The organism is Pseudomonas batumici (assembly GCF_000820515.1).
In the GTDB taxonomy this organism is placed as follows: Bacteria; Pseudomonadota; Gammaproteobacteria; order Pseudomonadales; family Pseudomonadaceae; genus Aquipseudomonas; species Aquipseudomonas batumici.
The window spans coordinates 115343-197241 of record NZ_JXDG01000037.1; the positions used below are offsets into that span (position 1 = coordinate 115343).

The 81899-nt window shown below is 61.1% G+C and carries 78 protein-coding genes and 1 pseudogene (1 of these 79 cut by a window edge); 51 read left to right on the forward strand and 28 right to left on the reverse strand.

The features are described from left to right. The 5 genes from UCMB321_RS14425 to UCMB321_RS14445 all read left to right on the forward strand — a co-directional run. Nucleotides 1–645, forward strand: partial view of an ABC transporter substrate-binding protein gene (locus tag UCMB321_RS14425; RefSeq protein ID WP_040067864.1) — the 3' portion only. The gene continues 162 nt to the left of window position 1, outside the view; 645 of the gene's 807 nt are visible here — the last part of the coding sequence; the start codon falls outside the window, past its left edge; its stop codon occupies nucleotides 643–645. Nucleotides 646–657: 12 nt separating this feature from the next. Next, nucleotides 658–1431, forward strand: a complete 774-nt coding sequence (locus tag UCMB321_RS14430; protein ID WP_040067865.1) for an amino acid ABC transporter permease — start codon at nucleotides 658–660, stop codon at nucleotides 1429–1431. A 2-nt stretch (nucleotides 1432–1433) separates the two neighbouring features. Then, a complete protein-coding gene (locus UCMB321_RS14435; RefSeq protein WP_040067867.1) occupies nucleotides 1434–2213 on the forward strand; it encodes an amino acid ABC transporter ATP-binding protein in 780 nt (259 codons plus the stop codon). A 100-nt stretch (nucleotides 2214–2313) separates the two neighbouring features. Next, a complete protein-coding gene (locus tag UCMB321_RS14440; protein ID WP_040067869.1) occupies nucleotides 2314–3924 on the forward strand; it encodes a gamma-glutamyltransferase family protein in 1611 nt (536 codons plus the stop codon). An 81-nt stretch (nucleotides 3925–4005) separates the two neighbouring features. Continuing rightward, nucleotides 4006–4893 (forward strand): LysR family transcriptional regulator, encoded by an 888-nt coding sequence (locus UCMB321_RS14445; RefSeq protein WP_040067872.1) that lies wholly within the window; start codon nucleotides 4006–4008, stop codon nucleotides 4891–4893. Between the two features lie 27 nt (nucleotides 4894–4920). On the opposite strand, the gene UCMB321_RS14450 is transcribed toward UCMB321_RS14445, so the two are convergent. After that, nucleotides 4921–5577 carry a peroxiredoxin-like family protein gene (locus UCMB321_RS14450; RefSeq protein WP_040067875.1) on the reverse strand — a complete coding sequence of 219 codons (657 nt, stop codon included), beginning with the start codon at nucleotides 5575–5577 and terminating at the stop codon, nucleotides 4921–4923. Between the two features lie 180 nt (nucleotides 5578–5757). Here UCMB321_RS14450 and UCMB321_RS14455 point away from each other — a divergent pair, with 180 nt between their 5' ends. Then, entirely contained in the window at nucleotides 5758–7056 is a 1299-nt protein-coding gene (locus UCMB321_RS14455) for a chloride channel protein (protein ID WP_052451214.1), read from the forward strand. A 31-nt stretch (nucleotides 7057–7087) separates the two neighbouring features. Here UCMB321_RS14455 and UCMB321_RS14460 read toward each other — a convergent pair whose 3' ends face one another. Together UCMB321_RS14460 and UCMB321_RS14465 are read right to left on the reverse strand one after the other, a co-directional pair. After that, a complete protein-coding gene (locus UCMB321_RS14460; RefSeq protein ID WP_040067877.1) occupies nucleotides 7088–7519 on the reverse strand; it encodes a hypothetical protein in 432 nt (143 codons plus the stop codon). Nucleotides 7520–7601: 82 nt separating this feature from the next. Then, a complete protein-coding gene (locus tag UCMB321_RS14465; protein ID WP_040067879.1) occupies nucleotides 7602–8474 on the reverse strand; it encodes a LysR family transcriptional regulator in 873 nt (290 codons plus the stop codon). A gap of 102 nt (nucleotides 8475–8576) precedes the next feature. On the opposite strand from UCMB321_RS14465, the gene UCMB321_RS14470 reads away from it, so the two are divergent. The 18 genes from UCMB321_RS14470 to UCMB321_RS14555 all read left to right on the forward strand — a co-directional run bounded on the left by UCMB321_RS14470 (nucleotide 8577) and on the right by UCMB321_RS14555 (nucleotide 27021). After that, nucleotides 8577–9698 (forward strand): muconate cycloisomerase family protein, encoded by a 1122-nt coding sequence (locus UCMB321_RS14470; RefSeq protein ID WP_040067881.1) that lies wholly within the window; start codon nucleotides 8577–8579, stop codon nucleotides 9696–9698. 28 nt (nucleotides 9699–9726) lie between these two features. Then, a complete protein-coding gene (gene catC, locus UCMB321_RS14475; RefSeq protein ID WP_040067884.1) occupies nucleotides 9727–10017 on the forward strand; it encodes a muconolactone Delta-isomerase in 291 nt (96 codons plus the stop codon). A gap of 53 nt (nucleotides 10018–10070) precedes the next feature. Beyond that, nucleotides 10071–10976, forward strand: a complete 906-nt coding sequence (gene catA / locus UCMB321_RS14480) for a catechol 1,2-dioxygenase (RefSeq protein WP_040067885.1) — start codon at nucleotides 10071–10073, stop codon at nucleotides 10974–10976. A gap of 98 nt (nucleotides 10977–11074) precedes the next feature. Continuing rightward, complete coding sequence (locus UCMB321_RS14485) at nucleotides 11075–12043, forward strand: AraC family transcriptional regulator (protein ID WP_040067888.1); 969 nt, start codon at nucleotides 11075–11077, stop codon at nucleotides 12041–12043. Between the two features lie 85 nt (nucleotides 12044–12128). Further along, the gene (locus UCMB321_RS14490; RefSeq protein WP_040067890.1) at nucleotides 12129–13505 is read left to right on the forward strand and encodes a Rieske 2Fe-2S domain-containing protein; all 1377 of its coding nucleotides are present in this window, start codon (nucleotides 12129–12131) and stop codon (nucleotides 13503–13505) included. Then, on the forward strand, nucleotides 13502–13990 hold the full coding sequence (gene benB, locus UCMB321_RS14495; protein WP_040067892.1) for a benzoate 1,2-dioxygenase small subunit: 489 nt from the start codon (nucleotides 13502–13504) through the stop codon (nucleotides 13988–13990). Before UCMB321_RS14490 ends, benB begins: the two co-directional genes overlap by 4 nt. 11 nt (nucleotides 13991–14001) lie before the next feature. Further along, on the forward strand, nucleotides 14002–15024 hold the full coding sequence (gene benC, locus UCMB321_RS14500) for a benzoate 1,2-dioxygenase electron transfer component BenC (protein WP_040067894.1): 1023 nt from the start codon (nucleotides 14002–14004) through the stop codon (nucleotides 15022–15024). 10 nt (nucleotides 15025–15034) lie between these two features. Then, the gene (locus UCMB321_RS14505) at nucleotides 15035–15796 is read left to right on the forward strand and encodes a 1,6-dihydroxycyclohexa-2,4-diene-1-carboxylate dehydrogenase (RefSeq protein ID WP_040067897.1); all 762 of its coding nucleotides are present in this window, start codon (nucleotides 15035–15037) and stop codon (nucleotides 15794–15796) included. Between the two features lie 108 nt (nucleotides 15797–15904). Next, a complete protein-coding gene (locus UCMB321_RS14510) occupies nucleotides 15905–16327 on the forward strand; it encodes a DUF2946 family protein (protein WP_167337442.1) in 423 nt (140 codons plus the stop codon). An 85-nt stretch (nucleotides 16328–16412) separates the two neighbouring features. Next, complete coding sequence (locus UCMB321_RS14515; RefSeq protein ID WP_040067902.1) at nucleotides 16413–17438, forward strand: TonB-dependent receptor; 1026 nt, start codon at nucleotides 16413–16415, stop codon at nucleotides 17436–17438. 101 nt (nucleotides 17439–17539) lie between these two features. Continuing rightward, entirely contained in the window at nucleotides 17540–17968 is a 429-nt protein-coding gene (locus UCMB321_RS14520; RefSeq protein WP_245220798.1) for a TlpA disulfide reductase family protein, read from the forward strand. 455 nt (nucleotides 17969–18423) lie between these two features. Next, a complete protein-coding gene (locus UCMB321_RS14525; protein WP_040067907.1) occupies nucleotides 18424–19908 on the forward strand; it encodes a carbohydrate porin in 1485 nt (494 codons plus the stop codon). 110 nt (nucleotides 19909–20018) lie between these two features. After that, nucleotides 20019–21158: an NHL repeat-containing protein gene (locus UCMB321_RS14530; protein WP_040067909.1), complete on the forward strand. Its 1140-nt coding sequence runs from the start codon at nucleotides 20019–20021 to the stop codon at nucleotides 21156–21158. Continuing rightward, the gene (gene efeB, locus UCMB321_RS14535) at nucleotides 21155–22459 is read left to right on the forward strand and encodes an iron uptake transporter deferrochelatase/peroxidase subunit (RefSeq protein ID WP_040067910.1); all 1305 of its coding nucleotides are present in this window, start codon (nucleotides 21155–21157) and stop codon (nucleotides 22457–22459) included. The genes UCMB321_RS14530 and efeB overlap by 4 nt, the downstream gene beginning before the upstream one ends. A 78-nt stretch (nucleotides 22460–22537) precedes the next feature. Then, nucleotides 22538–23563, forward strand: a complete 1026-nt coding sequence (locus UCMB321_RS14540) for an iron ABC transporter substrate-binding protein (RefSeq protein WP_040067913.1) — start codon at nucleotides 22538–22540, stop codon at nucleotides 23561–23563. After that, nucleotides 23564–25144, forward strand: coding sequence for an ABC transporter permease (locus UCMB321_RS14545; RefSeq protein WP_040067915.1), 1581 nt, complete (start codon nucleotides 23564–23566; stop codon nucleotides 25142–25144). A gap of 8 nt (nucleotides 25145–25152) precedes the next feature. Next, entirely contained in the window at nucleotides 25153–26244 is a 1092-nt protein-coding gene (locus UCMB321_RS14550) for an ABC transporter ATP-binding protein (protein WP_040067918.1), read from the forward strand. 69 nt (nucleotides 26245–26313) lie between these two features. Further along, entirely contained in the window at nucleotides 26314–27021 is a 708-nt protein-coding gene (locus UCMB321_RS14555; protein ID WP_040067921.1) for a phosphoribosyltransferase, read from the forward strand. Nucleotides 27022–27059: 38 nt separating this feature from the next. On the opposite strand, the gene UCMB321_RS14560 is transcribed toward UCMB321_RS14555, so the two are convergent. From UCMB321_RS14560 to UCMB321_RS14570, 3 genes are all read right to left on the reverse strand, one after another. Next, complete coding sequence (locus tag UCMB321_RS14560) at nucleotides 27060–28130, reverse strand: alpha/beta fold hydrolase (protein WP_040068024.1); 1071 nt, start codon at nucleotides 28128–28130, stop codon at nucleotides 27060–27062. Nucleotides 28131–28282: 152 nt separating this feature from the next. Then, nucleotides 28283–29047 carry a substrate-binding periplasmic protein gene (locus UCMB321_RS14565; RefSeq protein ID WP_245220799.1) on the reverse strand — a complete coding sequence of 255 codons (765 nt, stop codon included), beginning with the start codon at nucleotides 29045–29047 and terminating at the stop codon, nucleotides 28283–28285. 178 nt (nucleotides 29048–29225) lie between these two features. Next, the gene (locus UCMB321_RS14570) at nucleotides 29226–29456 is read right to left on the reverse strand and encodes a hypothetical protein (RefSeq protein WP_040067926.1); all 231 of its coding nucleotides are present in this window, start codon (nucleotides 29454–29456) and stop codon (nucleotides 29226–29228) included. Between the two features lie 300 nt (nucleotides 29457–29756). Between UCMB321_RS14570 and UCMB321_RS14575 the strand changes: the two genes are divergently transcribed. Together UCMB321_RS14575 and UCMB321_RS14580 are read left to right on the forward strand one after the other, a co-directional pair. Then, a complete protein-coding gene (locus UCMB321_RS14575; RefSeq protein ID WP_040067929.1) occupies nucleotides 29757–30098 on the forward strand; it encodes a hypothetical protein in 342 nt (113 codons plus the stop codon). Between the two features lie 97 nt (nucleotides 30099–30195). After that, nucleotides 30196–31149, forward strand: a complete 954-nt coding sequence (locus tag UCMB321_RS14580) for a LysR substrate-binding domain-containing protein (RefSeq protein WP_245220800.1) — start codon at nucleotides 30196–30198, stop codon at nucleotides 31147–31149. On the opposite strand, the gene UCMB321_RS30100 is transcribed toward UCMB321_RS14580, so the two are convergent. Together UCMB321_RS30100 and UCMB321_RS14590 are read right to left on the reverse strand one after the other, a co-directional pair. Further along, the gene (locus UCMB321_RS30100; protein WP_084615034.1) at nucleotides 31051–31815 is read right to left on the reverse strand and encodes an FMN-dependent NADH-azoreductase; all 765 of its coding nucleotides are present in this window, start codon (nucleotides 31813–31815) and stop codon (nucleotides 31051–31053) included. The genes UCMB321_RS14580 and UCMB321_RS30100 overlap by 99 nt on opposite strands. A gap of 183 nt (nucleotides 31816–31998) precedes the next feature. Continuing rightward, entirely contained in the window at nucleotides 31999–32229 is a 231-nt protein-coding gene (locus UCMB321_RS14590; RefSeq protein WP_040068029.1) for a hypothetical protein, read from the reverse strand. A 548-nt stretch (nucleotides 32230–32777) separates the two neighbouring features. Here UCMB321_RS14590 and UCMB321_RS14595 point away from each other — a divergent pair. From UCMB321_RS14595 to UCMB321_RS14605, 3 genes are all read left to right on the forward strand, one after another. Next, the gene (locus UCMB321_RS14595; protein ID WP_040067933.1) at nucleotides 32778–33236 is read left to right on the forward strand and encodes a hemerythrin domain-containing protein; all 459 of its coding nucleotides are present in this window, start codon (nucleotides 32778–32780) and stop codon (nucleotides 33234–33236) included. Nucleotides 33237–33584: 348 nt separating this feature from the next. Continuing rightward, nucleotides 33585–33947, forward strand: coding sequence for a hypothetical protein (locus UCMB321_RS14600; RefSeq protein WP_040067935.1), 363 nt, complete (start codon nucleotides 33585–33587; stop codon nucleotides 33945–33947). Between the two features lie 328 nt (nucleotides 33948–34275). Further along, the gene (locus UCMB321_RS14605; protein ID WP_040067937.1) at nucleotides 34276–35013 is read left to right on the forward strand and encodes a hypothetical protein; all 738 of its coding nucleotides are present in this window, start codon (nucleotides 34276–34278) and stop codon (nucleotides 35011–35013) included. 420 nt (nucleotides 35014–35433) lie between these two features. Here UCMB321_RS14605 and UCMB321_RS14610 read toward each other — a convergent pair whose 3' ends face one another. From UCMB321_RS14610 to UCMB321_RS14625, 4 genes are all read right to left on the reverse strand, one after another. After that, entirely contained in the window at nucleotides 35434–35778 is a 345-nt protein-coding gene (locus UCMB321_RS14610; RefSeq protein WP_040067940.1) for a hypothetical protein, read from the reverse strand. 40 nt (nucleotides 35779–35818) lie between these two features. After that, complete coding sequence (locus tag UCMB321_RS31220; protein ID WP_209437174.1) at nucleotides 35819–36193, reverse strand: hypothetical protein; 375 nt, start codon at nucleotides 36191–36193, stop codon at nucleotides 35819–35821. 279 nt (nucleotides 36194–36472) lie between these two features. Continuing rightward, nucleotides 36473–37651: a UvrD-helicase domain-containing protein gene (locus UCMB321_RS14620; protein ID WP_040067943.1), complete on the reverse strand. Its 1179-nt coding sequence runs from the start codon at nucleotides 37649–37651 to the stop codon at nucleotides 36473–36475. After that, the gene (locus UCMB321_RS14625; protein WP_040067945.1) at nucleotides 37644–39302 is read right to left on the reverse strand and encodes an ATP-dependent nuclease; all 1659 of its coding nucleotides are present in this window, start codon (nucleotides 39300–39302) and stop codon (nucleotides 37644–37646) included. Before UCMB321_RS14625 ends, UCMB321_RS14620 begins: the two co-directional genes overlap by 8 nt. 271 nt (nucleotides 39303–39573) lie before the next feature. Between UCMB321_RS14625 and UCMB321_RS30710 the strand changes: the two genes are divergently transcribed. After that, nucleotides 39574–39795: a helix-turn-helix domain-containing protein gene (locus tag UCMB321_RS30710; RefSeq protein ID WP_157015949.1), complete on the forward strand. Its 222-nt coding sequence runs from the start codon at nucleotides 39574–39576 to the stop codon at nucleotides 39793–39795. A gap of 115 nt (nucleotides 39796–39910) precedes the next feature. Here the strand turns inward: UCMB321_RS30710 and UCMB321_RS14630 are convergent, their stop codons facing one another. Further along, nucleotides 39911–40327, reverse strand: coding sequence for a hypothetical protein (locus UCMB321_RS14630; protein ID WP_040067948.1), 417 nt, complete (start codon nucleotides 40325–40327; stop codon nucleotides 39911–39913). A gap of 250 nt (nucleotides 40328–40577) precedes the next feature. Here UCMB321_RS14630 and UCMB321_RS14635 point away from each other — a divergent pair, with 250 nt between their 5' ends. Further along, a complete protein-coding gene (locus UCMB321_RS14635; RefSeq protein WP_040067950.1) occupies nucleotides 40578–41585 on the forward strand; it encodes a hypothetical protein in 1008 nt (335 codons plus the stop codon). 255 nt (nucleotides 41586–41840) lie between these two features. On the opposite strand, the gene UCMB321_RS14640 is transcribed toward UCMB321_RS14635, so the two are convergent. After that, nucleotides 41841–42293 carry a hypothetical protein gene (locus UCMB321_RS14640; protein ID WP_052451216.1) on the reverse strand — a complete coding sequence of 151 codons (453 nt, stop codon included), beginning with the start codon at nucleotides 42291–42293 and terminating at the stop codon, nucleotides 41841–41843. 257 nt (nucleotides 42294–42550) lie between these two features. Here UCMB321_RS14640 and UCMB321_RS14645 point away from each other — a divergent pair. The 4 genes and pseudogenes from UCMB321_RS14645 to UCMB321_RS14660 all read left to right on the forward strand — a co-directional run. Continuing rightward, nucleotides 42551–43009 (forward strand): annotated as a pseudogene (locus tag UCMB321_RS14645) (SDR family NAD(P)-dependent oxidoreductase); the annotation flags it as partial. Nucleotides 43010–43117: 108 nt separating this feature from the next. Further along, nucleotides 43118–43993, forward strand: a complete 876-nt coding sequence (locus UCMB321_RS14650) for an MBL fold metallo-hydrolase (RefSeq protein WP_040067952.1) — start codon at nucleotides 43118–43120, stop codon at nucleotides 43991–43993. Between the two features lie 18 nt (nucleotides 43994–44011). Next, on the forward strand, nucleotides 44012–44845 hold the full coding sequence (locus UCMB321_RS14655) for a helix-turn-helix transcriptional regulator (RefSeq protein WP_209437175.1): 834 nt from the start codon (nucleotides 44012–44014) through the stop codon (nucleotides 44843–44845). A gap of 60 nt (nucleotides 44846–44905) precedes the next feature. Continuing rightward, on the forward strand, nucleotides 44906–45898 hold the full coding sequence (locus tag UCMB321_RS14660) for a zinc-dependent alcohol dehydrogenase family protein (protein ID WP_040067955.1): 993 nt from the start codon (nucleotides 44906–44908) through the stop codon (nucleotides 45896–45898). A 15-nt stretch (nucleotides 45899–45913) separates the two neighbouring features. Here UCMB321_RS14660 and UCMB321_RS14665 read toward each other — a convergent pair whose 3' ends face one another. Both UCMB321_RS14665 and UCMB321_RS14670 read right to left on the reverse strand, forming a co-directional pair. Continuing rightward, nucleotides 45914–46363 (reverse strand): acyl-CoA thioesterase, encoded by a 450-nt coding sequence (locus tag UCMB321_RS14665; RefSeq protein WP_040067957.1) that lies wholly within the window; start codon nucleotides 46361–46363, stop codon nucleotides 45914–45916. Continuing rightward, a complete protein-coding gene (locus UCMB321_RS14670; RefSeq protein ID WP_040067959.1) occupies nucleotides 46357–47094 on the reverse strand; it encodes an SDR family oxidoreductase in 738 nt (245 codons plus the stop codon). The genes UCMB321_RS14665 and UCMB321_RS14670 overlap by 7 nt, the downstream gene beginning before the upstream one ends. Nucleotides 47095–47323: 229 nt before the next feature. Between UCMB321_RS14670 and UCMB321_RS14675 the strand changes: the two genes are divergently transcribed. The 3 genes from UCMB321_RS14675 to UCMB321_RS14685 all read left to right on the forward strand — a co-directional run bounded on the left by UCMB321_RS14675 (nucleotide 47324) and on the right by UCMB321_RS14685 (nucleotide 50255). Continuing rightward, nucleotides 47324–47911: a 2-hydroxychromene-2-carboxylate isomerase gene (locus tag UCMB321_RS14675; protein WP_040067961.1), complete on the forward strand. Its 588-nt coding sequence runs from the start codon at nucleotides 47324–47326 to the stop codon at nucleotides 47909–47911. A 63-nt stretch (nucleotides 47912–47974) separates the two neighbouring features. Continuing rightward, on the forward strand, nucleotides 47975–49585 hold the full coding sequence (locus tag UCMB321_RS14680; RefSeq protein WP_040067963.1) for a long-chain-fatty-acid--CoA ligase: 1611 nt from the start codon (nucleotides 47975–47977) through the stop codon (nucleotides 49583–49585). A gap of 103 nt (nucleotides 49586–49688) precedes the next feature. Next, the gene (locus tag UCMB321_RS14685; protein WP_040067964.1) at nucleotides 49689–50255 is read left to right on the forward strand and encodes a TetR/AcrR family transcriptional regulator; all 567 of its coding nucleotides are present in this window, start codon (nucleotides 49689–49691) and stop codon (nucleotides 50253–50255) included. Between the two features lie 28 nt (nucleotides 50256–50283). Here the strand turns inward: UCMB321_RS14685 and UCMB321_RS14690 are convergent, their stop codons facing one another. The 3 genes from UCMB321_RS14690 to UCMB321_RS14700 all read right to left on the reverse strand — a co-directional run bounded on the left by UCMB321_RS14690 (nucleotide 50284) and on the right by UCMB321_RS14700 (nucleotide 53207). After that, entirely contained in the window at nucleotides 50284–51426 is a 1143-nt protein-coding gene (locus UCMB321_RS14690; protein WP_040067965.1) for a zinc-binding dehydrogenase, read from the reverse strand. 74 nt (nucleotides 51427–51500) lie between these two features. Next, nucleotides 51501–52322 carry an enoyl-CoA hydratase/isomerase family protein gene (locus UCMB321_RS14695; RefSeq protein WP_040067966.1) on the reverse strand — a complete coding sequence of 274 codons (822 nt, stop codon included), beginning with the start codon at nucleotides 52320–52322 and terminating at the stop codon, nucleotides 51501–51503. Between the two features lie 63 nt (nucleotides 52323–52385). Beyond that, a complete protein-coding gene (locus UCMB321_RS14700) occupies nucleotides 52386–53207 on the reverse strand; it encodes an enoyl-CoA hydratase/isomerase family protein (protein WP_052451220.1) in 822 nt (273 codons plus the stop codon). A 96-nt stretch (nucleotides 53208–53303) separates the two neighbouring features. Here UCMB321_RS14700 and UCMB321_RS14705 point away from each other — a divergent pair, with 96 nt between their 5' ends. The 8 genes from UCMB321_RS14705 (at nucleotide 53304) to UCMB321_RS14740 (ending at nucleotide 62852) form a co-directional block, all read left to right on the forward strand. Further along, nucleotides 53304–53906: a TetR/AcrR family transcriptional regulator gene (locus UCMB321_RS14705; protein WP_052451222.1), complete on the forward strand. Its 603-nt coding sequence runs from the start codon at nucleotides 53304–53306 to the stop codon at nucleotides 53904–53906. A gap of 171 nt (nucleotides 53907–54077) precedes the next feature. Then, nucleotides 54078–54455 carry a hypothetical protein gene (locus tag UCMB321_RS14710; RefSeq protein WP_040067967.1) on the forward strand — a complete coding sequence of 126 codons (378 nt, stop codon included), beginning with the start codon at nucleotides 54078–54080 and terminating at the stop codon, nucleotides 54453–54455. Next, a complete protein-coding gene (locus UCMB321_RS14715) occupies nucleotides 54452–56497 on the forward strand; it encodes a hypothetical protein (protein WP_040067968.1) in 2046 nt (681 codons plus the stop codon). The genes UCMB321_RS14710 and UCMB321_RS14715 overlap by 4 nt, the downstream gene beginning before the upstream one ends. A 418-nt stretch (nucleotides 56498–56915) precedes the next feature. Next, nucleotides 56916–58592, forward strand: a complete 1677-nt coding sequence (locus UCMB321_RS14720; protein WP_157015951.1) for a bifunctional sulfate adenylyltransferase/adenylylsulfate kinase — start codon at nucleotides 56916–56918, stop codon at nucleotides 58590–58592. A 72-nt stretch (nucleotides 58593–58664) separates the two neighbouring features. Beyond that, nucleotides 58665–59720 (forward strand): sulfotransferase family protein, encoded by a 1056-nt coding sequence (locus tag UCMB321_RS14725; protein WP_209437176.1) that lies wholly within the window; start codon nucleotides 58665–58667, stop codon nucleotides 59718–59720. Nucleotides 59721–59864: 144 nt separating this feature from the next. Beyond that, a complete protein-coding gene (locus UCMB321_RS14730; protein WP_040067971.1) occupies nucleotides 59865–60245 on the forward strand; it encodes a RidA family protein in 381 nt (126 codons plus the stop codon). A 120-nt stretch (nucleotides 60246–60365) separates the two neighbouring features. Continuing rightward, a complete protein-coding gene (locus tag UCMB321_RS14735) occupies nucleotides 60366–62366 on the forward strand; it encodes a peptidase U32 family protein (RefSeq protein ID WP_040067972.1) in 2001 nt (666 codons plus the stop codon). A 90-nt stretch (nucleotides 62367–62456) separates the two neighbouring features. Further along, on the forward strand, nucleotides 62457–62852 hold the full coding sequence (locus UCMB321_RS14740; protein ID WP_040067974.1) for a DUF4280 domain-containing protein: 396 nt from the start codon (nucleotides 62457–62459) through the stop codon (nucleotides 62850–62852). Here the strand turns inward: UCMB321_RS14740 and UCMB321_RS14745 are convergent, their stop codons facing one another. From UCMB321_RS14745 to tssB, 9 genes are all read right to left on the reverse strand, one after another. After that, nucleotides 62853–63398, reverse strand: coding sequence for a toxin-antitoxin system YwqK family antitoxin (locus UCMB321_RS14745; RefSeq protein ID WP_040067977.1), 546 nt, complete (start codon nucleotides 63396–63398; stop codon nucleotides 62853–62855). It lies immediately after the preceding gene. A gap of 9 nt (nucleotides 63399–63407) precedes the next feature. Beyond that, nucleotides 63408–65414, reverse strand: a complete 2007-nt coding sequence (locus UCMB321_RS14750) for a type VI secretion system Vgr family protein (protein WP_040067979.1) — start codon at nucleotides 65412–65414, stop codon at nucleotides 63408–63410. 35 nt (nucleotides 65415–65449) lie between these two features. Further along, nucleotides 65450–67996 (reverse strand): type VI secretion system ATPase TssH, encoded by a 2547-nt coding sequence (gene tssH, locus UCMB321_RS14755; RefSeq protein ID WP_040067981.1) that lies wholly within the window; start codon nucleotides 67994–67996, stop codon nucleotides 65450–65452. Between the two features lies 1 nt (nucleotide 67997). Continuing rightward, on the reverse strand, nucleotides 67998–69032 hold the full coding sequence (gene tssG / locus UCMB321_RS14760) for a type VI secretion system baseplate subunit TssG (RefSeq protein ID WP_040067983.1): 1035 nt from the start codon (nucleotides 69030–69032) through the stop codon (nucleotides 67998–68000). Beyond that, entirely contained in the window at nucleotides 68996–70795 is a 1800-nt protein-coding gene (tssF, locus tag UCMB321_RS14765) for a type VI secretion system baseplate subunit TssF (RefSeq protein WP_040067986.1), read from the reverse strand. The genes tssG and tssF overlap by 37 nt, the downstream gene beginning before the upstream one ends. Next, complete coding sequence (gene tssE / locus UCMB321_RS14770; RefSeq protein ID WP_040067987.1) at nucleotides 70788–71207, reverse strand: type VI secretion system baseplate subunit TssE; 420 nt, start codon at nucleotides 71205–71207, stop codon at nucleotides 70788–70790. Before tssE ends, tssF begins: the two co-directional genes overlap by 8 nt. 30 nt (nucleotides 71208–71237) lie before the next feature. Further along, on the reverse strand, nucleotides 71238–71738 hold the full coding sequence (locus tag UCMB321_RS14775; RefSeq protein ID WP_040067989.1) for an Hcp family type VI secretion system effector: 501 nt from the start codon (nucleotides 71736–71738) through the stop codon (nucleotides 71238–71240). A 68-nt stretch (nucleotides 71739–71806) separates the two neighbouring features. Continuing rightward, nucleotides 71807–73282 carry a type VI secretion system contractile sheath large subunit gene (gene tssC, locus UCMB321_RS14780; protein ID WP_425338570.1) on the reverse strand — a complete coding sequence of 492 codons (1476 nt, stop codon included), beginning with the start codon at nucleotides 73280–73282 and terminating at the stop codon, nucleotides 71807–71809. 139 nt (nucleotides 73283–73421) lie between these two features. After that, nucleotides 73422–74063, reverse strand: a complete 642-nt coding sequence (gene tssB / locus UCMB321_RS14785) for a type VI secretion system contractile sheath small subunit (RefSeq protein ID WP_052451223.1) — start codon at nucleotides 74061–74063, stop codon at nucleotides 73422–73424. Between the two features lie 217 nt (nucleotides 74064–74280). Here tssB and UCMB321_RS14790 point away from each other — a divergent pair, with 217 nt between their 5' ends. The 5 genes from UCMB321_RS14790 to tssA are packed head-to-tail and all read left to right on the forward strand — an operon-like array spanning nucleotide 74281 to nucleotide 81777. Further along, nucleotides 74281–74703, forward strand: a complete 423-nt coding sequence (locus UCMB321_RS14790) for a hypothetical protein (RefSeq protein ID WP_040067991.1) — start codon at nucleotides 74281–74283, stop codon at nucleotides 74701–74703. A gap of 33 nt (nucleotides 74704–74736) precedes the next feature. Further along, complete coding sequence (gene tssK, locus UCMB321_RS14795; protein ID WP_040067994.1) at nucleotides 74737–76077, forward strand: type VI secretion system baseplate subunit TssK; 1341 nt, start codon at nucleotides 74737–74739, stop codon at nucleotides 76075–76077. Nucleotides 76078–76100: 23 nt separating this feature from the next. Continuing rightward, nucleotides 76101–76868: a DotU family type IV/VI secretion system protein gene (locus UCMB321_RS14800; protein WP_052451227.1), complete on the forward strand. Its 768-nt coding sequence runs from the start codon at nucleotides 76101–76103 to the stop codon at nucleotides 76866–76868. After that, nucleotides 76868–80689, forward strand: a complete 3822-nt coding sequence (locus tag UCMB321_RS14805; protein WP_040067996.1) for a type VI secretion system protein — start codon at nucleotides 76868–76870, stop codon at nucleotides 80687–80689. Before UCMB321_RS14800 ends, UCMB321_RS14805 begins: the two co-directional genes overlap by 1 nt. Next, a complete protein-coding gene (tssA, locus tag UCMB321_RS14810; RefSeq protein WP_040067998.1) occupies nucleotides 80686–81777 on the forward strand; it encodes a type VI secretion system protein TssA in 1092 nt (363 codons plus the stop codon). The genes UCMB321_RS14805 and tssA overlap by 4 nt, the downstream gene beginning before the upstream one ends. The last annotated feature ends 122 nt before the right edge of the window (nucleotides 81778–81899 follow it).

Below are 81899 nucleotides of genomic sequence, written 5' to 3' on the forward strand. Positions count from 1 at the left end.
AAACCGAAGGGCCTGACCGTTGACCTGGGCCTGGAAATCGCCAAGCGCCTGGACAACAAGGCGGTGCAATGGCGGGTGATTCCCTTTTCCGGGCTGTTGCCGGCGCTACTGGCCCAACAATGCGACATGATCGTCGACCAACTGTTCGACAAACCCGAACGCCGGCAAGTGATCGACATCGTCAACTACATGTATTCCAGCCAGTCGGTGGTGGTGCCCAAGGGCAATCCCAAGCACATCAGCACCCTGGAGAGTCTTTCCGGGCACAAGGTCGCGGTGCTCAACGGTTCGACGATCAAGACCTTGCTCGACGCCGAGAACGAAACCCTGACCAAGGCCGGCAAGACGCCGATGAAACTGGTGGTCTACAACACCGATACCGATGCCTTTCAAGCCCTGCGCATCAGCCAGGTGGACGCCTACGGGACCACCGTGGAAACCGCCGGTTACTACGCCGCCATGGCGCCCGATCTGTTCGAGGAAGGCGTGCCGGCCTTCAGCCGGATTCTCACGGGCCTGGGGATGCGCAAGGACGATCCGCAACTGACCCGGGCCGTGCAGCAGATCGTCAGTGACATGCGCAGCGACGGCAGCTATGCCCGACTGCTGGGCAAGTGGCATGTGGCCAGCGACACACTCGACTGAGGCGGGCACTTGATGAATTTCAATTGGGACGTGTTCTGGCAGTACCTGTTGCAGCCCAGCGGGGTGTACCTCACCGGGCTCTGGCTGACCTGTCTGATCAGTGTGCTGGCGATGTCGCTGGGCTGTGTGCTGGGGCTGGCGGCGGCGTTGCTGCGGCTGTCGAACAACCCCTTGCTCAACCTGCCGGTACGGTTTTACGTGTGGTTGATGCGCGGCACGCCGCTGCTGGTGCAGATCGTCTTTCTCTACACTGCGCTGGCCGCCGGCGGGATCTTTCGCTTCGAGGACCTGGAGTTGTTCGGCCTGGTGGTGCCGGGCAACATCCAGGCGGCGATCATCGCCCTGGGCCTGAACGAAGGCGCCTACATGGCCGAGATCATCCGTGCCGGGATCGGTGCCGTGGACAAAGGGCAGTACGAGGCGGGGCGCTCGTTGGGCATGACCTTCGGCAAGCTGATGCGGCGCATCGTCCTGCCCCAGGCCTTCCGGGTGATCGTGCCGCCGCTGGGCAACGAGTTCAACGTGATGCTCAAGAACACCACGCTGGTCAGCGTGATCGGCGTGCAGGAGCTGTTGCTGAGCACGCAGATGGTGACCTCGGCGACGTTCCGGGTCTTCGAACTGTACCTGGTGGTGGCGATCTATTTCCTGCTCTTGACCACGCTCTGGGGCTTCTTCCAGCGCTGGCTGGAGGCGCGTTTCGGCCAGTCCGACCGACCTGCGCCGCCAACCGCCGGCAGTCGTCTGTTCGGTCGTGGCACCCTGAAAATGCTGAGGGGACGTTAAGCATGGCGCACAAGAGTGAAGAACTGATCATCGAGGCCCTGGACATTCACAAGTCCTTCGGCTCCTTGCAGATTCTCAAGGGGATTTCCCTGCAGGTGCGGCGGGGTGAAGTGGTGGTGCTGATCGGCGCCTCGGGGTCGGGCAAGACCACCTTCATCCGCTGCATCAACCTGCTGGAAGATATCCAGGGCGGGCGCATTCGTGTCAACGGCCGGGCCATGGGTTACCACGAGCGCGCCGACGGCAGCCTGGTGCGTGACTCCGAGCGCAACATCGCCCGCCAGCGCCGGGACATCGGCATGGTCTTCCAGCGCTTCAATCTGTTCCCGCACATGACCGCCCTGGAAAACATCATCGAAGCGCCCATCCAGGTGCTCGGCGTGCCACGGGCCGAGGCGTTGGAGCAGGCCCGGGCCTTGCTAGCCCGGGTAGGCCTGGCGGACAAGGCCGCGCATTACCCGTCTATGCTCTCCGGCGGCCAGCAACAGCGGGTGGCGATTGCCCGGGCCCTGGCGATGAAACCCCAGGCCATGCTGTTCGACGAGCCCACCAGCGCCCTGGACCCGGAAACCGTCGGTGAGGTGTTGCAGGTGATGAAGCAGTTGGCCGAGGAGGGCATGACCATGGTGGTGGTCACCCACGAGATGGGCTTTGCCCGGGAAGTCGCTGACCGTGTGGTGGTCCTCGACCAGGGCGAACTGATCGAGCAGGGGCCACCGGAACAGATTTTCAGTCGGCCTGTGCACCCGCGTACCCAGGCCTTTCTCAGCCGCGTGTTGTGAGCGGGCCGCCGGTCGGTTGCCCTGATCCGATGCCCGATGGCCCGGGAATGGACCCGACGCCCATCCGGCCAACGATTTCTTGTTTGGAAGAACCTTTGCCATGTTGAAATTTTCTGCCCACGAATACCCTTATCCGTCACAACGCCAGAGCGTCTTTGCCCGCCGTGGCATGGTGTCGGCTTCGCAACCCCTGGCCGCCGAGGCTGGCATCGAGATCATGCGCAAGGGTGGTAACGCCATCGATGCCGCCATCGCCACGGCGGCGGCGCTGACGGTGGTCGAGCCCACCGGCTGCGGCATCGGTGGCGACGCCTTCGCGCTGGTCTGGTGCAAAGGGCAACTGCACGGCCTCAATGGCAACGGCCAGGCCCCGGCGGCCCTGAACATCGACGCGGTCAAGGCGGCGGGGCACGCGCGGATGCCGCTCCTTGGCTGGACGCCGGTGACCGTGCCGGGCTGCCCGTCGGCCTGGGCCGAGCTGTCGAAACGCTTTGGCAGGTTGCCCTTTGCCGAGCTGTTGCAACCGGCCATCAGCCTGGCGCGGGAGGGCTTCCCCGTGTCTCCGGTGGTGGCCCTTCAATGGCAGCGTGCACTCGAAGAATTCAGCCCTCACCGCGACGCCGTGCTCGACCCCTGGTTCGAGACGTTCCTGATCGATGGCCGGGCACCGCGGGCCGGTGAGCTGTTCCGCAACCCGGCCCAGGCCCGGACCCTGGAAGAGCTGGCCGCCACTGCCTGCGAAAGCTTCTATCGCGGCGAACTGGCCGCTCGCCTGGAGGCCCATTCCCGTGCCACTGGCGGCTACCTGCGGGGCAGCGACCTGCAAGGTTATCGGGCGCAGTGGGTCGAACCGATCCACATCAACTACCGGGGCTATGACGTCTGGGAGATCCCGCCGAGCGGCCAGGGCCTGGTGGTGCTGATGGCACTGAAGATCCTCGAGGGTTTCAGTTTCGACCACCGCGACAGCCAGCAGACCTGGCACCGCCAGCTGGAAGCCATGAAGCTGGCCTACAGCGACGGCCTGCACCATATCACCGACCCGTTGCACATGCGGGTGGCGGTCGCCGACCTGCTCAGCGACGACTACAGCCGCCGCCGGCGCGGGCAGATCGGCGAGCAGGCGCAGCAGCCCGCGCCCGGCGATCCCCATGCCAGCGGCACGGTCTACCTGGCGAGCGCCGATGCCGAAGGCAACATGGTGTCGTTTATCCAGAGCAACTACCACGGCTTCGGTTCCGGCGTGGTGCTGCCCGACAGTGGTATCGCCCTGCAGAACCGCGGGGAGGAGTTCAGCCTCGATCCGAACCACGCCAACTGCCTGGTGCCCGGCAAGAAGACCTTCCACACCATCATTCCCGGCTTTCTCAGCCAGGGCGGCGAACCTCTTGGACCGTTCGGCGTGATGGGCGGCTACATGCAGCCCCAGGGCCATGTGCAGATGGTGATGAACCTGGTGGACTTCGGCCTCAATCCCCAGGCCGCCCTGGATGCGCCGCGCTGGCAGTGGCTGGGGGAGATGAAGGTCGGCATCGAGCAGGGCGCCTCGCGGGACTTGGCGGCGGCACTGGCGCGGCGCGGCCATCAGGTGCACGTCGCCTGCGACCTGACCACCTATGGCCGTGGCCAGATCATCCTGCGCGACCCGTCGAGCGGTGTGCTGTGTGGTGGCACCGAACCCCGTGCCGATTCCCATATCGCCGTGTGGTAACCAGTGGTTAAATCCCCAAGGGGCGGCAGACGCGGGAGGTAGGTCGGCTGCAGAGACTCGATCCTTGTGCGGAGGAACCGGATGGACAGGCTGGCGGCGATGGAAACCTTTGTCTGCGTGGTCGAGACGGGCTCGTTCTCGGCGGCCGCCAGACGGCTCGACGTTGGCCAGCCTGCCGTGTCCAAGACCGTCGCCCAACTGGAGGCGCGCCTGGGTACGCGACTGCTGTTGCGCTCGACCCGCGGGCTGACGCCGACCGAAGCCGGGGCGGCGTTCTTCGAGCGCGCCAAACGCGCCATCGAAGAAGCCGATGAAGCGGAACTGGCCGCCCGGGGCGCCGGTGCCGGCCTCAGGGGCACCCTGCGTGTCTGTGCCGCCGTGACCTTTGCGCGGCTGCATATCCTGCCGCACCTGGCGGGTTTTCTGGCCTTGCACCCGGATCTGGATATCGATGTCGTGCTCGATGATCGCAACGTCCACCTGATCGAGGAAGGCATCGACGTGGCCTTGCGCATGGGCGAGTTGAGCGACTCCGGGCTGACAGCGCGCAAGATCGGCGAGTGCCGGCGCCTGGTGCTGGGGACGCCCGCGTATTTCGAACGCCAGGGCGAGCCGACGTCGCCGGCGCAGTTGGTGGACCATCAGGCGGTGATTTATTCGCAGAGCGGCGGTGGCAGCCATTGGGTGTTCAGGCGCAGCGGTAGCGAGCAGGCGGTCAACGTGTCGGGGCGGGTGCGGGTGTCCGCCGCGGAAGGGGTGCGAACCGCCGTGCTCGCGCACCTGGGGCTGACCCTGTCTTCAGAATGGATGTTCGCCCCGGAACTGGCCAGTGGCGAGGTCCGCCAGGTCCTGCAGGACTGGCAACTGCCGGGCCTGGACTTGTGGGCGGTGTTTCCCAGTGGCCGTCTGGCCAGCGCCAAGGCCCGGGCGTTTGTCGCCTACGTCGAGCAATTGCTGGCGAATGGTTGAGGTCGCCACCGAAGTGGCGGCCTTGCCTTAACCGCGCAACGCGGGCAGCAATTCCGAAGGATCCGGGCGCTGGGTGTAGTCCGGATTGACCTCCGCGTAGAGGAGGGTGCCGTCCTGGGCAATCACGAAACGTCCCGGCATGGGCAGGGTCCAGCTGGGGTCGTCGTTGAATGTCGGCAGGTCGTTGCCGAAACCTTTGTACAGCTCGATCAGGTAGTCCGGCAGTTCGAAGCGCAGACCGAACGCCGCGGCGACCTCATTGTGGGTATCGCTGAGGATCGGAAAGGTCAGCTGGTTCTGGCGAACCGACTTGCGGCTGTTGGCCCTGACCTGCGGGGAGATCGCCACCAGGTTCGCGCCCAGTTCCCGGAAGGACGGCAGCGCTTGCTCAAGGGCCTGCAGCTCCATGTTGCAGTAAGGGCACCATACGCCCCGGTAGAAGCTGACCACCAGCGGCCCCCGGGACAAGAGTTCGGCGGATGAAACCGGCTGGCCGTCCGGATCGTTCAGGGTGAAGACCGGGGCCTGGTCGCCGACTTTCAGCGCGCGGTCGGCCAAGCCGCTGGCGATCAGTTCGTCGGTGGCACGTTTCATCACCGCGTGGACGTGCGGCGGTGCGTTGTAAGGTGGTTTGCCGCTGACGAAGTCGGCTTTGAAGGCATCGAGTTTTGCTTGAAGTGTCATGATCGTTTCCTGATGAGTCCTGGAGAGGGGCTGTTCAATCGCCAGGTCATGGTCACAGGCCGGCCATGGGCTCGGTAGAGAGACCGCCGGCATAGCTCCTATTCTTGCCGGGAATGCCGGATAATCACCTCCGGCGTGCGGCCATCCGGTCGTGGTACACCTGACCTCGCGGAGTCTTGAATGGTCTTGCCGGAATCGTCGCTGCACACTGAAATCAAGGTTCGCTCCAGAGCCCGCTCATTGTTCGCGCTTTCCTTCGTGGTGATCCTCACCGGCATCGGCGCCGGACTGGGCGGCATGCTGCTGGCGATGCTGTTGCACGGCATCCAGCACCTGGCGTATGGCTACGGGCAGGACAGCCTCACCAGCCATGAAAGTTTCCTGATCGGCGTGAGCAGCGCCTCGCCTTCGCGGCGGATCCTGGCCTTGACGCTGTGCGGCCTGGTGGCCGGCCTGGGCTGGTGGGCGATCTATCGGTTCGGGCGTCCGCTGGTGGGTATCAAGAAAGCCGTATCCCCCGACGGGCCGGCGATGCCCGTCAAGACCACGCTGTGTCATGCGCTCCTGCAGATCATCACCGTGGCCCTGGGCTCGCCGCTGGGCCGTGAAGTCGCACCGCGCGAGGTCGGCGCCCTGGTGGCGGCCTGGTTATCACGCAAGGCGCAGCTGGCTCCCGATACCCATCGATTACTGATTGCCTGCGGGGCGGGGGCCGGATTGGCAGCGGTCTATAACGTGCCGTTGGGCGGCGCGATGTTTGTCCTGGAAGGGCTGGTGGGCGTTTTCAGCTGGCCGGCGGCGATCATGGCGCTGGCGACTTCGGCCATTGGCGCCGCCGTGGCGTGGGTCGGACTGGGGGCGCAGGTGCAGTACGTGGTGCCGAGCCTGGCACTGACGCCGGGGCTGCTCGCCTGGGCGCTGATTGCCGGGCCGTTCTTCGGCCTGGCCGCCCATGGCTTCGTGCAACTGACGGGGCGTGCCCGGATAAATGCCGCTCGCGGCTGGCGGTTGCCGGTATTGTCCTTGATCAATTTCACTTTGGTCGGCTGCGTGGCGGTCTATCTGCCCCAGGTGCTGGGCAACGGCAAGGGGCCGGCGCAGTTGGGTTTTGACAATGAATTGAGCCTGGGGCTGGCGGCCGCCTTGTTGTTGGCCAAGGTGCTGGTGACCAGCAGCAGCTTGCGTGCGGGAGCCGAAGGCGGGCTGCTGACGCCCGCCCTGGCGATCGGCGCGCTGATGGCGATTCTCCTGGGCGGTTTATGGAGCCTGGCCTGGCCCGGTATAGAGCTGGGGGCCTTTGCCATCGTTGGTGCGGCGGCGTTCCTGGCGGCGTCCATGAGCATGCCGATCACCGCCATTGTGTTGGTGGCGGAGTTCACCCGGATCGATCACGATTTCCTGGTGCCGATCATCCTCGCGGTGGTGGGCTCGGTCTGCATGAGTCGTTTGTGCGAAGTGGTTGGTGGCGTAAAGCGCTGAGAGCCCCGTCCCAAGCGTCGACCGGCTGCTCCTACAGGTCCTGGTTGTCCGGGAGACTGGCCACTGGTCGCAAGCCGCTGGCCAGGATCTTGCTGGCTCTCTTGGCCTTGGCAAGACCGTCGCGGTCGCCGTTCAACAGGCCTTGCAGCGCCCCGGCACACAGCCTGGACTGGAAGTCGTCACGCCCGGCGAACTGCTTGTGCAGCAACTCGACCCCTTGCAGGGCCATGGCCAGGATGGCCTCGACGCCGCCCGGGCCCTGGATGGAGCTGGTCATCACATGCCACAGGGCCTTCTTGTACTGGCTCTGGGTATGGATGGCGGTGATATCGACGCCGCTACCGGCAAAGACTTTCTCCAGCAGTTCACGCACGGCGTCGTCCTGGGGAAAGGGCTCGCCGCAGTCATCCTCGAAGACCAGGCCCTTGGTCGTGAGCGTGACCCCCGTGCTGTGCTCCGTCATGCTGGCTCCTTGTAGATCACGGCAGATTCAGCAGTTTGCAGGCAAGTGCAGGATCAGACAAATGAAAGCGCAGGGAAAAGTGCTACTCGTCATGACCGTTCAATAATTGCAGGCAGCGCTGCAGCACCCCTGATACGTCGCCCGCCCGGTAACTGACCACGATCGGCGAGGTGATGCTGCTGTCCTGCAACGACGTATAGCCGATGTCATCCCGGTGCAGGCGCTGGACCGACGCCGGCACCAGGGCGATGCCGACCCCGGCCGCCACCAGGCCGATGGCGGTCTGCAGTTCGTTGGCCATCTGCGCCACGTGGATACTCAGGCCATGCCCGGCGAACACCCCCAGTACGTGGTCGGCATAACTGGGACGCGGGCTGGCGGGGTAGAGGATGAACGGCTGGGTGGCCAATTCTTCCAGGCTGACCGCTCGTCCGAGCAGCGGGTGCCCGGCCGGCAAGGCCGCGACCAGGGGGTCTTGCCTGAGGACTTTCTGCACGATGGCCGGGTCATCGAACAGCATCCGGCCGAAACCGATGTCGATACGCCCGCTTTTCAGCGCGTCCAGTTGCTGCAGGGTGATCAGCTCCGACAGGCCCAGTTCGATATCGCCAAGGCTGCGCAGGCGGCGGATCAGGTCGGGCAGGGCGCCGTAGAGGGTCGATGGCGCAAAGCCGATGCCCAGCCAGCGCTTGTGGCCGGCGGCCACGCGCCGGGTGTCTGAGCAGACCCGCTCAAGCTGTTCGAGCAGTTGGCTGGAGTGCTCCTGGAAAAACCGCCCGGCTTCGGTCAAGCGCAGCGGCCGCGAACGCTCCAGCAGCGGGACCCCCAGCTCATCCTCCAATTGCTGGATCTGCCGGCTGAGGGGCGGCTGGGCGATGTTCAACTGCTCGGCCGCGCGGGTGAAATTCAAGGTCTGTGCGAGCACCTTGAAATAGCGTAAATGACGAAGCTCCACGATACCTCCTGGGTATGAAGCGAGACTTAATCAATATTGGACCGTCGCCTGCTTGAGCGTCAATCTTGGCCTGAAGACAAACAACACGCAGACGGATACGCCATGAGCGCTGTAACGATCGAACACTTCGATACCCAGATTGTCGACTTGCCCACCATTCGCCCGCACAAACTGGCGATGCACACCATGCATGGCCAGACGCTGGTCATCCTGCGCATCCGTTGCAGCGACGGCACCGTCGGCATCGGCGAGGCCACCACCATTGGCGGCCTGGCGTACGCCGGGGAAAGCCCGGAAAGCATCAAGGTCAACCTCGATACCTGGTTCGCGCCGCTGCTGATCGGCCAGGATGCCAGCAATGTCAATGCCGCCATGCAGCGGGTCGACCGCGCCATTCGTGGCAACACCTTCGCACGCTCGGCGGTGGAGACCGCCTTGCTCGATGCCCAGGGCAAACGCCTGGGGCTGCCGCTGGCCGAACTGCTCGGCGGCCGGCTGCGCGACGGGGTGGAAGTGGCCTGGACCCTGGCCAGCGGCGACACCGCCAAGGACATCGATGAAGCCGAACGCATGCTCGACCTGCGCCGTCATCGTCATTTCAAACTCAAGATCGGTGCCGGCGAACCGGCCCGGGACATCGCCCATGTCGCGGCGATCAAACGCGCCCTGGGCGACCGTGCCAGCGTGCGCGTGGACGTCAACCAGGCCTGGAGCGAGGCTGTCGCGGTGAACGCCTGCCGCCAACTGGCCGATGCCGGGGTCGAACTGATCGAGCAGCCGCTGTCCCGTTATGACCGGGCCGGCATGGTCCGCCTGAGTGCCCACAGCCCGATCCCGCTGATGGCCGATGAGGCCATCGAGTCGGTGCAGGACAGCTTTGCCCTGGCGCAAATGGGGGCCGCCAGCATTTTCGCCTTGAAGATCGCCAAGACCGGCGGCCCGCGGGCCGTGCTGCGTACCGCCGCGATAGCCGAGGCCGCGGGCATCGGCCTGTACGGCGGGACCATGCTCGAAGGCAGTATCGGCACCCTGGCGGCCGCGCACGCCTTCGCCACCCTGGACAAGCTGGAATGGCACACCGAACTGTTCGGCCCGCTGCTGCTGACCGAAGACATTCTGCTCGAGCCGCCGCTCTATCGAGATTTCCAACTGCTGATCCCGCGCGCTCCCGGACTGGGCCTGGCGCTCGACGAAGAACGCCTGGCGCGCTTTGCCCGCCCTTGACTCCCTGAACCGAGAGGACCTTCACACCATGCTTTTTCACGTACGCATGACCGTCAAACTGCCCACTGACATGCCGGCCGAGCAGGCCGCGCGGCTCAAGGCCGACGAACGCGAACTGGCCCAGCGCCTGCAACGGGAAGGCACCTGGCGTCACCTTTGGCGCATCGCCGGGTTGTATGCCAATGTCAGCGTATTCGATGTGCCGGATGCCCAGGCACTGCACGATACGCTGATGCAACTGCCGCTTTATCCCTACATGGAGATTGAAGTCATGGCGCTGTGCAGGCACCCCTCTTCGGTCCACGCCGACGACCGTTGAGCCTGGGTTTTCCAAGGTTTGCATCCACAAGAACAATGATGAGGAACACCAGCATGACCGTTCGCATTTCCCAAACCGCCGAAGTCCAGAACTTCTTCGAAGGCGCCGCCGGCCTTGACCAGGCTGCCGGTAACCCGCGTGTGAAGCAGATTGTCCATCGGGTGTTGACCGACAGCATCCGCCTGATCGAAGACCTGCAGATCTCCCCGGAAGAATTCTGGAAGGCCGTGAACTACCTGAATGAGCTGGGCAGCCGCCAGGAGGCCGGTTTGCTGGTGGCCGGCCTGGGCCTGGAGCACTATCTCGACCTGCTGCTGGACGCCGAAGACGCGCAGGCCGGCCAGGTCGGCGGCACCCCGCGGACCATCGAGGGGCCGCTGTATGTCGCCGGCGCGCCGCTCTGCGAGCAGGAAGCCAGGCTCGATGACGGTCGCGATCCGGGCACCGTACTGTTCATGCGTGGCCAGGTCCGCGACCTAGAAGGCAAGCCGCTGGCCCATGCGATCGTCGATGTCTGGCATGCCAACACCGGTGGCACCTATTCCTACTTCGACCCCGCGCAATCGGAGTTCAACCTGCGCCGGCGGATCCGCACAGACGCCGACGGTCGCTATCGCTTCCAGAGCATCGTGCCTTCCGGCTACGGTTGCCCGCCCGATGGCCCGACCCAGCAGTTGCTCGATCAACTGGGCCGGCATGGCCAGCGTCCGGCGCATATCCACTTCTTTATCTCCGCCCCCGGTCATCGCCACCTGACCACGCAGATCAACCTGGCTGGCGATCGCTACCTGCACGATGATTTTGCCTACGCGACCCGCGACGAGCTGATTGCCGAAATCGTCTTCAAGGAGGGCGCCAACGGACGCTATGCCGAGATCGATTTCGACTTTGCCTTGCAGTCGACCGATAGCGCCAAGGAGCAGGACAAGCGTGAGCGGGTGAGGGCACTGCAAGACTGACGCTCGCCTCGTTCCGCCGACAAAAGTCCCGCGAGCGCCTGCTCGCGGGGCTTTTGTCGTTGCCCAGCCTTGATAGAACAACAAGAGAGGCTTATCCCATGACCACCCTGTTGAGTGAGCGCAGCCGGATCTTCGAACAGGCCGACCCCTACGCCGTCTCCGAATATGTCAACCAGCATGTTGGCAACCACTGCATTCACCTGCCGCCCAAGGGGCGCTCGCAGGCGAGCATCAACCACCGGACCTTTTCCACGCTCGACCTGTGCCGCCTCAGCTATGGCGCCCGGGTGCAGGTGATGTCGCCGGCCCTGGAAAGCATCTATCACCTGCAGATCCTGCTGAGCGGGCATTGCCGCTCGATCTCCCGGGGCGAGGAGCGGATCTACGGCCCCGGCGAGATCCTGCTGATCAACCCCGACGATCCGGTCGACCTGACGTACTCGGCCGATTGCGAGAAGTTCATCGTCAAGCTGCCGGTGCGACTGCTGGAAAATGCCTGCCTGGACCAGCACTGGCTGCTGCCGCGCCAGGGTATCCGCTTCGACAGCGAGCGTCGCGACCTGGCCGGGCTGGACGGCTTCGTGCAGTTGATGACGTTGATTTGCCACGAGGCCGAGAGTGGCGCCGGGCCCGAGGTCCAGGTGCTGTACGAGCGGATTGTCGCCAGCAAGCTGCTGGGCCTGTTGGCGAGCAATGTGCGGCGGGTCAGCCCCGATGCCGAGGAAACCGGCGGCTTCGAGGCGGTACGCCAGTTTATCGAGGCACATTTGCGCGATGAGATCGGTATCGAGCAATTGCGCGAGGTGGCGCGGGTCAGCGAGCGCTCGCTGTACCTGCTGTTCGAACGGCATGTCGGCCTCTCGCCCCGCGACTATGTGCGCCAGCGCAAGCTGGAGCGGGTGAATGCGGTGCTGCAGCTGCCGGGCGCCCGCAGTGTCACCGAAGTGGCCCTGGATCATGGTTTCCTGCATCTGGGACGCTTTTCCGAAACCTATCGCAAACGCTTTGGCGAGTTGCCCTCGCAGACCTGGCGGCGTCGGCATGAGGGGGCTGCGCTGAACGGATAGCGATATGCAGGCGGTGGATATTGCGGCGGGCAGGGGAGGCATAAGGTGAGGGCGCCTGAGACAAGAACAATGGAGGGCCCCGCCCATGACCGACACACTCGACAGACTCGCCCGGCAGATCGGCGAGTCGGTTCAGGAAGACCCCGCCAGCGGAAGGTTCCGCTGCCGCCGCGACATCTTCACCGACCCCGAACTGTTTTCGCTGGAGATGAAACACATCTTCGAAGGCGGCTGGGTCTATCTGGCGCATGAAAGCCAGGTGCCCGAGATCAACGACTATTTCACCACCTTCATCGGCCGCCAGCCGGTGGTGATCACCCGTGACAAGCAGGGCATGCTGCATGGCCTGGTCAACGCCTGCGCACACCGTGGCGCCATGCTCTGCCGACACAAGCAAGGCAACAAGGGTTCGTTCACCTGCCCGTTCCACGGCTGGACCTTCAGCAACGCCGGCAAGCTGCTCAAGGTCAAGGATGGCAAGACCGGTGCCTACCCCGACAGCTTCGACTGTGACGGTTCCCATGATCTGCGACGCCTGGGTCGCTTCGAAAACTATCGCGGCTTCCTCTTCGGCAGCCTGTCGGAGCAGGTCCCGGCGTTGAGCGATTACCTGGGGGAAACCCGGATCATCATCGACCAGATGGTCGACCAGGCCCCCGAAGGCCTGGAGGTGCTGCGCGGCAGTTCGACCTATGTCTACGACGGCAACTGGAAGCTGCAGATCGAGAACGGCGCCGACGGTTACCACGTCAGTTCGGTGCACTGGAACTACTCGGCAACCATGCAGCGGCGCAACTATGAAGCCGAGGGCACGCGCACCGTGGACGCCAATGGCTGGTCGAAAAGCCTGGGTGGCGTCTACGCCTTCGAGCACGGCCATATCCTGCTCTGGACCCGCCTGCTCAACCCGGAAGTGCGCCCGGTGCATGCCCATCGCCAGGCCTTGGTCGAGCGCCTGGGCCAGGAACGTGCCGACTTTATCGTCGATCAGACCCGCAACCTGTGCCTGTACCCCAACGTTTACCTCATGGACCAGTTCTCCACGCAGATCCGTGTGGTGCGGCCGATCGCGGTCGACAAGACCGAGGTGACGATCTACTGCATGGCGCCCAAGGGCGAAAGCGATCAGGAGCGCGCGACCCGCATTCGCCAATACGAGGACTTCTTCAACGTCAGCGGCATGGGCACGCCCGATGACCTGGAGGAGTTCCGCTCCTGCCAGACCGGCTACCAGGGCTCGATCCCATTGTGGAACGACCTCAGCCGCGGCGCGAAACAATGGCTGGAGGGCGCCGACGAGAATGCCCGGGCGATGGGCATGAACCCGCAGCTCAGCGGCATCAAGACCGAGGACGAAGGTCTGTTCGTGCGCCAGCACGCGTATTGGGCCGACAGCCTGCTCAGGGCACTGGAAAGCGAGCGCGGCAGCCTGATCGTCACGGACAAGGAGGGTCAGGTATGAGCCTTTCACGTGACCGCTTGCTGGATTTCCTCTACCGCGAAGCGCGGCTGCTCGACGACCGCCAATGGGACGAATGGCTGCAATGCTACAGCCCGCAAGCGGAGTTCTGGATGCCCGCCTGGGATGACCACGACAGCCTCACCGAAGATCCGCAGCGCGAGATCTCGCTGATCTATTACCCCAATCGCGACGGCCTGGAAGACCGCGTGTTCCGGATCAAGACCGAACGCTCCAGCGCCAGCACGCCGCAACCGCGCACCGTGCACCTGATCGCCAACCTGGAAGTGCTGGGCGGCGATGAGCGCGAAGTGGAGCTGCGCTTCAACTGGCACACCCTCAGCCATCGCTACAAGACCACGGATTCGTACTTCGGCACTTCGTTCTATCGCCTTGACGTCAGTGGCGAACAACCGCTGATCACCCGCAAGAAGGTGATACTCAAGAACGACTACATCCACCAGGTCATTGATATCTATCACATTTGAGGGGCTTTCCCATGACGTATCGCATAGCCCTGAATTTCGAGGACGGGGTCACCCGTTTCATCGACTGCAAAGTGGGCGAGAAGGTGCTCGACGCCGCCTTTCGCCAACGTATCAACCTGCCCATGGACTGCTCTGACGGCGTCTGTGGCACCTGCAAGTGCCGCTGTGAAAGCGGCGCCTACGACCTCGGCGAAGACTATCTGGAGGAAGCGCTGGGTGCCGATGAAGTCGAGCAGGGGCGGGTGCTGACCTGCCAGATGGTTCCCGAAAGCGACTGTGTGCTGGCCGTGCCGGTGCCGTCCAGCGCCTGCAAGACCGGCACCTCGCGCTTCGACGCGACCCTGGCCGGCATCACCGCCCATGCCGACGCGGCCCTGGAAGTCCGTTTCGAGCTCGACCAGGCGCCGGCCTTCCTGCCGGGACAGTACGTGAACATCGGCATTCCCGGCAGTGAACAGACCCGCTCGTACTCGTTCAGCAGCCTGCCTGGCGAACGCCACGCCAGCTTCCTGATCAAGCAGGTCCCGGGCGGGCTCATGAGTGCCTGGCTGGGCCGCGCCCAACCGGGGGAGAAGCTGTCGATGACCGGGCCGCTGGGCAGTTTCTACCTGCGCCCGGTCACTCGGCCGCTGCTGTTCCTCGCCGGCGGTACCGGGCTGGCACCGTTCCTGTCGATGCTCGAAGTCCTCGCCGAGCGCAACGAGCGCCAGCCGATCAGCCTGGTCTATGGCGTGTCCCGGGACCAGGACCTGGTCATGCTCGAGGCGCTGCAAGGGTTCCGTGAGCGCTTGCCGAATTTCAGTTTCGTCACTTGTGTGTCCGACCCGCAAACGCAGCATTCGCGTCAGGGTTATGTGACCCAGCACCTGGTGCCCGGGGTACTCAACGAGGGGGACGTCGACGTTTACCTGTGCGGGCCACCGCCGATGGTCGATGCCGTACGGCAGCACTTCAATGCCCAGGGCGTGACCCCGAACAGCTTCCACTACGAGAAGTTCACCCCCAACAGCATCGTGACCGGCGATGCCGCCTGAGGAGATCGTGATGAACCCACGTTTCAAGGACAAGGTCGCGCTGGTCACCGGCGCGGCCCAGGGGATCGGTCGACGGGTGGCCGAACGGCTGCTGGAGGAGGGCGCCTGGCTGGTCGCCGTGGATCGTTCCGAACTGATCCACGAGTTGCGCGGCGAACGGACCCTCACCCTCACCGCCGACCTGGAGTGCCACGCTCCTTGCATGGAGGTCATGCGCGCCGCCCAGGAGCGTTTCGGCCGAATCGATATCCTCGTCAACAACGTCGGCGGAACCATCTGGGCCAAGCCTTTCGAGCACTATCAGGAGAGTGAGATCGAAGCCGAAGTACGCCGCTCGCTGTTCCCGACCCTGTGGTGCTGCCATGCGGTGTTGCCCTACATGCTGGAGCAGGGCAGCGGTGCCATCGTCAATGTCTCGTCGGTGGCCACGCGCGGAGTCAACCGGGTGCCCTATGGCGCTGCCAAGGGCGGCGTCAACGCACTGACCGCTTGCCTGGCCTTCGAGACCGCCGGTCGCGGGATTCGGGTCAATGCCACGGCACCGGGCGGTACGGAGGCGCCGCCGCGACGTATTCCGCGTAACCCACAGGCTCAAAGCGAGGATGAACAGGCCTGGTACCGGCAAATCGTCGAGCAGACCGTGGACAGCAGCCTGATGAAACGCTACGGCAGCATCGACGAACAGGCCGGGGCGATTCTTTTCCTCGCCTCCGACGAGGCCTCCTACATCACCGGCGTGACCTTGCCGGTGGGAGGCGGCGACCTGGGCTGAAACCTTTCAGGCAGGCGTGCTGGGCAGTCCTGCGCTATTCTGCGAAACGATACGGATTGCGGCACAATGCCGCAGCCCGTATCGATACGTTGTATGGGGGACTGTTGTTTGTCACCCTTGCCGCCCATCACCCTCAGCGACGTCATTTTCGTGTCCAGGTCCCGGGTTCCCCACTCATTGCGTCAGCTTGCCATTTGCCTGGCCATGCTTGCGGCATTGCTGCCGAGCATGATGCTGTTGCTGCCGGCTGCCCATGGGCAGCCGCTGGCGATGGGCGAACACTGCGACATGGCCGGCATGACCGGACACGTCCAGGCCCCCGGCAGCCACGATCCCACGCCGGACCAGTATCACGAATGCCATTGCCTGCTGTGCGTCGTCCATGCCGTGGATATCGGTTTACCGCCCAGCGTCGTTCAGTGGCAGCAGTCCGGCCGCGCTGACGTAGTCCTTGCGCAGACGATCTACCCACACTATGCCAGCACCGTCTGGCTGGTCTCCGAGCCGCGCGGTCCACCGGCTTTTTCCTGATTTTCCTTGCGATGACAAATCCTCCCCGGCCTGCTTGGGAGGTTTGCCCCTATGCGTTGCAACTTAATTCAGGAATGCCAAACCCATGGTCATGCCATCACTGCGCCGTACCCGCCGAAGCCTATTGCCGCTCGCGACTTTGTCTGTCACCGCTTTCTTCCCACACCTCGCGCTGGCCTGCGCCAGCTGCGGCTGCACCCTCAGTTCCGATTGGGACACGCTCGGTATCAGCAACTCCTCGGGACTGAAACTGGACCTGCGTTACGACTACCTGAACCAGAACCAGTTGCGCAGCGGTAGCCACAGCATTTCTCCCGGCGCCGCGAGCCAGATCTCCAACAACGGCAACCCCCAGGAAGTCGAGAAGTACACGCGCAACGACTACCTGACGATGGGCCTGGACTACAGCTTCAATGCGAGCTGGGGCGTGGACCTGCAAGTACCCTATATCTTCCGCAGCCATAGCACCTTGGGCACCGCATCGGATGGTGTCACTCCGGGTGATGGCGGCGGCCAGTACAGCTCGCACACCTCCAGTCTCGGCGATATCAAGGTCATCGGTCGTTACCAGGGCTTCACACCGCAGCATAACCTGGGGGTCATGTTCGGCTTGAAACTGCCCACCGGGGCTCATGACGATACCGCTGCCTCGACCGATCCGACGGCTCCAGGCCCGGTCGCGATCGATCGCGGCCTGCAACCGGGCACCGGGACCACCGACGGCATCCTGGGGGTCTATTACATGGACACGCTCAACAAGAACTGGGACTACTTCGGCCAGGCCCTGCTGCAGAGGGCGCTGGATTCAAGCGATCACTACCGCCCTGGCGATGGAATAAACCTGAATGTCGGTCTGCGCTACATGGGCAACGCCTACGTCATGCCGCAAATCCAGTTGAATGTGCGCCATGTCGAGCGCGATGAGGGCGCCAATGCCGACACCGTCAGTACCGGCGGCACGCTGGCCTACCTCAGCCCGGGGGTGACGGTGCCGGTCGGCAAGAAGACCTCGCTGTACAGCTTCGTCCAGGTGCCGGTGTACCAGAATGTCAACGGTGTGCAGCTTGCTCCGCGCTATACCGCGACCATCGGCGCGCGTTACGCGTTCTAGTGATCAATGACAGCGAGGGAAACCCGATGTACGCCAAAAGACGACTGCCATGGCTTGCGCTCTGTTGCAGCCTGGTTTGCCTGCCCACGTGGGCGGTTGATGTGGGTGAGCATGCCCCGGATCTGACAGCGAAAACGCTGACTGGCGAGACCTTTGACCTGCAGAAACAGGCCGGCCAGGTGGTGATCGTGAATTTCTGGGCCTCCTGGTGCGAGCCGTGCCGAGAGGAAATGCCGGCCATGGAAGCCTATTACCAGCAGCACAAAGGCGAGGGGCTGAAGATCATCGCGATCAGCATGGATGAGCCGGAAGACGACGCCATGGTGCACAAGGTGATGGCGCGCTATAGCTATCCGGCGGCGTTCCAGCGCGATGCCGACTTCAAGGGATTCGGTCGAGTCTGGCGCATGCCGATGACTTACGTCATCGACAGGCATGGCGTGGTGCGCAAGGACGGTAGCGTGGGAGAGCCGAAAATCGATCAGCCGTTGCTGGATCAGTTGGTGACGCCCTTGCTGACTGCGCACTGACAGCGACACCCTCACTCAAGTCTGGCCGAGATTTGTGGCTTGTGGCCTGTGGCGAGCGGGCTTGCCCGCGCTGGGGCGCGAAGCGGCCCTAAAACCTGAGAACTCGGTCTATCAGACAGATCGAGATGACCGGTTTTACGACTGCTTCGCAGCTGAGCGCGGCGGTGCGGCGTTCCGACAAGCCCGCTCGCCACAAAATCGTGCTCGGCTTCAGATTTCTTAACTGGCAGGCCTGGTCTGTCTTTTCTTGTCAAGCCAGTTCCGGCGCAAATCAGCAAATTTCATCTTCGAGGGAAAAGTTTCATCTGAAACAATTTGAATTAAATAAATTCAGGGCCTACCATGCGCGCAAATTCGATACCAATTCTCATTAAGATTATCGTTTTGATCTGAGCGCCGAGGCCAAAGCTGGTGTGCCGCGTTGCAGCGAGGATCAAGTTCTACTGGAGTCATCGATGCGCGCAACGTCGTACCACCGATCCACACAGCGTGTTGTCCTGTCGACAGCCCTGGCTTGTTCCGTCGCCTGGCTATGGGTCAATCCCGCTTATGCGGCGCAAGCAGCCGCTGCCGGCAATCCAGCCGTGGCCACCGACGAGGTCAACCCCGCCGACCTGCCCGAAGCCGACCTGGCGATCAAGGCTGAGCCGGCCAACCAGTGGACCGGTTTCTGGACGCGGCAGAACATGCTCGGCGATATCGGCGGGCTGCGTTCGGCCCTCGCAGGTGTTGGCGCGACCCTGGCGCTGACGGAAACCAGCGAATACCTGAACAATGCCAAGGGCGGCTTGAAGCGCGGCGGGGCCTATGACGGTCTGACCACCATGACGCTGAAGCTCGACACCCTCAAGCTCTTCGGCCTGGCCGGCGGCACCCTCAACATCAGTGGCGTGAGCATTCACGGGCGCAACCTGAGCTCGGAAAAGCTGGGCACGCTGCAAACCGCCAGCGGCATCGAGGCGAACACCGGTACCCGCCTGTGGGAGGCCTGGTACCAGCAGAAATTCCTCGACGAGACCCTGGACGTCCGCGCCGGGCAGCAAAGCATCGACCAGGAATTCATGGTCAGCCAGTACGCCAGCACCTTCGTCAACACCATGTTCGGCTGGCCGGCGGTGCCGTCCTACGACATGCCGGCCGGCGGTCCCGCCTATCCATTGTCCGCATTGGGGATCCGTGTGCGGGTCCATCCGACCGATGCGATCACCGTGCTCGCCGGTGTCTACGACGGTAACCCGGCCGGCACCAACGAGGGTGATCCGCAGCGCCAGAACGCCCACGGCACCAACTTCGACCTGCACACCGGCGCGCTGTACATCGCCGAGCTGCAGTACGGCGTCAACCAGGCCTCGCTGGGCCAGACGGAAACCGCCAACGCCGGCCTGCCGGGTACCTACAAACTCGGTGCCTGGTACAACACGCAGGACTTCGCCGACCAGCGCTACGGCACCGACAGGCTGTCGCTCGCCGATCCAAACAGCAATGGCAACGCGGCCCAGCACTCGGGCAACTACAGCGTGTATGCCGTGGCCGACCAGATGATCTGGCGTAAGGCCCCGGACAGCGCGCGCTCGGTGGGGGTGTTCACCCGGCTCATGGGCGCTCCGGGTGACCGCAACCTGATCAGCTTCAGTGCCAACGCCGGGATCACCCTGACCGCGCCCTTCGAAGGTCGCGATACCGATACGGTCAGCCTGGGGATGGGCTACGCCAAGGTCGGCCGCAATGCCGCCGGTTTGGATCTCGATGCTGGCAACCGCATGCGCAACGGCGAAACCTACCTGGAAGCGACCTATCAGTACCAACTGACCCCCTGGCTGCAACTGCAGCCGGACATCCAGTACACGCTCAATCCGGGGGCTGGCCAGAACCCGGATGACCCGACGCTGCGCATGGGCGACACGCTGGTCTGGGGCTTGCGCACCAACATCACCCTCTAGAGCGGGGGATGGCCGGGCGGTTTTCCCTCGCCTGGCCGCAGCAACCCGCCTTGTTTGATTTCGGCCCTGCCTGACAGGGTCTGTCGACTTCGAGAAACCAGGAGTATTGCATGACGTATTCGAGCCTGCCGCCCCTGCGCCAGGGCCTGGTGGCCCTGGCCACGCTATTGACCTTCAGCGTCGTCCTGCCGGCACACGCCGATGAGCCCCAGGGCTTCTTGCCGAACATCCACAAGCACCTCACCTTGACGTCCACGGTTCCGGACAATGGCGACCAGAACCCGTACGCCATTGCCGTGGCACCGGTGTCCGCCGGGAAAATCCAGAAGGATGACGTACTGGTCGACAACTTCAACAACGCGGCCAACCTGCAGGGTGTCGGCAGCACCATTGTCGACTACAACCCGACCACCAAGCAGATGTCGTTGTTTGCCCAACTACCCCATGACCTGCCCGGATGCCCGGGGGGCGTGGGCCTCAGTACCGCGATGACCATGCTCAAGAGCGGCTGGGTGATCGTCGGCAGTACCCCGAGCAATGACGGGACCACCGACACCAAGGGCGCGGGTTGCCTGGTGGTGCTGGACCCGAACGGCAAGGTCGCCGATGTCTGGTCCGGTCCGAACATCAACGACCCCTGGGGCAACATGGCCGTCATCGACAACGGTTCCACCGCGACGCTGTTCGTCAGCAATGCGGGCTTTGGTGTCGGCAGCGCGAAAGGGACGCCACCGGTGATGATCCAGTCCACGGTACTGCGCCTGGACCTGACCATTCCGGAAGGCAAGCCACCGGTGATCAACAGCCAGACCGTCGTCGGCAGCGGCTTCAGCGCACAGGCTGACAAAGGTGTGTTTCTCGTCGGGCCGACCGGCCTGGCGATGGGCAAGGACGACAAGTTGTACGTCTCCGATACGCTCGCCAACCGCATCAGCGAAATCTGGGATGCCACGACCCGTACCACCAGCGCGGGTGTCGGCCGCACGCTGACCAAGGACGGGATGTTGCTGCGTCCGCTGGCGCTGGCCACTGCGCCCAACGGTCATCTGCTGACCACCAATGGCTTGAACGGCAAGGTCGTGGAGATCGATCCACAGACCGGCAAGCAGCTCTATGCCCAGTGGATCGACGCCAACAAGGCCCAGGTCCCGCCTGGTAACGGCGATCTGTTCGGCCTTGCCATGACCCCCAGCGGTGACGGTTTCTACTACGTGGAAGACGACGTGAACATGCTGGTGCTGGCCAAATGAACAGACACGACGACAGTGCTCCCGGCCTGTCCCGACGGCGTTTCCTCGGTGCCGCCAGCAGCCTGGCGGTTGCCGCGGGCGTGATCGGCACAGGCGGTGCGGTCGCCGCCGAAAGCCTGGCCAAGCCCCGTGCCGCTGCCCGGGCGATGTCCGGGGTCGAGCCGTTCTATGGCGTGCACCAGGGCGGAATCGTGACGGCGCAGCAGACGCACTCGCTGTTTGCCGCGTTCGATCTGGAAACCACCGCGCGGGCGGACGTGATCGCGCTGCTCAAGCGCTGGACCGTGGCGGCCAACCGCCTGAGCCGTGGCGAGACCGCGCGGCCGCTGACTGCGCCCAAGGATGCCGCGCCACTGGATGGCGGTTCGGCGGAGGGCCTGAAGGCCGCTCGCCTGACCGTGACCTTTGGCTTCGGCCCGGGGCTGTTCATCAGCGACGGCAAGGACCGCTATGGCCTCGCCTCGCGGCGCCCGGAGGCCTTGGTCGACCTGCCGAAATTCAATGGCGACCAACTGGTGGCCGAGAAGTGCGGCGGCGACCTGAGCATCCAGGTCTGTGCCGACGATCCGCAGGTGGCTTTCCATGCTTTGCGCGAACTGCTCGCCCTGGCGGACGGCGTGGCCCTGATCAAGTGGATGCAATCCGGCTTCACCAGCCCGCCGGCCGACGGCGGTACCGCGCGCAACCTGATGGGGTTCAAGGACGGCACCAACAATCCGTCCACCCGCAGCAGCGAAACGATGAACAAGGTGGTCTGGGTCGGTGACGAAGGCGGCTGGATGAAGGAGGGCTCCTACCTTGTAGTGCGCCGCATCCGTATCTCGCTTGAGCACTGGGACAAGACGGAGCTGGGCTTTCAGGAGGAGGTGGTGGGCCGCTACAAAGCCAACGGCGCACCGCTGGGCAAGGCCCACGAATCCGATCCGCTGGATCTTGAAGCCGTGGACAAGGAGGGCAACCCGGTCATCCCGGACAATGCCCATGCGCGCCTGTCGGCCGCCGCCGAAAACGACGGCGCGCAGATCCTGCGACGCGCCTACTCCTACAACGACGGCGTGGGTTTTTATGCCGAGCGCTGGCCGCCATGGCGCCAGGGCATGATGCTCGATGCCGGGTTGTTCTTCGTGGCTTACCAGCGCGACCCGCGCAGCGGCTTTATCAAGATCAACAAGAAACTGGCCACCCAGGACATCATGAACCAGTTCACCACCCATGTGGGGAGCGCGATCTTTGCCTGCCCACCAGGTGCCAGCGAGGGTTCGTTCATCGGTGCCGGGTTGTTCGAAGGGCTCGACAGCTAAGGGCTGTCGAGCAGGGCGCATCCCTCGAGGGGATGCGCTCCCTGGGCTGTAATCATCGCTGTATCCGGAGTATTGCGAATGTCTTTCAAGGTTTTTAACAACAGGTTGCCGCGCACCTTCCAATTCGCGTGCCTGGCCGCCGCGCTGCTGACTGGCGGTGTTTCCCAGGCGGCCTCACTGACCCTGTACAGTGCCCAGCACGAGCAGACCGTCAATCTGCTGGTCAAGGATTTCGAAAAACAGACCGGCATCTCGGTAAAAGTGCGCACCGGCGAAGGGCCGGAACTGGCGGCGCAACTGTTGGCCGAAGGAAGTGCCTCGCCCGCGGATGTGTATTTCACCTCTAACTCCCCTGAGCTGATGTTGCTGGAAGAGAAGGGCGTGCTGGAGAAAGTGCAGCCGTCCACCTTGTCCACTATCCCGGCTCGCTACAATTCGCCGAGCGGCGACTGGGTCGGCGTGGTGGCACGGGAGAACGTGCTGATCTACAACACCAAGCTGAGCAAGCCTGGCGAATTGCCGAGCTCGCTGCTCGACCTGGCCGACCCGGCCTGGAAAGGCAAGCTGGCCATTGCTCCCGCCGATGGCGATTTCCTGCCGCTGGTCAGCGCGGTGCTGGCGATGAAGGGCGAAGCCGCCACCCTGCAGTGGCTGAAGGGCCTGCGTAGCAACTCGCAGATCTTCAACGACAACGAAGGCGTGACCGCCGCCGTCAACCGGGGCGCGGTCGCTACTGGCATCATCAATAACTACTACTGGGCCCGCCTGCATACCGAACTGGGCGACAAGGGCACGCACAGTGCGCTTTATCACTTTGCCAACGGTGATGTCGGCGGTCTGATCAACGTCTCGGGCGCCGCTGTCCTGAAGACCACGCACAACCAGGACGCTTCCCATCAGTTCCTCGCCTATCTGACCGGCGAGAGCGCTCAACAACTGATGGCACAGAGCAAGGTGACCTACGAGTATCCGCTGCGCGCAGGCGTGGCTCCTGATCCTCTGCTCACGCCGTTCAGCCAGCTTGCACCGCCAGCGCTGGATATGAAAACGCTGGGTGACGATAGCCACGCGGTCAAGTTGCTGCGCCAGGCCGGCCTGCTGTAAATGGCCAACCTGACCGTTGCGGTCAAGTCCGGACGGCGTACACCGTTCGGACTTCTGGTGGTCTGTGTCGGTGTGGCGCTGCTGGTGCTGGTGCCATTGGCCTTCACACTGAAGCAGGCGGCCGGCTTCGGCTACGATGACGCGATCGAGTTGTTGTTCCGGCCGATTGTCGGCGAACTGGCGGTCAATACCTTGCTCATTGTCGCTATGGCCACATTCACCTCGGCGTTGATAGGCACAGCGGTGGCCTGGTTCGTCGAGCGGACAGATCTGCCAGGTCGAGGTGTCTGGGCGGTGCTCGCGGCTGTGCCGCTGGCGGTGCCACCCTTTATCACCAGCTATGCCTGGGTCTCCTTGAGCCTGTCGTTGCAGGACTTCGCCGGTGCCTTGCTGGTGGTCACCACCGCCTACTTTCCGCTGGTTTACCTGCCGGTATCCGCGGCGCTCAGGGGCATGGACCCGGCTTTGGAGGAAACCGCCCGTTCCCTCGGGCTGGGGCCGTGGCGCTGCTTCTTTCGCGTGGTGCTGCCGCAGCTCAAGCCCGCGCTGCTGGGCGGGGTCCTGCTGGTGGCGCTCAGTGTGCTGTCCGAGTTTGGCGCATTCGCGCTCTTGCGCTTTCGCACCTTCACCACCGAGATCTACGCCGAATATCGCGCCAGCTTCGACGGCTCCGGTGCGGCGTTGCTCGCCTGCGTCCTGGTGCTGTTGTGCCTGATGTGCCTGGTGGCGGAATTCAAGGTGCGCGGGCTCACGCGCTATGACCGGCTCGACCGTGGCACACGCCGAGCGGCCACTCGTTACGGACTGGGCAGGGCGAAATGGCTGGTATGGGGTGGGTTTGCCGGTTTGACGACGACCACCCTGGGCGTTCCCCTGGGCATGATCGGCTATTGGCTGCTGCAGCACAGCGAGGCCGCCGTGACGCCGGTTGAAGTGTCGCTGGAGCGATTGATCAGTACCACCTGTGCATCCCTCGGGTTTGGTTTGGCCGGAGCGCTGCTCACCACCGTGCTTGCCTTGCCGCTGGGCTTCCTGTTGGCGCGCTATCCAGGCCGTATCAGCACCTTGCTGGAGCGTATTGCTTATCTGGGGCAGGGCGTCCCTGGAATCGTGATCGCCTTGGCGGTGATTTCGATCTCGATCCGGTTCATTCAACCGCTTTACCAGAGCACGGCCTTGTTGCTGCTCACCTATTCGATCCTGTTCTTGCCGCTGGCCCTGGTGGGGGTGCACGCCACCCTGGGGCAGATCGAACCCCGTCTCGAGGACACTGCTCGTTCGTTGGGCCTGCGCTGGTGGCAAACGGCATGGCGGGTGATCTTGCCGCTGGCCGGGCCTGGCATCGGTGCCGCGGCCTCGATGGTGTTCATCACCATCGTCACGGAACTGACCGCCACCTTGTTGCTGTCGCCCATCGGTACCCAGACCCTGGCCACCCAGGTCTGGGTCGATACCTCGGCACTGGCCTTTGCCGCCGCTGCGCCGTATGCCGCCATGCTGGTGGGTATTTCGCTGTTTTCCACCTGGCTGCTGATGTCGTTGTTCGGCAAATCGGCAGTGCTGGGTAGCTTCCAACCATAGGTATCGACATGGCTGATGTAGAAATTCGTGGCCTGCGCAAAACGTTTGGCAACACCCCGGTCTTGCGCGGCGTCGACTTGTCGGTGGCCTCCGGCAGCCTGGTGGCCATTCTCGGTCCGTCCGGCAGCGGCAAGACCACGCTGTTGCGCCTGCTGTGCGGCTTCGAACGCGGTGACGCGGGGACGATTCAGATCAATGGGCAGAAGGTCTGCGGCCCGAACGTATTTGTTCCGTCGGAGAAGCGCCATATCGGCTATGTGCCGCAAGAGGGCGCGCTGTTTCCGCACCTGTCGGTGGCCGAAAATATCGTGTTCGGCCTGTCACGGCCGTTGCGCAGGGCTCGCCACCGGGTCGCCGAGTTGCTGGAACTGGTTGGCTTGCCCGGCGACTTTGCCGATCGATCACCGCATTCATTGTCCGGCGGGCAGCAGCAGCGGGTGGCGCTGGCACGGGCACTCGCGCCGGCGCCGGCATTGGTCCTGCTGGATGAGCCGTTTTCCTCATTGGATGCCGCGTTGCGCGTGGAAACCCGGCAGGCGGTGGCGCAGGCCTTGTCGGCGGCCGGCGCCACCGCCTTGCTGGTCACTCACGATCAGTCCGAGGCGTTGTCGATGGGAAACCAGGTAGCGGTGTTATGGAAGGGTGAACTGGTGCAGGTGGCGAGTCCCGAGCAGTTGTACCGGATGCCTGTGAACCCGGAACTCGCGCGCTTTGTTGGCGATGCCATGCTGTTGCCCGGGATCGCCGATGGCGCCAACGTTGGGTGTGCCCTGGGATCCTTGCGCCTGATGGCGGCCATGCCCGCCGGACCGGTACAGGTGTTGTTGCGACCAGAGCAGATCAGGCTTTCAGCCGTCCATGATGGCGTAGAGTGGGGCGCCGGTAAGGCGAGGGGGAGGGTGCTGAAGGTGGATTACTACGGCCACGATGCCTGTGTGCACCTGAGTCTATTGGCTGAGCCGACCTCATCGACGGCGCTGATTGCACGGTTACCGGGGCATCTATGCCCGCGGCCAGGGGATGAGGTGGCCATCCGTGTCGAGGGGGAGGTGTTGGCCTATAGTCATTTGATGGAGCCTGCAAGGACACAGGTGTTGTAGAACCCCTATTCCAGAAAAGGAACCTCCTGGATACGAACCGACAGGCACGATTGCCTGGGGAGGTTTCCAGTGACTCATGATCTCTCGTTGCAAACCCTCTTGCCTGACCGGGTGGCTGCCGGCCGGAGCCTGGTGGAACCCTTGCTCAAATACGCCCACAGGCCCGATGTCATCGTCCTTGCCTTACCCCGTGGCGGTGTTCCGGTGGCCTATGAGGTGGCCACGGCCCTGGACGTTCGCCTGGACCTGATGCTGGTGCGCAAGCTGGGGGTTCCATCGCACTCGGAGTTCGCCATGGGGGCCATTGCCAGCGGCGGTATACAGTACGTCGATGAAGGGACGCTGCGGGCTTACTCGATTGATCGGGCAACGCTCGACGCCGTGGTCACACGGGAAGCGCGCGAGCTGTTGCGTCGCGAGCAGGTATACCGTGCAACGCGCCCGCCTGTGCAACTCAAGGGGCAGGTGGTGGTGCTGATCGACGATGGCCTGGCAACCGGGGCCTCGATGAGGGCGGCGATACGGGCGGCGCGTTTGCAGGCGCCGTCTCGCATTGTCGTCGCCGTGCCGGTTGCACCCTTTGATACGGCGGAGATGCTGCGCATGGAAGTGGACGAACTGATCTGCCCGCTCATCCCCGGATGGCTCATGTCGATCGGCTATTGGTACATGGATTTCTCCCAGACGTCGGATGAGGAGGTCATTGATCTGTTGCAGCGGGCCTGGCAGCGAACATCCGTTCCCGGTGCCTGCGCCGAGGAGCATTCCGACGTTTGAGTCGCGGTCTCTCATCGGAACGCTCCTTTCAATGGGCGTCAAAGGTGATCAGCGTCGATCACTGCCTGGGCAAAGGCCTGTGGGTCTTCTTGTGCAAGGTTGTGGCCGATGCCGCCCTTGATGAGCCGGTACTCATACTTGCCGGTGAAGCGTTTGGCATAGTCCTCGGCCGCCGGGTGCGGTGCGCCATTGGCGTCGCCTTCAAGCGTGATGGTCGGCACGCTGATGGAGGGGGCCTTGGCCAACTTCTGCTCCAAGGGGTCGTATTTCGTTTCGCCCTGAACCAGGCCGAGGCGCCAGCGGTAGTTGAAGACCGTGATGGCGACATGGTCGGGGTTGTCCAGGGCGGCGGCGCTGCGATTGAACGTGGCGTCGTCGAATGCCCATTTCGGCGACGCCGTTTGCCAGATCAACCGGGCGAAGTCGTGGGTGTTCTTTTCGTAGCCGGCACGACCCCGCTCGGTGGCGAAGTAGTATTGATACCACCACTGCAATTCGGCCTTGGGTGGCAAGGGGGTCTTGCCGGCTTCCTGGTTACCGATCAGATACCCGCTGACCGAGACCAGCGCCTTCACCCGTTCCGGCCAGAGTGCCGAGACGATGTCAGCCGAGCGCGCGCCCCAGTCGTAGCCTCCGAGCACGGCTTGCTTGATCTTGAGCGCGTCCATGAAGTCGATGACATCACTGGCCAGTGCGGCCGGTTGGCCATTGCGAACGGTCTTGGCGGAAAGGAAATGCGTGTCGCCATAACCGCGTGCATACGGCATGAGCACCCGGTAGCCCTTGGCCGCCAGCAGTGGCGCGACTTCGTCATAGCTGTGGATGTCATAGGGCCAACCGTGCAGAAGAATCACCACCGGGCCTTCGGCAGGACCTGTCTCGGCATAGGCCACGTCCAGCACACCGGCGTTGATATGCTTGAGCGGCCCGAACGAGGAGGAGGGGGCTGCGCCGGTGGTGCTGACGTTGGGCGCGGCGTCGGTGTTGGCGGTTTGTGCGTTGGCAAGACCGAGGGCGCCGAGCGGCATCAGCGTGAAAGCGAGGACGGACGGGACGACCAGACGGCGGCGTTTTTGCTCGGGTTTAGGGTTCGGCAGAGGCGTCTTCATGTTGAGGTTTCCTTCGAAACGATGGGTCAGGTGTGCTGGCTGGTTCATAGTTGAACGCAGCGAGGTATCTGGCCTGTTTCAAGAAAACCATCGGGTGTAAGCCCATGCATCGCAGTGCTCTTGAGACACACTGTGATACAAAGGGGCAGGGTTCACTCCTGCGACAAATAGCGCTTTTGTATCCGCGCCAGGGTACCGTCCCGGCGAAGCGTTTCAACCGCGTCGCGCAAGCCTTGTACCTGTTCGGGGGAACACTGCTTCGAGCAGGCGAGATAGAGATCCACGGTGCTCATGACCGGACTCATGAGCAGTGTGCGTTCAGACACCTTGGGCCAGATGTATTGGCTCTCCGGGACACCGTTGAACCAGGCATCGATGCGCCCCTTCAAGAGCATTTGCGCGGGATTGTCACCGATGGTCAACGGGTAGATCTGCTCGTTGCTGAAGCCTTGCGCACGCAGGATCTCTTCCTGCGCACTGCCCAGGCCTACACCGATCACGCGGTAAACCCGCTTGGCTTCCGCAAAGCTGCTCACCTGGTGTTCCAGGCTGAAAAAAGCGCGCTCCATGGTCATGATGGGCGCGATCCAGGTGAAGCGATCTTCACGCTCCGGAGTGCGTGACAGGGGAGCTATCAGGAGGTCCTGCTTCTCGCTGACGTATTTTTGCGATCTGGCCCAGGGGAGCGCCTGTATATGGGCGATATAGCCAGCCTTGGCAATGGCCATCAGGGCGACATCTCCGACGATTCCGTGACCTTTGGCATCATCGACAACCGTCAGTGGCGGAGCGTCGAGGATAAACAGTTCAATGGGCGAGGGTGCGCCATACGCGTTATAGGTCAGCAATAGCCATACGGACAGGAGCATTGCGCAAAGCGCCTGGGTACAACCGGATATGCGTTTGATCTGGCTCATCACCTGATATCTCAAGTACGGCTGGCACCTCCCGGAAATGCCCGGAGAAATCATGGCGGCCGCTGACTTAGAGTAGCGTGGATTTGATGGCTGAAACCATGAGGGAGCTACTGATATCGAGGGCTCCGTCCTAGTGGAGCTTGGGTGGCCAGGTGATCTTGGGTATCGGACGCAACGCCTACCTGATGGGATGCTCGGGTGCATTGCAGGTCAGGAAAGCCGTGCCCATTTTGGTCATCCGTACATTGTTGTATACCAGTTGCTGGTTGCTGACGTCGGGCACGGCCTGTACATAGTCGAAGCTGATCAACTTTTCCAGCGTATCGACTTCGGCGGGATCCTTGACCTCGTGTTTGCCCTGGGCGATTTCACTCAGGAGACGGCAGAAAACGGTGTCTTGTTTGTTCACGATCGAGCCTCTTTCCGGGGGTGTTCCAGCCAAGTCGACGTAGCAGGACGTCAGCGGGTGCAGCCACTACAGCTACCAATATAGCGCTCCCAGCCTTGCGTAGCGGATTTGAAGACGCGGGTGTGAGTGACAGGCGGCGTGAGCAAAGGCCGTCATCTGGCTGCATGCGGCGTGACTATCGGTTCAAGTGATAGTAACAATCAAGAAATGCCAGTTTTGCTTTGTCAGGTGATAGAGGACAATTGCCAGCTTTGAATACGTCGCTCAACGACCCCGACTTTTTAATTCAGGACTTCACTGATGCGCCCTTTATTGGTTCCCGCCCTGGCTTTTGCCTCCTTGTTGCTGGCGGGTTGTGCTTCCGCGCCGAACGACCCGACGCTGATCTTGCAGACGAAAAAAACGCCTTCCGAGTACGCAGATTGCGTAGTTCCGAAATTGCAAGGCAGTGGACTGACTCCGACGGTCTCGCACACCCAGGGCGGCTACCGGATCGTGGTGCCGAGCAAAATGGCGGCTGACAACGTGCTGGAAGCCCACAAGGCGCCGAACGGCGGCAAGGTGTTTTTGTATGAGCGCCACTTGCTGGCGTCGAGCTTCACGCCTTCGAGTTTCAAACGTGCCGCGCAGGAATGCCTGTAATCCGTAGCTGCGCTCGGCACGGGCTTTGTTGCTAAGATTTCTACTCGGGGGCTAACGCGCATGGCCGTGTGAGTCGTGCTGCCAAAACAGGTAGCACATGGATAAGTCTCTGGAGAAGGCCATGCGAAAAATACCACCCTTGAATTCCGTCCGAGCCTTTGAGGCGGTAGCGCGCCACCGGAGTTTTTCTGCAGCGGCCAACGAACTCTTCGTCACTGTCGCTGCGGTCAGCCATCAGGTCCGTCAGCTGGAAGCCGGGTTGGGGCAAAAACTCCTGGAGCGGGGCCGCACAACGACCCTTACCCCCGTGGGTAAAACGCTCTATCCGCTATTGCACGACGGCTTTGAGCAGATTGCCCAGGCCTTTGCCCTGATAGGTGCGCCAAAGGAGGGGGATGCCATTCAGCTCTCCACCACGCGCGCGTTTGCCGAGCGATGGCTCATGCCTCGTCTGGCAAAATTCAACGCAATTTATCCGAACATCACGGTTCACATTCATGCCTCGGAGAAGGTCGTGGATCTTCGCACCGAGAGCATCGATCTGGCTATTCGATATGGCCCGGCCGACGCGGATGGGCGGGGGCCGGTGTTGTTCGAGGATGAGTATGTTGCAGTGGCGAACAACAGCTTTTTTCCAGCTGATAGCAATGCAACGATCAGCGACTTTCACAACCGCTCCCTGCTGGCTTTCAAATGGAAGAATCAGGCGCTCGAAGCGCCCTCCTGGTCAGCCTGGCTTGCCCGGGGCGAGCAGGATACCCCCAGGGATTTGCGTATTTCCTGGTACAGCGAAGAAACCCTCGCGTTACATGCGCTGGAGCGAGGGTTGGGGCTGCTGCTGTGCAGCAATGTGTTGATTGACGATGAGCTTCGCTCCGGCCGCATGCGTCGAGTGGAAGGACCGGCCTTGCCGGGTTTTACCTACCACTTGATAGAAAACACAAGCTCCGGCTCACGTCGAAGCCTCTCGTTGTTCAGGGAGTGGCTGCTGAGCGAAGCAAAATCGTTTAGAGAAAGCTTGTCGGGAAATCGGCTGGAGCTTGTTTCCTGACGCCTGCCGCAGCGCCAAGGATCGATCTTCGATCATCTGCTTGACCAGAACTGGAACGGCATCGAAGGCATCAGCAATGGAAGCCTCATGGCGAGCGTCGCCGAACTCCTGGTAGTCGATGGCTATAACGTGGGTTTCATTCACGCCAAGATAGTGCGCACAGGTCTGAATGTGAGTCTCCAGGTGGTTCATATTCTCGCGAACACCGCCCGGGCCAAATCCAAATTCACCTCGCGAAGTCAAAATGACCAACTTCTTGCCGCTCATGATGGGTTCCAGGGGATAGTCGCCCCGGGCCAGATCAAAGGTAAAGGTCTTGCCGATCCGGATCACTTTGTCGAACCAGGATTTGAGGGAAGCCGGCATACCGTAGTTGTACATCGGAGTCCCGATAACGATGACGTCGGCACGATCGATTTCATCGATCAGCTCATCCGAGAGCCGGACCTCCTCGCGCTTTTCGACAGTCATGTGCTCTTCTGGGGTGAATACAGCGGCAATCCAGTCCTCGGTGACGAACGGAGGAGGGTTGTGGCCTACGTCACGGGTAATGACATCTGCCTGGTGATCTTGCTCAACCCATACCTCGACAAATGCTTTCGAGAGTTTTCGGCTGAGGGAACGATCAGTTCGTGCGCTGGCATCAATGTGAAGAAGGGTGGTCATGTGAGGCTTCCTGTCAGGCCAGAGGCGGAATGACCTCGGCTACCTGAACAAGTGGGCCATGAGCACCGATGGCCGTCGATTGATATCTATTTGAGTTGTGTCAAATAAAACTCAACGCCGCTAGACAGGCGTTTGAGTCCCAAGGCGGACTTACGCTCTTGGAGATATCTTCGATCGATATAATCATAAGTGAACTTCGGCGGACTTGATGCCAATATACCGAAGCTCATGAATCAGGTCATCCAGGTGCCCAAATGACTCGACTTCTTCGTTGTCATTGACCAGAAAGTAACTTATTCCCGACTCTTTTTCGAAAAGGACGATCCACTCGTTCGTGTTAGCCGGGTTGGTTATCACATGCGTTTCGAAGTGCATGCCTTCACTGCGTTTGGTTTTGACGTCTTCGCGTTTCATGCGGTTCTCCGCGCGTGGACTCATTCTGTCCACGAACATGATTTTGGAGCTTTCAGCACTGGATTTTCAGCGCCTTTGGCGCTGTGACGTGTAGTGCCGCACCTTCGGCCTCGGTCAGTGCAACGGCCCTGTCGAAGGCTGGGACTGTGTTGCATCAGCGACGAGACAATCAGCATGAAACGTGATTGGGCAGACATGACAAACCTCTCATGGGTAGAGGCAACGTCGGCGACTTTCCATGGATGCGACGAGTCGTCAGTTTCTGAGTCCAAGTCTGATCGTGCCGTTAGCCAGGCGCCCGAGCTTGATCTGTATCAAACGGGTGAGAGGCCGGCCCCGTCACCCGACATACGGTCGTTCGCTACACCTCCAATCCCGTAATTATTGACCATGATCAATTTCTCGTCCGCGACCCCGGCGCAGTCTGAGACTCGAGCATAGGCAACCAGGAAGGCCGCTATTTTCGTCGAAAAAAACCGGATTGTCCTCGATGACAAACCGACCCCTGAAATCGGCCAAATGGATTTCTGTGATTGTGAGGAATTGATATGAACGTTTTGTTGAATAAACTGCACGCCTATCATCATGAGGTGGCTGTCAAAATTACTCGAATCAAAGAATTGCTGGGGAAGATGAGGCATGAATCCGATGGTGCCGATGACTGCAAGCTGTTGTTTAAGATGCTGGAAGCCTTGCATGGTGATGCAGAGCGACACCATCATGAAAATGAAGAGCTTATTCGGCGAGCCTTGCTAGTGACGAACGCACCGATCCACCAACGGGTCAAGGACATTGAGCGAGATCATCAGGCATTTGAGCGTATTGCTGGACAGCTCAAGACGTTGGAGGATTCAACTCAGGAGACGAAAGTCATCGCTGATGCCATCGATGACTTCATCAGGAAATACTACGATCATATGGAAGCTGAGGAGAGTATTTTCTTTCCAATGGCAGATAAGTGGTTATCAGACATCCAGTGGCAGGAAATAAAGCGTCAGTGGCATTAAGCGCGGACCGTGCAATCTCATTTCGTGACGTACACAGCTGGGGATATAGATGAAGCCCTGGGGCTGACGGCGTGTCAGAACTCGGTCAAGGACAACGTTAGCGGAACAGGATGTTCGGTGAAAGGCCGGGTACGGTCGATGGGATCCGTCTGTGGCTGTTTTACAGCGGCGGGACGATGGGGCCACCAGCTAGGCTGGATTTCGATGGGAAGGACGCGCAAGCCTGTATGAGAGAGTTCGCATAATGTATATTATGTTAAATAAAGCGCCAATTGAGCGATGATATCAAAAAGCCATTTGACTGCCCTGCATGCTCGAATATGATTGCTCCGATGCCAAGGAGACGTCATGAATACATGGACCATCGCAATAGCTGTCGTTGGACTGATCGCAAAAATCCTCTTCGATTGGGTCAAAACCTCACCCGAGCAGCGCGCAGAGCTACTTGGCATTGGCACAAAGACCTTCAACTATCTCAGGCGATTCATAATCGTCGCTTTCTTCATAACAATTATTGGATTCTCGGCCCTGGGCATTTATCTGTTTTGGGCTAGCGACGCAGCCTTAGGACGCAAAGACGTGATACTGCTCTTGATGCACGTGTTCAATCTTATAATCTATGGATACACCGCACTCGAGATGATTCGAAAAATAGCAGATTTGAAACGCCGCCAGCGTGAGGCACACGCGACCGACGGGATAGAGACATAAGAAAACACCTTTTCTAGGCTCGCGCCATCAAGTCCCTTGAATACCCCGGCCTCGCCAAAAAGCATATGGATGTCGACCTGGGGCCGCGGCGAAATCAGAAGCAGTATTCGCTGGCAGCAGCAGAAACAGCTTCGTGGCAGCATTACCGAATCGGTGCTGGTAGTACGCGAGCTGGCCGGAGGCTGTGTAGTAGGTGAATGCTTCATCCATGGTGTCTACGCTAGGTAGCGCCCTGCGCCATTGTAGGTAATGAGACTGTCTAAACTTGACCTCAAGCAAGCGAACCTATGGTCGATATAAAGGGCCCCAGTCCAAATTTGAGGTGGCGATGCCTCCCCTATTCCGATATGCCTGGTCAAAGCTGCGCGATGCCAAGGCAACCAAGTATGCTCTGCTCGTTTTCACACCCATTTTTGTGAAGCCATTGGACTTCATTCCGTTGCGGAGTGAAAAACGACCGCTCCACGTACGTCTAAAGGGATTGTGGAGCCTGCCGCTGGTTGTTGGTGGAGTCTGGGCTGGGCTCGTAAGCTCTATTGTCGAATGGGGTTACGGCAAGACAGCTGATCCTTCAGCACCTTTGGCCGACGCATTGCAGCATCTGAGTCGCATCAAGATGATCGGCGAGCCGTTTGTGATTGCGATTTCGGTGGCAGGCCTTTACGGTATCAGTATGCTTCGTTGGGGATATCACTGTGCTGCAATTAAGTTGCTGAGAAAATGGTGGCCTGGACTTACAAAACCTCATCTCCTTTATTTCTTAGTCAACACTTCCTCCTGGGGGCTTTGGGCTGCGATCTACGGCGCTGGATTGTTCCACACGATCAAGTGGTGGGATAAAGCCGGACAACCTGCGTTCGTCCCAGATGATAACAACCTGACCCAACCCTTCGCCGTGTTGCTGGTTTTGATAGTTTTGGGTGGCCTTCAGCACTTCACAACACGCAACAGCGTTGAAGGAATGAGGGCGCTTTACGGTGGGCATCGTGCCCTGAGATTTGTGGTTGAACTCTGCGGGGTGCTCATCCTACTCATCGCTTCGTACGGCCTCCTTAAGCTTGCCTAGCGTCTTGCCTCGGCTTGTCCGCTGCCGCACAGCCGACGATTTCGCGTGGTACTGTGCATCCTACAGCAGCCGGGCGAGTCAGGCGTATTGTCTGAACTTTATGCCGCAAGTGGAACGAATGCCAAGCGCACCTAATAGCCAATGCGCTTCTTGAGGCGCACCAAGCATGATCGACCACGTGGGGATCTTAGCGAGGCATAGCGCAAAAACCAGCGGCGAGCTTAAGGGTAACTTGATGCCAGAAAATCGGCGAGCATGGGCAACGTATGCCAATGGCTGCCTCAGATCGACTCCACGGGCGGCACAAATCTGCGATACCGCCTCAAACGCTAATGGAATGATGCCAAGAGCTGCCACCGCTTTTCCCTGAAGCCCATCCTCACATTGCACATGCAGCTCCCAACACGCCCAATAATAATTTTAGTTAGTTCGAATTATCGTCAGGCCGCTTTGAATAGCGCATGCCAAAAAGCTCAACCTTGCCCATTTCGCCAGCAGTATCGCTAAAAAAGCTTGATAAAACTTAAACTCTTCCAGATCATCGGGCCGACATTTATCATGAATAATATGAACCACATTATATTTTTCGAGCGCTGAGGTTTTTGCCCCAAAGACAATCGCCCCCAGATGCTCAAGCTTATACTTTAGCTTTCTAGAGTCGATGTCTACTTGCTCTGGGAGATTCACTATAATCGAGCGCGCCTCGTTCTCTCCCTGCCAGGTAACAGCTTTCTGAAAGAACAAACTACGAGCATAATAATACATGCCCGAAATAAACCGTATCAACACTAACCCGCAGAGCCACCTAATTAGACCACTGCAGGTTACTTTGGATCTCATCTATCCCGACCGAGTGTGTCGCCTCGAACGAGTTGGGACTCTCCCGCTCCACTTCAGGGCTCAGATTGTAGAGAGCCCCAATCTCCCTAGCCACCTTGCGGTGCTCTTCGGTCGATTTATGAAAATGGATCTCAGTTTGGAACGCAGGCCACTGGCCGGCCTGGCGAATCAAATGAACCAGCTCGGCTTCTACAGTTTCAACGTCGATGCAATCGCCTCCTATCGCATCGGCATGACACCAGATGTCCATGGTTGCAGTGAAGAAATGCCTCCGCCATGCATACCCGTGGTAGCCCTTTGTACCGTTGGCCTTCCAACCTATGTGCAGACGATTTCTCATCGGTTGTTTGGTCATGCCCACATAGATAGGCTACTGGTAGCCTTCAACGCTGATCACGTAAAGTTTTGGTCGATCAGATGTGGCCAGACCTGAGAATCTTGTTTTCTTCAGGGGGCACAGGATACTGAATGTCTTCGCATCAAAGTTCAGCGTGTACCGACCCAGGTAGGTCATTTCCATACGATTTCCTTAGCCGTGATTCCAAATCTAGATCCAGAATCTACGTAGTAACGTCCGAATCCATTGCAGCTGCGCTAGCGGCCTTCACCTACAGCCTGTCTAATCAGCTCCCCTCAAAACCTCTGGCGGATCCCCATCCCACAAAGGCAACTGCATCTTGTCTATGAGTTCATCCTCAACCACAAACGCCAAGCTATAGCGCGCTCGGGTGATCGCCACGTACAGCTTGTTCCTTGACTCTTCTGTTTTGTCCTTGTCGAACACCTTGTCGTCACCACCTAGATACTTGAGATGCTTCTCCGGTGAGACAATCAAAACACGATCGAAACCAAGACCTTTGCTTGACCCGAAGGTATGGCAGGACAGGCTCGGCGGGAGGTAGCCTTTGCCCATCGACGATGACCATCGCAAGACCTGAGGCTTGAACATGGCGAGATAATCGCTCACCTGTGACGGCTTGATGACGAAGGCGCCATAGTGATGAGCCACCTCATCAGGAACGTTCTCAACCTCTGACAGCGTCTTCTGATAGAGGCCAGGGTGAATCGTATCGGACAGATCACAGATTTCCTGGATGCACCGCCGATTCTTCGGCAGCGAGCGCTGCTCAAACTTCAAGCCCTGAAAGCATTCTATCTTCTGCACCGGCGTTTCTGGCGCCTTGTGGCCGAACGTAGTCGTGTAAATGGTTTGACGGAAATCGCCGACACAGCAAATCGAATCAGGCATCACCTTACTGAGCGCTTTGATGACGTCGTAATCCCAACCCACCAAGTCCTGAACCTCATCGAAAAAGACCCGCTGATAGATGTCTTTCAGCCGCTTGGCAGGGGCATTCTTTGACTTTGTCGCGATCCTCGTCGCCAGTTTCGCTAGCAGGCCGGTATAGGCTTTTGTCTTACAGGAGGTCAGAAAATGCAGCGGATTCAGGGCGTCTCCAATCTTCTCTCCCCTGTTGGGAAACCAATTCTTCGTACCAGGTCTCAGGTGAGGGTTATGCTCCGTGAACGCTGTGGTAGCGATGCGCTCAGGGAACACAACGTTTTGGTAGGGCCTCACCAGGTCTTCCAAGTAAAAGGAGAACAGGCCTTTGACGACAAAATCATCACTGCTTTTGCCATACACCTCTACGAAACGTGAGCGCAGCTCGGCCTGATTGCTCGTCGTGTAAGTGACTACCAAGACGCGTCCGCCCGCCTCGATCACCTCGATGGCGTCCTGGATGATTTTGTGAGTTTTGCCCGACCCCGCACCGGCGATCCAGAATTCATTAGCCAAAGTCGAACACCTCATCGAGGAATGCCGGGTACTTGAATTCCAGGTTCCCATCGAACAGCCTGATAGCTGAATCGACCTTACGCGCCCCCTTGCCATTGCCCTTGACGCTTCGGAACCACTCGATCAGAAATTCGCGTCGTTTGTCTAAGCCGGCAACCTCCGTGTAGAGGTTGTGCGTCTGCTTGGATAAGACCTCTTTAGCAAAGGCGTTCAGCGTTTTCAGGTCGCTCGCATTGGCATAAATCATGGCGGGCTCAAGCGAAAACTCCTCATCTTTGTCCGAGGAGATCAGCTTGATATTGGGATAGGTCACGTAGGCTTCACGGGCCTTCACAACGTTGTCCTGGTAGGCACCATCGTTATCCCTGAGGACGTTGATCTGAGTACCAATCTCCATGCCAACAGCGATGAAGGTATCGAACCCGACCCCGCGCACCACAATGATGTCGATGCCATCCTGTTCCGGCAGGCGATCGTGCTTGCGGTAGTAAATTTTCTTGAGCACCAGCTCGTCAGAAGGCCCTTCGACCAAGATCACCTTAGGTGACAACGCCACGCGTAACGAGTCATAGCCCGGCAACCGCTTGAGGGTTTTGACGACATCGGGATCCAGTTTGTGAAGACGCTGGTAGCCCGACTGCACGAGGCAGATTTTATCGATGCTCAGCTTGTTGAGAACGTACGAGCTGTGGGTAGTGAGGAACAGCTGCTTGGAGCCGCGCTGCTTCTCGATATAGTGCACCAATTTGTTTAGGTTGGTGTGCGAGAGGTGGTTTTCAGGCTCCTCCATCATCACCAGGTCGATATCCTTCGACTTGTTCTGAATAGCGAGCTTGATCTGCACATTGCTCTGCTCACCCTTCCCGATGAACTGGAATGGCACGTCATCCACTTCAAGCTGCAACCCGGTCTGAATAGACCCGGCTGGCAAGGTGCTCGCTGCAATGGACAGCTTCTTATCAGTGATAAGGTGATCCGCATCCAGGCCAGCGTTGACCGCTTTGACCTCGCCCGAATCGTTGAACACCTGCTGATTTTCGCGGTAGTTGAGCGTCAGCTTGACAAGCTCTTCCTTGTCCAGTGCGGTGTTCAGGATGGTCGAAATGTACTGGTTCTTACCCAAGGTGGGGTGGATACGGGTCGGGTCGATGTACAACGCCCTGAATTTCTTGGCCACCGTTTTGATGGGGTTCCACCCGAAATCCAGCCACTCCAGCTTGTAGAACTCGATCGGGATGCTCGTGATGCTTGGATTCGTCTTCAGGTACTCGGTATAGACATCTTCAAGCGCAGCATCAAAGCACGCTTGCACGGTGACGCCCTGAGCATCAACCTTCGAAAAGTTGTTCGCACCTCGATAGTCAGGCACACCGTCGATGAATGCTTCGATAACCAGACTAGGCAGGTGCTTGGCAGATTTGTCGGATGCCAAAAACTGCTGGACGGCATCCTTGTTGAAAATGTCTGGCGTGAATTCGGTGTTGAAGGGGCGGCCACGATAGCTGTAATTAAGAACTATTTCCAATGCCTCCAGAATCGTACTTTTGCCAGCGTTGTTATCGCCTACGAAGATATTGACGTCATCATTGAATTCAAGGTGATCATTTTTGAACTTCTTGAAATTGGTCAGCTTAATCGATTTAACGCGCACTCTAATTCCCTCTAGAAAACGTCAAATAATGGCCCATAGCCGCTTTCGCAGAAACATTACCGCGCCGCTCTGACACTGTCTATCTGCTGACCAAGACGCTCCTTCCCCCTCCCCCCCCGACCATGCCAGGTACCTCAGCAGCGTTCACACAAGCCGGGTGGAACGCGCCCAGAGCGGTGTGATCGTTGAAAAGCTGAACTTCCATCGCCCGGGAGCTGGGTGTCCACCCGCTCACGGTGCTGGCCCTTGCCTACGGGCAGAGGAGTCCGTGGTGCCTACGGATCTGCTTGAGCGCATATCCATCGAAGTGACGCCACTGGGGGGCTCATTTGCTGCGCTTCAGGTCGACCAATCGGATCGTCTTCATGGTCGGGTAGCCGCTGCTCGGCGGCGACGTGATGATGTGCAACGCCTGAAGGCTAAAGGACTGACCATGGCGGAGGCCGCCGAGGAACTCGGGATCACACGCCAGACTGTTTGGCACCACTGGTGAGCTGTGCTGTGCCTGCGTCATATGAGACAAGACGCGAGCGGAAAGCCCACTGACAGAACAGCTTGTGACGAGAGATGTATCCCACCGGCACAAGCCGTATCAGAACGCATCTAAATCAGAACTTGAACACCTGGCCCGCAAGGTATTGAGTCCCGAGCCCCACAAGGCCGCCAACCGACATGAAATGTTTCCAGGTGTCGTACTGCATCATTGAGATGATCCCCAGCCCGACGCCAATCAAAAACATCGTCGACAGCCAGAATGGCCATGCTTTCGCGCAGATCTCCACAAGCATCATGAAGTCAGCGCGCTCCAGGAACTCATCGACTCGACGCCGGTACTCACCACCACGCAGAAAAGCGAGAGCAACCACGACCGCGACAATCGTGAGTGCCACAGCAGGAGAGATAAAGGCTTTGGCGGTGCCGGCGAGCGTCATCGTAAAAGACCCGATAACGGCCAGCGTCGCCATGTACGCAGTCGCCGTCTCGTAGATTGACTTACCTAAGGTGGGATCGATTCGCTTGTCCATAGAATTCCTATAACGAGAGTGGGTGTGAGGCGATGATAAGGACCTACGCAAGGAATGCACGCCAAAAGGCCCCCTCGGAATTCAGTCACACATGCCACTACCCTTCTGCGGCTGTGACCTGACTGACGGCGTTCGCTCAACGTTTTGAGCATCGCCTCGCCAGCCAGAATGACGCACAATGTGAACGACGCTTTTCCGCAGGCTAAAGACTGTCGAGCCTTCGGCTAATCAATATCAAAGAGGTGGGCAGGTGAACGAGCAATCCAACAAGGAATTTGGGTTTCAGAGAGTCAGCATCAAAGTAAGGTTTGAGATCCCGGCAGGAGACCATCACTCCACGGCAGCCTTAACGCAATGGCGGCGCTTAGCGAATCAGGCGCCAACTTTGCACTTTCTTGACGTCTGCGCCATCAGTCATATAAAAACCCACTTGAAAAAATCGCCAGATCCTGACGCCCCGGTTCGGGAGTCTATATCTGAACTACGGAAGCTTGATGTGCCAGGCAACGGGATCTCATACCTTGCGGCTTTTTTGGAAAAAACCAGTGATCTAAACCATCCGAAAACTGATGAAGGGCTTGTCGCTGAAGTAGAGTGCGACCTGACCGCTCTGCAGCAGTTTTTCAAAAACGCCAAGGTTTACGAAGGGGGTCACATTACGCCTGATCAGATTCTTGAGCTTAAAGGCGAGCACCCCGAAGAGCTAGGCCCCATCTATCATCAGTTTCTTATATTTATCAATTCACTGAAGTTATATGATGCTCCGGCTGCGGACAAGCGCCTTGAACTCGTAGCGCAGATATGCTCCAAAGCAGAAAAGCTCGGAATTCTAAAAAATCACCCGGTGGTTATAACTTCAGTAGCCTGCGTCTATGGGTTTGTGCCTGCACTCAAAGTCATAAAATTCAAGGAAGATCCAGCCGAATTTAATGCGAGCAATGCCCTGGGAGATATTCAGCTGATACAACGCATAGCTAACATGTCCAATCTAATACTTGAAATTTGGCGCAAGCAGAGGATAGGATATGCCAAGACCAAGTTTTTCACCGACGACAGAGATTTACGCTTATTGCTGGAGTGCTTCTCTGTCAGTGATGTTTCGCGCAACGAGTCGGAAGGTCTAACGACGACCAGCTACCAAATTACAACCAACTTTGCTCGACTCCTTCCTGTCCTGCACAACCAGGCTGGGGATATCAAAAGCCTTAAGGAAGATGAAGAGCGTTCCGAGGTTTATCGACTTCTTGGTATTGGTTGATAGCTATCAGCGTCCCCTCTCAGGGTAGGGGCAGAGTTCAAATTCTGTCCCGTCAGAGCGCTAACTGGGTCATCCCTGGCTGCTTGTCCTAGGCTGGAAAGCCCAGTGAGTTGCGTAGTAGGTGTTGAACTCGACGATTGTTATCACTGGCTACGTCGATCAACAATCTCAAGCCTGTCCATGGTCACCGCCTAAAAAGTAGATGCGCATTATTGCCCGTTTTCTATGACTCGTAGGCACAGGCCAAATCCGACTTTATAGACCCGCCATTTTTCGCAAAGCGTCAAAGGCCAACTTCGGTCCCATGCTTTTCACCAGGCGGAAGATTTTAGCCAGGAGAGGCAGTTCATCCTCGAAATATGGCAGGTACAGGGTCGCCCCCGTCTTGCGCTCAAAATGCTCATACTGTTGTGCCATGAGCGCTGTCGAGTGACCGTTCTCCTTACCTAGGCTATGGAATCCAACGTAATCCACGACCGCGTTGGTAACCATGATAGACCCGAGCACTTCGGTTGCCCGACTCGAATCACCCTGCCACCAAACAACTACCATTGCGTCCTCCAATTCCCCATCATTTTCTGGATGCGGCAGGATCAATGTCCCGTCCCGCAGAGACCTCGCTGCGCAGAAGCCTAGAATTTCTTCTGATTGGTAGAGCGGGCTCAGGCTGGCGATGTAGTTGACGATTGGCTGTCCTGGATAGGCCATAGCAGCGGCTGTCCCTGTGATGTGAGTTAACCCAATGGTGCTCGATTACACTACCTGGTGCACCTACGCCGCTCCATAGTGGGCGCCTACCGGAGGGATATCCCTCGGCCATTTTTTTGCAGATTTCTATCGGGATGATCACCACTTTCAATGATCGAGCGGATCGATAGTCTGAATCGCTGAACATCGTTTTTTATTGATCTGCGACTCCGTCACCCTTGGCTCCATAAGCGACATCTGGAGCTGCTGTCCACGCCGCGGGCTTCATGCGCACAGCCCCCCTTGGCCAGTTGGATCCCGAAGATGGCCAGGCCATGTGGCAATTGCATGTGGCGGCCGCCAGCCATTTGGTCAACAGCCTGTATACGCGGCTGGCCTGGGGCGCGCGCATTGTCATGATCGGCAGCCGCACCATGCAGGGAGCCGCTGGCCGGAGCCAGTACGCGGCCACCAAGGCCGCACTGCAAGGGATGGTGCGCTCCTGGGCGCTGGAACTGGCGGACAGGGGTATCACTGCCAATCTGATTGCACCGGGTGCTACGCAGACCCCTATGCTGCAGGACCCGGCACGGCAAGGGACGCCCCCGAAGCTGCCACCCATCGGCCGTTTCGTACAACCCGCGGAGGTGGCGGGCATGGCAGCCTTTCTGCTGGGACCGGATGCCGGCGCCATGACCGGACAAAGCCTGGTCATGTGCGGCGGTGCTTCCTTGTAGTGAGCGTTAAACGCACCAGGTTGAGCGAATCGAATGCACCGCCGCCTTTAATCTGTGGATCTAGACGCGCTCCCCCAGCGCTCACATTCGAACTCGATCGAGGTAGGTATGAGTCTGATCCAAACGTTCCAGGCACCGGCCATCAACCGCAAGAAATTTGGCGACATGACCGTCACGATGCTGAGTGACGGTTACCTGGACGTGTCCTTCGAACTCCTGAGCGGCATAGAGGGGTCGAAGGCCGAGGCGCTGCTGGAAAAGCGTGGTGTAGCCCCACTCCCCCGCATGAACATCAACATCTACGTGGTGCAGAAAGGCGACCGCACCATCCTGATCGACAGCGGTGCCGGCGGCATCAATGGCTGGGGCGGTCGGCTTCAAGTCGCCCTGGCAGCAGCAGGTATCGATCCACTGCAGATTGACACCGTCCTGTTGACCCACGCCCATCCCGATCATATCGGTGGCCTGGCAGGTCCACTACAGACCCCGACCTTCCGAAATGTCGAACAGCTTTTCGTGCATGACAACGAGCTTTCGTTCTGGCGCAACGATACGATCCGGTCGAACGCTCCGGACGGTTTCAAGCCCTTTTTCGAGGTCGCTCGGAACGCATTCGATGCCTATGACGAGCGAATCGTAACCTTCACTGGCGAAGACATCCTTCCCGGTATCCAAGCCGTCGCGCTCCCAGGTCATACGCCAGGCCACACCGGCTATCTGATCGGCGAAGGCAAGGAATCATTATTGATCTGGGGCGATATCGTCCACTTCCCCCACATCCAGGTCGCGCGGCCTGAAGTGACCATCGCCTTCGACAGCGACTCTGTTCAGGCAGCGTCCACTCGCAGTCGGTTGCTTGATCAAGTGGCGACCGACAAGCTGAAGGTGACCGGCATGCACTTCAACCTGCCAACCAGTGGGCTTATCCGTCGAGAAGCGTCTACTTACGTGCTGGACTATGATCTCTGGTCGCCGGCCTTGTAAATGAAAGGAGCAAGCCACGTGATCAGTGAAAACGCCACGGTCGCTACCCATGGGATCCTGGCCAGCCTGCTGTCGTTAGCGACATCCAGCCGGTCACTGCCGTGTGACTGCTTGCGCTCCATTCAATCTCATCTTGTGAAAAAACACGATGTCGATGGCCCAACCTTGGCCTTTCCCTTGCTGGGCCACTTTCGCTACAACGACAATCAAACCTGGCGTGAGGTTCATCCCGGGAACATCCTGGTGGTCCCCAACGCTCGATGCTTTGACATCGAATACATTCCAGACCCTGACAAGCATGAATTCATTGCGCTCAGTGTCGTCCTTTTGGATGAGCAATTGGAGGCGGCCAGGCTACTGCTCGCACAACCGCCTGAAAACGAACTGGGCCATATCTCTTCCGTTGAAGTCGCCACCCTCCTCGAGCCTCTTGAGCGCTGGACGAGAGCGATGGCAGATGGGCATAGGGCGTTGTCGCTCCATGCCATGGTCGAGGTGGTGATTCATCTCCACGGCCAAGGGCAGCGCGGCTTGCTCAGATTACCTGCCGCCAGCCTGGCGACCACTATCCGGCGGATGGTCGTGAATGACCCGGCCCGAAGCTGGTCTACCGAGCAGATTGAATCTTCCATCGGTATCAGCGGGCCTACGCTTCGCCGACGACTCGCCGATGAGCATACCAATCTGCGCACCATTATCGCCGACGCCCGCGTATCGGAGGCCTTGCGATTACTGATGACGTCCAAGTTGCCGGTAAAAACCATCGCCTCCAAGGTCGGCTATAACTCCGCGGCCAGTTTCAGCAAGCGCTTCACTGAGCGCTACGGCACTGAGCCCTCAAGATTTAGATAGCCTTGTTTTTCGAGGTTTCCTCAGTACTTCAATTCAATCCATCCTATTTTCGAGGCCAACATGACTAAAGCTATTCGTTTTCATCGTACTGGCGACGCCGATGTTCTGCAGATCGACGACGTAGTGGTCAACCCACCTGCCGCGGGCGAAGTCCAGATCGAGGTCAAGGCGCTGGGATTGAACCGTGCTGAGATCATGTATCGCACCGGCCAATACGTGATTGACCCGGTATTCCCCGCGCAATTGGGCTATGAAGCTGCCGGTATCGTTCGGGCGGTAGGTGGCGGTGTCAGCGATTTTGCCGTGGGCGATGTTGTCAGCGTTATACCGGCCTTCTCTTTTGCCGACTACGGCATGTACGCGGAAGTCGTGAATGCGCCAGTCCACGCGGTCGTCAAACACCCGACCAACCTCTCATTTGAAGAGGCCGCTGCGAGCTGGATGATGTTTGTCACCGCATACGGGGCACTGGTCGAATATGGCAACCTGCAGGCGGGCCAGACGGTGCTGATTCCTGCCGCATCAAGTAGCGTCGGCTTGGCCGCCATCCAGGTTGCCAATATGCTCGGCGCTATCCCTGTTGCGCTGACCCGCACCAGCGCCAAACGCCAAGCGCTCCTGGATGCCGGCGCCAAGTACGTCATCGCCACTCAAGAGCAGGATCTGGTTGCCGAAGTGGCAAAGATCACCGCGGGTAAAGGCGCTCGGATTGCGTTTGATCCCGTGGGTGGCCCGGAAGCCGCGAAGCTGCTCAAGTCCCTCTCCAATGAAGGCCTCTTCTTCCAGTATGGCGCTCTGGACGAACGGGATATTCCCGTCCCGGTGATGGAAATCCTCGGCAAGCACCTCACCCTGCGGGGCTACGAGTTGTTTGAGATTACGACCCACCCCGAAAGACTCGCAAACGCCAAGGCCTTTGTATCCAAAGGCCTGGCCGAGGGTAAATTGAAGCCGGTGATTGATAAGGTATTCCCGTTCAGCGAGATTTCTGACGCCCATCGTCATATGGAATCGAATGTACAGATCGGGAAAATCGTGGTGTCCGTCAACTGATTGCCAGGTGTTCTCTCAGGTGTTCGATACCTCGGCGACAATAACCCCGCCAAAGCTCGTGGCAAACTCTTCCGGCATCCGCCTTGGCTTGCCGGTGGAGAGTTCGACACAGGCGAACGTGGTGATTGCGCGTAATAAAACACACATGTCCGCCGCGCGAATCACCTGGAAATGACGAACCAACGTGATCCGTTGCACGCTCACGATCCAGGTGGCGATCAGCAGCCTCTCCCCCTCATAGGCACTCGCCAGGTAATCGACCTCATTGCGCACGACAGCCATGCCGCGATCCAACCGCCGGTAATCGGCCAGCGTGATGCCCAGGCTCAAGGAATGCGACCAGGCACAATGCTCCAACCACTTCACATACACCGAGTGGTTGACGTGCCCCAACTCATCGATATCCGCGTTGTCAACGGCGAGGTCAAAGACGAAAGGATTCGGTAAATCCCATGGTTTTACCATTTCTCGATCCACGGACGCAGATCCAGCTCGAAGGTCCAGGCGTCACGCGGTTGGGTGTGCAGGTACCAGTAGTTATCGGCGATGTGTTCCGGGTTGAGAATGCCATCCTGATCCTTGAGCGCGTAGCGCTCCGGGAACTGGGTGCGGATAAAGTCGGTGTCAATCGCGCCGTCGACCACGATGTGGGCGACATGGATATTCTGCGGCGCCAGCTCTCGAGACGCGCTTTGGGCCAGGGCACGTAGTGCGTGCTTGGCGCCGGCGAAGGCCGAGAAGTTGGCAGCACCCCGCAAGGCGGCCGTGGCCCCGGTGAACAGGATGGTGCCGCGCTGCCGGGTCACCATTCGCTTGGCCACTTCGCGCGTGTTGAGGAAGCCTGAGAAACAGGCCATTTCCCAAATCTTGAAATATTTGCGGGCCGTCTCGTCAAGGATGCTGCAAGGCACGTTGGCGCCAATGTTGAACACCAGGACGTCGATCGGTCCGATGTTCGCCTCGATATGCTCGACCAGCGCAACCACTTCTTCTTCCTTGCGCGCATCAGAGGCAAAACCGTGGGCCTCACCGCCCCGCTCACGGATGCTGTCGACCAGCGGTTGCAGCTTTTCGGCATCGCGACGGGTCACACAGGCGATGTAACCCTCAGCAGCGAACTTTTTGGCGATGGCACCGCCGGTGGAATCACCCGCACCAATGATCAACGCTACCTTGGCTTCGGTTGAACTGTACATTGCAGATCCTTTAGTGAACGGTCGTTTTTTTAAAAACATACGCTCAGCCTCAACGACGGTCAAGCCACCCATTGCTCGGTCAGTCAAGAGGCGTCGGGGTTGAGCAGGTGATGTTTCAGTGTGTTCTCGAATGCCCCATGGGCAATCTCAAGGCGGCGGTTTGACAGAGCTGAAACGCTAGAATAACGTACGTTTAGTAAACGACCGTATTCTATTAGGGTGTATGCGAATGAAGAAGGTGGAGTTTTTCTTTGATGTGGGCAGTCCGGCGTCCTATCTGGCGTGGACGCAACTGCCAAAAATATGCGCCGCAAAAGGCGCCGAGCTGGTGTTCCGGCCGATGTTGCTGGGCGGGATATTTCAGGCCACCGGCAATGCCTCTCCTGCAGCCGTGCCCGCCAAAGGTCGTTACTCGAGTATCGATCTGGGTCGCTTCGCTCATCGTTACGGCGTGCCTTTGGTGATGAACCCGCACTTCCCCATCAACACCCTGCAACTGATGCGGGCTGTGACCGGCGTGCAAATGCGCCACCCGGAACGGTTCGAGTCCTTCTTGGCGCAGCTGTTCAATGCCCTGTGGGTCGAAGCACTGAACCTCAACGAGCCGGCGCTGGTCGGCCGCACAATCATTCGGGCGGGCTTTTCCATTGATGAGGTCCTGGCCTTGACCAATGAGCTGGACGTCAAGGCGCAACTTCGAAGCACGACCGACGAAGCCCTTGAGCGCGGCGTATTTGGAGCCCCAACGATGTTTGTACGAGACGAGATGTTTTTTGGTCAGGACCGGCTCGTCTTCGTGGAGGAAGCGTTGTCCTGAGGCGTTTCATCTGACAGTAAGTATTTTCTCGCCTGCCCAAGAACAATGACACAGGAGTGAATCATGCTTCAACGCGCCAGAAATCCAGCCTACCCCACCGGTTTTCCCGATGAAATAGAATTGGGAGAGCGAGAAACACTGCTCACCACCCTCGAACAATCGTTCGCACGTCACGCCCAGCGGATTGCCGCCACCTGCCTCCACGAGCAGTTGAGTTATGAACAACTGGCGCGGTTCTCAAGAAACTTCGCCATTCATCTACACCAGTCCGGCCTGCAACGCGGTGATCGCGTGGCCCTGATGATCCCCAACAGCCTGCCCTACTTGATCGCTCTTGCCGGTGTGATTCAAGCCGGCATGGTGGTGGTGAACATCAACCCGTTGTACACGCCCCGGGAGCTGGAGCATCAGCTTCGCGACTCGGGGGCTGGCTGCATCGTGATTGCCGAACCCCTTCTCTCCACCCTGGAACCGATCATCGAACGCACTGCCATCAGGCAGGTACTGGCGACGCCGGTCATCGGGCTGCTGGAGCAGATCGTCAGCGATCATGCACTGGCGTTTGCAACGACCCTCAAGGACCGCGAGCGGGCGGAACTGGCGCCGATGGACATGACCCCCGCCGACATCGCTTTTCTGCAATACACCGGCGGTACCACCGGTGTGTCGAAAGGCGCGGTGCTCACCCATCGCAGCGTCGGTGCCAGTCTGAAAATGATCCTGCTGTGGCTCACGCCTGACAACGATACTCATCCCATGTCGATTGTCTTGCCACTGCCTCTGTATCACGTGTACCCGATGTCAGTAGCGCTGATGTCGATCGCATTGGGTGCAAACCTGCGGCTGATCCCTAACCCACGGGATACGGCGTCGGTGATTAACGAGCTCAAGCGTGCACCGTTCGATATGTTCATGGGGGTCAATACGCTGTTCAATAGCCTGGTGGAAGATCCGCAACTGAAAACCGTGGATTTCACCAACACCTATGTCGTCATCGGCGCCGGCGCTTCGGTGCAGCAGGCGGTGGTGGAGCGTTGGATCGCTGCCGGCGGTGCGCCGATCACCGAGGCTTACGGCCTGACCGAGACCTCACCCTGCATGATGTTCAACCCGCGTGGACGCAATGGCAGCATCGGTATCGCCATGCCGTCCACCGAGCTGCGTATCGTTGATGATGAAGGTGTGGAGGTGCCATCGGGCGGTACCGGCGAACTGCACGTCAAGGGCCCGCAGCTGTTCGCGGGCTACTGGAAAAATGAAGACGAAACACGCAAGGCCTTCACTGGCGACGGCTGGTTCAAGACCGGCGACATCGTGAGTGTGGCCGAAGACGGCTTCATGCACTTGGTGGACCGCAAGAAGGACATGATTCTGGTATCGGGCTTCAACGTGTACCCGAACGAGATCGAGGACGTGGTTGCCAACCACCCGGACATCCTCGAATGTGCCTGCATCGGTGTCCCGGATGAGCGCTCGGGCGAAGTGCCGCATCTGTTTGCCGTGGCGCGAACCTCGACAGTGACAGTCGAGCAGATCAAGGCGCACTGCCGCTCGGGCCTGACAGGGTACAAGGTGCCCAAGTACGTCACCTTCGTCGAGGCGCTGCCGAAGTCATCGGTGGGCAAAATCTTGCGCAAGGATTTACGGTCGCCGCCAGGCCCAGTCGGCAGATAATCGTTCCCGCGCGGAGCGTCACTGGCGTATTGAGAACGAACGTTTATTAAACGGGGCATATGCTACGATCCATCCAATGCCAATCGAACTCTGAGGAACGCGAATGCGCTACTCCAAAACGCACAAGGCCGAGACGCGCACAAAGCTGATTGAAACGGCCAGGGCGATCACCAAGAAAGGTGGCTTCAGCTCGACGGGAGTCGATGCGCTGATGTCCGCCATCGGAATGACCGGGGGGGCTTTCTACAGTCACTTCCCGTCCAAGCAAGCACTGTTTCAGGCAGTGATTGAGGATGAAATCCGAAACAGCAGTGAAATGCTGGCAGGTGAACAAAACGCATCAGGCGAACAGTTGGAGCAATGCCTGCGCAACTATCTCAGTACCTTTCATGTCCTTCATCCTGAAGAAGGATGTGTTCTTCCCTCCCTGGGAGGAGAAATTGCACGCGCCGAACCGGAGGTACGAGGGGTCGTCGAAAAAGGACTGAGGCAAGTGCAGAAGGCTTGGGCCAATCGTCTCGATGATCCTGATGCGGCCTGGGCCGTCATTGCTCAATGTGTGGGAGCGTTGGTCCTGTCCCGAGCCGTCGAGACAGAACGAACTCGCAAGGAAATCATTACCTCGACCCGTAAAGCTATTCAGAAGAGCTATTTTTCCCAGGAAAAATAGCGCTTCAAGATCAATCCGCACCACCTCATCAATCCCTGTTCGGTACGATCAGCACTTTCTCGCCAGTGGCACGCCGTGAATAGTGCGCTATGGCACTGGCCTGCAGCGCCTCGGCCAGTGAAACGTGCGCGGAGTAATGGCTGGCAAACGTGGTCTTCAGTTCCCGGGCCACCCGATCCTTCAAGCGCTGCATGACGACCGGGCCCGCCTTGCGCATGAAGGGCATCAGCAGCCAGCCCCCCATCGACCAGGCCATGCCCCAGCTGTTCGAAAACTGCGTCGGGCTGTTGTCCAGGAAACCGTAGACGTACAACTGCTTATGGGTGGTCGAACCGTAGCGGCTGTACTCCTTGGCGGAGCGTCTGAGGGCCGCTTCCATGCAACCGAGGATCTGTCCGCCGAGCTTTCCGCCGCCTGTGGCGTCGAAGGCAATGGTGGCGCCCGTGGCCGCCACTGCATCGGTCAGGTCGGCCATGAAGTTTTCCGCGCTGCTGTCACAAACGTAAGTGGCGCCCAGCTCGCGCAACAGCTTGGCCTGTTCGGGCTTGCGCACGATATTGGCCAGCTTCACACCCTCGGCCTGGCAGATGCGGTTGAGCATCTGACCCAGGTTCGACGCGGCCGCGGTATGGACCAGCGCGCCATGGCCTTCGCTACGCATCGTTTCTACCATGCCCAGCGCGGTGATCGGATTGATGAAGGCTGATGCACCATCGACCGCACTGACGTCGTCCGGCAGCGCCATGCATTGCTGGGCCGGCACACAGCAATATTGCGCATACATCGCCTCCCCCATCGCCGCAACCCGGCGGTTCAATAGCGCTTGCGCCGCCGGTGACGAGCCGGCCGCGACCACCAGGCCGGCGCCTTCTATGCCCACCGACATGGCATGATCGAGTCGCCCTGCCACTGCGCGCAAGGCAGCCTCTGGAACGGTTGCCGTGACCACCGGCCGCTCGGCGGTGCCGGAGACCTTGAGCGTCGACAGATCGGCTGGCCCGAGCAGCAGGCCGAGGTCGGACGGGTTGATCGGGGATGCCTCGACACGGATCAGTACCTCATCCGGTCCCGGGGTCGGCACGGGCTGGTCGATCAGCGACAGCTCCAGCTGCCCGGCGCGGGTGATCAATGAACGCAGTTGCAGACCGGTTTGTGGGATGGTGGCGGTCATGGTGCCTCCTGGTTTCGGGGTGGTGGATACTGCCTGGCAGCGCCGTGGTTCTCGCAAGGCCGCCAGGCGCTGTCTCACAACTCTGCGAGGCGATCGCCAAAGTTAAGCTCGAAATCACCCCGCTTGCCGATGCCGGCAGCGGCAAGCTTGCCGGAGCGTTCGCGAAAGCCCTCCCAGGTGAACGCCGACATGAAAATCTTGGCGGTTTCAAGCAGCTCGTTCGGATCGGGCACGGTGTGCCGATTGATCAGCTCCTTGGTGGTCGCCAGCGCCTGTTTGTCGAACGAGGCCACCCGGCGGGCGTAGGCGTCAATCCAGGCATCGAACTCGGCATCGGGAATGGCACGGTTGATCCAGCCGTAGCGCTCGGCGGTCGCCGCGTCGTAGTCACCGGAGCCGACCATGATCTCCAAGGCGCGCGCACGACCGGTCAACAAGGGCAAGCGCTCGACCGCGCCACCACCCGGGAGCAGGCCGGAACCCACTTCCACCTGGGCCAGGATGGCCTTCTCCAGGCTGGCGAAACGCAGGTCGCAGGCCAGGGCGAACTCGCTGCCGACACCCCGCGCACGACCGCGGATCGCCGCGATGCTGATCACCGGGACGCGCGACAGGCGCAGGGTGACATCGATCCACGGCGAGTAGCCGGTCGGACCCGGTGTCCTCGACATCTCCGCGGTCTTGTTGATATCGAAATGGGCAATGAAGAACTCAGGATCGGCACTGTCGAACACCACCACTTTCAGCTCCGGATCCGTCTCGAATTGGCTGAGCAGCTCCTGGAGTTCAAGCATGGATTGGGGGTCGATCATGTTGATCGGCGGGTTTTCGAAGGTCAGGCGCCAGTAACCCGGAGTGACCTTGGTCAGCTTGAACTGGGACGTGCCGGTGCTCATTTGAGGATTCCTTATTTTTTTAGTAACGATCGTTATTCCATGACTCGAAATTCAAACACGAATTCAGAGATTGGCCAGGTGGTGACCCATGTTGCGCTCGAATTCGGCCGGGCCGACTTGCGCCACTTTCTTGCCGATCCGTACCTGGCGCTCGCCGGTTGATGGCCAATGAACCATGGTATTGAGAAACACGTCCTGCGTTTCGACGAGGTCACGTGGATCCGGTAGCGCCCGACGGTTGACCAGACGCTTCGTCTCGGCGATGGCTTCGCGGTCAAATGAGGCAATCCGTTGTGCGAGCCCGTGGACGAAGCCGTCCAGCTGCGCATCGGGAAGCGCGCGATTGATCCACCCGTAGCGCTCTGCCGTCAAGGCATCGAAGTCGTCACTGCCGAGCATGATTTCCAGTGCGCGGGCGCGGCCGGTCAACAGCGGCAGGCGCTCGATCGCGCCACCGCCGGGAAGCACCCCGGCGCCGACCTCGGGCTGGCCAAGGATTGCTCCTTCGATGCTGGCAAAACGCATATCCATGGCCAACGCCAGTTCCGCTCCGCCGCCCCGCGTTCGACCACGAATCAAGGCGATGCTGACAGCTGGGGCCTGACTCAGGCGCACCGTCATGTCGATCCACGTCGGTAGACCACTGGGGCCGTTGGAAACCGGGGTATCCGCCACGCGGGCAAGATCGTAGCGGCCAAAGAAATAGTCGGGATTGGCGCTTTCGAAGACCACCACGCGCAGTGTCTGGCTCGCCTCGATGCGATCGACCACGGCCTGGAACTGCAACACCGTCTGCGCGTTGACGAGGTTGACGGGAGGGTTCTCGAAGCGGACCCGCCAATAGGCATTGGAGACTTCTTCAATCTGGAACTGGCTGACGCTCATATGACCTCCTTGGATCGATTGGATAACGTTCGTTATCGTAACGAACGCTATGCTACGATGTATGGGCTGTCAAGACATTACGATTAAAGAGGAAGCATGCGATATCCAGCCGGTTACAAGGAGGAGCGACGCCAACAGTTGCTCAAGAGCAGCGGCGCCCTGATCAAGAACAATGGATTTGCCGCCACCGGAGTCGATGCATTGATGGCGGAAGCCGGGGTCACGAGCGGCGCTTTCTACAGCAACTTCGCCTCCAAGAATGAGCTGCTGCAAGCCCTTGTCGTCAGTGAGCTGTGCCAAAGCCGAGCCATCTGGGAGACCAACCCACACGATTCGCCCCAGGCATGGATAGACTTCGAGGTGGATCGCTATCTGAGCCTGCCCCACGTGAAGTGTCCAAGTGCAGGATGTGTGCTCCCGGCCTTGAGCGCCGAAATCGGGCGCGCGGCTCCCGACGTCAAAACGCTGTTCGAGCGTGAACAGCGCAAGAACATCGCCATACTGGCTGAAAGGCTCGGCAGCGAAGCATTGGCGTGGGCCTTCACTGCCCAGATGGTCGGAACCGTCCTGATGGCGCGGGCCATGCCCACCAAGGAAGCCCAGCTTGAGGTGCTCAGCGCCGGGAAGACCTTCCTCAAGGCGATGATCGCCAATCATGCAGGCTGGCCGGGCGTCGACACCCCCGGCCAGCCTGCATGATGGCTACGGGTATTTCTTGCCGACCTGCCAGGATAGCCATGCGGGCGTGGCCGGCCACACCCGGCTCAGTCGAAGTGGCCGATGAAAAGAAAATCATCTGACCGTGATCACTCGCCTGCTTATACTCTCTGCGCATGATCGCGCAGGCGCGAGGCACCCAGGGAGAGAACGATGCTGACAATACGGCCCGAACAGATGGACAGGTTCGAACGGTCATCGATGAATCGCTTCGTCGACGATCTCGCCGAGCATTTTCGCCTGGCCCTCCCCGAGCACCACGCTGCGCTCGGGCCCGACGGGACGCGGGAGACGATCCGGCACGGCGTCGCCCGGGCGCGGGCGTACGGCATCACCACCGCGCGCGGTGTCACGGTTTACGTTCGCCTGTTGTTCCTCTTCGGCCGTGACTACGACACCAACCCCGAGTTGCCGTGGGCCGGCGCCGTCCTTGGCGATCCGGCGCTCGCGGAGGAGGACGCGCGGGTCGACCAGCTTGCGTTGGCGGCGCGCTTCTACCTGGAGGCGCTCACCTTCGAGAGTCCCCCATGACCCTGCCTTCCGTCAGCCCGACCGGCAAGCGCGTGGTGGGCGTCGGCAGCGCTGTCATGTCGGCCGGGGCCGCGTTGCTTTACTGCGCGAGCTACGTCGACCCCTACACGGCGCTGGCGACTGGCGTGGCCAGCCTAGTCGTCGGCGGCACCACTCTCCTCTGTGGTACCCGCTATGTCATCCGCGGACGCATCCGGCTGGCGAACGGGCAGGACCACGCCGGTGTGCTGGTCACCCTCAGCGGTTCGGCGGCGGCGACCGCGACAACGGGCGTCGGCGCAACCTTCTCGTTCAACGTGACCGCCGGTGGGAACTACGTGGTCACGCCAACGCTCGCGCACCACGTCTTCACCCCGGCCAGCCGGCCGTTCAACAACCTGAGGTCCGATCAGGATGCCCCGTTCCGCAGTGATCGGGGCAACTACGCCATCCATGGGCAGGTGACCCGCGACGGCAACCCGCTCGACGGCGTTCGGATGACGATCTCCGGAAACTCAAGGCAGCACGCCAACACCAATGCCGGTGCTTACCACATCCCTCTGCCCGCGTTCGGCAACTATACGGTGACGCCCACGCTCGCCCAGTACACTTTCGCGCCAGCGAGTCGGAGCATCGTTTCGCTGACGCAGGACCAGGCCCTCGATTTCGTAGCGACGTTGGTGACTTACCGCATCCATGGACGCTTTACCCTCGATGGCGGCGGCGTGGACGGCATCCAGGTCCACCTCAACGGGGACCAGGAGGCCGAGGTCGCCACGGCCGGCGGCGGCTACTACGAGTTCAACGTGTCGGCGCTCGGGTCGTACACCGTCAGCGGACGCCGGACCCGGTACGACTACGATCGGAGGAACGCAGCCGTTGACGGCATCACCGCCGACACCCAGGTCGATTTCATCGCCACCGTGAGGACCTTCACCCTGCGCTGCGAGTTGAAGCTCAGCGGCCAGCCGCTGGGGGGCGTCCCGGTGCGGATCGCCGGCGGCGGCATCGACTCCAACCTCCCCACCGACGCGGACGGCGCTCGGCAACAGGTGGTCCCTGCCGGAGAGGACTACAGGGTCACTCTCGCATCCCCCCATCACACCTTCGCTCCCGATCAAGCTGACGTGCGGGCAATCGACCGGAACAAGACGGTCACTATCCAGGCGACGTTGCTACGTCACACCATCAGCGGACGGGTAACGGGCGTCGCAGCCGCGGGTCTGGATGGCATCAAAGTTCGTTGCAGCGTCTTCTCCAAGACCCGGGAGGTGACGACGGCCGGCGGCGGGCTCTTTACCTTCAGCAACGTGCCATCGGGGCATGACGGTCGCGTACGGGTGAACGATGGGCACTTCGACAGCAATCCGGCCGACGTGGCGATCGCCGGCATCGCGGCGGACCGGAACAACGTCAACTTCGTTCTCACTCGACGCACGTTCACCATCAGCGGCGCGCTGACCATCAACGGCGCGGCGCCCGCCGCCACGCCGGTGGACCTGTTCCTCAACGGCGTGCTGGTTGCCACGGTGAACTCGGGGCTCGGCGGTGCGTTCGACTTCGGCGCGCGTCCCTCCGACGGGGCCTACACGGTCAAGCCCAGGCGGACCGCTACCCTGACCTTCCACCCGTTCCGCGAGGTGATCGACGATCTCCTCGTGAACCATGTCACGGCGGTTTTCGCCGGGACCAGGATCCATCACGGCAACCGTCTCACGACGCCAGCCGGTGACCTGATCCTGAGCTTCGAGGCACGCAGTAACATCGCCGGTCAACGCGGTGCGGATCACGCGATCCCACTGGATGTACTCGCCGACGCCGCCGGGCGCGCCCTCGGCAGTCCGTCGAACGACAGGCGTGGCGGATACTATTTCCCGATCACCGGCACAGACGTGTTCCTGGCGTTCATCCTCAATGCGGACTCCGGCCACACGCTCTTCACCTGCTACGAGAAAACGCGGAGGGGGGTGGAGACAGACATTGGCAGAACTGGCGCCGTATTCGACGCCTGGGTCGCCGGGAGGTACCACCTGCGGCAGTTCACCGGCGGCGAGGATCTGTAGGCTGCCGTCGTCCAGCAAGGCCAGGTTCGCGGCACGGCTCCTTCAGGCCAAGCGAAACATTGTGATCAACAAAACTTGCGCTACCTGGTCGTCCCCTTAATTCTGTTTTGTTCTATGGATATGCATTGACAGCTCTTTGCCATCAATCTTTACTCTGGTTTGCGTAACGCCATCTGTATCCAGGGAGTCAGCGCATGGACAAGGATTCTGAAGCAATCGAATTTCCCCCCTCTGAAAAACCCCTGTTTTTGAAATCAGCTGTCATTTAATGGATACTCGCCCATGGCCGGCACTTGTATTCCGCAGCGTGATGTCCGAAGGCAAACGGCAATGTACTCCCCCATGAATCCTATGGACGCCGTGGTTGGCAACGCGCGCTGAAGCGGATCAGGTCGAACGAAAAAAGGGAGATGGATAGATGGAACACTACCAAGAAAAACATAGAATCTCCTCCCTTCCTTTCTGGGTGCTATCCGCGAGACAACTCTGCGATCTGGAGATGATCGTCAACGAAGCCTTTTCGCCACTAAGCGGTTTTCTGGGCCTGGAGGATTATCTCAGCGTCGTTCACCACATGAGATTGGGCTCCGGTGCCCTTTGGCCCATGCCCATCACCTTGGATATCCCGCAGACATTGGCTGATCAGCTGGTGCCGGGGGGCGAGTTGGCTCTACGTGATCCGGAGGGTGTCACGCTGGCGGTGCTGACGATCGACTCGATCTACCAGCCGGACCATCACCTCGAAGCGCTGCGCGTTTTCGGCACCCAGGATAAGAGCCATCCAGGCGTGGCGGCATTGTTTCGTCAACATCCTTTTAATGTCGGCGGTAGCATTAAAAAAGTTGACTCGGTTACGCACTATGATTTTGTTGACCTGCGTTTGTCACCCCGTCAAGTCAAACAGGAAATAGCCCGGCGCGGCTGGAAGGCAGTCGTTGCCTTTCAAACACGTAACCCGATGCATTGTGCCCATATCGAATTGACCCGTCGTGCCATGAAACAGGCCAATGCGGCCTTGTTGCTTCAGCCGGTGGTGGGTTTGACCAAGCCGGATGATATCGATTACTACACGCGTGTCAGGTGTTACAAACACGCCTTGAAGTCTTACGCAACCGATGCCGTATTGCTGTCGTTGCTGCCGCTGGCCATGCGAATGGGTGGTCCCCGCGAAGCCGTTTGGCATGCGCTGATTCGCAAGAACTTTGGGGCAACGCATTTCATCGTCGGACGTGATCACGCAGGCCCCGGCAATGACAAGCAAGGCAAGGCCTTTTACGCCCCCTATGCCGCCCAGGAAATGGCGTTGGCACATGCGCAGGAAATCGGCCTAAAGATTCTTGCCTTCGAGGAAATGTTATACCTCAAGGAAGAGCGGCGTTATGCGCCGGCCTCGGAGGTGCCACGTGGCGCTGCCGTGCTGAGCCTGTCGGGAACAGCCGTCAGAGAAAAGCTGGCCAGCGGTGCCGAGATTCCCGATTGGTTCAGTACACCCGATATCGTCGCGGAATTGCGTCGATCCTATCGTCCGAAACAACAACAGGGATTTGTTCTCTTCTTTACGGGGCTGTCGGGCGCCGGCAAGTCAACGATTGCCAATGGCGTTGCCGTGCGACTGCGCGAAGACGGGAGACGAACCGTCAGCTTGCTGGATGGCGATATTGTCCGACATAGCCTCTCCAAGGGACTCGGCTTCTCGAAAGAGGACCGTGAGACCAATGTCGAACGCATCGGCTTTGTGGCTGTCGAGATCGCTCGGGCCGGTGGTGTCGCCATATGCGCCTGTATTTCCCCCTATGCGAGCACGCGTCAGGTCTGTCGAGAGTTGGCCATGACGCACAAGACGGCCTTTTTCGAGATTTACATCGCGGCGGACCTGGAAGTTTGCGAGAGCCGTGACCGAAAGGGCTTGTATGCCAAGGCGCGGGCCGGGCAGCTCAAGGGGATGACGGGTATTGACGCGCCCTACGAACCACCGCTGAGTCCGGATTTGCGAATTGATACTGCCTGTTTGAGTGCGGCCCAGGCGGTGGAGTTGATCATTTCCACCCTGGTCGAACTGGATTACCTCCCCTCCTCCCTCCTTCATGAGTCCTGAACAGCAATAGCGTCATGTCAGTTCAATGCCGTCCAACCCTGTTGAGCCCGCTGTGTCCCAAAGGAGAACGATGTGAACGTCACTGACAAACCTGTGTCCGATGGCAAAGCGCGTCCGCGGCCCATATTGATGATCCCGCTGCGTCGGTGCGGCAGTCACGCACTGCGGCTACGCCTCAATCTCAATCCACAGTTCTATTCGCCTTATCCGCTGCACCTCGCCGACTTCATGCCGATTGTCCCCCTGTACGGCGATATAGCCGATGACAATGCCTATTTTCGCATGGTGGTCGATGTTGTCGGCCTGCAGGCGGCAAGCATCGTCAAATGGCCGGGTATGGCCTTCGATCCGGTGGATATCTTCGAGAGGGTCCGCCACGAACCACGCAGCGTTCATCGAATTGCCTGGGAGCTGCTGTTATGCGCCGCTGAACAGCATCAAGCGCGTGTTGTGATGGACAAGTCTCTCGACGATGTGCACTACGCCCATGAGCTCATGCAGCTTTTTCCACACATGCTGCTGCTCAATGTCGTACGCGACCCACGGGCTCAGGTCGCTTCGATGAATCGTGCGATCATTCATGACTTTGATACCTTGATCAACACCCAGACCTGGGTGGCTGCGCATCGAGCGGCCCAGTCCTTGATCGAGCGCTACCCGGGGCGCGTGTTGACCATACGCTATGAAGACTTTCTGCTCGATGAAGAAACCACCCTCAAGCAGATCTGCACATTCTTCGATATTCAATTTCTGGACAAGATGCTGGATATCTCCGAGTCGCAGGAGGCCAGGCAGATTTCAAAGATGTCGGCGCTCTGGTCATCGAACTGCTTTTCTCCGATCACCACGAACATTGACAAGTTCAAAGGGCAACTGAAACTTCACGAGATCGAGATGATCGAGACCCTGTCCAAGGAGTTCATGTTGCGATATGGGTATGAACCCATGACGCAGGCCAACTTTGCATTTGACACTCACATGTCGCAGGTCGCCACCGAACGCTCAGGTGACGCCAGAAAACTTGCCTGGCAAGAGTTGGAACAGGAAAATTTCCAGGACTACATCTTGCGCCAATACCGTGCGGATTACTTGGCCACGGTGCGCAACCGGCTCGAACGCAGTCGATAAGGCTGTCCCCTCCTCCAGGATGTTATGCTGCAACCCCAAATCAGACATCCACGGTACGGCCCTCCCTCGAGGGCTCGTGCACGTATCGCGTGGATGACTGGAACAATATCACTGATCACGACGATGACCCCGCGGAAGACCCCCATGGCAAACCACGACCTCACTTTCCTCCCCGACCCCGACTCGGACTCCATCTCCTCCGATGTCGCCGGTTTCGGCGGTCTGCTGGTCTCCACCCAGATCCCCACCCGTGCCGATGGCAGCCTGGAACTGGGCGACATTGCCCTGCAGAGCGAATGCACCCTGCAGGCGCTCAAGGTCGCGCTGGAGCGCGCCGGCAGTTCCATGGACCGGGTTCTGCACCTGACCATCTACCTCACCGACATGGCTGACCGTGCCGCTTTCAACGAAGTCTACCAACGCTTCTTCGCCAAGCCCTGGCCGGTGCGTGCCGCCGTCGGTGTGGCGTCCCTGGCGGTCGAAGGCATGCGCGTGGAAGTCACCGCGATGGCGGCCAAGGGCTGAGTTCACGCCAAGATCTACAGCCCCGCCCGGCGAGTGGTCGCCGACCGGCAGCCTACGGGTGCCGGTCAGGCGTTTCGCCGCTACAATGCACGCCTTGCCCGTGAAGCCTGACTAAAAAACATGTCCCTACCCAAGCACCACCTGGAATTGCTCAGCCCCGCCCGCGATGTGGCCATTGCCCGCGAGGCCATCCTGCATGGCGCCGATGCCGTGTACATCGGCGGCCCGAGCTTCGGCGCCCGCCACAACGCCTGCAACGAGGTGAGCGATATCGCCGAGTTGGTGGAGTTCGCCCGTCGTTACCACGCCCGGGTGTTCACCACCCTCAATACGATCCTGCACGACAACGAGTTGGAGCCGGCCCGCAAGCTGATCCACCAACTCTACGATGCCGGCGTCGATGCGCTGATCGTCCAGGACCTGGGCGTGATGGAACTGGATATCCCGCCGATCGAGCTGCACGCCAGCACCCAGACCGATATCCGCACCCTGGCGCGGGCGAAGTTCCTCGACCAGGCCGGCTTCTCCCAACTGGTACTGGCCCGCGAGCTGAACCTGCAAGAGATCCGCGCGATCGCCGACGAGACCGACGCGGCGATCGAGTTCTTCATCCACGGTGCGCTGTGCGTGGCGTTCTCCGGTCAATGCAACATCTCCCACGCGCAGAATGGCCGCAGCGCCAACCGTGGCGACTGCTCCCAGGCCTGCCGCCTGCCGTACACCCTGAAAGACGACCAGGGGCGCGTGGTTGCCTTTGAAAAGCACCTGTTGTCGATGAAGGACAACAACCAGAGCGCCAACATTCGCGCCCTGGTTGAAGCCGGCGTGCGCTCGTTCAAGATCGAGGGCCGCTACAAGGACATGGGCTATGTGAAGAACATCACCGCCTACTACCGCCAGCGCCTGGACGACGTCCTCGAAGACCGCCCGGACCTGGCCCGCGCTTCCAGCGGCCGAACCGCGCACTTCTTCCTGCCCGATCCGGAAAAAACCTTTCACCGCGGCAGCACCGACTACTTTGTCACTGATCGCAAGATCGACATTGGCGCCTTCGATACGCCAACCTTCACCGGCTTGCCGGTGGGCGTGGTGGAGAAAGTCGGCAAGCGCGACCTGCAGGTGGTGACCCATGAGCCGCTGTCCAATGGCGACGGCCTCAATGTGCAGATCAAGCGCGAGGTGGTGGGCTTCCGCGCCAACATCGCCGAGCCCAAGGGCGAATTCGACGAAGACGGCGAGAAGCGCTACCGCTACCGCGTCGAGCCCAACGAAATGCCGGAGGGCATGCACCGCCTGCGGTCGAACCATCCGCTGAGCCGCAACCTGGACCACAACTGGCAGCAGGCCTTGCTCAAGACGTCTGCCGAACGCCGGATCGGTCTTTCCTGGGTGGCTCGCCTGCGTGAGGAGCGCCTGGAACTGACCGCCACCAGCGAGGAAGGCGTCAGCGCCAGCGTTGCCCTGGAGGGGCCGTTCGGGATCGCCAACAAGCCGGAACAGGCCCTGGAACAACTGCACGACCTGCTCGGCCAACTGGGCACCACCCAGTACCACGCCACCGATATCAAGCTGGATGCACCCCAGGCGTATTTCATTCCCAACTCGCAGCTCAAGACCTTGCGCCGCGAAGTCATCGAAGCGCTGACCGCAGCCCGCGTCAAGGCTCACCCACGCGGCGGTCGCAAGGCCGAGGCCACTCCGCCACCGGTGTACCCGGAGTCGCACCTGTCATTCCTGGCCAACGTCTACAACCAGAAGGCCCGCGATTTCTATCACCGTCACGGCGTCAAGTTGATCGACGCGGCCTTCGAGGCTCACGAGGAAACCGGCGAGGTGCCGGTGATGATCACCAAACACTGCCTGCGCTTCTCCTTCAACCTCTGCCCCAAGCAGGCCAAGGGTGTTACGGGGGTACGAACCAAGGTCGCGCCGATGCAACTGATACAGGGTGACGAGGTGCTGACGCTGAAGTTCGACTGCAAGCCTTGCGAGATGCACGTGATCGGCAAGATCAAGGGGCATATCCTCGACCTGCCGCAACCGGGCAGCGGGGTGCAGCAAGTCGTCGGGCATATCAGTCCCGAGGATCTGCTCAAGACGATTCATCGCGCACCGCACTGAGGTCATGACGGTCTGACAGAGAGACGGGGAGCAAAGGCTCCCCGTTTTACCGGTGGATCTATACTCGGCATCATTCACAGGGGGTTTTACATGGGATGTCCCCAAGTCTGTGCCGGCGCCACCCTGCAATGCACGTTTGGCCTGGCGCCTGGCGTACTCAACGTGCTGCCGCAGAACCGAACCCTGGTGTCCGGTGTGCCCGCGGCCAATCTGCTCGACCATATTCCGCTGGTCAACATCACCCCGTTCGGCATGTGCCAGAGCCTGGCCAATCCCATGGTGGCGGCCGCGACGGCGGCGGCTCTCGGGGTCCTGGTGCCGATGCCCTGTATTCCCGTGACCGCCGCACCCTGGATACCCGGCGGTGCGCCGACCATGCTGTTGGGACCGATGCCGGCGCTGGATGCCAACAGCACGTTGATGTGCAACTGGGGCGGGCTGATCAAGATCACCTTCCCGGGCCAGGTACAGATGCTGATCCCCTGATCAGGCGTCGGGCGGCTGCCGCCATTTCAACCACCAGGCCTTCCAGCGCGCCATGGGCTTTCCCGACTCATCCAGCGGGCGTCCGTCCGCGGCATAGGATTGCGCCCCGTCGAGCGGCTGGCCCTTGTCGTATTCGATTCGCGCCGCCAGTTGGCCGTTGCCATGGAAACGCTGGTAAAGCCCCTGCAATTGCCCTTGCCGATAGTGTTCGCGAGACGCCAGGGTGCCGTTTTCGAAGTAACTGATGACCTGCCCGTGCAGCAAGCCGGCGCGGTACTGCGCTTCGCGGATCAACGCACCTTGCGGGCTGTGGAACAGTGCCTGGCCGTCGAGTTTGCCCTGATGGAAGTTCAGGCGCGCCGAGGGTTGGCCGTTGGGGTGATAAACCAGCATCGGCCCCTCCAGCGTTCCCTCGCGAAAGCTGAGCGCCGCCTGCGGTCGGCCGCTCTCCGTCACCCGGGCCGGACCTTCCAACTGACCACCGATCAGGGTGGCGTTGAGCTGGCTGTCGCCGCTGACGACTTCGACCTTGGCTGGTTTGTCCATATGCCCTCCTCAGTTGACCTTGACCAGACCGCCCTTGATGGTCAGCATCGCCCCGCCGTCCACGGTCTGTTCGGCGCCGCCCTTGTTCATCAGGCTCACGCCGGCGTCGTTGGTCAGCGTGGTACCGGCCTTGTTTTCCAGTGAGGTCCCCGCTTTGTTGCTCAAGGACGTCCCGGCCTGGTTGCTCAGCGCCATGCCGGCCTGGGCACTGACATTGGCATCGCTTTTGGCAGTGAGATCGCCACCGCTTTGCAAGGTCAGGGTGCCGGTCACCTTGATGGTGAGGTTGCCGTCCACGGTCAGTTGGTAGTTGCCGCTCACTGTGTGGGTGTAATTGCCGCCGGTGGTATGGGTCTGGTCGCCGCCGACCTTGAGTGTACGACTGCCCTTGACGTCAAGGGTGTCGCTGCCGGTCTGCAGGGTGACCGTGCGCTTGCCCTTTTCCAGGGTGACGGTTTCGTCCCCCTCCTTGACCGTGCGCGTACGGGCGTTCTGCACCGTGAGGGTTTCGTCGTGCCCGACGGTGGCTGTGGTGTCGTTGAGCACATTGACCTTGAGGTCCTTCTGCGCCTGGAGAAAGACCTCTTCAGCATCTTTCTTGTCCTCGAAGCGCAATTCGTTGAAACCCTCGCCACCCTTGGACGACTGGGTCTTGATCCCGGATTGGGTCTGGTTGGCCGGCAGCGCATAGGGCAGCGTGTTCTCGCCGTTGTAGATACAGGCGGTGACCAGCGGACGATCCGGGTCGCCGTCGATGAAGGTCACCACCACCTCCTGGCCGATGCGCGGAATGAACTGCATGCCGAAACCCTTGCCGGTCCAACCCTGGGCGACGCGGACCCAGCACGAGCTGTTCTCGTTCTTTTCACCCTGGCGGTCCCAGGTGAACTGGACCTTTATCCGCCCGTACTCATCGGTCCAGATGTCCTCGCCGGCCTTGCCCACCACCCTGGCGGTCTGGGTATGCATGGTCGGCTTCGGGGTCAGGCGCAAGGGGCGGTAGTTGACGCTCTTGGGAATCGCCTCGAAGCGATTGCGGTAGTGTTCGTGGTTGGCGTCGTGGCTGACCGAGGTCAGCAGCCATTCGATGTTCGCCGCCTTGTCGTCGTGCCCGGTCAGGGTGAAGGTGTAGCCGGGCTGCAACCAGCGGCAATCGCTTTCACCGATCAACCGCAGGGCCTGGGTGCGCAAGGCGTCCATGCGCTGTTTGCCCAGGGCATCGCCCCGTGCCTTGGCGGTGTAGCCGCCGGGGTGCTCATAGACCGCCTTCGGCCCCGCCTCAGCTTCGGCCCTGCCGTACAGCGACGTCGTAGGGGTTACAAACTGATAGTCGGTGGCACTGTAGACGCCGGACACCGCCTGCTGGCTGAGCTGCGCCGAGCGGATGCCCTGCAACTCCCGGCTGCCGATCTGCTGGCCCAGGTAGGCGATGCTGGCGCCGTTCGGGCAGGCGACAAAGGCGCTGTTGCTGTCCGCCAGCACCAGGGTATGTCGCCCTTCGGCATGGCTGAAAAACCAGAAGATGCCCTCCTCCTCCAGCAACCGGCAGACAAAGGCGAAATCGGTTTCGCCATATTGGATACAGTATTCGCGCGGCTCGTAGCTGCCGGACAGTTTCAACTCGTAGTCGCTGAAACCATGGGCCTTGAAGATACTGGTGACGATGTCGCTGGTGGACAGGTTCTGGTACACCCGGTTGTTGCTGGCCAGGGTCAGCCACCAGAGCCAGGGGCGCAACTGCAGGCTGTAGCGTTCGGCGGTGGCGTCGGCCGGCAACTGGCGAATCTGCGCGCAGAGCCCGTCCAAGGGGCGTTTTTGCGCGTCATTATGCAAGGTCAGGGTCACATGGGAGGCCACGGCGCTGGCCATGGACAAGGTCTCGACACAGTAGCCGGTGACGGTGAGCGCCCCCAACTGATTCAGGGACTCTTCGCCGCTCAGGGATTCGGGGAACAACGGTGCCATGACCGCACCGCTCAAAGACAGCGTGGTGTTGGTATCAGTGGGACGCGGCATGGGTTTCCTTGAAGATCATCGTTGACTACCTGTGTTCATTCCAGCACCCACTGCGCCAGTTGTCCCGCCACCTGCTCCATCAGCACATGTTCCACATCCCGTGCGCCCGCCGCGCGGCAACGGGCCAGTACGGCCTGGACGATGCCGTCGTCGTAGTCGAAGCGCTTGCCGGTGGCCGCCAGGTAACGCGCCCGCAGGTTCTCCAGCTTGGCCAGGACGATTCCTTCCAGGGTCACGTCATCAAGGGCCCGGTAGGGCACCACGGTCATGCGCGCCAGAAAGGCCGGGCGAAACGCCTGTAGCAGAACATTGTGCAACTTCTGGCTGAAGGCTTCGGCGCTTTGTTGCTGGGCGGCACTGTCGAGGATCAGTTCGGCGCCCACGTTGCTGGTGGCCAGCATCACGGTGTTCTTGAAATCCACCACTAGGCCGCTGCCGTCTTCCATCAGCCCTTTGTCGAACACGTTGTAGAAGGCTTCGAGCACATCCGGATGGGCTTTTTCGATTTCGTCCAGCAACACCACGCTGTAGGGCTTGCGCCGCACCGCTTCGGTCAGCACACCGCCGCTGCCATAGCCGACGTAGCCCGGCGGCGCGCCCTTGAGCTGGCTGACGGTATGGGCTTCCTGGTATTCGGAGAGGTTGATGCTGATCAGGTTGCGCTCGCCGCCGTACAGCGCATCGGCCAGGGCATAGGCGGTTTCGGTCTTGCCCACGCCCGTGGGGCCCAGCAGCAGGAACACCCCGACCGGCTTCTGCGGGTCGGTGAGCCCGGCGCGATAGGCTTGCAAGCGTTGGGTGATGGCGCCGAGGGCGGGCCCTTGCCCCATCACCCGCTGGCCGAGACGTTCAGCCAGGGTGCGCAACGCATAGGCTTCGTCGGCGAGCACCTTGCCTTGTGGAATACCGGTCCAGCCGGCAATCACCGCCGCGACGACTTTCGAATCGACCTGTTCCGGGACCAGCGGATCGTCCTCGCGAATGGTGTTCAGGCCGCTTTCCAGGCGCACCAGTTCGATCGCCAGTTGTTCGAGGCGGTTGTCCAGCTCCTCGTCATCGCGGTTCGGATCGACCCGTTCGTTGAGCGCGAGCAGTTCACGGCGCGCCCTGAGCAACTCGGTGACCGCCTCGCGCTCCTTGTGCCAGCGGGTTTCCAGCTCGACGATTGCCTGGCGGTCCTCGTGCTCCTGCAGTTCGAGCGGCCGGATGCGCAGGTCGTGATCATGTCCGATGGCCTGCTCGCGGCGCAGGCGTTGCAGTTCGTCGAGTGTCGCCGACTGGCGGTGGCGCAGGTTCTCCAGGGCCGGCGGCACGTCATGCTGGGCCAGGGCCACTCGGGCACAGGCGGTATCGAGCACGCTGATGGCTTTGTCCGGCAGTTGCCGCCCGGAGATGTAGCGCTGGCTGAGCTTCACCGCATCCTGGATCGCTGCGTCCAGTACCTCGACGCCATGGTGCTGCTCCAGCTTGCCGGCCACGGCGCGTAACATCTGCACGGCGGTCTGCTCGTCCGGTTCCTCGACCTGGACCAGTTGGAAGCGTCGGGCCAGCGCCGGGTCTTTCTCGAAGTATTTCTTGTACTCCAGCCAGGTAGTGGCGGCCAGCGTCCGTAGTTCACCACGGGCCAGCGCCGGCTTGAGCAGGTTGGCCGCATCGCTCTGCCCTTCGGCGGCACCGGCACCGATCAGGGTATGGGCTTCGTCGATAAACAGGATGACCTTGCCGGCGGCAGTGCGTACCCCTTCGATCACCCCCTTGAGTCGCTGTTCGAATTCGCCCTTGACCCCGGCCCCGGCTTGCAGCTGTCCAAGGTCCAGTACCCGCAGGCTGACCTCCTGCAACGGCGGCGGCACATCGCCCAGGGCAATGCGCAGTGCGAGGCCCTCGACCACCGCGGTCTTGCCGACCCCGGGAGCGCCCACCAGGATCGGGTTGTTCTGCCGACGGCGCAGGAGGATATCGACACACTGGCGAATCTCCCCATCGCGACCGATGATCGGGTCGATGCGCCCCTGGCGGGCCTCCTCCGTCAGGTCCTGGGTGTATTGCTCGAGCAGGGAAGCGTCAGCGCCGCCGCCTCGCGCCGTGGTTTTTCCGGGACCGGCCGGCACGCTGGTTTCGCAGGAGTGTTCGGTCAAGGCCGCGAACCGGGTACGCAAGGGCTCCCGGGCAATACCGAGCAATGAAGGGATGCTGCCTTGCAGCAGGGCCCGGTACTCGTCACGGTCGAGCAACGCCAGCAACAGCAACCCGGAGCGTACACCGGTGGCGCCGAGCACACTGGCCTGGACCACCGCGTCCTCGATCAGCGCCAATAGCTGCTTGGACAGCGTCGGCGTGCGGGTGTTGCCGGTCTTGAACAGCTCCAGGGCCAGGTTGATTTCGGCCGCCAGGCGGTCACGCTCCAAGCCCAGGGCCGGCAACAGGCAGGCCAGGTCTCCGCCTTCGATCTCCAGCAGTTCCAGCAGCAGGTGTTCGATTTCGACAAAGTGCTGGTTGCGCTGCCAACTCCGCTGGGCGGCCCGCTCCATGGCGGCGCGACACGGGTGGTTCAAGCGTGAGATCAGCGTGGCGATTTCCATCTCAGGCACTGTCCTCCTGGTTCAGGCGCAGGTCGATCCGGAAATCCCCCGTGCGTGCTTCACGGTTCAACCAGGTGCCTCGGCCCAGCGCCGTTTGCTGCTCACGGCCAATCTTCAGTATCCCGCTGCGGGTGACGTGTACGGACACACTGCATTGCAGCTGCGCGCCGAAATAGAACGCCACCAGCGCCGCCAACTGCTGGTGGGCGTCGCGTCCCGGCATGAAGCGCTCGGCAGTTTCAGGCTCCAGCGGGCCGAGCCGGATATGAATGCCGGCATGTTCATCCCAGACCCGTGTACCGCACAACGCGTTGCGTCCCAGGCTGAGGTTACGCCCCTTGCGTCCCAGCACGCTCTGGTCGCTGCTGGCGATCTGGCGCCAGGCACCCTGGTAACCCCGCAGCTCCACGGCCAGATCGAAGTAGTGCTTGAGCAGGTTCTGAAACCCGGCCAGGGATCGCCGTCCGTTGGCCAGCAGTCCGGCCCGGGCGATCAGGGCTCTCTCCGGCAGCATCGTGGTCTGCTCCACGGTGCTCGACGACAACCCGCACAGGGCCCGCAACTGCTGATACACCGGGCTGAGTAGCGGATCCCGATAAGGCAAGGCGATGCGCTGGCGCTGCTGTACCCGATACAGCAGGCTCAACAGGCGGTGCTGGAACAGATCGAGAAACGCCACCGTGCCGTAATCGCGGTTGCGTGCCCGTTGCTGCAACCATTCCTGATAGGCATAGGGCAACGGACCGTCCGGGCCACCGAGACCGAACACCTGGGTGTGCAAGGTCAACCTGGAACGGGTCCTTTGCGCATTGTCGACCCGCCGCAGGCTGCTGATCTCGCTCGGGGCGAACTCCGGCAACAGCGGCCCGCGCAGGCGCACCACCTCTCGCTGGGGGTCGCTGCCGGTCCCCAGCGATACGGCGTTGGCCTGCTCGCGTTCCAGCACCATCAGCGCTTGCAGCAGTTCGAAATGCTGGGGAGCCTGACGCAGGAATGCGCCTAGAGAGCCAGGATCGGGTTGCTGCTCGGGCTCCATAGCTTGATCTCCTTATCGCCCTCTACCAGCAGGGTGCGAACAAAACAGTTGGCGTTGGCATACAGCGCGAAAAAGTGCGCCAGCACTCCGGAGAACAGCACCCGGCTGCTGCCGGAAAATCTTGTCGGGTCCAGTTCCAGGCGCACTTCCAGACCGTTGCGCCAGCCGCGCCAGGCATCCTTGCCGACACGGCCGACGACCCGTTCGGTACGCAGCGTGAGAATGCCGTTGATCTGCAAGCGGGCCGCGGGCTCGTCGCGCAGATTATGCACGGTGAGCATTTCCTTGAGCGCCTCCAGCGCGTGCGGCCCTTCCGTCAGCGACAGGTGATTGAGGTTCAGTTGCGAGATCAGCCGCCAGCGTGAGGCCCCTTCCAGGTCGGGCAGCGATTGTGGCGTGGGGCTCCTCAGCAGGGTAATGGTGGCCACCGGACCGCTGCGCTCGAACTTCAAGGCAGTGCCGGTCAACAGGTTTTGCGCCATGTGCCGGTTGGTGCACCAGACCTGCGCGGTAAAGGTCGCGTCCGGTGCCGCGCTGCGCGGCTGGAACTGGCTGTCCACCAGGCTCAGCATCAGGTCGGTGCCAGGCCGCGAGGGGGTGCTCGCGCTGACCCGCCTGGCATGCCAGAACAGCCCGTCCTGGCCGTCCTCGTGCTGGTAGCCATAGTACGACGGCACGCGCTGGAAACCGGCGGAGGTCGTGGCCACCAGCTTGCGGATGCTGTGGATTTCGACACTGTTGTCGCGGTGCGAATCGGCCACCAGGCGATATTCGCTTTGCGTGCCGTCCGGGCGCAGGGTTTCGGCGGTACGGGGAAACAGGTTGATCACCGGCGTGCAACCCAGGGCGATGTCCTCGCGTTGCAGGCTGATACGGCTTTCCGGCGTACGGTCGAAGGCGATGTAGACCTCGAGCAGATCCGTGGCCTGCGGCGGGATTTTCAGCGCAAGATCGAAAAAGGCGAACTTCTCCGGGAAGGCAAAATACTCCACCAACAGGCGCAGCCCGGGGTGCACGCCGTCTTCCTCCGGCAACAGCCGCTCGGCATCGTCATAGCCGACCGGCAAAGGCCGGGCACCGAGTGCTTGTCCGGGGCTACCAGGAATACCGCAGACAACATCCAGGCTATGGGCCGCCAACAGATCATAGAGCCGGGCGCGATTGACCGCCGGCCCCGCCAGGTGAATACGCAAGGTCTGGATCGGCAATTCGGACCAGGGCTTTTCACCGTTGCATTTCAAGGTCAGCCGCAACGCTGCCTCGGCATTGGCGATCCTGGTCACCGTCTGCGCGGCGCTGCCTTCGAGCAGGCTGACCTCCTGCACTTCCACCGGCCACAGGGTGACCTCGGCGCAGGTACGGAAATACAGGCTGTCGAGCTGTTCCTTCTCCGGGGCCTTGAACACTTGCGTATCACGCGGCAGCCGGTAGCCGGCGGCGAGACTGCCCTTGGTCGGGTCCGGCCCGAACTGCACGATGGCGCAGGAAGGCATCGGTCGCAACGCCATCGGGTACAACTGTTCCAGCAGGGCGTCGCTGAATTCGGAGTAGCCGTCGTCGAGCCGCCGTTGCAGGCGCGCGGCGAGCAAGGCGAAACTTTCGATCAGGCGTTCGACATGGGGGTCCTGGGAGCCATTGGAAGATAGCTTCAGGCTGTTGGCCAAGGTGGGATGGTTGTCGGCAAAGTCGCTGCCGGCGCGGTACAGCCAGGTCAGCTCGCGCTGGTAGTAATCCAGCAGTCGGGCATCAATCGAATCACTCATGCCTGACCTCGAAACCACCCTCACCCAGGTCCAGGACGAACGACATGTTCGGGGCGCAATCCTGGCCCCGGACATACCCGTTCACCCGTACCGTCATGCGTGTACGTTGTCCCGGCAGCGCCTGTACGTCGACATCCTCCAGCGCCAGGCGCGGCTCGAAGCGGGTGATGGCCCCGCGGATATCGCGGATCAATACCCGGTGATCCTCTTCGCGGTCGGCATACAGGATGCTCCAGTCGCTCATCCCGTAGTCGATGATGCTCGCGTCGAACCCGTGAGCCCGTTCGGTGCGTCGGGTATTGAGCAGGCGCTCCAGCTCCAGGCGAATGGACTCGACGATCCGCAGCGGATCACCGGCATCGAAGTGAGCCTCCGTGTCCCCCGCGAGGAGGTCGAACAACGCAACACGCATGACAATCTCCAGCCGGATGAAAACAGGCGATCAACCCTTGATGAGTTTGTTCGCCGCCAGGTCCCAGGTGGAGGCCGCGGTGCCTTCCTTGGTGCCATCGTCTTTCTGCGCGGTCAATTCCCATTTGATCTTGGTGAAGTTCAGCGACAGGGTTTCCACCGGCTTGCCGCCGGTGCCGCCGCTGACACTGACGTTGGAGACCACCGCGTTGGTCAAGGTGTAGACAATGAACGGCATCAACTGGCCGCTGCTCTCGGCGGCGTTGCGGCCGACAGTGACCTTGACCTCGGCAATCGGCTTGCCGGCGCAGCAGTACTCATTGATGCTCGGGGTGGCGGAGTCGATGAATTTGGTCAGGGTGAACTCACCGATATGCGGCTTGCCGGAGGTGCGCTCCGAGTTGCTGACGTCGTTGGTGACTTGCATGGCCACGTTGTGGCTGTAGGACATGACTTCGATCTTGTCGGCGTAGCCTTCCAGCAGGGAGTCGCCTTTGATCGTAGAGCCCAGGTCAAGAATAATCGCATCCATCGGGTGTCATTCCTTGCACGGCTGAAAAGGGAAGGCCCGCCGGGCCACGGCGGGCGGCATGGGCTGGATCAGGCGGCGGCCGGCGCCGGCAACGCGGCGACCAGGCGGATCGAAGCGGTCAGCTCTTCCAGCTGGAAGTGCGGCCGCAAGAACACCGTGGCGCTGTAGCTGCCGGGACGTCCGGGCACGTCGCTGACATCGACCCGGGCTTCACGCAGCGGGTACTGCGCCTTGATTTCCTGGGGCGCGTTGTCGTTGATCAGCACGTAGTCGGCGATCCAGTTGTTGAGGTAGGTCTGCACGTTGTCGCGGGTGGCGAAGCTGCCGACCTTGTCGCGCAAGATCACCTTCAGGTAATGGGCAAAACGCGAGGCGGCCAGGATGTACGGCAGCAGGCCGGAGATCCGTGCGTTCGCGTTGGCCTCGAAGGTGTTGTAGGTCTGCGGCTTGTTGGTGGTCTGGCCACCGAAAAAGACCGCGACATTGCTGTTCTTGCGATGGCACAAGGCAATGAAGCCCAGCGAGTCGAGTTCCTTTTCCCGGCGATCGGTGATCGCCACTTCGGTCGGGCACTTGATCGCCAGGTCACCGGCCAGGGTATTGAACTGGTACACCGGCAGGCCGCTGACCGTACCGCCGCCTTCCGGCCCGCGAATCGCCGCACACCAACGGTATTGCGCAAACGCGTCGGTGATGCGCTGGGTCAGCAGCCAGGCGGCATTGCCCCAGAGGAATTTCTGCGAATCGGGATCGATGACTTTCTTGGCGTCGGTAGCGTCGGCCGCAGCCGTCGCCGTTGCAGGCGTCGCGGGGGTGGTGCTGACGTCCTCGACAAAGGTCGACATGCCCGGCACCGGGTTATTCACCGGATCGTACGGCAGGCGCGACAGGTAATGCGGCAGGACCATCGAGACATACCGCGAGTCCTCGGTCTTGCGGTACGCGTTCCATTCGATCAGCGCGCCGCTTTCGAAGACCTTGGCCAGGTCACGCGGCACGCCCAGGTCGGCGAAGGACTTGAGATCGAACAGCCCGGGGCTGGCGGCGGTGATCAGTGGCGCATGAGCCGCCGCCGCAACGTTCGACAGGTTGGTGATCATCTTGATATCGATGCTGCTGCGACCGAACTCGTAGTCCCCCATCAGCACGCTGAACGGACTGCCGCCGAAGGTGCCGTATTCTTCCTCGTAGACCTTCTTGAACAGCACGCTCTGGTCGAACTCGATGGCCTTTTCCAAGTCCAGGCGCAGCTCTTCCTTGGTGACGTTGAACAGGCGCAGCTTCAGGGACTCGCCGGTTTCGGTGTTCATCACCAACTGGTGCAGGCCACGCCAGGACGCTTCCAGGGCCTGGAACGACGGGTCGTGCAGCACCAGGTTGAGCTGGGCGTTGATCTGCCGGTCGAGGTCGGCGATGCGCTGGCTGATGGTGATCAGCATGTTATCGCTGGCCTCGACTTTCTTCTCGCTCACTTCGCCGGCGAAGACGCTGAGCATCTGCTGCGCATACTTCTTCTGGGCCTGGTCCTCGGCCCCCCGGATCATCGCGTCGACGATGGTCTCGAGCAAAGGTGTCTGAGGTGTCTGGTCGGCCGCCGGGGCGTTCGCGGTCGTGGTGGTGGTGGTGCTCGTCGAAGTACTGTCATTTGGCATCGCGGTTCCTCCATGAAGGGGCGCGGATCAACTAGGGTTTAGGTTCGACAGGTGGCACGGGGTCCACGGACGGGGCGGGATCCACGACGGGGGCCGCGGGCGTCACGACAGGGTCGGTCTTGACCGGATCCACGCTGGCGACGGGGTCGTTCGCCGGTGGGGCCAGGGCCTTTTGCAGGTCGGCCTGGAACGCCAGGACCGCCGTGTCATCGTGCAAGCTGGCGATGAGACTCTTGTCCAGTTCGTCGTTGCCATCGAGCTTGATCAGCAGATCCTGCAGCTTCTGGCGCTTGTCGTAGAGGTCCTTCAGGCCATCGATCTGGGCAACGATATTTTCCGGGCTGAAGTCTTCGAAACTCTTGAAGGACAACTCGACCGAGAGGTTGCCTTTCCCGCCATCGAGGACGTTCGGTACGCTGAACTTCTGCTGGGGGTTGATCCGGCTCAATACCGTATCGAAGCTGTCCCGGTCGATGTCGACAAAACCGCGCGTGGTCAGCGGGTCGGGTTTGTTCGGCTGGTTGTTGCCGGAGAGGTCGGACAGGATGCCCACCACCAGCGGCAGCTCTTCCTTCGTGAAGGCGTCGCCGATTTCAACGTCATAAGTGATTTGTACGCGCGGGGGGCGGTTACGACCCAAATACTTCTGCTTGCTTTCCTGATCAGCGGCCATGCCCTTCTCCTTCTGGCGCGCCAACCGAACGGCAACGCGCTCCTGGTGGTGGAAACCTTTTCCGACAGCCTGAGTACGAATTTTCCGTAGGAAGATCGACTGTCCAAAACCTTAGAAGAGGTCTATAAGACAAGCAAGAAATATCTGGCAAAACCTGAATTTGAATCCTATGAAACGAATTAAGTTCCTCGGCAGTTGCTGCGCGCTAGCTTTTTTCATGATGTTTCAGATAAGTGGTTGCAGCCTCTTCGCGCCCACGGTTTCGCTGCAAAAAGTCACAGTCGATGTCGAGCCCAAGGCCAACAGCAATACACCGCTGGCGCTGGATTTCGTCGCCGTCGCCGACCCGCAACTGCTGGAGCGTCTCAAGGGCACGCCGGCGAACCAGTGGTTCGCCCAGCGTGAGCAGTTGCGTCGCGACTTCCCGCAGGGTTTGAATGTGTGGAGCCTGGAGGTGGTTCCCGGGCAATTGGTGACGTTCGCGAACAATCCCCTGCAAGGTGAAAAGGCCCAAGGTGTCTTGTTGTTCGCCGGCTACAGCACCTCGGGCGCACACCGCTTGCTGCTCGACAAGCAACCGGATATCTGGCTCAAGGTCGGCGCCCGCGAGATGCGCCTGCTCGATGCCCAAGGCCAGTAAAACCCGTATTCCAGGAAGGCTCAGGAGTAAAGGATGCGCGCTATACCGGATGTGGTACCGGATGCGATCTGTTGGAGTGAAGGCATGCATCTGCTTCCACAGCATTTCCAGTTGCAGAACTTGCGTGCCGAGGGCCTGAGTGCTCGGCTCGCGGCCAATGCCCGGCCCTGGTACTGGGGGGTACAGAACCTCGAGCAACAGGTATCGGACAGCGGCGAAATCACGGTCAAGGCCCTGGACGCGGTGATGCCCGATGGCCTGGTGGTCAATCTCGACCCGCTCAAGGACAAGGACCAGTACCCTCTCCAACTCAAGGTCAAGCCTGAGGACTTCCACGACCAGACCACCCTGATGGTCTACCTGGCGGTGGATCCGCTGTGGCGCGCCGGCTTGCTGGGCGAAGTCAGCGGGCGTCTGCGTTCGCTGGACGTCGACGCCGTGGACCTGAGCGACCGGGAAAACCCGAGGGTCGAAACCGTGACGGCCTGGCGACCGATCCTGCGCCTGGTCACCAGCGACCGTCGTTCCGACTCCGTGTGCCTGCCGCTGTTCAAGATCAGCAACTCCGGCGGTGTCTTCAGCCAGCTGGACTATGTGCCGCCCTGCCCCGTCCTGGATGCCGAGTCGCTGATCGGCAAGCGGATCAGTGCCCTGTGCGCGCTGGCCCGCAGCAAATGCGAGTTCCTCAGCGGCCGTTGGCGTCAGGCGCAGGAGGCCGGCAAGACCCTGGAGAGTGCCGAACTGCGGGCACAGTTGGTGGCCATCTGGGCTCGCCTGCCGGAATTGCAGGCGATGCTGGAGACCGGGATCGCCTCACCCGCCGACCTGTTCCTGCAATTGAACGGTTTTGCCGGCGCGCTGTACGGGCTTCAGCCGGAGCTGGCGGTGCCGGCCTTCGGCCCGCTGAAATTCGACGATCTGCTGTCGGGATTCAGCCCCGTGCTGGACTGGATCGAGGCGCAGTTGGGCAACATTCGCGCCAGCTACAGCCGGCGCAGTTTCGAATACAAGGGCAAGTATTTCGCCATCGAGCTGAAGGACCAGCAGACGCCGGTCCAGCAACTGGTGATCGGCCTGCGCATGTCGTCCGGCGCCAGCCCACAGGCGGCCGCGGACTGGCTGGAGAACGCGTTCAGGGCTTCGCAGCCGCAGTTGCCGGGCCTGGTCAAGCAGCGTTCCCAGGGCCTGGCGTACAGCGTGCTGGGGCGCAACGAACAAGTGGCCTATGGCGTCGCCGAGGACATTCGCCTGTTCAGCCTGCAGGCCAGTGGCGGGTGCTTCGATCCCCAGGCCTACCTGTGCCTGTACATGCCACCGGGTAGCGAATGGCGCGATCCTGTTGAGATACTGATGTTCGACGCCACGCGGGACTGAACCTGATCAGGGATTGATGAGCGATGTTGGATAATGACCCACTAGCGGCGTTCGACACCTTCGAGGCGGCACCTCTGAGCAGAGCCTTCAACCGGGCCTGGAATGAATGGCTGGTGTTCTGGCAAGCCTTGCCGCATACCACCGAGGCCAAGGTGCAGGTCGCGCAGGTGGCCGAGCAAGTCAGCCAGATTGCCCGACGGCTATGGCGCAGCACCTTCGCAGCCGTCGGTGATGCCCAGGGCCAGCAAGCCAAGGCGACGCTCTTCGCCTTCGTCGGCCTGGTCGACGAACACCTGCTGTTCGAAGACTGGCCGGGGCAATCCGCCTGGCAGGAGCGGCCCATGGAAGCCCGCCTGTTCGGCAGTCGCTCGGCGGGCGACCGGATTCCGGTCGCGATCAAGAAGCTCCTGGAAACCCGCGATCCGGCCCTGCGCGACCTGGGCAGCGTCTACCTCTACTGCCTGATCCTCGGCTTCCAGGGCCGACTGCGCAACGGCAGCGGTCCGGCCCTGCACGAAAAATGGCGGCGCAGCCTGTTCACCTTCATTCGTCAACGCAGTGCCAGCGCCAACGATATCGCCGTGCAACTGCAGCGCCCGAGTGCCCTCGCACCGCAACAGCTACCCGTACGCCGCAGCCTGCCCGACGGTTACCGACTGGGTCTGGTGCTGGGGCTGGGATTCCTGTTGTTGCTCGGCATCAGCCAGTTGTTCTGGTGGAACATTCAATACCGGGTACAGCCCGGTCTTGATCAGGATCGACAAACACTGGCCGCGGAGCTCAAGCGCTGATGGCTTACCTGGGTGAAATTCTCGCCGCCCTGCTCCTGCTGGTGTTGCTGGCGACGCTGTTGTGGAAGTATTCCGCGCGCCTGAACGGTGCCAATCGCGCCTTCTATGCCGCGGTGAACGAGTGGGAGCAGGCGCTGGGCGTGCACGACCGCTATGAGACGCCCTGGCTGCTGATGCTCGGCGATACGCCGCAGCTCGAGGCTCTGCTCAGTGGCTGGGGGCTGACCGGCACGGCGCAACCGGCCTGGTTCGGGCGTTGGTGGTACGGCCCCGACGGCGCGGTGCTGGTGGTGCCCCCGGCCTTGTTCAGCCATGGCGAGCGTGCCAGCGTGCAACTCAAGCTCTGGCGCCAGCTGCTGGAACTGTTGTTGCAGGCCCGGGCCAATCGGCCGGCGGACGGCATCATCTGGCTGTGCGACCTGGAGCAACTGGCGCCCGATCAGGATAGCGCCGCGGCCGGCCTCGCGGCCCGGCGCAAGTTCGTCGATGTACAACAGCGTCTCGGCCTGAGCCTGCCGGTCTACATGCTGCTGAGCGGTTTCGAGAGCCTGCCCGGCAGCGCCGCGTTGCTGGAGGTGTTGCCGACGGCGGCGAAGGATGCGCCCTTTGGCTGGACCTCCCCCTACACGGCGCAAACCCCTTGGCATCCGGACTGGATCAACCAGGGGCTGGGTCAGGTCGAACAGACCCTGGCCGACCTGCTGGTGGAAATCGGCACGCTGCGCGGCCAGGTGGCCGCCGACCTGTACTTGCTGCCTCGACAGTTGCAAGGCTTGCATGACCCGCTGCGGTCCTTGTGCGATCCGGTGTTCCAGGCCAATGCCATGGGTGAGGCGCCACGTTTGCGTGGCCTGTACTTCAACGCCCAGGCCAGTCCCGCTGCCGCGTCCGCCGATGCCGACCCTTTCGCCGAAGGTGCGGCGCCGCCCCCCGCACCGCCGCTGTTCAGCCCACGCCTGTGGCGGCAACGGATCATCGCCGAACAAGGGCTGGCGCAGCCGGTCGCTCGCATCCTGCAATTGCGCCAACGCTGGCAGCGCATGGTGGCAATGGCCGTGGGTGTGATCGGGCTGGTCTGGGTGATCGGCATGCTCTGGGTCTGGCACGAGCGTAGCGATGCCGCGACGCAGTTGAGCGGTCTGCTCCACGACGACCAGGTGCACAACCCCGTGACCGTCGACGATGACGCCGGGCGCGAGCGCATCGCCAGTTTCTGGCGCCTGCTCCAGACCGCGCCACGCTGGCACATGCGCACGTCGATCCTGCCGGGTTCCTGGTTTTCCGCGTTGGACCGGCAACTGGCGCAGGAACTCCGCGCCCGGGCCCGTGGGCAGTTGTTCGCGCCGCTCAAGGGCAAACTGCAGGACGAACTCAATAGCTTGATCACGCCCCGCGCGGCGATGCGTCCCCGCGCCGGCAGCAGCAACAACGAAGAAGCCTACCGCCAAGCCATGCAGGTGCTCGACCAGGCCCTGGCGGTGGAGCGCCACAACAAACGCTTCGCCCAGAGCCTGCAAGGCGACCAGCGCCCGCTGGACGACACCATCGCCCTGGCCAACGAGTTGTTCGGGTTCAATTTCCAGACCAAGGGCCTGCCGTTGGGCGACGACTACAACAAGCTGCTGGCCACGGCAGAGGTGCCGTTGGCCACTCCCTTGCAACTGGATCCGCTCAAGCCGCAGATTGCCACGCGCTATGTCGATGCCATGCGGTTATGGCTCGACAGCCTGTTCGCCAGTTCCGACTTCAGCACCACGGCCGGCGCCGTCAACAGTCAATTGCGAGCGCTACAGGGCGGCCAGCGCAACAGCCTTGCCGAGCTTGAAGAGCTGGACGCCTCCATCGCCCAACTGCGCCAGTTGCTGGCCCTGACCAATGCGGCCTGGAGCCAGGGCAACGGCGCGCAGTTGGCACCCGGTTATCAGGAAGGACTCGAAAAGGCCCGGCAAAGTGCATTGATCGGCACGGGTGCCGTCGACCAGGTCGAGCGCTATGCCGAGACTTCCAAACGGACCTTCCACGACCGCTGGCTGGAACAGGGGGACGAAGACCAGGGTATTTTGCGGCTACAAAGCAGCGGTGGCCTGGAGCTGCAAGCCAACGTCGACAAGCTCGGGCAGGCGCTCACGGCGCTGCTGCACCAGGATTTCAGCCAGGTGGCGCTGAACCAGGGCGATGATGCGCCGATGAGCGGCCAGGGGCTGCACGAGCTGGACAGCGCCAAGCTCGACGCGGCGCTGCACTATCACGACAGCTATCAACTCTGGCTGCAACAGAGCGTGGCGGAACTGCCCGCGCCCTACCGCAAGGCCCTGATCAGCGGCGCCCGCTCGGCGACCACCGACGCCATGTGGCAAAGCCTGAACAGCGTCTCCAGCGTGGGCGGCAGCAAGCCCCTGGGCGTCGATCGCAGCACCACGTTCAATCTGCCCGCCGACAAGGCCCTGCAAGTGCTGCAAGTGTTCAGCGATATTGGCGATGCTCGCCAGACCGAGGCGCTACGCCAGGAGTTGAATACCCGGGCACTGAACGATCTGCATCGCGCCATGGCCGAGATCGATGCCCTGCCGCTGTTCCGCCAGCCCATCAACTTCAGCCAATGGGACGGCACCCGCAACCTGTCGCTGCGCAGCTTCCGGGAAAGCGATCCGCAGGCCCTGAAACTGGACTTGAGCCGGCAGTTCACCCTGATCGGCGATTCGTTGAGCACCGCGCGCCCGGCCATCGAATGGCTCGATCAACAGCGTGATCGGCTGTCACCCAGCGATGACGAGACCCTCGACAGTTTTGTCGACATGAGTGCCGAGCTCAAGAAGTACAACGACCAGAATCCGGCCAGCTCGCCCATGCAGTACCAGCAGATGGTCCTGCGCGACTTCAACGACATGGACCTGGGCAACTGCGCCAAGACCCTCTCGGATACGATCCTGCCGCTGGGCCGGGGCAATATCGCGATGCTTGCCCGCGGCGCCCATGACCAGGCGCGGCAACGTTGCAACAACTTGCAGAATTACGCCGCCGCGGTGGCCTGGAAGCGCCTGGGCGATTACTTCACCACCTACCTGGCCGGGCGCTTTCCGTTCAGCCGCGACGACACGCTGATCGACGCCAACCCCGACCGGGTCCGCGAATTCCTCGATCTGATCGACAAGAACCTGCCCAACGCGTTCAGCGGCCTGGAGAACAACCGTTCGGCGCAATCGTCGGCGGCGGCCGAGTTCCTGTTCAATCTGCAGAATGCCCGGGCCTGGCTCGGACCGCTGTTGCTGCGTGACAAGGACGGCGTGCGCGGCCTGGACCTGGAGGTGCGTTGGCGTACCGACCGCGAGGAAGAACGTGGCGCCGACCAGGTGATCGACTGGAGCCTGGCCACCGGATCGCGGGAAGTCGGCTATCCGGCGGAAAACCTCAGCCACGCCAATTGGACCGTCGGCGAACCGGTCCGCCTGGCCCTGCGCTGGGCCAAGGGCAGCAGCCAACGGCCCTTGGACGATCCGAAACAACCGGCGCTGGCCGTGGCCGACCTGCAAGCCAGTTGGTCATACGAAGGCGCCTGGGCCCTGTTGCGCTTTATCCACGCCAACCAGGCCGGCAATCACTTCGCGACCCAGGACGAGAGTGACCGGCCGCTGGCGCTGCAACTGCCTCTGCGCTCGCCCCTGCCCGGTAATGCCAACGCGCTGATGTTCCTGCGCTTGTCGCTCAAGGCGGTCGGCGGCAAGCAGCCGCTGATCCTGAGTGCCTTGCCGACTCGTGTCCCGGCCTCGCCCTACGGGTCGGTGTTCCCGTTGCCAGTGGCCAGTACCGAGGGCCAGCCATGACCATCGACACCTCCTCCCTCGATCAACTGCGCCTGCGCTTGCCGGGCCTGATCGATCCTTTGCCCGGTGCCGACCCGGCCGGCGTCAGCCTGCGCGAGGCGCCCGAGATGGACCTGTTGCGCGAGGCCCGCCGCGAAGACGATGCCAGCTTGCCCACGGGGATCTGGCAGACCGACCTCAAGCGCGCGGACTGGGCCCGGGTGGAAACCCTGGCCAGCGAGTTGCTGACCCGGCGCAGCAAGGACCTGCTGGTGGCGACCTGGCTCGGAGAAGCCTGGTTACAGCGTTATCAATTGCCCGGATTGTGCGTGGCGCTGGAACTGCTGGTGGGCCTCTGCGAGCGTTATGGACCGGCACTCCATCCCCGTGCGCAGGGTGACGACGCCAGTTGGCTGGCACCGCCACTGGCCTTGCTGGTTCGTCAGTACAGCCTGTTGCTGAATATCCGCCTGCCCCTGCTGGGTACTGCGGCGCGCGGATTCGAGAACCTGACACTGGAACAGTGGATGCGCGCGCAGAAACAGGCGCTGAACAAAAGCGAGGAGCGCAAGGCCAAGGCCTTGGCGCAGGAGTCGCAGGACCTGCTGAGGGACTGGCGCGAGGCGCTCCTGCGGGTTCCCGTCGGCCAGCTCGACGCCCGCTTGCAGTTGTTCAATGCCTGTTTGCAGAGTGTTGAGCAGTTGAACCGCTGGTGCGACAGCCAACTGGGTGGCGAAGCCCCGAGCTTTGCCGCCTTGCAAAATATACTCGATCTACACGTTCACGCTTTACGGGAGTTTATCGCCATGCACCCGGAGCCGCTGCCTGTACCGGTCAGCCTGCCTGTCGAACCGACGGTCGAGGAGCCTGCCGCCGTCACGACGGCAGCCGTGCCGCTGTCGTTGCCGGAGTCACGCCAGGCCGCCTACCGACAGTTGAAGGTCATTTCCGACTACCTGAAACGCGTGGAGCCCCACAGCCCGGTGCCCTACCTGATCAACCGCGCGGTCGATTGGGGCAACATGGAGCTGCCCGAGCTGCTGGGCGAGCTGATCAAGGCCGACCCCGATATCCAGCGGATCTGGAGGTTGCTCGGGGTCTTGCCTTAAAGGGTGAAGGGTATATACCGCCTGGCGCGGTCACTGTAGGAGCGCCGGTCGACGCTCGATTGCCAGCGATGAGGCCCTCGAGTCTTGCGGTGCCCATGCGATCGCCATCGCCAGCAAGCCGG

What these genes read in the sequence shown, in the direction of transcription:
- UCMB321_RS14430 (WP_040067865.1), top strand. Translation starts at nt 658, where the DNA reads ATGAATTTCAATTGGGACGTGTTCTGGCAGTACCTGTTGCAGCCCAGC.
- UCMB321_RS14435 (WP_040067867.1), top strand. Translation starts at nt 1,434, where the DNA reads ATGGCGCACAAGAGTGAAGAACTGATCATCGAGGCCCTGGACATTCAC.
- UCMB321_RS14440 (WP_040067869.1), top strand. Translation starts at nt 2,314, where the DNA reads ATGTTGAAATTTTCTGCCCACGAATACCCTTATCCGTCACAACGCCAG.
- UCMB321_RS14445 (WP_040067872.1), top strand. Translation starts at nt 4,006, where the DNA reads ATGGACAGGCTGGCGGCGATGGAAACCTTTGTCTGCGTGGTCGAGACG.
- UCMB321_RS14450 (WP_040067875.1), bottom strand. Translation starts at nt 5,577, where the DNA reads ATGACACTTCAAGCAAAACTCGATGCCTTCAAAGCCGACTTCGTCAGC.
- UCMB321_RS14455 (WP_052451214.1), top strand. Translation starts at nt 5,758, where the DNA reads ATGGTCTTGCCGGAATCGTCGCTGCACACTGAAATCAAGGTTCGCTCC.
- UCMB321_RS14460 (WP_040067877.1), bottom strand. Translation starts at nt 7,519, where the DNA reads ATGACGGAGCACAGCACGGGGGTCACGCTCACGACCAAGGGCCTGGTC.
- UCMB321_RS14470 (WP_040067881.1), top strand. Translation starts at nt 8,577, where the DNA reads ATGAGCGCTGTAACGATCGAACACTTCGATACCCAGATTGTCGACTTG.
- catC (WP_040067884.1), top strand. Translation starts at nt 9,727, where the DNA reads ATGCTTTTTCACGTACGCATGACCGTCAAACTGCCCACTGACATGCCG.
- catA (WP_040067885.1), top strand. Translation starts at nt 10,071, where the DNA reads ATGACCGTTCGCATTTCCCAAACCGCCGAAGTCCAGAACTTCTTCGAA.
- UCMB321_RS14485 (WP_040067888.1), top strand. Translation starts at nt 11,075, where the DNA reads ATGACCACCCTGTTGAGTGAGCGCAGCCGGATCTTCGAACAGGCCGAC.
- UCMB321_RS14490 (WP_040067890.1), top strand. Translation starts at nt 12,129, where the DNA reads ATGACCGACACACTCGACAGACTCGCCCGGCAGATCGGCGAGTCGGTT.
- benB (WP_040067892.1), top strand. Translation starts at nt 13,502, where the DNA reads ATGAGCCTTTCACGTGACCGCTTGCTGGATTTCCTCTACCGCGAAGCG.
- benC (WP_040067894.1), top strand. Translation starts at nt 14,002, where the DNA reads ATGACGTATCGCATAGCCCTGAATTTCGAGGACGGGGTCACCCGTTTC.
- UCMB321_RS14505 (WP_040067897.1), top strand. Translation starts at nt 15,035, where the DNA reads ATGAACCCACGTTTCAAGGACAAGGTCGCGCTGGTCACCGGCGCGGCC.
- UCMB321_RS14515 (WP_040067902.1), top strand. Translation starts at nt 16,413, where the DNA reads ATGGTCATGCCATCACTGCGCCGTACCCGCCGAAGCCTATTGCCGCTC.
- UCMB321_RS14525 (WP_040067907.1), top strand. Translation starts at nt 18,424, where the DNA reads ATGCGCGCAACGTCGTACCACCGATCCACACAGCGTGTTGTCCTGTCG.
- UCMB321_RS14530 (WP_040067909.1), top strand. Translation starts at nt 20,019, where the DNA reads ATGACGTATTCGAGCCTGCCGCCCCTGCGCCAGGGCCTGGTGGCCCTG.
- efeB (WP_040067910.1), top strand. Translation starts at nt 21,155, where the DNA reads ATGAACAGACACGACGACAGTGCTCCCGGCCTGTCCCGACGGCGTTTC.
- UCMB321_RS14540 (WP_040067913.1), top strand. Translation starts at nt 22,538, where the DNA reads ATGTCTTTCAAGGTTTTTAACAACAGGTTGCCGCGCACCTTCCAATTC.
- UCMB321_RS14545 (WP_040067915.1), top strand. Translation starts at nt 23,564, where the DNA reads ATGGCCAACCTGACCGTTGCGGTCAAGTCCGGACGGCGTACACCGTTC.
- UCMB321_RS14550 (WP_040067918.1), top strand. Translation starts at nt 25,153, where the DNA reads ATGGCTGATGTAGAAATTCGTGGCCTGCGCAAAACGTTTGGCAACACC.
- UCMB321_RS14560 (WP_040068024.1), bottom strand. Translation starts at nt 28,130, where the DNA reads ATGAAGACGCCTCTGCCGAACCCTAAACCCGAGCAAAAACGCCGCCGT.
- UCMB321_RS14565 (WP_245220799.1), bottom strand. Translation starts at nt 29,047, where the DNA reads ATGAGCCAGATCAAACGCATATCCGGTTGTACCCAGGCGCTTTGCGCA.
- UCMB321_RS14575 (WP_040067929.1), top strand. Translation starts at nt 29,757, where the DNA reads ATGCGCCCTTTATTGGTTCCCGCCCTGGCTTTTGCCTCCTTGTTGCTG.
- UCMB321_RS14580 (WP_245220800.1), top strand. Translation starts at nt 30,196, where the DNA reads ATGGATAAGTCTCTGGAGAAGGCCATGCGAAAAATACCACCCTTGAAT.
- UCMB321_RS30100 (WP_084615034.1), bottom strand. Translation starts at nt 31,815, where the DNA reads ATGACCACCCTTCTTCACATTGATGCCAGCGCACGAACTGATCGTTCC.
- UCMB321_RS14590 (WP_040068029.1), bottom strand. Translation starts at nt 32,229, where the DNA reads ATGAAACGCGAAGACGTCAAAACCAAACGCAGTGAAGGCATGCACTTC.
- UCMB321_RS14595 (WP_040067933.1), top strand. Translation starts at nt 32,778, where the DNA reads ATGAACGTTTTGTTGAATAAACTGCACGCCTATCATCATGAGGTGGCT.
- UCMB321_RS14600 (WP_040067935.1), top strand. Translation starts at nt 33,585, where the DNA reads ATGAATACATGGACCATCGCAATAGCTGTCGTTGGACTGATCGCAAAA.
- UCMB321_RS14605 (WP_040067937.1), top strand. Translation starts at nt 34,276, where the DNA reads ATGCCTCCCCTATTCCGATATGCCTGGTCAAAGCTGCGCGATGCCAAG.
- UCMB321_RS14610 (WP_040067940.1), bottom strand. Translation starts at nt 35,778, where the DNA reads ATGTATTATTATGCTCGTAGTTTGTTCTTTCAGAAAGCTGTTACCTGG.
- UCMB321_RS31220 (WP_209437174.1), bottom strand. Translation starts at nt 36,193, where the DNA reads ATGAGAAATCGTCTGCACATAGGTTGGAAGGCCAACGGTACAAAGGGC.
- UCMB321_RS14630 (WP_040067948.1), bottom strand. Translation starts at nt 40,327, where the DNA reads ATGGACAAGCGAATCGATCCCACCTTAGGTAAGTCAATCTACGAGACG.
- UCMB321_RS14640 (WP_052451216.1), bottom strand. Translation starts at nt 42,293, where the DNA reads ATGGCCTATCCAGGACAGCCAATCGTCAACTACATCGCCAGCCTGAGC.
- UCMB321_RS14650 (WP_040067952.1), top strand. Translation starts at nt 43,118, where the DNA reads ATGAGTCTGATCCAAACGTTCCAGGCACCGGCCATCAACCGCAAGAAA.
- UCMB321_RS14660 (WP_040067955.1), top strand. Translation starts at nt 44,906, where the DNA reads ATGACTAAAGCTATTCGTTTTCATCGTACTGGCGACGCCGATGTTCTG.
- UCMB321_RS14665 (WP_040067957.1), bottom strand. Translation starts at nt 46,363, where the DNA reads ATGGTAAAACCATGGGATTTACCGAATCCTTTCGTCTTTGACCTCGCC.
- UCMB321_RS14670 (WP_040067959.1), bottom strand. Translation starts at nt 47,094, where the DNA reads ATGTACAGTTCAACCGAAGCCAAGGTAGCGTTGATCATTGGTGCGGGT.
- UCMB321_RS14675 (WP_040067961.1), top strand. Translation starts at nt 47,324, where the DNA reads ATGAAGAAGGTGGAGTTTTTCTTTGATGTGGGCAGTCCGGCGTCCTAT.
- UCMB321_RS14680 (WP_040067963.1), top strand. Translation starts at nt 47,975, where the DNA reads ATGCTTCAACGCGCCAGAAATCCAGCCTACCCCACCGGTTTTCCCGAT.
- UCMB321_RS14685 (WP_040067964.1), top strand. Translation starts at nt 49,689, where the DNA reads ATGCGCTACTCCAAAACGCACAAGGCCGAGACGCGCACAAAGCTGATT.
- UCMB321_RS14690 (WP_040067965.1), bottom strand. Translation starts at nt 51,426, where the DNA reads ATGACCGCCACCATCCCACAAACCGGTCTGCAACTGCGTTCATTGATC.
- UCMB321_RS14695 (WP_040067966.1), bottom strand. Translation starts at nt 52,322, where the DNA reads ATGAGCACCGGCACGTCCCAGTTCAAGCTGACCAAGGTCACTCCGGGT.
- UCMB321_RS14700 (WP_052451220.1), bottom strand. Translation starts at nt 53,207, where the DNA reads ATGAGCGTCAGCCAGTTCCAGATTGAAGAAGTCTCCAATGCCTATTGG.
- UCMB321_RS14705 (WP_052451222.1), top strand. Translation starts at nt 53,304, where the DNA reads ATGCGATATCCAGCCGGTTACAAGGAGGAGCGACGCCAACAGTTGCTC.
- UCMB321_RS14710 (WP_040067967.1), top strand. Translation starts at nt 54,078, where the DNA reads ATGCTGACAATACGGCCCGAACAGATGGACAGGTTCGAACGGTCATCG.
- UCMB321_RS14715 (WP_040067968.1), top strand. Translation starts at nt 54,452, where the DNA reads ATGACCCTGCCTTCCGTCAGCCCGACCGGCAAGCGCGTGGTGGGCGTC.
- UCMB321_RS14720 (WP_157015951.1), top strand. Translation starts at nt 56,916, where the DNA reads ATGGAACACTACCAAGAAAAACATAGAATCTCCTCCCTTCCTTTCTGG.
- UCMB321_RS14730 (WP_040067971.1), top strand. Translation starts at nt 59,865, where the DNA reads ATGGCAAACCACGACCTCACTTTCCTCCCCGACCCCGACTCGGACTCC.
- UCMB321_RS14735 (WP_040067972.1), top strand. Translation starts at nt 60,366, where the DNA reads ATGTCCCTACCCAAGCACCACCTGGAATTGCTCAGCCCCGCCCGCGAT.
- UCMB321_RS14740 (WP_040067974.1), top strand. Translation starts at nt 62,457, where the DNA reads ATGGGATGTCCCCAAGTCTGTGCCGGCGCCACCCTGCAATGCACGTTT.
- UCMB321_RS14745 (WP_040067977.1), bottom strand. Translation starts at nt 63,398, where the DNA reads ATGGACAAACCAGCCAAGGTCGAAGTCGTCAGCGGCGACAGCCAGCTC.
- UCMB321_RS14750 (WP_040067979.1), bottom strand. Translation starts at nt 65,414, where the DNA reads ATGCCGCGTCCCACTGATACCAACACCACGCTGTCTTTGAGCGGTGCG.
- tssH (WP_040067981.1), bottom strand. Translation starts at nt 67,996, where the DNA reads ATGGAAATCGCCACGCTGATCTCACGCTTGAACCACCCGTGTCGCGCC.
- tssG (WP_040067983.1), bottom strand. Translation starts at nt 69,032, where the DNA reads ATGGAGCCCGAGCAGCAACCCGATCCTGGCTCTCTAGGCGCATTCCTG.
- tssF (WP_040067986.1), bottom strand. Translation starts at nt 70,795, where the DNA reads ATGAGTGATTCGATTGATGCCCGACTGCTGGATTACTACCAGCGCGAG.
- tssE (WP_040067987.1), bottom strand. Translation starts at nt 71,207, where the DNA reads ATGCGTGTTGCGTTGTTCGACCTCCTCGCGGGGGACACGGAGGCTCAC.
- UCMB321_RS14775 (WP_040067989.1), bottom strand. Translation starts at nt 71,738, where the DNA reads ATGGATGCGATTATTCTTGACCTGGGCTCTACGATCAAAGGCGACTCC.
- tssC (WP_425338570.1), bottom strand. Translation starts at nt 73,282, where the DNA reads ATGATCCGGGGGGCCGAGGACCAGGCCCAGAAGAAGTATGCGCAGCAG.
- tssB (WP_052451223.1), bottom strand. Translation starts at nt 74,063, where the DNA reads ATGGCCGCTGATCAGGAAAGCAAGCAGAAGTATTTGGGTCGTAACCGC.
- UCMB321_RS14790 (WP_040067991.1), top strand. Translation starts at nt 74,281, where the DNA reads ATGATGTTTCAGATAAGTGGTTGCAGCCTCTTCGCGCCCACGGTTTCG.
- tssK (WP_040067994.1), top strand. Translation starts at nt 74,737, where the DNA reads ATGCGCGCTATACCGGATGTGGTACCGGATGCGATCTGTTGGAGTGAA.
- UCMB321_RS14800 (WP_052451227.1), top strand. Translation starts at nt 76,101, where the DNA reads ATGTTGGATAATGACCCACTAGCGGCGTTCGACACCTTCGAGGCGGCA.
- UCMB321_RS14805 (WP_040067996.1), top strand. Translation starts at nt 76,868, where the DNA reads ATGGCTTACCTGGGTGAAATTCTCGCCGCCCTGCTCCTGCTGGTGTTG.
- tssA (WP_040067998.1), top strand. Translation starts at nt 80,686, where the DNA reads ATGACCATCGACACCTCCTCCCTCGATCAACTGCGCCTGCGCTTGCCG.